Genomic DNA, 115343 nt, shown 5'->3' with positions numbered 1-115343 from the left:
AGCGCTCCAGCAGGAACAGCGCCGGGCGGTGCCCCTTCTGGAAGTACCGGTGTTCCGAGAGCATCCGCCATCCTGCTGGGGCGTCGTCGATCAGCGCCCGGGTGCGGCGCACCTCCTGGGTGAGCAGGGCCAGGCGCGCCCCGGGCACACACAGCTGCGCCATCCGCTCCAGCAGATCCCGGTACAGCGCCTCGGTCTCCCCGTGCTCCCCGTGGAGCATGCCCCACGGCGGGTTCATCACCACGCGGCTGACACCGTTCTCCAGTGTCACCTCCCGGGCGTCGCCGACGATCCAGTCGATGCGTCCGCGGCGGCGGGCCGCCCGCTGATGCTGCTGGGCCGCGTCGATCGCCGTGGCCGACAGATCCACGCCGACGGTGCGGCGCGGTGCGACATCGTGCAGCTGTTCGATGAGGAAGGTGCCCGAGCCGCAGGTGGGGTCGAGCAGTACGTCATCCGCCCCCACCTGCAGGCGGTCGAGCACGCTCGCGGCGATGGTGGCGTTCACGGCCCCGGGGTAGTCGATCGTGCGCCAGGCCCGCGCCGACAGCGGCCGCGGGGTGAGCCGCAGCAGCATCTCCCAGCGGCCGTGCTCCCCCGGCCTCGGACGCACCCGCACTCTCAGGTCGCCGTCCTCGACGACCGGCAGCCCGGTGAGGTCGCCGATCGCCTCGGCGAGGCGGCGCATGTCCGGGCTGTCGGCCCCGGCCGCTTCGATCCGCACCCCGCTGAACCGGACGCGGGGCCGCAGGGTGAGGATCCGCTGCAGCTGCGTGTCCAGCTGCTGCTGCACCGGGGTGGCCAGCAGCTCCCGGGGGCGACGGGCCGGATGGGCGCTCACCAGGGAGGCGGTGACGACCCGGCGGAGGGTCCGGCAGCCGGCGAGGTCATCGGTGTGCAGGCGCAGTTCCGTCGGGGACAGCACCTGGACGGCTCCCAGGGCGGAGGCCTCCCGGGCGGCGTCCTCCCTGCAGCCCTCGAGCACCTCCAGCAGCACTTCGGACGACGCCCCGCCCCGTGCCTCGTCCCGTTTCGTCTCCGAGCTGTCGTGCTCCGCCATGCGACCTCCTTCACGCCTGCGCCCCCGTGAGAGTAGCGGCGCAGTCCCGGTCACCGCGCGCTCGATAGGATGACCGGGTGTTCACTGTGAGCGTGTGTTCCCTCAAGGGCGGTGTCGGCAAGACGTCCGTCACCCTCGGTCTGGCGTCCGCCGCCCTGCACCAGGGGGTGAACATGCTCGTCATCGATCTTGACCCGCAGGGGGATTCGACCCTGGGGCTGCTCGGTGAACCGGGGGCCTCCCCCGATGTCGCCGACGTGATCGCCTCCCCGCGCACTGAGACCGTGGATCGTGCGATTCGCCCCACCCCGTGGTCCGCCTCGGCGTCCTCCCACCTCGACGTCCTGCCCGGTTCGCACCGCTCCAGCATGGTCGACTCCCCCGCTCCCGCGGCGAAGGAGCTGCGGCGGCTGCGGGAGGCCCTGGGGCGCCGCACCTACGAGTACGACCTCGTGCTGATCGACTGCCCGCCCTCGCTCAACGGGCTCACGCAGATGGCCCTGGCCGCCTCCCACCGCTCCCTGGTGGTCTCCGAGCCGGGATTCTTCGCGGTCACCGCCGCGGATCGCGCGCTGAAGCTCACCCGCGAGATGCGCGAGGACGGCCTGGCTCCCGATCTGGAGCCGCTGGGGATCGTCGTCAACCGCTACCGCCCCCGGTCGGTGGAGCATCAGTACCGTCTGGCGGAGCTGCGCGACCTGTTCGGTGACCTGGTGCTCTCCCCCGTCATCGAGGAGCGCGTGGGCCTGCAGCAGGCCCAGGGTGGTGCGGTGCCGTTGCACGAGTACGAGGGCGCGAGCGGCCCGCGCCTGACGGCGGACTTCGACGCCCTGCTGCAGACGGTCCTCGCGGCTCGCCCGCAGGGCTGATCGACCGCATCTGCCCGGCGCGCCTTCCGCACTGAGATCGGCCCCGGTCCACCGCAGTGGTGGACCGGGGCCGATCGCGTGGCCGCCGAGGACGCGGCGCGAGAGCCGCTGGCGCGTGGGGTCTCCGCCCGGAGTCTCCGGCTCGGGGTTCAGCCGGCCTGGCGGGCGCGGCGCCGGGCCGCGAGCTCGTCGTGCATCGACAGGGCGGCTTCGTCGGCGGGGTCGACGCTCGGGAGAACGGCGAGATCGTTCTCGACCTCTCGCCACACGCGGCCGACGGCGATGCCGAACACGCCCTGCCCGCCCTGGACCAGGTCGAAGACATCCTGGGCGGAGGTGCACTCGTACACGGAGGCGCCGTCGCTCATCAGGGTGATCTGGGCGAGGTCCTCGACACCGCGCTCGCGCAGCGCGGCCACGGCCACCCGGATCTGCTGCAGGGACACACCGGTGTCGAGCAGACGCTTGACGACCTTCAGGACCAGGATGTCGCGGAAGCCGTACAGACGCTGCGACCCGGAACCGGAGGCACCGCGGACGCTCGGCTCGACCAGCCCGGTACGGGCCCAGTAGTCGAGCTGCCGGTACGTGATGCCCGCGGCCTTGCATGCGGCGGGGCCGCGGTAGCCGAGCTCGCCGGGGGTGTCGACGACGTCGTCGAACAGGACTCCCTGCGCGGACTCCGCGGGCACGGTCGACTGCGCAGCGCGATCCGCCGGTCGATCAGTGGTCACATCAGCCTCCAGTGGGGGCGCCCTCCGAGGGGAAGGAGCGAGGGCACGTGCGCTCAGCCTACCCCGAGGTTGCGGGTGTACCGGTCGAAGCGGTGCGACACGCCGGGCTCGCTCCCGACACCCGTCCCGTCACAGTCGCCGCAGCGCGGTGCGCAGCAGGGCGTCGTGGAGGGTGTTCATCTCCTCGCCGAGGGAGCGTGCGAGGTCCTCCGCTCCCCCACGGGCGGCGGAATCGGCCGGCCGGCTGTGGGGCATCGCGACGGAGCGGATCATGTGCGCCTGGCGCTGCACGCTGGTGCGCAGCAGGCCCAGATGCCGTGGATGCAGCCCGTGTTCCGCGAGAGCCTGCGCGGACCGCACCACGTCGAGGTCCGTGCTGCCGTATTCGGTGGCGGAGGCATCGAGCATCCCGAACTGTTCGAGCTCCTGCAGGAACTCCTCCTCGACCCGCGCCTCCCGCCGCAGCTGACGGCGGTCCATCCGCACGGGGTGCAGCTGGGCGGAGGGTCCTGGCCGGGAGGCGATGGAGGTGACCTCACCGCCGTCGAGGCCGTGCTCGAGCAGATGCTCCTTGATGACCTTCAACGGCCAGAAGCGGTCCCGCTGTGCGCGCAGGATGAACACCAGTCGGTCGACGTCGTCCCGGGAGTACTTGCGGTACCCGCTGGGGGTGCGCTGCGGGGAGATCAGCTCCTCGGCCTCGAGGTAGTGCAGCTTGGAGTGGGACAGGTCTGGGAACTCGTCGCGCAGCTGCTCGAGCACCTGGCCGATGCTCAGACGCGCATCACCCGTGGGGCTCGGCCTGCGCGATGCGGAGGCCGCCACCGATCAGCCCCGCGTGAAGGGGTGGTAGGTCAGGCGGTACTTCCCGATCTGGACCTCCTGGCCGGCCTCGAGATGCGCCTCATCGACGCGCTCCCGACCCACGTAGGTGCCGTTCAGGGAGCCGAGATCGCGGACCAGGAAGCCGTCCCCGTCGCGCACGAAGGCGGCGTGCTTGCGGGAGACGGTGACGTCGTCGAGGAAGATCTCGCTCTGCGGGTGACGCCCGGCGACGGTGCGGTCGGCGTCCAGCAGGAAACGCGCACCCACGTTCGGGCCCTTGCGGACGATCAGCAGCGCGCTGCCCTGCGGCAGGGCGGCGATGGCCGCGGTGTCCTGCGGCCCCAGGCTCGCGGCCTGGTCCTCGAAGTCCTCCGGGATCGACAGGGCCTGAAGAGTCGAGGTCTCGTCGAGCCGATGCTTGTCCCCGCTGTCCGTCACGGTTCCACCCCCTGCGTACGTCCTGTGCCGGTGCCGGTCGATCGGTGGACCGACGGCCCCCCGGCGGGTCCATCCTCGCACGGGTGACGGCGCACGGACCGGCCCGCGAACCCATCCGACGAGAACTTGACGATCATTTGACCTCGTTCGCGTAGGTAGGCTCTGGGGGGTCGACGACGGCGTCGACGGTCACCTCATCGGCGCGACGCACCGTGAGCGTCGCGCCGTCGGCGGTGGTGTCGTCGGCGGCCCCGCCGGGGATCTTCAGGGCCGGTTCCATGACGGCGGGGTCGCCGATCGCACGGATCTCCACGCTGGAGTCGAGGGGCTGCCCGTCGACGAGCAGGGTGCCGTCGGGTCCGGTGGTCACCGCCGTGGAGGCCACCACCCGCACGTCATCGATCTGGATGACCTCCGCTCCGGCGTTGCGCAGTTCCTGGATGATGCCCAGCAGTGTCGGGGCCCGCAGGGTGCCGGGCGGGGCGCTCACCTGGATCACCACTCCTCGGCCGACCGCCGGGGCGGTGCCGGCGAGGATCCGCAGGGTGGTCAGCTGGTCCTCCGCGGCCTGGCGCGCAGCCTCCGAATCGGCGCGCCCCTGGCGCAGGTCCTGCAGGGAGCGGTCGAGGTCCCGCCCCTCCTGCTGCAGCTGCTCGGTCTGGCGGTCGGATTCGTCGAGCATCCGCAGCAGTTCCTGCTGCGACAGCCCGCCGTACTCGTCCTGGTCGGTGCGCTGCACCTGCATCACCAGCGACAGCCCCAGCAGCGCGCACAGCGTGCCCACCACGTACTGGCTGAGCCGGTGTCGGGGGCGCAGGATGTTGCGCAACCGCCTCCAGGCGGTGCGGCGCGACGGCACTCGGTCGACGTGGGCGGCATCGTCGACCGGGGAGTCCGCGGGTTCAGGGGGCGTGCTCGTCATGCGCGGAACAGGCGGCGCCGGATGGCCGCGGCGTTGGCGAAGATGCGGATCCCCAGCACCACGACGACGGCAGTGGAGAGCTGGCTGCCCACCCCCAGCTGGTCGCCGAGGAACACGATGAAGGACGCGAGCAGCACGTTGAACAGGAACGACGTGATGAACACGTGGGCGTCGAAGACCGCATCCAGGGCGGCGCGCAGACCGCCGGCGAGGGTGTCGAGGGCGGCGACCACGGCGATCGGCAGGTACGGCTGCAGGGCGACGGGCACATCGGGCTGCAGCACCAACCCCAGGATCACTCCCAGGGCGAGTCCGATGACGGCGATCATCCGGGCAGCTCCTCATGTTCCGTGCGTCCGAGGGGAGACGCCCCCGCCGGGAGCCGAGGGCGTGACCCGGGCACGGTACCACCGAGCCGTGGTCCTCCCGGGGACCCGTCCCTGTACGCCTCAGCCACCGGCAGGACGGGCCTCCTGCAGCGGACCGGAAGGGTGAGCCGGCAGGTGGGCCGAGGTCTCCTCCCCCCAGCTCGCCCGCAGCGCGTACCGGGTGGTGATCTCCTGCAGATAGGTCCCCGCCTCCCCCGATTCCACGGAGCCGCGAAGCGCGGTGGGATCACCGACCGCCACGATCCGATAGGGCGGGGAGAGGGCGCGGAAATCGACCAGCACCGCTCCGCCGGCGGTGCGGATCGCGGACGTGGGGGTGATCCGTTGGTCGTTGACGGTGATGGCCTCCGCCCCGGCAGCCCACAGTCCGTTGACGAGGATCTGCAGGTCGGTGTCGCTCACCCGGTTCACGACGCCCTGCTGGTCCCCGGAGACCGTGGGCAGCGGCAGGGAGTCGTCGACGGTGAGCACCACGGCAGGGCCGCTGACGGGGACGCTTCCTGAGAGGATCTGCAGCCGCGTCTGCTCCGCGGCGAGATCGGGCTCTCCCTGTTCCCAGACCTCCTGCTGCAGGGCGGTGAGCTCCGCCTGTCGACGCTCGTTGTCCCGCACGAGCGTCTCGGCCCGTTCCCGGTAGGTGATGACCTCCGCGACCAGGGCGGCACGGGGGCTGCTGTCCGCGGAGTTCAGGTCGCGCAGCTGCAGCACTGACGTCGAGACCACGACACCCAGGGCCACGGCCAGGAGCGCGGTGACGATCCGGCGGCCCGGGGTCTCGGGCGGGGTGATGTGCTCGGCCTCGGCGTCGTGACCGTCGACGTCGTTCACACCGAGGGGGTCGGAGGACAGGGCCCTCAGCAGTGACGACGGCGAGTACCGCGTCTCCCCGTGCGGGGTGAGGCGTCGCGACGGGTCCGTTCCCCGCACTCTCAGACCTCGGGGACGGCGGGGGCGTCCTGCGCCCAGGCACTGCGGTCGAGCCCGGCGGGGGTGTCGGCCTCGGGAGCGCGGGCCAGGACCACGAAGCGGGCTTCACGGCCCCCGTCGGTGGTCTCCTCGTGGTGGGTCTCCGCGCGGACGATCCGCAACCCGGCCTGGACCAGGCCACGTTCGCAGTTCTGGAGATGGTCGACCGGGTCCGCGTCGGCGGCATCCTCAGTGATCGTCCGGTGGATCAGCACGTGGCCTCCGGGGGTGAGGATCCGCGCCACCTGCTCCGGATCGACGTCACGGCCCCGGGAGACGACCAGGTCGAAACGGTCCTCGGCGAAGGGCAGGGAGGCCCCGGGGCGGGACGGATCGTGGGCGACGGGGCGGATGCCCCGGGACTCCAGGTCCGCCGCGGCACCGTCCTCGGCCGAGGGGGACACCGCAGCGACGGCCTCCGCCGGAATGTCCTCCCCCAAAGCCCGGAGCAGCGCAGCGGGTTCCGCGCTCAGGTCCAGCACCGCGTGGGCCGTGCGGGCGAGGTTGCGCACCATCACCTCGAGGCTGCGGGCGTCCCCGGCGGCATCCGTTCCGGGGGCGGCGGTGTCGTGAGGGGTGGTCGACGAGGTGTCCGACACGGGGCTCCTCCTTCTCCTCGCGGCGCGGACCTGGCCGGCGCCGTGGACGTGTGGTGCCGCCACGCTACCGGCCGCTCCCACGACCTCGGGGGCGACGCGCGACGGTGGGGCGCGGCGGCGGGGTGCGGCCCCGCGTGCTCGGTGGACGTGCCGCAGGTAACGGCGTCGTCGATTCGCGCGGCCGACTCCGGAGTCGCTACTATGGACGACGGTCCGCTCCACGGCGGGCCGGACGGGCTGTGGCGCAGCTTGGTAGCGCACTTGACTGGGGGTCAAGGGGTCGCAGGTTCAAATCCTGTCAGCCCGACCAGGTGAGGCTTACTGCAAACACCGACCCTGTGGGCCGGGTTTGGAGGAGCTTCCAGGGTCAACGAAGTGAGGGAGTCGCCCATGTGGGCGGCTCCTTTCTTCTTCGTTTGGTAGTGCGTGGCCCAGGAGGCCTGAGTGTGGCGTGTCGCACCGGTTCGCGTCTCGACGTCAGTGGTCGCTTCTATGCTCGTCCGTGTGAGGGTCGGCGTCTACATCGACGGGTACAACCTGTACTACGGTGCGCGCGGGCTCTGCGGGCGGTCGACGCCGGGATGGCGCTGGCTGGATCTGCGAGGCATGGTCGAGAGTGTGATCGCCACCCGTTCGCACTGGGGAGAGGTGACGATCGAGAACGTCACCTACTGCACGGCCCGGATCAGCGGTGCGAGCAACCCCGAGGGGCAGCGGGAGCAGGACGTGTACCTGCGGGCTCTGGCGCACACGGGCTCGGCGACGAGGATCAGCTTCGGAACGTACGTCGCGCGCGTGTCGACGGCGCCGCTGGCCGTCAAAGGACGCAACAGCAAACCTCTTCTCGTCGAACCGGACTGGCCGATCATGATCCAGGACCACAGCGGCCAGGACGTCCCGGGCGCGACGTTCATGGCCTCCGTCGCCCGGCGCGAGGAGAAGGGCAGCGACGTGAACATCGCCTCCCATCTGCTGATCGACGTGCTCACCCGTAGGGTGGATGCGGCCGTCGTCATCAGCAATGACAGCGACCTCGCCTACCCGATCGGCGTCGCGCGCGAGCACGTTCCCGTCGGCCTGATCAACCCGACGAAAGGGGTCCGCGCGGGCAAGCTCGCAGGGACGCCGACCGAAGGCGCAGGCAACCAGTGGTGGTACCGTCTTGAGCCCGATGACCTCTACGCGCATCAGCTCCCGAACGTGATCTCGTCCCGGATCACGAAGCCCGCACCATGGTGACGAGTGCTAGCATGGGGTCATACCACCCGGCGCCTCTGGCGCCGGGTCTTTTCTTTGCGCATCACCGACGGTCCGGGGGGCGCTCGGTAGCATGGGAGCCGTGCGCCGTCCGGAGACCACCGCTGAGATCGATGCCCTGCGGACACGGATCGCGAGACTGGAGCGGGAACTTGCAGAAGCCCGCGAACAGCTGAGGGAGCTTCAGCGAGAGGAGCCGGTCGGCGCGCGCCCTCGCTCCGATCTGCTTCCTACCGTCACGGCGGCCTCGTCGAGCGCCGAGAAGCTCGCCTTGTTCCGAGCGCGCTTCACCGGCAGGAACGACGTCTACGCAACACGCTGGACCAGCGCGCGCACGGGGAAGTCCGGCTGGAGTCCTGCCGTGCGCGGCGGCTTCTACACAGGCTCCGAGACCGCTGCTGACTACCTGCCACTCGATGAGCGCACGATCGAACGGCATCTGCGGGGCGCGGCTGCTCCTGGGGAGCGCGAGTTCCATATCGGTCTCTACCCGATGCTCGAAGGCGACCAGTGCCGGCTTCTCGTCTGCGATTTCGACGACGCAGAGTGGCGGCACGACGCCGCGGCCTTCGTCGCAGAGTGCGAGCAGGTTGGGATCCACGCGCTCACCGAGGTCTCCCGTTCCGGCGAAGGCGCGCATGTCTGGATCTTCTTCGAGGATGTGCTCCCCGCCATGACGGCTCGCGCAGCGGGGATGCGGCTCCTGCGCGCTGCGATGACCCGCAGGCCGGCGATGGACTTCCGCAGCTACGACCGCTTCTTTCCCTCGCAGGACACGCTGCCCGAACGATCCTCAGGGCGGGCGCGCCTGGGCAACCTCATCGCGTTGCCCTTGCAAGGCGACTGCCGCCGACGCGGGACGACCGTGTTCGTCGACCCCGACACATGGCGTCCGCACGAGGACCAATTCGCGGCACTCGCGTCGACGACGCCCGTCTCCGCAGAACGAATCAGGGAACTTGGAGCGACGAGCCACGCAGAGGCGCGCGTGGGGCCCGCCGAGTCGTTGGGCGCCAGGCCACGGCGAGCGAGCATTCGAGCGGCCGCGCGCGGAACCGCGCATAGGTCGCTGAAGCTTCGCCGCGATGCTCTGTTGCACGTCCCGACGGCACACCTTCCGGGCATCGTGATCACCGAGCTCAAGCACATGGCATCGGTGCCCAACCCCGAGTTCTATCGCAGGCAAGCACAGCGGTTCAGCACCTTCGGGACGCCACGCCTGGTCACCAGCTTCGAGCACGACGAGCACGAGCTGCGGCTACCACGGGGGCTTACCGACGAAACCGTGGCGCTCCTCGCGGATGCGGGATTCCAGGCAGCGATCGAGGCAACAGCGACGGCGCAGACACGTCTGGTGCTGACATTCACGGGGCAGCTGCGAGAGAAGCAACAGGAAGCCGTCGACGCGCTCCTCGCACATGACACCGGAGTGCTCGTTGCACCGCCCGGGGCGGGCAAGACGGTCATGGCCTGCGCGCTCATCGCCGAGCGCGCCAGGCCGACGGCGATCCTCGTGAACCGGGCCGAACTGCTCACACAGTGGCGTGAGCGTCTTCAGCAGTTCCTCGGCCTCACCGACAAGCAGATCGGACAGCTGGGAGCCGGGCGTCGGAAGCGGCGAGGTGTCGTGGACCTGATCATGATGCAGTCCGTCTCGCACCGGAACGCCGACCCTGCGGTGCTGGAAGAGTACGGGCAGATCATCGTCGACGAGTGCCATGCCGTCGCCGCTCCCGCGACCGAGGCCGCCCTGCGCAATGTCAGCGCACGCTACTGGGTCGGGCTGACAGCGACCCCCTACCGTGCCGATCAGTTGAACGGCCTGATCACGATGCAGTGCGGGCCGGTGCGGCACGTGCTCGACTCTCAGGAGCGAGCGGAGCGCAAGCTGATCGTCCACGAGACGACCTTCCGCACGGACGAGCCCGGGACAGACGGGCCGTCTATCCAAGCGATCTACTCGGAGCTCGCCGCCGATCCCGAACGCAACGCGATGATCGCCCGGCACGTCAATGAAGCGGTCGCCCAGGGGCGGACGTGCCTCGTCCTGACGAACAGGCTCGAGCATCTCGACGCGCTCGCAGATGCATTGAAGGGATGCGCGGCGCCAGTGGTCGGGCTCCATGGGCGCCTCCCCACCGCGGAACGCCGAAGCATTAGAGCGTCTCTCAACGAGATGGAAGCACGGCAGCAGCCATACGTGCTCCTCGCCATCGACAAGGTCGCCGGCGAAGGGCTCGATCTCCCGGCGCTCAACACGCTGTTCCTGGGAGTTCCGGTCTCCTTCAAGGGGCGAGTGATCCAGCAGATCGGACGCATCACCCGCGGGCATGATGCCAGTCACCTCCCCGCCACCGTTCATGACTACCGCGACATGTACGTACCGCTTCTGGAGCGCATGTACTCGCGACGACGGCGCATCATGGCGAAGGAGGGCTTCGTGACGGCGGGGCCCTCCGAAGAGGAGTAGGTGCCGTTCATCGACGAGGACGCAGTACCCGTCTGATCGTGGATTCGCTCACTCCGTACATCTCCATCAGCTCGCGTCGGGTCGCCCCGCTGGCGAACAGACGCCGAGCCTCGGCCTTCTGCTCCTCGCTCAGGGCTGCGCGCTTCGACTTGGCGGTGAGGTCGAACCCGGCGCGCCGGAGCGTGTCGCGGACGGTGTTGCGGCGCACGTTGTACCGCTTGGCAAGCTCATACGTGGATGCTCCGGCCTCATAGTCATCGATGATGAGCCTCACGACCGATCGATGCAGTGCGTTTTGCTGGGGGAGTGGTCGGTCATCCGCTTCCCGCGTCGAGCCTCGCGCAGTGGCCAGGAGTTCGGCCAGTTCCGCGGTTCTCCGCCCTTGTTGGCAGTAGTTTCGCAGCAGCCCGACACAGATGACGACGCCGCCTCACCTGCTCACGAGCAGGGAGGCGGCTTCGTCGCGTTCCCGGGGGAATCTCCCCGCGCGGCACCTCTGTCGAGTCGGACGGGAGTGGCGTTATTCGGGGCGAATTCCGCCACTATCGTCCGACTCGACACGCCCGAGATGCCGTGCGCGGCGCGCACGCATCTCGCCCGTCCAGAGGTCGTAATGCTCCTGACCACTCAGTGCTGCAGCTCGAACTCCTTCTCCAGCAGCGCCGCGCGGCCGGCCTCAAGGCGCGCCACCGGCACGCGGAACGGCGAGCAGGAGACGTAGTCGAGACCCACGTGGTGGAAGAAGGCGATCGAGGCGGGGTCGCCGCCGTGCTCCCCGCACACACCGAGCGACAGTTCCGCTCGGGTGGAGCGGCCCCGCTCGGCGCCGATGCGCACCAGCTCGCCGACACCGAACTGGTCGATCGACTCGAAGGGGCTGGTCAGCAGGATGCCGCGGTCCCGGTAGGTGAAGAAGAACCCGGCCTCGACGTCGTCCCGCGAGAAGCCCCACGTGGTCTGCGTGAGGTCGTTGGTGCCGAAGGAGAAGAAGTCGGCCTCCTCGGCGATCTCGTCGGCCCGCAGGGCGGCGCGCGGCAGTTCGATCATGGTGCCGATGTGGGTGTCGAGGTCCTGGCCGGTGCGCTGGGCGACCTCCTCCTGGACGGCACGGATCTCCGGGGTGATCTCCCGCAGCTCCCGCACGGAGGACACCAGCGGGATCATGATCTCGACCTGCGGGTCGAGGCCCTGCTCCCGCAGCTGGGCGGCGGCCTCGAGGATCGCCCGGGTCTGCATCCCGTACAGGCCGGGGATGGTCAGCGCGAGCCGCACGCCGCGCAGCCCCAGCATGGGGTTCTGCTCGTGCAGTGCACGTACCGCCTGCAGCATCTTCTGCTCATGGGCGTCGCGCTCGACTCCCTCGGCCTCCTGCCGGGCGAGCTTCACCGACAGCTCGGTGAGGTCGGGCAGGAACTCGTGCAGCGGCGGGTCCAGCAGACGCACGGTCACATGGCGTCCGTCCATCGCCCGCAGGATCCCGAGGAAGTCCTCCCGCTGCAGCGGGAGCAGGGCGGAGAGGGCCCGCTGGCGCTCGTCCGCGTCGGCGGCGAGGACCAGGTCCTCGACCAGGTGGCGCCGCTCCCCCAGGAACATGTGCTCGGTGCGGACCAGGCCGATGCCCTCCGCGCCCAGTGCCCGGGCGCGGGCGGCATCCTCCGGGGTGTCGGCGTTCGCGCGCACCCGCAGGTGCCGGCGCCGGTCGGCCACCTCCAACATCCGGTGCACCGCCTGCACCAACGGGTCGTCCGCGTCCGTGTCCCCGTCTCCGTCCCCGAGTAGGGAGCGCACGACGGCGCTGGGTTCGACCGGCACCGAGCCGCGGAACACCTCACCGGTGGACCCGTCGATGGAGAGCACATCCCCGGCGCGGGCCACGACCTCGCCGCCGCGGCGGATCTCCCCGGCGGCCTCGTCGACCTCGAACTCCTCCACGCCGCACACCGCGGTGCGGCCGAGGCCGCGGGCGACCACGGCGGCGTGGGAGGTGCGCCCGCCGCGGGAGGTGAGGATCCCGACGGCGGCGAGCATGCCGTCGAGGTCATCGGGGTTGGTCTCGCGCCGCACCAGGATCGCGTCCTCCCCGCGTCGCTGCAGCTCCAGGACATCGGCGCTGGTGAAGGCGATGCGGCCGACGGCGGCGCCCGGGGAGGCATCCATGCCGCGGGCCAGGAGCTCCCGATCCCCGCCGGTGGCGAAACGGGGGAACATCAGGCGCGACAGCTGTGCCCCGGTCACACGGGTGAGGGCCTCGTCCTCGTCGATGACGGCCTCGTCCACCAGGGTCGCGGCGATGCGGAAGGCGGCCTCGGCGGTGCGCTTGCCCACGCGGGTCTGCAGCATCCACAGCCGGCCCGATTCCACCGTGAACTCGATGTCGCACAGGTCCCGGTAGTGCCGCTCGAGGCGGGCCATGATCGCCATCAGCTCGTCGTACACCTCGGGCATCAGCTGCTGCAGCTCCGGCAGGGAGCGGGTGTTGCGGATGCCGGCGACGACGTCCTCCCCCTGGGCGTTGACGAGGAAATCGCCGTAGACACCGGGGGCGCCGGTGGCGGGATCGCGGGTGAACGCCACCCCGGAGGCGGAACGGTCATCAAGGTTGCCGAAGACCATGGAGCAGATGTTCACAGCGGTGCCGAGGTCGTGCGGGATGCGCTCGGTGTTGCGGTAGACCACGGCGCGCGGCCCGTTCCAGGAGTCGAACACCGCGCGGATGGAGGCGCGCAGCTGCTCGCGCGGGTCCTGCGGGAACTCGTGTCCGGTCTGCTCGCGAATGATCTCCTGGAAGCGGGCGACGACAGCCCGCAGATCCGCTTCGTCGAGCTCGGTGTCGCTGCGCACGCCCTTCGCGGCGCGCGCCTCGTCCAGCACGTGCTCGAAGAGCGCGGCGTCGATGTCGAGCACAGTGCGGCCGAACATCTGCAGCAGACGCCGATAGGAGTCCACAGCGAACCGCGGGGAGCCGGAGACGGCGGCGAGCCCCTCGACGGTGCGGTCGTTGAGGCCGACGTTCAGCACCGTCTCCATCATCCCGGGCATGGACATCTTCGCGCCGGAGCGGACGGCCACCAGCAGCGGGTTCTCCGGATCGCCGAAACGTCGGCCCAGGCCCGTCTCCACCGTCGCCATCGCGGCGTCGACCTGCGCCTCAAGCTCCTCCGGCGGCGCACCGTGGGTCATGTACCAGCGGCAGGCGTCGGTGGTGATGGTGAAACCGGGCGGGACGGGCAGCCCGAGCCGGGTCATCTCGGCGAGGTTTGCGCCCTTGCCGCCCAGCAGGTCCTTCTGGTCTTTGCCGCCCTCGGAGAACATCTGCACGTAGGTGGTCATCTCGGATCCTTCCTCCGGCCGCGCACCGGGGAGGGTGGGCCGGTGCGCCTCATCGCGCTCCGACGGACGCCGCGCTGCGTCCGTCCCCCACCGTAGGAGCAGCGGGGGTCAGGTCGGCGGCCGAAGGTCCCGGCCCGGCGGCACCCCGCGGTCGCGTGCCGTGCGCCCGCCGGTTCACGCCCCCGCGTCGCATCCCGCCCCCGCGTCGCTTCCCGCCCCCGCGTGGGTTCCGACCTGCCCGTGCGGAGCGGGCGGCTCAGGCGGAGGTGTCGGCGGGAAGCAGCCGCGTGACCGGCACCTGTTGAGAGGCGGCGGCGTCGGCGTAGCGCATGCCGGGCGGCACCTGAGCCAGGTCGAACCACCAGGCGGCGCGGGGCACCAGGCGCACGTCATGCCAGGGGACGTCGAAGTCGCGACTCTGCCACAGGGTGAGGCCGAGCTCTGCGGTGCGTCCGGCGGCGACCATCGCCAGGCGCCGCAGCTCCGCGGCGGAGTGCACCCCGGGCCGACAGGAATCGGGGATCAGGACGTCCGCGGCGAGCGGCAGCGGCCACAGGGTCTCGCCCCAGGCGAGGGCGCGGCCACGCGGGGTCTCCAGCACCACGGCCGGGAGCCGCAGGTCCGCGGGGCGGACCGCGTGTTCCCCGGTCACCTCGAGCGCAGCGAGGGAGGCACCATCGGCCCAGGCACCAGGGATCACCACCCGCCCGCGCACCCGCACGTCGACGAGCATCCCGCCGGGCATGAGGCCGAACAGGTCGACGGGGGCGGGCGGCAGGTCGACGGGCAGCCGCCGCAGATCGACCAGCACCCGGACCTCGGCGTGGTCGTCGGCATGGTGTGTCAGCGGCAGGCGCAGCACGGCGCCCACCGGGGGCCGGATGCTGCCCCGCGTGTGCCTGGTCGCGGTCATCGCACGAACTGCGCCGCGCAGTGGTCCTCCTGCACGATGCGCAACTGGTCGCGGAACCGCGGGCCCATCGGCGGCAGGTCATCGAGCCGGGCCCAGCGCGCGGCGGTGTTCTCCCCGTCCGCGGGATACGGCTCCCCGGCCTCGTGTCGCAGCACGAACGCCAGGTCGAGGTAGCGGGCGCGATCACCGTTGTCGTAGATGATCTCCGGCAGCACGCGCACGTCGGCGAGCCGCTCCACCCGGGCGCGGATCCCTGCCTCCTCCAGCACCTCGCGGGCGGCGGCGCGGGCCGGCTCCTCCCCCGGGTCGATGATCCCGGTCACCGGCGTCCACGCCCCGGTGTCGGCGCGCCGCACCACCAGAAGGTGGGTGCCGTCGGCGTCGAACACGTAGGCGCTCACCCCGGTGAGCCACAGCGGGCTGTGCCCCACGTGGCGGCGGAGCTCCTGGATGAACTCGGGGATGGCCATGGTTCAGCGGCTCCGCTTCCGCTTCTCCCGCACCCGCACACCGATGCCGATCGGGGTGCCGGTGAACTCGAAGTCCTCCCGCAGGCGGCGCTCGATGAACCGGCGGTAGCCGTGCTCGAGGAACCCGGAGGCGAAGATGACGATCCGTGGTGGCCGGGTGCGGGCCTGCGTGGCGAAGAGGATGCGCGGCTGCTTGCCGCCGCGCAGCGGATGCGGGTGTGCGGCGACAAGGGTGCCGAGGAACGCGTTGAGACGCCCGGTGGGGATGCGGGTGTCCCACGATTCCAGGGCCCGCTCCAGGGCTGGCACCAGTTTGTCGGTGTGGCGTCCGGTGCGGGCCGAGAGGTTCACCCGCGGCGCCCACGCCACGTGCGCGAGGTCCTTCTCGATCTCCCACTCCAGCTGGGCGCGGCGCTCCTCGTCCAGCAGATCCCACTTGTTGAAGGCCAGCACCAGGGCCCGTCCGGATTCCAGCACCATGTCGATGATCTTGAGGTCCTGGGTGGAGATCGGTTCGTTCGCCTCCAGCAGCACCACCGCGACCTCCGCGCGGTCCAGGGCGCTGCGGGTGCGCAGGCTGGCGTAGAAGTCAGCGCCCTGGCTCTGCAGCACGCGGCGGCGGATCCCGGCGGTGTCGACGAAGGTCCACACCTGTCCACCGAGTTCGATCTTCTCGTCGACCGGGTCGCGGGTGGTGCCGGCGAGGTCGTCGACCACCACCCGGTTCTCCCCCGCGAGGCGGTTCAACAGGGAGGACTTGCCGACGTTCGGGCGGCCGACGAGCGCCACCCGCCGCGGACCGTGGTCGACGGCGGCGCCGCGGCCCTCCTCCGGCAGGACCGCGAGGACGGCATCGAGCAGATCCCCGGACCCTCGGCCGTGGATGGCGGAGACCGGGTACGGCTGGCCGAGACCGAGGTTCCACAGGGCGGCGGCCTCGAGCTCGCCACGGTCGTCGTCGACCTTGTTGGCCGCCAGGACGATCGGGCGCTTGGCACGGCGCAATACCTTCAGCAGCTGCTCATCGGTCGCGGTGACGCCGACGGTCGCATCGACCACGAACAGGACCGCATCGGCGAGCTCCACCGCGATCTCGGCCTGTTCGGCGACGCGGTAGGCGATGCCCTGGACCCTGTCCTCCCAGCCACCGGTGTCGACCAGCCAGAAGTCCCGGCCCGCCCATTCGGCCTGGTAGAACACGCGGTCGCGGGTCACCCCGGGGACGTCCTCCACCACGGCCTCGCGGCGGCCGAGGATGCGGTTGACGAGCGTCGACTTCCCGACGTTCGGGCGGCCGACGACGGCCAGCACCGGCAGGTTCCGAGCCGGGGCGGCGAACTGCTCCTCCTCGATCTCGCCGGAGAGGAGCGCCAGGTCCTCCTCGTCGAGCTCGTAGTCGTCGAGGCCGGCGCGCCAGGCGGTGGCGACGTCCACCCCGTCGTCGGGGTCTGCCCCACCGGCCGCGTCGTCGTCCTGCGCCGGGGCCGCGTCGACGTCCTGGTCGTCGTCTTCCGCGTCGCCGCGCACCGTGTCGACCAGCCGCAGCACCTCCAGCACCACCTCATCGATGTCGAGGTCGGTGGTGTCGATGACGGTCACGCCCTCGGCAGCAGTACGGAACTCGGAGACGGCGGAGTCGTCCTCGTCGCGTCGCAGCACCTGGTCGCGCATCCGCGCGCGGGTCTCTTCGGTGTCCTCCAGGCCGAGTTCCCGGGAGCGGCGGGCCATGCGGGCCTCGTCGCTGGCAGTGAGCAGCACCCGCACGTCGGCGTCGGGGGCGACGACGGTGGTGATGTCGCGGCCCTCGGCGACGCAGGCGCCGCGCTCGGCGGCAGTGGCGTGGAGGATGCGCCGCTGACGCTGCTGCAAGATCGGCCGCACCAGGGTGTTGGTGGCGACAGCGCTGACGCGGGCGCTTATCCGCTCGGTGCGGATCTCGGCGGTGATGTCCTGCCCGCGCACCACCACCCGCGCCCCGGCGGGATCGGTGCCCAGCTGAAGATCGAGATCCTCGGCGATGCAGGCGACGGCCTCCCGGTCGGTGAGGTCGATGCCGTCTTCGAGGCAGGCCCAGGCGATCGCCCGGTACATCGCCCCGGTGTCGAGGAAGCCGCCGTCCAGGGCGGCCGCGACGCGGCGGGAGACGGTGGACTTGCCGGAGCCGGCGGGGCCGTCGATGGCGATGGTCACGGGCTGCATCGCACCAGGATACGAGGGCTCAGCCGTCGACGACGGTCCAGCCGCGCGCCCCGAGCTCGGTGGTGAGCAGGCCCTCACGCCCGGCCTGCACCGACAGATGGGCCAGGCCCGCACTCTTGCCCATGCTGTGTTCGAGGCGCAGATCCTCGAGGTTCACCCCGACCTGACCGATCTCGGTGAGCAACCGCGCGAGTTCCCCGGGCCTGTCGGGCACCAGCACCACCAGCTGGGCGAACCGGTCACGGGCACCACCGTGTTTGCCGGGGATGCGGGCGACGCCGGCGTTCCCGGAGGCGATGAGGTCGGCTAGGCGGCGTCGTGCGCCGCGCTCCGGCCCTTCGCCCCGTTCCAGGGCGTCCAGGGCGTCGAGGATCTCCGCGAGGTGGTCCCGCAGTCCCGCGAGCACGGGGGTGAGCGCGGCGGCGTTCGCGCCGAGGATCTCCACCCACAGACGGGGGTCGCTGGCGGCGATCCTCGTGGTGTCCCGAAGACCCTGCCCGGACAGGCTCAGGGCGTCGTCCCCGGCCTGCTGGAGCGTGGCGCCGAGCAGGCTCGCCACCACCTGCGGGGCGTGGGAGACACGGGCGACGGCGTCGTCGTGGGCGTCGGCAGCCAGGCTCAGCGGCACCGCGCCGAGCTCCAGCCCGAGCGCCCGCACGATGCTCACCGCGGCGGGGCTGCTGCCGGGGTGCGGCACCACCACGAAGGGGCGGCCACGGAACAGGTCGGCCTGGGCGGCGATGACACCGCTGACCTCCCGCCCGGCCATGGGGTGCACGCCGACGTACCGGGCGGCGTCGGCCTCGGTGATCTCCCCGCTCTCCCGGGCGGCGAGCACCCCGGCGAGGACCCGGCCCTTGACGCTCGCGACGTCGGTGACGACGGCCTGCGGCTGGCGCTGCAGCTCGCGCACCACGAGCGCGGGGGTGACATCCGGTGGGGCAGCGATGATCACCAGCGCCGGATCTGCGGCATCGGCGGCCGGGACGGAGCCGACGCCGAGCTCCACCGCAAGAGCCTCGGCCCCGGGGGACGCATCGACCACCTGCACCTCGACGCCGGCGCCGCGCAACGCCAGACCGAGGGATCCACCGATCAGCCCGGTGCCGATGATCCGCACCGGGGACGGCACCAGGGCACTGGGGCCGCTCACAGGCCGACCTCCGCCATCAGGGTGCCGAGTTCCCTCTCGGTGAGCTTCCGGGTGGCGCCGGGGCGGAGGTCACCGAGCAGCACCGGGCCGATGCGGGTGCGCACCAGCGCCGTCAGCTCGTATCCCTGGCTGGCGAACATGCGGCGGACGATCCGGTTGCGCCCCTCGTGAAGCGTCACCTCCACCAAGGCCTCCCGACCGTCGTGGGCGATGAGACGAGCGGCGTCGGCCCGGGCGGGACCGTCCTCCAACTCGACTCCCTCGCGCAGGGTCCGCAGCAGACCCCGGGGCGCGCTGCCGGGCGCGTCGAAGCGACACACGTAGGTCTTCTCGATGTGGAAGCTGGGGTGGGTGAGACGGTGCGCGAGCTCCCCGTCGTTCGTCAGCAGCAGCAGGCCCTCGGTCTCGTAGTCGAGCCGCCCCACGTGGTAGAGCCGCTGGTCGTACCGGGCTGTGAACTCGGTGAGGTCGCGGCGTCCCTCCGGGTCATGCAGCGCGGAGACCACCCGGCGGGGCTTGTTCAGCACGACGGTGAGTTTCTCCTCGTCCAGCTGCAGCCGTCGCCCGTCGACGTGCACCACCTGCCGGGCGGGGTCGATCCGCACCCCCTGTTCGGTGACGGTCTCCCCGTCGACGCTGACGCGCCCCTGCGCGATGAGGGCCTCGCAGGCGCGGCGGGAGCCGAGCCCCGCCCGGGCAAGGACCTTCTGCAGGCGCTCCCCCTGGGCTGACTGCTCCCCCGCCACCGGGCCAGGAGTCGCCGGGCCACTGGCCGCGGGACCCTTGGCCGCCCGCTCCTCGGCGGGCGATACCCGGTCGGTGTGCATGCTGCGCTCGGCGACGGCGCTGCGGTTCGTCGGTGTCCGGCGCCGCCCGTCGCTGTCCCGCAGCCGTACCTGCCGGGGCGGGGTGAAGGCGCTGCGGCGTCGGCGCCCGGCCCCACCGGAGCCGCGGGTCATCAGGCCGCGGCGCCGCGTGCGATCAGCTCGCGGGCCAACTGACGGTACGACTCCGCACCCTTGGTGGAGGAGGCGAAGCTGGTGATCGGCTCGGCCGCCACGGAGGCGTCGGGGAACTTCACGGTGCGGTTGATGGTGGTGTGCAGCACCAGGTCCGGGAAGGCCTCGATGACGCGCTGGCTGACCTCGCGGGCGTGCAGCGTGCGCGGGTCGAACATGGTGATGAGGATGCCGTCGATGTCCAGGCGCGGGTTGATGCGGTCCTGCACCTTCTCGATGGTCTCTTTCAGCAGCGCCACACCGCGCAGCGGGAAGTACTCCGCCACCAGCGGGATGATCACGCCGTGGCTGGCGGCGAGGGCGTTCACAGTAAGCAGACCCAGGGACGGCTGGCAGTCGATGAGGATGACGTCGTACTCGTCGGTGATCGGGCGCAGCACCCGCGCCAGGGCCATCTCCCGCGCCACCTCGTTGACCAGCTGCACCTCGGCGGCGGAGAGGTCGATGTTCGCGGGCAGCACATCGAGGTTGTCGGTGTCGGTCTCCTGGATGACGTCACGCACGTCGTGGCTGCGGTCCATCAGCAGGTTGTAGACGGTGACATCGAGCTCGTTGGAGGGGACGCCGAGACCGGCGGAGAGGGCGCCCTGCGGGTCGAAGTCCACCAGCAGCACGCGGCGGCCGAGCTCCGCGAGGGCCGCACCGAGGTTGATCACGCTGGTGGTCTTCCCCACCCCGCCCTTCTGGTTCACCATCGAGATGATCCGGGCCGGGCCGTGTCCGTCGAGCGCCGGCGGCTCGGGGAACTCGGGCATCGGACGCCCCGTGGGTCCGAGGTCGAGGTCGAGCGTCTGGGCCTTGTCGTTCACGTCATGGTCCTGTCGTGAGAAGAGGGCGGTTCGGGGTGGGAAGGGCACCCGCGCGGGGCACCGGAGCAGTCTATGCCCCGTCTCGGGCCCGGGGATGGGCGCCGGCGTGGGCCTCCCGCAGGGAGTCGACGGTCACCTGCGTGTACAGCTGGGTGGTGGTCACGGAGGCGTGCCCCAGCAGCTCCTGCACGCTGCGCACGTCGGCGCCGCCGAGCAGCAGATGGGTCGCGAAGGAGTGCCGCAGCGTGTGCGGGCTCACCTCCTCAGTGATCCCGGCGGTCTCGGCGGCGGTGCGCACCACCTGCCAGGCGGCCTGCCGCGTGAGCCGAGTGCCGCGGATGCCCAACAGCAGGGCGGGGGTGCCCCGCCCCCGCGCGGCCAGGGCGGGGCGGGCACGGGTGAGGTACGCCTCCACGGCCTCGGCGGCGTAGGTGCCCACCGGCACCGCCCGCTGCTTGTCGCCCTTGCCGTGCAGCACGGCGGTGCGGCTGGAGAGGTCGAGGTCATCGAGGTCGAGGCCGATGGCCTCGGAGATGCGTGCCCCCAGCCCGTACAGCAGCTCCAGCAGGGCACGGTCGCGCAGCGCCCTCTCGGTGGCGAGCCGGCCGGTTCCGGGCCGACCGGCCGCCGCGAGGAGCGCCTCCACCTGCGCGATGCTCAGGGGGTGGGGCAGGCGGTCGGGCCGCGCCGGCGGCGGGACCGCTCGGGCGGGGTCCCCGGTGCGGCTGTCCTGTTCCTGGTCGAGAAAGGCGTGGAGACCGCGGATGGCCGCGAGGGCCCGCGCGGCGGAGGAGGCGGCCAGGGGCCTGCCTCCGTCGGCGCCGGAGCGGAGGGTCCGCAGCCAGCTGCTGATGCGGTCGGGGGTGACGGCCTCGAGGTCGACGCCCTCCCGCCCCAGGTCGCGCAGATAGCGTTCGAGGTCGCGACGGTAGGCGCGCAGGGTGTTCGCCGACAGTCCCCGTTCGACGCGCAGGTGCGCCAGGTACTGCTCCAGCCAGCGCGCGTCGGCGGGCCGCAGCGCGGGGGTGTCCGCCGGATCGGGAGTGGGGTTCCCCGGCGGTGCGGGCTCAGAGGCGGATGAAGGGGTCGAGCGCAAGGGCCACGAACAGCAGGGTCAGGTAGGTGATGGAGGCGTGGAACACCGTCATGGGTGCCAGCGCTTTGCCGCTGAGACCACGGTGGGTGCGCACCGCGTACCGGATCACCAGGTACAGGAACCATGCCCCCGCCGCGACGGCGGTGGCGCCGTACACCCAACCGGTGTGCCCCAGCGGGATGATCGCGAGGCTGGAGGCGACCATCAGCACGGTGTGCAGGATCATCTGGTGCGCCACGGAGGTGCGGGAGGAGACGACCGGCAGCATCGGCACCCCGGCGGTCTCGTAGTCGCGGGTGAACTTCTCCGCCAGCGGCCAGTAGTGCGGCGGCGTCCAGAAGAACACCACGAGGAAGAGGAAGAAGGCGGTCCAGGAGACGGTGCCGGTCACCGAGGACCAGCCGATGAGCACGGGCATGCACCCGGCGATCCCGCCCCACACGATGTTCTGGCTGGTGCGGCGCTTGAGGATCATCGTGTAGAAGACGACGTACAGCAGGATCGCACCGACGGCGAGGGCCGCGGAGATGACGTTCACCAGCAGCCCCAGCCACACCGCGGAGATGATCGACAGCGCGATCCCGAAGATCAGAGCGGCCCGCGGGGACACCTCCCCGGTGACGATCGGCCGGTTGCGGGTGCGCTTCATCTGCGCGTCGATGTCACGGTCGAGGTACATGTTCAGGGCGTTGGCTCCGCCGGCGGCGAGATACCCGCCGATGACGGTCGCCAGCAGCAGCCCCAACCCGGGGAATCCCTGGGCCGCGAGGAACATGACCGGCACGGTGGTGATGAGCAGCAGCTCGATGATCCGCGGCTTGGTGAGCGCGACGTAGTTACGCATCACCCGTCCGACGCTGCGGCGCGGTGCCGGGCGCCCACCATCGGTGGGGGCCGCGACGGGGGCATCGACCGGGGTCGTGCCCTGATGTGTCGCGTCCACCGTGCTCGCGGTGCTGCCCGTCGTGCTCACGCACACCGTCCTTCCGCGCCGGGAGAGGCGCCTCGCAGGCGCGGCGGCAGTGCGGGGGTGCAGTGCTCCGCGCGGTTCGACCTCGGAGTCTACCGGCCGACCCCTGTCGCGGAAGGGTGCCGCGACGAAGGTGCCCGATCCCTCAGCCGCCGTCCCTTCCCACGGTTCCACCGACTGTCGGGAGACGCGCAGGCGATATCAGACCCCACGTCTAGAGTGGACGGTATCGGCTGCTCCCCCGTGGATCGGCCCCTCTGACCCGGGTGGATGCCCCATCCGCCCGCCCTGGACCGGAAGGACACCCTGTGACCGACTCCTTTATCGCCCCCGAGGGCTGGACCGACCTCGACCACCGCGCGATCGACACCGTCCGGGTGCTCGCCGTCGACGCGGTCGAGAAGGTCGGCAACGGCCATCCCGGCACGGCGGTCTCCCTCGCCCCGCTCGCGTACCTGCTGTACCAGGACGTCATGCGCCACGACCCGTCGGACACCGACTGGCTGGGCCGTGACCGCTTCGTCCTCTCCGCCGGGCACTCGAGCCTGACCCAGTACATCCAGCTGTACCTCGGCGGTTTCGGCCTGGAGCTGTCCGACATCGAGGCGCTGCGCACCTGGGAGTCGAAGACCCCCGGCCACCCCGAGTACCACCACACCAAGGGCGTGGAGATCACCACCGGCCCGCTCGGGCAGGGGCTCGCCTCCGCCGTCGGCATGGCGATGGCGCAGCGCCGCGTGCGCGGCCTGCTCGACCCGGACGCCGCCCCCGGCACCAGCCCCTTCGACCACACCGTGTGGGTGATCGCCTCCGACGGCGATATGCAGGAGGGCGTCGCCCATGAGGCCTCCTCCCTCGCGGGCACCCAGCGCCTGGGCAACCTCGTGGTGGTGTGGGACGACAACGAGATCCAGCTCGAGGGTGGGACCGAGGCCGCGTACTCCGAGGACACCGTCGGCCGCTACGAGGCTCTCGGCTGGCACACGCAGACCGTCGACTGGCGCGGCGGCGAGTCGTACGTCGAGGACGTCCGCGCCCTCAAGGAGGCCCTCGAGGCCGCCAAGGCGGAGACCGGCAAGCCGTCGTTCATCCGTCTGCGGACGATCATCGGCTGGCCGATCCCGGAGCTGATGGGCACCCACAAGGTGCACGGCAATGCGATCGGCGACGAGGCTGTGAAGGGCCTGAAGAAGGTCCTCGGCCTGGACCCCGAGGCGTTGTTCGATGTGCCCGACGAGGTCGTGGCCCACACCCGCAACTTGATCGAGCGCGGCCGCGCCGCCCACGAGGAATGGCAGAAGGGCTTCGACGCCTGGGAGGCGGCGAACCCGGAGCGTGCCGCGCTGCTGCGCCGCATGCGCGCCCATGAGCTGCCGGAGGGCCTCGACGACGCCCTGCCGAGCTTCGACGCCGACCCGAAGGGCGTCGCCACCCGCGCCGCCTCCGGCGCGGTGCTGAACGCCCTCGCCCCGGTGATGCCGGAACTGTGGGGTGGCTCGGCCGACCTCGCGGGCTCGAACAACACCTCCATGAAGGGGGAGCCGTCGTTCCTGCCGGAGGACCGTCAGACCGACGAGGCTCAGGGCAACCCCTATGGCCGCACCCTCCACTTCGGTGTGCGCGAGCACGCCATGGGCGCGATCCTCTCCGGGATCACCCTCAACGGGCTCACCCGCGCGTACGGCGGCACCTTCTTCCAGTTCGCCGACTACATGCGCGGCGCGGTGCGCCTCGCGTCCCTCATGCGCGTCCCCAACATCTACGTGTGGACGCATGACTCCATCGGCCTGGGCGAGGACGGCCCCACCCACCAGCCGGTGGAGCACCTCGCGGCCTACCGCGCCATCCCCGACCTCACGATCGTCCGCCCCGCGGATGCGAACGAAACCGTGGCGGCGTGGCGCGCGGCCCTCGAGCACCGGGATGGTCCGATCGGTCTGGTCCTGACCCGCCAGGCCGTGCCGACCTTCGACCGCGAGGAGTTCGCGGCGCCGGACGTCGCCCGTGGCGCCTACATCATGAAGGAGGCCTCCTCCGGCACTCCCCAGGTGATCCTGATGGCCACCGGGTCCGAGGTGCAGTACGCCGTGGAGGCGCAGAAGCGCCTGGAGTCGGAGGGCATCGCCACCCGCCTGGTGTCCATGCCGTCGATGGAGTGGTTCGAGCAGCAGAGCGAGGAGTACCGCGAGCAGGTACTGCCGTCCACCGTCACCGCCCGCGTGAGCGTGGAGGCCGGCATCGCCCAGCCGTGGTTCCGTTACCTCGGGTTCCAGGGCCGGGCCGTGTCGCTGGAGACCTACGGCGCCTCCGCCGACGCCGCCACCCTGTTCGAGAAGTTCGGTTTCACCCCCGAGGCCGTCGTCGAGGCCGCGAAGGCCTCGCTCGCCGCCGGGAAGTGATCCCCCGGAGGGGCGGGCGAGTGCCCGCGCACCTGCCCGCCCCTCCCACCCGTCTCGTCCCGACCTGATCCGTCATCCCATCCGCCACCCGCAGGGGAAGGACCTTCCATGACCGGCAACGACCGCACCCGCCGCCTCTCCGAGGCCGGTGTCTCCATCTGGCTCGACGATCTCTCCCGACTGCGTCTGACCTCCGGGGGGCTGCAGAAGCTCATCGACGAGCTCGACGTCGTGGGCGTGACCACCAACCCGTCGATCTTCCAGGCGGCGATCTCCGGCGCCCACGACTACGACGAGGACGTCGCCCGCCTCGCCGCCGAGGGGAAGACCGAGGAGGAGGTCGTGGAGGTGCTCACCACCGACGACGTCCGCTCCGCGGCCGACCTCTTCGCGCCGATCCATGACCGCACCGGTGGGTACGACGGTTTCGTCTCCATCGAGGTGGATCCGCGGCGCGCCCGCGACACCGAGGGCACTGCGGAGCAGGCCACCCGCCTGCACGATCTGGTGGACCGCGACAACGTCATGATCAAGATCCCCGCGACCGTGGAGGGTCTGCCCGCCATCACGCGCGCCATCGCCGCCGGGACCAGCGTGAACGTCACCCTGATCTTCTCGGTGGAGCGCTACCGCGCTGTCATCGACGCCTACCTCACCGGCCTCGAGCAGGCCGCCGAGGCCGGCCGGGACCTCTCCCGCATCCACTCCGTCGCCTCGTTCTTCGTCTCCCGGGTGGACACCGAGATCGACAAGCGCCTCGAGGCCCTCGGCGGCGACGCCCTGGAGCTGCGTGGCCAGGCCGGTGTGGCCAACGCCCGCGCAGCCTTCGGCGCCTACCTGGAGGCGTTCTCCTCGGAGCGCTTCGCCCTGCTGCAGCAGAAGGGCGCGAACGTGCAACGGCCGCTGTGGGCCTCCACCGGAGTGAAGAACCCCGACTACCCGGACACCCTGTACGTCGACCAGCTGGTGGCCGACCCGAGCGTCAACACCATGCCGGAGAAGACCCTCGAGGCCGTCGCCGACCACGGCGATCCGCAGCCCGCGATCACCGCCGAGGATGCCGCTCGTGCCGAGGAGACGCTGCAGCGCGTCGCCGATGCCGGGGTGGACCTCGACGAGGTGTGGGAGGTGCTCGAGGCCGAGGGGCTGGAGAAGTTCGAGACCGCCTGGACCGAGCTGCTGGCCACCGTGAAGGAGCAGATGGCGAAGGGGCAGGCGTGAGTGTCAGCCCGGAGCGCGACACCCAGCTGACAGAGCGCGGCAACCCACTGCGCGACGCCCGCGATCGGCGCCTGCCGCTGATCGCGGGGCCCAGCTCGATGGTGATGTTCGGCGTCACCGGTGACCTGGCGAAGAAGAAACTGCTGCCGGCGATCTATGACCTCGCGAACCGGGGTCTGCTGCCGCCGAGCTTCGGGCTGGTCGGTTTCGGTCGACGCGACTGGAGCCACGACGACTTCGCCCAGTACGTGCGTGAGAGCGTCGAGGCGCACGCCCGCACCCCCTTCGTGGAGACCACCTTCGAGCAGCTGCGCGGGGGCCTGCGGTTCGTCACCGGCGAGTTCGATGATCCGGCGGCGTTCGAGGAGCTCACCGAGGTGGTGGGTGAGCTCGACCGCACCCGCGGCACCGGCGGCAACCACGCCTTCTACCTGTCGATCCCACCGAGCGCCTTCCCGCAGGTGTGTGAGCAGCTGGCGAACTCGGGGCTGAACACCCCGCAGGACGGGTCGTGGCGCCGCGTCGTGATCGAGAAGCCCTTCGGGCACGACCTCGCCTCGGCCCGCGAACTCAACGATGTGGTGGAGAAGGTCTTCCGTCCGGAGGACGTCTTCCGCATCGACCACTACCTGGGCAAGGAGACGGTGCAGAACCTCCTGGCGTTCCGTTTCGCGAACGCCATGTTCGAGCCGATCTGGAACGCCCACTACGTGGACCACGTGCAGATCACGATGGCCGAGGACATCGGCATCGGCTCCCGCGCCGGGTACTACGACGGCATCGGCACCGCCCGCGACGTCATCCAGAACCATCTGCTGCAGCTGCTCGCGCTCACGGCGATGGAAGAACCGATCTCCTTCGACGCCGCCGAGCTGCGGGCGGAGAAGGAGAAGGTCCTCGCGGCGGTCGAACTGCCGACGGACCTCGCCGCCCACACCGCCCGCGGCCAGTACGTCGGCGGGTGGCAGGGCGGCGAGCAGGTCAAGGGCTACCTGGAGGAGGAGGGCATCCCCGCCGGCTCCACCACGGAGACCTTCGCCGCGATGCGGCTGGACATCGCCACCCGCCGCTGGGCCGGAGTGCCGTTCTACCTGCGGGCCGGCAAGCGGCTGGGGCGCCGCGTCACGGAGATCGCGGTGGTGTTCCGCCGGGCACCGTTCCTGCCGTTCCGCTCCACCGACACCGCGGACCTCGGGCAGAACGCCATCGTGATCCGGGTGCAGCCCGACGAGGGCGTGACCATGCGCTTCGGTTCCAAGGTGCCGGGCACGCAGATGGAGGTGCGTGACGTCACCATGGACTTCGCCTACGGGGCGTCGTTCACCGAGGAGTCGCCCGAGGCGTACGAGCGGCTGATCCTCGACATGCTGCTGGGTGACCCGCCGCTGTTCCCGCGCCAGCGGGAGGTCGAGCTGTCCTGGCAGATCCTCGACCCGATCACCGCGTTCTGGGCGGAGCACATGCCGCCGGAGCCGTACCGCGCGGGCACCTGGGGCCCCGATTCCGCACACAAGATGCTCGCCCGTGACGGGCGCACCTGGAGGCGACCGTGATCACCACCCTCACCGACACCACCGCCAGCGCCGTCGACAAGAAGATGGCGCAGATGCGGGAGACCTTCGGCGCCAACGCCATCGGCCGGGTGCTCACGTTGATCATCGTCGCCACCGGTGAGGAGATCGACGTGCCGGTGGAGGCCGCCAGCCACGCCAGCCACGAGCATCCCTGCCGCGTGATCGTGGTCGACGCCGATGAGGAGAACCCGGAGTCCGGTCTGGACGCGGAGATCCGCCTGGGGCGTGACGCCGGCGCCGGGGAGATCATCATCCTGCGGGCCAAGGGCCGCACCATGGACAGCCTCGACACCCTGGTGATGCCGCTGCTGCTGCCCGATGCCCCGATCGTGACCTGGTGGCCCGACCATGCGCCCTCCTCCCCCGTGCACGACGTGCTGGGACGCATGGCGCAGCGGCGCATCACCGATGTCGCCGCCTGCGCCGACCCCCTGGCGAGCCTGAAGCGACTGCGCCGTGGCTACGCCAGCGGTGACTCCGACATGGCGTGGTCGCGCCTGACCCGCTGGCGCGGTCTGCTCGCCACCGCGGTGGAGACGCCGCCGGTGAGCGCCCCCACCGGTGCGACCGTCACCGGTCCGAAGGATTCCGCCGCTGTGGTACTGCTCGCCTCCTGGCTGGAGGAGAAGCTCGGGATCGAGGTCGCCCTCGAGGACGCCCCCGCGGGGGTGGCCGGTGCGGACGGGCCGCAGAGCGTGGAGATCGTCCGGGAGGACGGCACCATCCGTCTGCACCGCATCAGCGAGGACGCCCTCGAGGTCACCCTCCCCGGGGAGGAGCAGGCGGCCCAACAGGTGCCGGTGCCGGTGCGCACCCTCGATGAGCTGCTGGCGGAGGAACTGCGACGCCTCGACCCGGATGAGGTGTACGGCGAGGTGCTCGCCCACGCCTTCACCGGGATCGACGACCCGGCGGCCTTCGCCTCCGGCAAACCGGAACCGACCACCGTGGTCCTGGACTCCGCCGACGCCCTGGTGGAGCGGGCGGCCTCCGACACCGCCGCCACCGTGGCGGGGGCCATCGCCACCCGCGACACCGCGCACCTCGTCGTCACCGGCGGCGGGCTCGGCACGCGCCTGGTGCAGGCGCTGCCGGAGGCACTGCGTCGCGCCGAGGTCGACACCTCCCGGCTGCACGTGTGGTGGGGGGATGAGCGGTTCGTCCACGACGGCTCCGAGGAGCGCAACGACACCCCCGTGCTCGATGCCCTGCTACGGGATGCCGCGATCCCCGGCGGCAACGTGCATCGGATGCCCTCCAGCGACAGCGGCATGTCCCTCGACGAGGCCGCCGCCTGGTACGGCTCCGTGCTCGATCGCAGCGGTGGTGACGCCCCGTTCCACACCCGCGGGGAGGCGTTCTTCGACGTCCTGCTGCTGGGAGTGGGCCCCGACGCTCACGTGGCGTCGCTGTTCCCGGAACACCCAGACCAGAAGGACATCTCCGCGACCGCAGTGCCGGTGCGCCGCTCCCCCAAACCGCCAGCGGAGAGGATCAGTCTCTCGTGGCCGGCCCTGAACTCCGCCCGCCGAGTACTGCTGCTGGTCTCCGGGGAGGAGAAGGCCGGGGCCGTCGCTCGATCGCTCGGCGACCCGGAACCGTGGACCACCCCCGCCTCGGCGGTCAGGGGCTTGGACTCGACGACCTGGTACCTCGACCGCGGAGCCGCCTCGCAGCTGCCCTCGGACTGAGCCGTCCCCGCGCAGACGACGGGCCCCGGCCGATCCTCAGGATCAGTCGGGGCCCGGCAGTCTCTACGGGAGCGTGTCAGAGCATGTCAGATGCCGAAGCGGGCCAGCACACCCAGCGCCACAGCGCACAGCGCCCAGATCACGGCCATCGTCACGGTGAGCCGGTTGAGGTTCCGCTCGGCCACGCCGGAGGAACTGGCACTGGAGGAGATGCCCCCGCCGAACATGTCGGACAGGCCACCGCCCCGGCCCTTGTGCAGCAGGACGAGCAGCACGCACAGCAGCCCGGTGACGACGAGCAGCACCTGCAGGGCGATCTTCACGATTCCGAGGTCCACAGGGGTCCTTCCACGGTCGGGGGCGACACCTCAGCGTAGCGCGGGCGCGGCCGGGGACGGGAGGATCCGCCCCGGCCGCGCCCGATCAGCGCGTCACAGGTCACGCGTTCAGCGCGCACCCTCGACGATCTTCGCGAACTCGTCGGCCTTCAGCGAGGCGCCGCCCACCAGGGCACCGTCCACATCGGGCTTCGCCATGATCTCGGCGACGTTCGAGGACTTCACCGAGCCGCCGTACAGCACCCGCACGGAGTCGGCGACCTCCGCGGAGAACTCCGACCCGAGGGTCTCGCGGATCGCCCCGCAGACCTCCTGGGCGTCCTCCGGGGTGGCGACCTCACCGGTGCCGATGGCCCACACGGGCTCGTAGGCGACGACGACCTTCGCGGCCTCCTCCGGGGACAGACCCTGCAGGCCGCCCTTCAGCTGCGCGAGGGTGTACTCGACCTGGTTGCCGGCCTTGCGCTCCTCCAGCGGTTCGCCGACACACAGGATCGGGGTGAGACCGGCGGCGAGGGCCGCCTTCACCTTGGCGTTGGTGATGGTCTCGTCCTCACCGTGGTACTGGCGGCGCTCGGAGTGACCGACGGCCACGAAGGTGCAGCCGAGGGCGGTGAGCATCGCCCCGGAGATCTCCCCGGTGTACGCACCGGACTCGTGCTGCGAGATGTCCTGGGCGCCGTAGGCGATCGGCAGCTTGCCGGCGTCCACGACCACCTGCACGGTGCGCAGGTCCACGAACGGCGGCAGCACAGCGACCTCGACGCTCGAGGAGTCGTGGCCCTTCAGCAGGTCCCCGAGCTCCTCCACCAGGGCCTGAGCCTGGGTCCAGTCGAGATTCATCTTCCAGTTGCCCACCATCAGCGGGGTGCGGGTGGTCACTTGGTGTCCTCCTCGAGGATCGCGATGCCCGGCAGCTCCTTGCCCTCGATCAGTTCGAGGCTCGCACCGCCGCCGGTGGAGATGTGCGAGTAGCGGGACTCGTCGAGCCCCAGGGTGCGGATCGCGGCGGCGGAATCGCCACCGCCGATCACGGTGAAGGCCTCGGACTCGGCCAGCGCCTCCGCCACGGCCTTGGTGCCCGCAGCGAAGCGCTCGAACTCGAACACGCCCATGGGGCCGTTCCAGAAGACGGTGTGGGCGTCGGCCAGCTTCTCGCGGAACAGCTCGACGGTCTTCGGACCGATGTCGAGACCCTCCTGGTCGGCGGGGATCTTGTCGGCCTCGACCACGGTGCTCTCGGCGTCGGCGGAAAACTCCTTGGCCACGACCGAGTCGACCGGCAGCACGATCTCGACACCGTTGGCCTCGGCGCGCTCCAGGTACTCACGCACCGTCGGCACGCGCTCCTCGTCGAGCAGCGACGTGCCGATCTCCCCGCCCTGCGCCTTGTGGAAGGTGAAGGCCATGCCGCCGCCGATGAGGAGGCGGTCGGCCTTGTCCAGCAGGTTCTCGATGACCCCGAGCTTGTCGGCGATCTTCGCGCCACCGAGGATCACCACGAACGGGCGCTCCGGTTCATCGGTGACCTTCCGCAGGGACTCGACCTCGTTGACCACCAGGGAGCCGGCCGCGGACGGCAGCAGCTGCGCCAGGTCGTACACCGAGGCCTGCTTGCGATGGACGACCCCGAAGCCGTCCGACACGAAAGCATCACCGAAGGCGGCCAGCTTCTGCGCGAACTCGCGCCGCTCCGCCTCATCCTTGCTGGTCTCCCCCGGGTTGAACCGGAGGTTCTCCAGCAGGGCGACCTCGCCGTCACCGAGGCTCTCGACGGTGCTGCGCGCGGACTCACCGACGGTGTCGGTGGCGAAGGCGACCTCGCGGCCCAGCAGCTCCCCGAGACGCGCGACGACCGGGCGCAGGGAGTACTTCTCCTCCGGGGCGCCCTTCGGACGACCCAGGTGGGAGATGACGATGACCCGCGCCCCCTGCTCCAGCAGGGTCGAGATGGTGGGGACGGCGGCGCGGATGCGACCGTCGTCGGTGATGGTGGTGCCGTCCAGCGGCACGTTGAGGTCGCTGCGGACGATCACGCGCTGGCCGCGCAGATCACCGAGGGACTCGAGGGTCTTCAGCATGGCGTTGCTCCTGTCAGAGTGAGAGGGGGCCGGTGCGGGACGAGCCCGCCCGGCGCCGTGACGGCGCGGGACGGGCTCGTCCAGCATGGGAGTGCTCCGCGGGTGCGGCGGCTCAGAGCTTCTCGCCGACCAGCTTCGTGAGGTCGACGAGGCGGTTCGAGTAACCCCACTCGTTGTCGTACCACGACACGACCTTGACCTGGTTGCCGATCACCTTGGTGCAGCCGGCGTCGAAGATCGAGGAGTGCGGGTCGGTCTCGATGTCCTTCGAGACGATCGGGTCCTCGGTGTAGTCGAGGATGCCCTTGAGCGGACCCTCGGCAGCCTTCTTCACCGCGGCGTTGACCTCCTCCACGGTGACCTCGCGGGAGGCCTCGAAGGTGAGGTCGGTGACGGAGCCGGTCGGGGTCGGCACGCGCAGGGCGTAGCCGTCGAACTTGCCGGCCAGCTCCGGCAGCACCAGGGCGACGGCCTTCGCGGCACCGGTCTTGGTGGGGATGATGCTCAGCGCGGCGGCGCGGGCGCGACGCAGGTCGGAGTGCGGCGCGTCCAGCAGGCGCTGGTCGGAGGTGTAGGCGTGCACGGTGGTCATCAGGCCCTTGACGATGCCGAACTCGTCGTTCAGCACCTTGGCCAGCGGCGCCAGGCAGTTGGTGGTGCAGGACGCGTTCGAGATGATGTTGTGGTTCGCCGGGTCGTAGTCCTTCTCGTTCACGCCGATGACGAAGGTGGCGTCCTCACCCTTCGCGGGCGCGGAGATGATGACCTTCTTGGCGCCGGCGTCGAGGTGGGCCTTGGCCTTCGCGGCATCGGTGAACAGACCGGTGGACTCGATGACGATGTCCGCGCCGAGCTCGCCCCACTTGAGGTTCGCCGGGTCCCGCTCCTCCGACACGGTGAAGGTGTCGCCGTCGACGGTGATGGTGTCCTCGGTGTAGGAGACCTCACCCGGGAAACGGCCGAGCACGGAGTCGTACTTGAACAGGTGGGCGAGGGTCTTGTTGTCGGTCAGGTCGTTGACGCCGACGATCTCGATGTCTGCGCCCTGCGCGATGGCAGCGCGCAGGAAGTTGCGCCCGATACGACCGAATCCGTTGATACCGACCTTGATGGTCACGGTGTCCTCCTAGCGATGCGGCGCCGATGAGCGCCACGTGGGGTGGCGCGCACTCCGTCGTACGCTCGGACGGCCCTCGGTGACCGGGGCCACGGACAGTCTACCAACGGGCCCACCGCTTCCTGGAAGGACTTCCGTCCCCCGTGGCCGGCGCAGTCGTCGTCAGTCCTCCTCGGCCTCCGTGAGACCGGCGTCGGTGGGTGGGATGCCGAGCTCCTCCGCCCGGCGGTCGGCCATGGCGAGCAGGCGCCGGATGCGCCCGGCGACGGCGTCCTTGGTCAGCGGCGGGTCAGCGCGCCGGCCGAGCTCCTCGAGGCTGGCCTGCCGGTGCTCCAGACGCAGCTCACCGGCCACCCGCAGATGATCGGGCACGTCATCACCGAGGATCTCCAGGGCCCGCTGGACGCGCTGGCCGGCGGCGACGGCGGCACGGGCGGAGCGCCTCAGGTTGGCGTCATCGAAGTTCGCCAGACGATGAGCGCTGGCGCGCACCTCCCGGCGGGTGCGGCGCTCCTCCCACACCAGCACCGCCTGGTGGGCGCCCATGTGGGTGAGCAGAGCGGAGATCGCATCACCGTCGCGCAGCACCACCCGGTCCGCGCCGCGGGCCTCCCTGGCCTTCGACGGCACCCCGAGCCGGCGGGCCGCACCGACCATCGCCAGCGCCACCTCCGGTCCGGGGCAGGTGAGCTCCAGGGCCGCGCTGCGACCCGGCTCGGTGAGGGAGCCGCGGGCCAGGAACGCTCCGCGCCAGGCGGCGGCGGCATCCGCGACGGCCCCGCCGACCACGGCCGGGGGCAGCCCGCGGACGGGGCGGCCGCGGGCGTCGAGCAGACCGGTCTGCCGGGCCAGTGCCCCGCCGTCATCGGTGACGCGCAGCAGGTAGCGGGTGCTGCGGCGGATCCCGGACGGTGCGAGCACGGCGATCTCGCTCGGCTGCCCGTACACGTCGAGCAGGGTGGTGCGCAGTCGGCGGGCGACGACGGCGGTGTCGAGGTCCGCCTCCACCACGATGCGGCCGCCGACGAGGTGCAGACCTCCCGCGAAACGCAGCAGGGCGGCGGCCTCGGCCTTGCGGGCGGAGGGGCGCGGCACCTCCACCCGGGCGAGTTCGTCCTTGACCTCGGCGGTCAGTGACATCGGGGCGCTTCCCTCCGGTTGATGGGCGTGGATCCGACCAAGGGGTCCGATCGATGACGGTGGTCGAGGCGTGGGGCGGTAGTCGTCTCAGCGGGTCCCGGGGCGGTCGGGGGCATCCGGGTCGTCGAGCGGGGCGTCGACATCCCCATACACGCCGTCGAACACGTCACGATACGCGGCCGCGAGCCGCACCGGATCGTGCTCGGGGATCCCGGGACCGACGCTCACCTGCCGCAGCAGAGTGCGCATCCCGGCGCGGCGGGCGTGCTCGGCGAGCTCGGCAGCGTCCTCCAGAGCGGTCGGATCAGCGACGAGTGCGTCGAACCTCACGCCCGGGGCGGTCTCGAGCAGCACATCGAGCAGCTCCCGACTGGCCATGCCGGCGGTCTCGGTGCGGCTGCCCCCTGCGGAGAGGTTCATGGTGACGCAGCGGTGCGCCCGGGTGGTGCGCAGCGCCTCCGCGATCTCCGGGATCAACAGGTGCGGCAGCACGGAGGTGTACCAGGAACCGGGCCCGACGACCACCCAGTCGGCCTCATGGATGGCCTCGATGACCTCCTGGGACACCACCGGTTCCGCCGGCAGAAGGTGGACGTCCTCGACCCGGCCGTCGGCGACCGCCACCTCGGCCTGCCCCCGCACCAGGCGGCTGCTGCCATCGGGTGCCGTCACCCGGGCCTCGATGTCCAACGGCTCCAGGGCCATGGGCAGCACGCGGCCCCGCACCCCCAGCAGCTCCCCCACCTGGTCCAGCCCGGCGATGGGATCGTCGAGGATCTGCCACAGCGCCACGATCAACAGGTTCCCCAGGGCATGACCGTCGAGATCCCCGTGGGTGCGGAAACGGTGCTGTACGACATCGCGCCAGAGGGACCCCCAGTCGGAGTCCTCGCAGAGCGCGGCGAGGGCCATGCGCAGATCCCCGGGCGGCAGGACCGGCAGTTCAGTGCGGATGCGCCCGCTGGATCCGCCGTTGTCCGCCACCGTCACCACCGCGGTGACGTGCTCCACCAGGCGGCGCAGGGCCCGAAGGTTCGCAGCCAGACCGTGCCCGCCGCCGAGGGCCACCACGCGGGTGCCCCGCGCGCCACGGCGGGCGTCGAGCCGGGAGGGGACGATCGGGCGTCGGCGTGCCGGGGTGGTCATTCGCGCCCCAGGTCCCGGTGGCGCACACGCACCGCGTACCCGTCGCGTCGCAGTTCCTCCGCGATGCGCTCCGAGATCGCCACCGAGCGGTGCTTGCCGCCGGTGCAGCCGAAGGCGATCGTCGTGAAGTGTTTGTTCTCCTGCTGGTATCCGCGCAGCACCGGGGCGATGACATCGGGATACCGCTCGACGAACTCCCGGGCGTTGTCGTTGGACAGCACGAAGGCGGCGACCGGCTCGTCGGTGCCCCGCTGGTCGCGCAGCTCCGGCACCCAGTACGGGTTCGGGATGAAGCGGACGTCGCTGACGTGATCGGCCTCGATCGGGATGCCGTATTTGAAGCCGAAGGACATGACGTTCACGGTGAGGGAGCGTTCCTCACTGGTGCCGAAGGTCTCCCGCATCCGCATGGTCAGCTGGTGGACGTTTAGCAGGGTGGTGTCGAGCACGACATCGGCGAGGCGCCGGTACGGGGCCAGCAGTTCCCGCTCACGGCGGATGCCCTCCAGGACACCCTCATCGCCCTGCAACGGGTGGGGGCGACGCACCGAATCGAAGCGCCGCACCAGAGTGTCCTCATCGGCGGTGAGGAACAGCAGCCGGAAACGCGCCCCGGAGGCCCGCAGCCGTTCGACCACCTCCGACAGTTCGGAGAAGAAGGGGCCCGAGCGGGGATCGACGACGACGGCGAAGCGGGGGTCACGACCCACGGCGGTGGCCTGCAGCTCGTACAGCTCGGGGATCAGCTGCGGGGCGATGTTCAGCACCACGTACCAGCCGAGATCCTCCAGCGCGTGCGCGGCGGTCTCGCGGCCGGCCCCGGCGAGGCCGGTGATGATGACGATCTCCCCGGCCTCAGGGGCCATCGCGCCGTCCTCGACGGGCCGCTCCGGACCGGTGGCGTCCTCGGGGGTCTCGGGGCTGATCGACGCTGTCACGACTGACGCTTCCTCCTGGCCTCGGCCGGGTCGAGGATCTCACCGGTGGCCATGTCGACCGCCGGCCCGGGTGTCTCGGAGTCTAGTGCGGCGAGGATCCGCGCGGCGAGGGCGGGGCCGATCCCGGGTACCTCCTGCAGTCCCTCGACCCCGGCCTCCCGGATCGCGTCGACCGTGACGTAACGGTCCAGCAGGGCGCGGCGGCGCGCCGGGCCGAGTCCCTCCACCCCGTCGAGCACACTCTCCTGCATCGCCCGGCCGCGTTTGGAGCGGTGGTAGGAGATGGCGAAACGATGGGCCTCATCGCGCAGCCGCTGCACCAGGAACAGGGCCTCACTGGTGCGGGGCAGGATCACCGGGTGCTCCTCCCCCGGCAGCCACAGCTCCTCCAGGCGCTTGGCGATCCCGGCCAGGGCGACATCGGTGACCCCGAGCTCGTCGAAGGCGCGCTGCGCGGCCGCGACCTGGGCGGGGCCGCCGTCGACCAGCATGAGCGACGGGGGGTACGCGAAACGCTTCTCGTCGCGGTCCGGGTCGGGCTCGCTGCTGAGGTGACGCTGGAGGCGGCGGCGGATCACATCGTGCATCGAGGCGGTGTCGTCGCGGGCGGCCGCACCGGTGACGGAGTACCGCCGGTATTCGCTCTTGCGCGGCAGCCCGTCCTCGAACACCACCATGGAGCCGACGACGTTCGTGCCCTGCGAATGGGAGATGTCGAAGCATTCGATCCGCAGGGGCGGTTCGGCGAGGTCCAGGGCCTCCCCGAGGTCCTCGAGCGCCTTGGTGCGGGCGGTGAGGTCACCGGTGCGGCGCAGACGTTGCAGACGCAGAGCGTCCTCGGCGTTGCGGGTGACGGTCTCCAGCAGATCCTTCTTCTCCCCCCGGCGCGGTACCCGCAGCTCCACCGACGGCCCCAGCAGGCGGCGCACATCCTCGACGTCCGGGGGGAGCACCGGTACCAGCACCTCGTGGGGGGCACCACCTTCGGCATACAGGGTGGTCAGGGCACGTTCGATGATGTCGGCCGGGGAGGATTCGTCGAGGATCTCCGCCACCCAGCCGCGCTGGCCGCGGATCCTGCCTCCGCGCACATGGAACACCTGGACGGCGGCCTCGAGGTCGTCATGGGCCAGGCCGATCAGATCGGCGTCGGTGTCGTCGGCCAGCACCACCGAGTTCTTCTCCATCACCTTCTGCAGGGCCTGGAGGTCATCACGCACCCGCGCGGCGGTCTCATAGTCGAGGGCCGCGGCGGCCTCCTTCATCCGCTGTTCGAGGCGGCGCACATAGGTGCGGGTGTTGCCGGACATGAAGTCGCAGAAATCCTCGGCGAGCGCCCGATGCTCCTCGGCACTGACGCGTCCGACGCAGGGGGCGGAGCACTTGTCGATGAACCCGAGCAGGCAGGGGCGGCCGCTGCGCTCGGCCCGGCGGAACACCCCGGCGGAGCAGGTGCGGATGGGGAACACCCGCAGCAGCAGGTCGAGGGTCTCGCGGATCGCCCACGCATGGGTGTAGGGGCCGAAGGCACGGTCGGTGCGGGCGCGGGGGCGGCGGGTCACGTGTGCCCGGGGGTACCTCTCCCCCATGGTCACCGCCAGGAACGGGTACGACTTGTCGTCGCGGAACTTGACGTTGAACCGGGGGTCGAACTCCTTGATCCAGGTGTATTCGAGGGTGAGGGCCTCGACCTCGCTGGAGACCACCGTCCACTCCACGGACGCGGCGGTGGTGACCATCCGGCGGGTGCGCGGATGCAGCACCGACAGGTCCTGGAAGTAGTTCGTCAGCCGCTGCCGGAGGTTCTTCGCCTTGCCCACGTAGATGACGCGGCGGTCGGCGTCACGGAAGCGGTACACCCCCGGGGAGGTGGGGATGTCGGAGGTGCGGGGGCGGTAGGTCGCGGGATCGGCCACGGCCGCCTCAACCCCGCGCCAGGACCGGCCCCAGGAAGCGACCGGTGTGGGAGGCCTCGACCCGGGCGATCTGCTCGGGGGTGCCGCTGGCGACGACCCGGCCGCCACCTGAGCCCCCCTCGGGACCGAGGTCGATGACGTGGTCGGCGCACTTGATGACATCGAGGTTGTGCTCGATGACGATCACGGTGCTTCCCTTGTCGACGAGATCTTGCAGCACCTCGAGAAGCTTGCGCACATCCTCGAAGTGCAGGCCGGTGGTGGGCTCGTCCAGCACGTACACGGTGCGGGCGCTGGAGCGCTTGTGCAGTTCGGAGGCGAGTTTCACGCGCTGCGCCTCACCCCCGGAGAGGGTGGTGGCGCTCTGCCCGAGCCGTACGTACCCGAGACCGACGTCGACCAGGGTCTGCAGCTGGCGGCGGATGGCCGGGATGGCCTCGAAGAACTCCAGCGCCTCGGAGATCGGCATGTCGAGCACCTCGGCGACGTTCTTCCCCTTGAAGTGCACCTCGAGGGTCTCCCGGTTGTACCGCGATCCGTGGCAGACCTCGCACTGCACATAGACATCGGGCAGGAAGTTCATCTCGATCTTCAACGTGCCGTCACCCGAGCAGGCCTCACAGCGACCGCCCTTGACGTTGAAGGAGAACCGCCCGGGGCCGTAGCCGCGGACCTTCGCCTCGGTGGTCTGGGCGAACAGGGTGCGGATGCGGTCCCACACGCCCGTATAGGTCGCCGGATTCGACCGGGGGGTGCGGCCGATGGGCGACTGGTCGACATGCACCACCTTGTCGAGATGCTCCAGACCGGTGACGCGCTTGTGCCGCCCCGGCACCACGCGGGCGCGGTTCAGCTCCTTGGCGAGGACCTTGTAGAGGATCTCGTTGACCAGCGTGGACTTGCCGGAGCCGGAGACCCCGGTGACCGCGGTGAGGGTGCCGAGCGGGACCGTCACGTCCATGCCCTGCAGGTTGTTCTCGCGGGGGCCGACGATTCTCAGCTGCCGTTCCGGGTCGACGGGGCGGCGCACCGGCGGCACCGGCACCGCCAGCTCCCCCGACAGGTAGCGCCCGGTGAGGGACTCCGGGTTAGCCATGAGGGACTCGACGGTGCCGGAGTGCACCACCCGGCCGCCGTGCTCCCCGGCGAGGGGGCCGATGTCGACCACCCAGTCGGCGGCGTGGAGAGTGTCCTCGTCGTGCTCGACGACGATCAGCGTGTTCCCCAGGTCTCGCAGCCGGGTGAGGGTCCCGATGAGGCGTTCGTTGTCCCGCTGGTGCAGACCGATCGACGGCTCGTCGAGCACGTACAGCACACCCACCAGTCCCGCACCGATCTGCGTGGCCAGGCGGATGCGCTGCGCCTCTCCGCCGGAGAGGGTCCCGGCGGCGCGCGAGAGCGTCAGGTAGTCCAGGCCGACGTCCAGCAGGAAGCCGAGGCGGGCGCGGATCTCCCGCAGCACCTCGGAGGCGATCTGTGCCTGCCGCTCGGTGAGGGTGAGGTCGGAGAGGAAACGCGCCGACTCGGAGATCGGCATGTCGCAGACCTCCGCGATGGAGAGACCGCCGACGGTGACGGCGAGGACCTCCGGACGCAGGCGGGCGCCGCGGCACGCGGGGCACGGCACCTCCCGCATGAACTGCTCGTACTTCTCCTTCGCCGAGTCCGATTCGGTGTCGTCGTGGCGCCGCGTGAGGAACGTCATCACGCCCTCGAAACCGGTGGAGTAACGGCGCTCCCGGCCGAAGCGGTTTCGGTACTTCACATGGACCTGATAGTCCTTCCCGTGGAGCAGGGCGTCCTTGGCGCGCTGGGGAAGGGCCCGCCACGGGGTGTCCATGGAGAAGGAGAGCTCGGAGGCGAGACCCGCCATCATCTGCTGATGGTGGTCGGCGCCGCCCATGGTCCACGGGGCGATGGCGCCCTCAGCGAGGGTGAGGTCCTCGTCGGGGACCACGAGGTCCGGGTCGACCTCCAGGCGCATGCCGATGCCGGTGCACTCGGGGCACGCCCCATAGGGGGCGTTGAAGGAGAAGGACCGCGGTTCGATGTCGTCGAGCGCGAGGGGGTGGCCGTTGGGGCAGGCGCGCTTCTCGGAGAAGCGGCGCTCCCGCTGCGGATCCTCGGCGTCGCGGTCGACGAACTCCACCACCAGCAGGCCCTCGGCCAGTCGCAGAGCGGTCTCCACCGAATCGGTGAGGCGCCGGCGCATCTCGGGCTTCGCGGAGAGGCGGTCCACGACCACCTCGATGGTGTGCTTGTACTTCTTGTCGAGCTCGATCTCCTCGTCGAGCCGCTGCACCCGCCCGTCGATCCGGGCGCGCGCATACCCCTGCGAGCGCAGGGAGGAGAGCAGATCGGCGTGTTCGCCCTTGCGGCCGCGCACCACCGGCGCGAGGACCTGGAAGCGGGTCCCGGTCTCCTCCTCGAGCAGCATGTCGACGATCTGCTGCGGGGAAGAGCTGGCGACCTCCGCGCCGCACACCGGACAGTGCTGCACGCCGGTGCGGGAGAACAGCAGCCTCAGATAGTCGTACACCTCGGTGATGGTGCCGACGGTGGAGCGGGGGTTGCGGTTCGTCGACATCTGGTCGATCGAGACGGCCGGGGACAGACCCTCGATGAAGTCGACGGCGGGCTTGTCCATCTGCCCCAGGAACTGCCGGGCGTACGCCGAGAGGGACTCGACGTAGCGGCGCTGCCCCTCGGCGAAGATCGTGTCGAAGGCCAGCGAGGACTTGCCGGAACCGGACAGACCCGAGAAGACGACCAGCTTGTCGCGGGGGATCTCGAGATCGATGTTGCGCAGGTTGTGCTCGCGGGCACCGCGCACGACGAGGGAATCGGTCACCGCGACATCCTACGGGCGGGGTGCGACAGACTGAGGGCATGAGTGAGACGCCTCGCGACACCTACACCGGCGCCGTCACGGTCGGCGGACCGACCGACCTGCGGGCCACCTCGAGCCTGCTGATCCGCAAGGCCGCGGTGGGGCCGATGGACAACAACGCCTACCTACTCACCTGCCGGGTCTCGGGGGCGCAGCTGCTCATCGACGCCGCCGATGACGCTGCGCGACTGCAGCGACTGGTGCGGGAGGGCTCCCCCACCTCCCGCCTCGACACGATCGTGACCACCCACAGCCATCACGACCATGTGCAGGCCCTTGCGGCGATGGTGCGGGCCACCGGGGCGCGCACCGCGGCGGGGGCCGAGGACGCCCCGGCGATGCCGGTACAGGTCGACCGGGAGCTGACCCACGGCGATGTGATCCGGGTGGGGGTGCATGACCTGGAGGTGATCCACCTGCGTGGCCACACGCCCGGGTCGATCGCGCTGCTGTGGCGCGGCGGCACGGATGGCGACCACCTCTTCACCGGGGACTCGCTGTTCCCCGGGGGCGTCGGGGCGACCCACGGGGATCGCCGTCGTTTCGACCTGCTGCTCGGGGATGTGCAGACGCGGATCTTCGACCGCCTCCCGGACGCCACCTGGGTGTATCCGGGGCACGGCGACGACACCACCCTCGGTGTGGAACGGCCCCACCTGCAGGAGTGGCGCGAGCGCGGCTGGTGAAGCGTCGGCCGGCTCGCTGCGCTCAACGGCTCACTGTTCAGGGTGGCGCGGGCGGCACTGAGGAGGCCGCCGCGGCCGCACGCCGGATCCCGCCGGCCCGGGCCCGTCAGCGCACGCCCTGGACCGTCCGCAACTCCTTCTTGAGCTCGGCGACCTCGTCGCGCAGCCGCGCCGCCACCTCGAACTGCAGCGACTCGGCGGCCCGGTGCATCTGGGCGGTGAGCTCGTCGATCATGCTGCTGAGTGCACCGACCGGATCATCGCCCAGGTCGACGGTGCGGGCCGAGGAGGCGTCGATCTCCCCCGCCCGGGCGCGGTCCCGCCGCACCCGTTCCTTGCCGGCGCGGTAGTCGCTCGACAGCAGGGTGTCGGTGTCGATGTCCTCCCGGGCCAGCATGTCAGTGACATCCGCGATGCGTTTGCGCAGCGGCTGCGGGTCGATGCCGTGCTCGGTGTTGTACGCGATCTGCTTCTCCCGGCGACGGTTGGTCTCGTCGATCGCCTCGCGCATGGAGTCGGTGACGGTGTCGGCATACATGTGCACCTGCCCGGAGACATTGCGGGCGGCACGCCCGATGGTCTGGATCAGGGACGTTCGCGAGCGCAGGAACCCCTCCTTGTCGGCATCGAGGATCGCCACCAGCGACACCTCCGGCAGGTCCAGGCCCTCGCGCAGCAGGTTGATGCCGACCAGCACGTCGAACTCGCCCAGCCGCAGGGAGCGCAGCAGTTCCACGCGCCGCAGGGTGTCGACGTCGGAGTGGAGGTACTGCACCCGCACCCCGTGCTCCAGCAGGTAGTCGGTGAGGTCCTCCGCCATGCGCTTGGTGAGGGTGGTGACGAGCACGCGTTCGTCGGCCTCCACCCGCTTCTCGATCTCCGCACGGAGGTCGTCGATCTGCCCCTTCACGGGCTTCACGATGATCTCCGGGTCCACCAGTCCCGTGGGGCGGATGATCTGCTCCACGACGCCGTCGCTGCGCTGCAGCTCGTACTCGGCGGGCGTGGCCGAGAGGTACACCGTCTGCCCTGTGCGCTCCTTGAACTCCTCGAAGGTCAGGGGGCGGTTGTCGAGCGCGCTGGGCAGACGGAACCCGAAGTCGACCAGGGTGCGTTTGCGGGAGCGGTCGCCCTCGTACATCGCGCCGATCTGCGGCACGGTCACGTGGGACTCGTCGATCACCAGGAGGAAATCCTCCGGGAAATAGTCCAGCAGGGTGTTCGGCGGAGTGCCGGGGCCGCGGCCGTCCAGATGGCGTGAGTAGTTCTCCACGCCGTTGGTGGTGCCCATCTGGCGCAGCATCTCCAGGTCGTGCGTGGTGCGCATCCGCAGACGTTGCGCCTCCAGCAGCTTGTTCTGCCCCTCGAGTTCCTCCAGCCGCTGGGCGAGCTCCACCTCGATGGAGTCGATGGCGCGGGCCAGGCGCTCCGGCCCGGCCACGTAATGGGAAGCGGGGAAGACGTGGATCTCGTCCTCCTCGCGGATGATCTCGCCGGTCAGCGGATGGAGAGTATGGATGGCGTCGATCTCGTCCCCGAAGAACTCGATGCGGATCGCGAGCTCCTCGTACATCGGGATGATCTCGACCGTGTCACCGCGCACCCGGAAGGTGCCGCGCACGAAGCTGGTGTCGTTGCGGTCGTACTGCATGTCGACGAAGCGGCGCAGCAGCACGTCGCGGTCGATCTCCTCCCCACGGCGCAGCCGCACCATCCGGTCGACGTACTCCTGCGGGGTGCCCAGACCGTAGATGCAGGAGACGGAACTGACCACCACGACGTCGCGTCGTGTGAGCAGCGAGTTGGTGGCGGAGTGCCGTAGACGCTCGACCTCGGCGTTGATCGACGAGTCCTTCTCGATGTAGGTGTCGGACTGCGGGACGTAGGCCTCGGGCTGGTAGTAGTCGTAGTACGAGACGAAGTACTCGACGGCGTTGTTCGGCAGCAGCTCCCGGAACTCGCTGGCCAGCTGTGCGGCGAGGGTCTTGTTGTGCGCCATCACCAGGGTGGGCCTCTGCAGTCGCTCGATCAGCCAGGCGGTGGTGGCGCTCTTGCCGGTGCCGGTGGCGCCCAGCAGCACCACGTCCTGCTCCCCCGCCTCGATGCGCCGGGCGAGCTCGTCGATCGCCTGCGGCTGGTCACCGGCGGGGGCGTACTCCGAGACGACCTGGAAGGGATGGACGGCTCGGGTGAGATCGGTGACGGGACGCATGGGGTCAGAGCCTACGGCGGCCGACTGACAGCCGGGCCAGGACCTCCCGGGCCCGAGCCTCCAGGGTCGCGCGGTCACCGTCATTGCGCAACAGCACGTCCGCCCGACGCTCGCGTTCCGCATCGTCGACCTGCGCGGCCATCACGGACTCGGCGTACTCACGGTCCTTGCCGCGGTCCTCCATGATGCGGCGGATGCGTTCCTCCCGCGGGGCGGTGACCACCACGATCACGTCGTACCGATCGTCCTGGTGCTTCTCCAGCAGCAGCGGGGAATCGTGGGCCCACCACTCCACGCCCGACTCCCGCAGCCGCTGTTCCTCCTGCCGCACCGCCTCGTCGACCCGGCGCAGAACGATCCGTTCGAGATCGGCACGGGCATCGGCATCGGCGAAGACGATCCGGGCCAGGGCACCGCGGTCGATGGAGCCGTCGGCCCGGAGGATCGCCTCACCGAAACGGGCGACCGTCTCGTCGACAGCCTCCCCCGGTTCGTCCAGCACCCGCCGGGAGTGGGCGTCGAGGTCGATCACGGTCAGCCCCTCGGCGCGCCACAGAGCCGCCACCGTCGACTTCCCGGACGCGATCCCACCGGTCAGGCCGATCCGCCACACCTGCTGTGTCATGCCCCGCACCCTACCCAGCAAGGCCCCTGCGACGGTGTCCCGGGTGGTCGCCTCCCCTACCCTTGAGCGGTGACCCCCGCAGACCTCCTCACCTCGAACGATCTGGTCCGTGCGCTCGACCTGCTCGGCGTGGTCGTCATGGGCATCACCGGTGGCGGCATCGCGGCCCGGCTGAACTTCGATCCGGTCGGATTCGCCGTCGTCGGCATCGTCTCCGGGCTCGGAGGGGGGATCCTGCGCGACGTGATCCTCGACCGCGGCATCCCCGCCGCCTTCGACGGCCCCTGGTACTTCGTCTGTTCCCTGCTGGGGGCGGGCTTCGCCTTCCTCATCACCTCGGAGGGGCGGGCCCTGAACCATCTGATGGTGGTGCTCGATGCGATCGCTCTGGGATTGTGGGCGGCGACCGGCACCGCGAAGTCCCTCGCGACGGGGCTCGACATGCTGCCCGCCCTGTTACTCGGGGTGCTCTCGGCGGTGGGCGGCGGGGCGATCCGCGACGTCATGGTCGGGCGGATCCCGGTGATCTTCGGCGGCGGCCCGCTGTACGCGACCAGCGCCCTGGTGGCGAGCGTCGCCACCTGGGCGGTCGCGGCGCTGCGTCTGGACCCGGCATGGGTGATCGCCGCCGCCGCGCTCGGGACGGCACTCGCCCTGGTCTCGGCATGGCGGCGGTGGACCCTTCCCGGCCGTGCCGACTCCTTGGTGACGCTCTCCCCCGCCCAGGTGGCGACGCTCATCAAGCGGGCGCGGTGGGCGGAGCGACGGAAGCTCGCCCGGCAGGCGAGGGAGATGGTGGCCGAGGAGGCGGCGGCCGATCAGGTCGACGCGGCCTCCCCGTCGGCCGACCGCTGAGGTCGCACCCCGAGAGCGTCGAGGGCCCGCGCGACGACCTCGACCGGCAGCTGGCCGGGGGCGGACACCTCGTCGAGCACCGCGAACGTCGCCGCCGAGCCGAGGGTGCAGCCGGTGAGGCGGCTGCCCGCCCCGAGCTCGCCCATGCTCATGGTGATCACCGGGACGCCGCGGGGCTGCAGACGCTCCGCGGCGGTGACGGTGGCCTGCAGCAGGTCCACCACATCCTGGGGCCGCCGCGGCATGACGGCGATCTTCGCGATGTCCGCACCCGCCTGCGCCATCTGCTCCAACCGGTCGACCAGCCGGCCGGCGGGCGGGGTGCGGGTGAAGTCGTGGTGGGAGCCGACGACGGTGACGCCGGCGGCGTGCGCTCGGGCGATCACCCTCGCCACGTCATCGCTCCCCACCGCGCCCATCTCCACATCCAGCAGATCGAGGCCCCCGGCCTCGAGCAGCCGCTGCTGCAGGGCCGCGAGGTCCGGCGCGGGCAGGTCCGCGAGCCCACCCTGCCCGGTGCTGCGCAGCGTCACCAGCAGCGGCGCCTGCCCGGCGGCACACCGGGCATGCGGTAGCAGGGCGACGGGATCGACCCCGGCGGCGACGGCCGCGTCGGCGCGCCACTCCAGAACATCCGCATCACTGGCCGCGAACCGGAGACCGGCACGCCGCATCGCCTCGGCGTCGGCCGCGAGAGTGGGCACGATGATCCGGACGTGACCGGGCACGATGCCCCGCGTGCGGCCAGACGCCTCCACAGCGCGTCGCTCAGGCATCGGCGGTGATCGCCGCGTAGGCCGCGAGCAGCAGCGCCGGGTCCGGGCCCTCCAAGCGGGAGGGGCGACCGACCCGGTCGAGCACCACGAAGCGCAGCATCCCGGAGCGGGACTTCTTGTCGCGTCGCATGGCGTCCTCCAGGCGGGGCCACTGCTGCCCACGGTAGGTCACCGGCAGGCCGAGGGAGGTGAGGATCCGGCGGTGCCGATCGACCTCGGCCTCGGACAGGCGCCCCGCCAGATGCGACAGTTCGGCGGCGAACACCATGCCGATGCTCACCGCGGCGCCGTGGCGCCACAGATAGCGCTCATTGCGTTCGATGGCGTGGGCGAGGGTGTGACCGTAGTTGAGGATCTCCCTCTGGTCGGATTCGCGGGGATCGGCACCGACCACCTGGGCCTTCACCCGGACGGCCCGCTCGACGACCTCGGCGAAGGCGTCGCTGCCGGTGTCCAGGACGGCCCGGGGATCGATCTCGACGATCTCGAGGATCCGCTGATCGGCGATGAACCCGCACTTCACGGCCTCGGCCAGTCCGGCCGCGACATCATGCCCTCCCAGCCCCGCCAGCACGTCGAGGTCGGAGAGCACAGCCCGCGGCTGGTGGAAGGCCCCCACCAGGTTCTTGCCCTCGCTGGTGTTGATGCCGGTCTTCCCGCCGACGGCGGCGTCGACGATGGCGGCGACGGTGGTCGGCACCTGCACCACCGCGATGCCCCGCAGCCAGGTGGCGGCGACGAACCCGGCGAGGTCGGTGGCCGCGCCGCCTCCGAGGCCCACCACCACGTCACTGCGAGAGATCTCGGCCTGGCCCAGCACGGTCCACAGGAAGCCCGCCACCTGCGCGGTCTTCGCCTCCTCCCCGTCGGGGATCTCCGCGAGGAACGCCTCGCGGCCGCTCGCGGCGATCAGTTCGCGCAGGTCCTCCGCCAGCTCGCGGACACTCGGTTGGTGGACGATGAGGGCGCGGCGCGCTCGCTCCGGAAGATGGGTCGGGAGGTCGGCGCGGACCCCCGGCCGAGCAGGACCGGGTAGTCGCCGTCCGGGGTGGTGACGGGGATGGTGGTGGTCACGCGATCTCCTTCCGGGGGACGGGTCAGGACGGGACGGATCGGGACGGGACGGATCGGGACGGGACCGCGCGGGAGCCGTCTGGGGACCCCCACCGGGTGCCGCCACCCCGTGGCCGAGACCCAGGGCGTCGCGCACCCGGCGGGCGGTCGCCCCGGGCGGGTTCTCCCCGGAGGGCACCACCACCCGGGCGAGGTCCCGGTAGATCGGTTCCCGTGCGGCGGCCAGTGCCTCCCAGGTCGCGAGGGGGTCATCGTCCCCGGACAGCAGCGGGCGGCCGGCCCCGCCGTGCAGGCGCCGGGCGACGTCCTGCGCGGTGACCGTCAGCAGCACGACGGGGCCGCCGCGCAGCAGGTCCTGGGCCTCCTCGCGCACCGGGGCACCACCGCCGAGGGCCAGCACCCCTCGATGCTCCCGCAGGGCGCTGCGCAGCGTGTCGAGTTCGAGGTCCCTGAAGGCGGACTCCCCGTGATCGGCGAACAGCTGCGGGATGCTGCAGCCTGCGGCGTCCTCCACCAGGTGGTCGAGGTCGGCGAAGGGGACGTGCAGCAGCCCGGCGAGCTCCCGCCCCACGGTGGACTTCCCGGCGCCCATCGGGCCGATGAGGATCGCGCAGGGGGCGAGGTCCTCCGACGAGCTCACGCGCCCGCCCCGCGGCGCTGCTGCAGCGCTCGGGTGGCCTGCAGGTGCGCCCGGATCTCGGGCACGCTGTCGCCGCCGGTCTTCTCCAGCAGGGCATCGGCGAGGATCAGCGCCACCATGGCCTCCGAGATCACCGCGGCGGGGGCGACAGCACACACATCGGAGCGCTGATGGTTGGCGCGAGCCTCCCCACCGGTGGCGAGGTCCACGGTCCGCAGTGCCCGCGGCACGGTGGAGATCGGCTTGAGCGCCCCGCGCACACGGATCACCTCGCCGTTGCTGATGCCGCCCTCGGTGCCGCCGGCCCGGTTCGCGGCACGGTGGGTGCCGGCAGCGCCGACGCCGCCGGGGAGGATCTCGTCCTGGGCATCGCTGCCGCGAGAGGCGGCCACCGCGAACCCGTCCCCGATCTCCACGCCCTTCATCGCCTGGATCGACATGATCGCCTGAGCGAGGCGCCCGTCCAGACGGCGGTCCCACTGGGTGTGACTTCCCAGACCCACCGGCACCCCATAGGCGAGGACCTCGACGACACCGCCGAGGGTGTCGCCCGCGGCCTTCGCGGCGTCGACCTCCGCGACCATCGCGGCGGAGGTCTCCGGGTGGAAGCAGCGCAGCGGATCCGCGTCGAGGGCTGTGACGTCACCGGGGCCGGGCAGAGGGGCGTCCTCCGGGACACGGACAGATCCGACGGCGAGGGCGTGGGAGACCAGACGGATGCCGGCGGCCTGCTCCAGCAGCCGTGCGGCGACGGCGCCGGCGGCCACCCGGGCGGCGGTCTCGCGGGCGCTGGCGCGTTCCAGCACGGGCCGGGCCTCATCGAAGCCGTACTTGATCATCCCCGCCAGATCCGCGTGGCCGGGCCGGGGACGGGTCAGCGGGCGGTTGCGGGCGATTTCCCGTTCATCGCCGGTGCCGGCGTCGACCAGCAGATCCGCCGGGTCGACGGGGTCGGCGGCCATGACCTTCTCCCACTTCGGCCACTCGGCGTTTCCGATCTCCACCGCGAGAGGCGACCCGAGGGTGCGGCCATGCCGCAGACCGCTGAGCACTCGCACCACGTCCTGCTCGAATCGCTGCCGGGCGCCGCGTCCGTGGCCCAGCCGACGCCGGGCGAGGGCGGCGACGAGGTCCTCGCTCGTCAGCTCGAGGCCGGCGGGCAGTCCGTCGATGAGGGCGATGAGGGAGGGGCCGTGGGATTCCCCGGCCGTGGTCCAGCGCAGCATGGGGTCGATTCTCCCATGGAGGTCCCGGAGCGGGCCCGTATGCCCGACGGGCGGGCACCCCGTGGGGTGCCCGCCCGTCGTGCGGTGATCTCGCATCCGGCCGTGACGGGCCGGGCGAGGGATCAGTTGCCGGTCAGCTTGGCGCGCAGAGCGGCGAGGGCCTCCTCGGAGGCCAGGGTGCCCTCATCCGAGCTGGACGACCGGTAGGAGGTCGCGGTGGGGGCGACGGTGTCGTCGCCACCGGCCACTGCGGACTCCTCGTCGGCCTTGAGGGCCTCGGCGACCTGCGCCTTGTGGGCGGTCCAGCGCTCGTAGGCGGCCGCGTACTGGGACTCCCACTCCTCGCGCTGCTTCTCGTAGCCCTCGAGCCACTCGTTGGTCTCCGGATCGAAGCCCTCGGGGTACTTGTACTCGCCGTTCTCGTCGTACTCCGCGGCCATGCCGTACAGCGCCGGATCGAAGGTCGAGTCGTCGCCCTCCGGATCCACACCCTCGTTGGCCTGCTTGAGCGACAGCGAGATGCGGCGACGCTCCAGGTCGATGTCGATGACCTTGACGAAGACGTCCTGGTCGACGGTGACGACCTGCTCGGGCAGGTCCACGTGGCGCTGGGCCAGCTCGGAGATGTGCACCAGGCCCTCGATGCCGTCCTCGACACGCACGAACGCACCGAAGGGGACGAGCTTGGTGACCTTGCCCGGCACGACCTCGCCGATGGCGTGAGTGCGGGCGAACAGCTGCCACGGGTCCTCCTGGGTCGCCTTCAGCGACAGGGAGACGCGCTCGCGGTCCATGTCGACGTCCAGGACCTCGACCTTGACCGGGGTACCGACCTCGACGACCTCGCTCGGGTGGTCGATGTGCTTCCAGGACAGCTCGGAGACGTGCACCAGACCGTCGACACCGCCGAGGTCCACGAACGCACCGAAGTTGACGATGGAGGACACGACACCCTCGCGGACCTGGCCCTTCTGCAGGGTCTGCAGGAAGTCGGAGCGCACGGCCGACTGGGTCTGCTCGAGGTAGGCGCGGCGGGACAGCACCACGTTGTTGCGGTTCTTGTCCAGCTCGATGATCTTGGCCTCGATCTCCTGGCCGACATACGGCTGCAGGTCGCGGACACGACGCATCTCGACGAGGGAGGCGGGGAGGAAGCCGCGCAGGCCGATGTCGACGATCAGGCCGCCCTTGACGACCTCGATGACGGTACCGGTGACGACGCCGTCGTCCTCCTTGATCTGCTCGATCGTGCCCCAGGCGCGCTCGTACTGGGCGCGCTTCTTGGACAGGATCAGGCGACCCTCCTTGTCCTCCTTCTGGAGGACCAGGGCCTCGACCTCGTCGCCGACCTCGACGATCTCCGACGGATCGACGTCGTGCTTGATGGACAGCTCACGGGAGGGGATGACGCCCTCGGTCTTGTAGCCGATGTCGAGGAGCACCTCGTCGCGATCGACCTTCACCACCGTGCCCTCGACGATGTCACCATCGTTGAAGTACTTGATGGTGGAGTCGATGGCGGCCATGAGGTCATCGGCGCTGCCGATGTCATTGACGGCGATCTGCGGGGTGGAAGTGTCGGTCATGAAGGTCGGAACTCCGTCGGAACAGGGAATCGAGTCGGTACAGGGAACTGCTGTCCGCGCACTCCCGACGCACAGGCGTGAGCGATCGCGCACAGACTTCACCAGAGTACCAGCTCGGACAGTGGTCGGCACGCCCTCCGGACGTGCGACGGGGCACGTGCGGTGCGCCGCGGTGCCCGCCGGCTCAGTGGGCGGCCTCCAGCCAGTCGCGGCCGACACCGACCCCGACCTCCAGGGGCACCGACAGCTCATAGGCGGCGCTCATGCCCTCCACGATCACCGTCCGAGCGGCGTCGGTCTCCCCCTCGGCGACCTCGACCACGAGCTCGTCGTGCACCTGGAGCAGGATCCGCGAGGCGAGGCCCTCCCGGCGCAGACCCTCCTCCACCCGCAGCATGGCAAGCTTGATGATGTCGGCGGCGCTGCCCTGGATGGGCGAGTTCAGCGCCACCCGCTCGGCGTTCTCGCGGCGCTGCCGGTTGTCGGCGGTGAGATCCGGCAGGTAGCGGCGGCGCCCCAGGATCGTCTCGGTGTACCCGGTGGCGCGGGCCCTCTCGACGCTCTCGCGCAGGTAGTCCCGCACCCCGCCGAAGCGCTCGAAGTACCCGTCCCGCAGGGCCGTCGCCTCCGACTGGCTGATCTGCAGCTGCCGCGACAGACCGAAGGCCGACAACCCGTAGGCGAGGCCGTAGCTGACGGCCTTGGTCTTCGAGCGCATGGCCGGGTCGACGTCCTCGGGGGCCACGTCGAACACCCGGGAGGCGACGAACCGGTGCAGGTCCTCCCCGGAGCGGAAGGCCTCGATGAGGCCCTGGTCCTCCGACAGGTGCGCCATGATGCGCATCTCGATCTGCGAGTAGTCGGCGGTCAGCAGCGCCTCGTACCCGGGTCCGCAGTGGAAGGCCGAGCGGATCCTCCGCCCCTCCTCGGTGCGCGCCGGGATGTTCTGCAGGTTCGGGGTGTTGCTGGAGAGGCGCCCGGTGGCGGCGACGTTCTGGTGGAAGGTGGTGTGGATCCGGCCGTCGTCGGCGATCGCCCGCCGCAGGGTGTCGATGATCTGCCGCATCTTCGTCACGTCACGGTGCGTGAGCAGGTCCGCGAGGAAGGGATGCTCGGTGCGGGCGTAGAGGTCGGCGAGGGCCTCCGCATCCGTGGTGTACCCGGTCTTGGTGCGCCGCGTCTTCGGCATCCCCAGGCGCTCGAACAGCACCTCCTGCAGCTGCTTCGGGGAACCCAGGTTGATGCGCTCCCCGCCGAGGTGGCCGTACGCCGACTCCGCCACCGCCGTCTGCTGCTGGGCGTGCTGGGCGTCGAGCTCGGCGAGCACCGCGTCGTCGACGGCGATGCCGGCCTCCTCCATCGGGGCGATGACGATCGCCAGGGGCAGTTCCAGGTCATCGTGCAGGGAGGTCGCGCTGTGCTCGTCCATCTGCCGGCGCAGGATCGGAGCGAGCCTGTCGACAGCGTCGACCTGCCGGGCCAGCCGCACCGCGGCTTCCTGCTCGGCGTCCTCCCCGTCGGTGCCGCCGAGGTCGAGCTCCTGCTGGGCGCCGGCCGTCGTGACCTGCAGATCCTCCTGCAGGTGGCGCAGGGCGAGGCCCGCCAGGTCCGTCGGGCGCTGATCGGGTCGGCAGAGGAACTCCGCCAGCGACAGGTCCAGACGCCACCCGGCGGGGTCGAACCCGCGACCACGCAGCTGATGGGTGGCGAGTTTCGTGTCGTGCGCGGTGAGCGGCACCTCGGGATCGGCGAGCCACTGCGCCAGGGCGCGTTCGGCGGCATCGTCCAGCGCCGTCAGATCGATGACGGCGAGGGTGTCGCCCGCGGCGAGGGCGAGGCGCTGCGCATCCCCCTGGCCCCCGTCCCAGGTGCCGTCCACCACGAGCGCCGCGCCGTCGGCGAGCGGCCCCTGGAGCAGCGCGGCGACCTGCTCGCCGATCGGCCGCTGCAGCGCGGACAGGTCACGGCCGGAGGGGGCGGCCGGCTGCTCGGCACCCAGGCCCTCGTGGCCCAGCAGCACCTCCGGCACATCCCGGCGGATCGTCGGGCCGAAGGAGAGATCATCGAAGACCGCCATGAGGGTGGGCCCGTCTCCGCGGCCGAGGGCGTAGTCGGCCGGGTCCTCCGGCAGGTCGAGACCCGTGACCGCCGCGTTCATGCGGCGGTTGCGGCGCACGTCCTCGACATGGTCGCGCAGGTTCTGCCCGGCCTTGCCGGTGATCTCGTCGGCGTGCGCGAGCACGCCCTCGAGGTCGCCGTACTTCCCCAGCCACTTCGCAGCGGTCTTCGGGCCGACGCCGGGCACACCCGGGAGGTTGTCGGCGCTCTCCCCCACCATCGCCGCGAGGTCCGGGTAGCGGACGGGCGGCACCTGGTACTTCTCCTCGACCGCCTCGGGGGTCATGCGCCGCAGCTCGGTGACACCCTTCACCGGCTGCAGCAGGGTCACCCGCTCGGAGACCAGTTGGAGGGCGTCACGGTCGCTGGAGACGATCAGGGCCTCTCCCCCGGCCGCCTCCGTGCGGGTGGCGAGGGTGGCGATGATGTCATCGGCCTCGTAGCCCTCCACGGTCAGCCAGCGCACCCCGAGGGCGTCGAGGACCTGCTGGATCAGGCCGACCTGCCCGTGGAACTCCTTCGGGGTCTCCTCCCGGCCGGCCTTGTACTGGTCGTAGATGCGGTCACGGAAAGTGCCACCGGGCAGGTCGAAGGCGACCGCCACATGCGTGGGCTCCTCCGCGACGACCACGTTGAAGATCATGCGGGCGAACCCGTAGACGGCGTTGGTGGACTGGCCGCGGCCATCGGTGAAACTGTCGGCGGGCAACGCGAAGAAGGCCCGGAAGGCCATGGCGTGTCCGTCGATCAGCAGCAGTCGTGTCCCCGGGCCGAAACCCTCGGTCGTGGGCGTGGGGGCATCCTGCGCGGGCTCGGGCGTCATGGGGTGCAGTCTCACCCTGCCGGGCGGTGGTGCGCAACGCGGGGGCACCGCGCCTGCCCCGGGCGGCTCGGCTGTGGCACCCTGACGCCATGACGTCCTCCCCCGATGCCGACGTGGATCAGATCACCCTCGACCAGGGGCGCCGCATGCTCGCCGGCACCCTGTGCGAACGAATGGGCATGAACCTGGAGAGCCTGTCGGGGTCCGGCGGGGTGATGACCATGCCCGTGGAGGGCAACACCCAACCGGCGGGTCTGCTGCACGGCGGGGCGACGATCGCCCTGGCCGAGTCGATCGCCTCCTTCGCAGCGGTGGTGCGGGCCCGCGAGGTGCACGGGGAGGGCGCGGCCGCGGTGGGCACGCATGTCTCCGCGACCCACCACCGTTCGGGACGCAGCGGGAGGGTGACCGCCCAGTGCACGGCTCGGCACCTGGGACGACAGGTCGCCAGCTACCTGGTGGAGGTCCGGGACGCCGAAGGGACGCTGCTCTCGACGGTGCTGGTCGACACCATGCTGCTGCCGCCCCGATGAGCGGACACCCGGGCGGTGTGGAGACGACCCGGGCCCTGCGGTGACGATCAGTCGCCGAACGTCGTGGGGGACAGCTTCTCGATGCGCCCGTCGGCGCTCCACGTCACGGTGCGCAGGGACCCTTTGACCAGTTCCAGGGTCTCGTCGAACCGCAGTTCCCCGCTGCGCGGACGGTAGGCGATCTCGTCCCCGTCGGCGGCGGCGGGTCGGCACTCCTCGAAGGTCGTGCACTCCTCCGTGCCCTCGAGGAGACCTGCCAGCTGCTGGGCGATGTCGGTACCGGTGGCACGGCCGGCGATCAGCGCCGCGAGGGCGACCATCACCACCGCGTCATACGCCTGATGGGCGAAGGAGAAGTCGGTCAGGGAATGATCGCGGGCCAGCAGCTTGTACTGCAGATCCCGGTTCAGTTCCCCGCCGGCCTGCACCCCTGTGAGGTTCTCGGTGCCCTCCTCGCCCAGGGTGTCGGGGTCGTGGTCGTGGCTGAGGTACGGGCCGACGGCGATGGGCAGGCGCAGGGTCGGGCGACCGTCGGGGCCGAGCACGGCGCGGCGCAGCGCCGGGATCAGGGGCACCTCCTCCGGTCCGCCGCCGAGCACCACCAGGGCCGGGCGCGTCGCCACGATGGCGCGCGCGATCTCGTCGGCGTCGCCGAGGTCATCGGCAGCGTGGAGGGTGCGGTGTACGAGGCGGCCGCCCTGCGGACCGGCGACGCTCGTCAGGGCGGATTCCAGACTGGCTCCGCGCATGCCCCGGGGGGCGACCAGGGCGATCGTGCCGGGCTCTCCCTGGTCCTCCCCCCGGCCGCCGGACCCGATCGCCTGGGCGGTCCACTGCTGGGCGAGGACGGTGTCGGAGGCGACCAGGCGGGCGAGCAGTCCGCGGGAATCCACCGAGCCGGCACGCAGGTCGACGGCGGAGGAGTTCACCGATACCACCAGAATCCCCGCATCGACGAAGGCGGGCAGCGCCCGCTCCAGCATCTCGTCGGGCACGTGGACGATCGCGACCGCCGTCGACGCGGCCGCCAGCTCCTGCGCATAGGCGCTGAGGTCCTCCGAGAGGTCCTGCACGACATGCCGCTGGAGGATGTCGAGCTTCTGGTCGAACACCCGGCCGTACAGGTCGACGTCGATGCGCGCCTCGTTGATCGCGAGATCGACGACGGAGTCGTGCGCCGCCTCCAGACCCACGGCGGTGCCGATCTGCGCGATGCGCAGCGCCGGCGGTGGCGCCGTCGATGACGGGGCGGTGTCCTCCTGCCCGGGGCGCGGCAGTCCGGACAGGTCGCAGCCGGACAGTCCGGCAGCCCCCAACGCCCCTATCCCGAGGGCGCGCAGCAGGTGGCGCCGCGACCCGCGGACGTGCATCGGACTCGACCGCATCGAGGTGGCACTCGACGATCCGAGATGGGTCCGGGGGTCGCTCACGGAACGGGGAGTCCTCGGGTGGTGGCGGTCAGTCGCGACCGGTGGTGAGCTGGTCGATGACCGCGTCGGCGACCTCACGCATCGTGAGGCGACGATCCATGGAGGTCTTCTGGATCCAGCGGAACGCCTCCGGCTCGGACAGTCCCATGCTGCTCTGCAGCAGGCCCTTGGCACGGTCCACGCGCTTGCGGGTCTCGAAGCGCTCCTCGAGATCCTGGATCTCGGTGGACAGCGCCTGGATCTGCGCGTACCGCGACACCGCCAGCTCGATCGCCGGCAGCAGATCGGCCGGGGTGAAGGGCTTGACCACGTACGCCATGGCACCGGCGTCACGGGCACGCTCGACCAGCTCGGCCTGCGAGAACGCGGTGAGCATCACCACCGGAGCGAGGTTCTCCTCGCCGATCCGCTCGGCGGCGGTGACACCGTCGACCTGCGGCATCTTCACGTCCATCACCACCACGTCGGGGCGCAGCTCGCGGGTCTTGTCGATGGCGCTCTGGCCGTCGCCCACGGCCGCGACGACCTCGTACCCGGCCTCGGTGAGGGTCTCCACGATGTCCAGCCGGATGAGGCTCTCGTCCTCCGCGACGACGGCGCGTCGGCCGGCCGGACGGCTGCTGGTGTTCTCGACGTTCATGGTTCCTCGGAGGTGGGTGGGGGATGGGGTGGAAAGCGCACGGGTTCGTCCACGGGCACAGCACCTCGTATCCTAGTGCGGTCGCCTGGGCGTGTTCCGTCCTCGCGACTGGGCCGGGTTGGCGGAATCGGTAGACGCGGCGCACTCAAAATGCGTTGTCCGTGAGGGCGTGCGGGTTCGAGTCCCGCACCCGGCACCACAGCACTGCGGCGCCGTCCCCGTTCGCTCGGGGGCGGCGCCGCAGTGCACTGCCGGGCCCGTGGGGACCCCGATCCGCTCGGGGCCGTCCCGCGAGAGCCGGATCGGGGCCGACCCGGTCAGTGATCGTGCCGGTAGGCGATGGCGTCGGCCTCGATCCGGGCGGACTCGGTGCCGTCGAGGTCACCGATGCGGTGCACCCGCAGCGTGTTCGTGGAGCCATGCACCCCGGGCGGGGACCCGGCCGCGATGACGACGAGGTCGCCGGGCTGCAGACCCTTCTCCTCGCGCAGCAGCTCGTCGACGAACCGCACCATCGCGTCGGTGTCGGGCTGCATCGGCACCAGCTGAGCCTCCACGCCCCACGACAGCGACAGCTGGTTGCGCACCGTCTCGTACGGCGTCAGGGCCAGCAGGGGGATCGTCGGCCGCAGACGCGCCAGACGGCGGGCGGTGTCACCGGACTCGGTGAAGGTGACCAGGTACTGGGCGGAGAGCTGGTCGCCGATCTCCGCGGCAGCCCGGGTGATGGCGCCGCCGCGGGTGTGCGGGATGGTGCCCAGCGGCATGATCCGGTCGGCGCCGTTCTTCTCCGTGTTGGTGACGATCCGGGCCATGGTGCGGACCGCCTCGAAGGGGTACTGCCCCACGCTGGTCTCGCCCGAGAGCATCAGCGCGTCGGCGCCGTCGAGGATCGCGTTGGCGCAGTCGGAGGCCTCTGCGCGCGTGGGCCGCGGGTTGGTGATCATCGACTCGAGCACCTGGGTGGCGACGATGACCGGCTTGGCGTTGCGACGGGCCAGCTCGATGGCACGCTTCTGCACCAGCGGCACCTGCTCCAGCGGCAGCTCCACGCCGAGGTCACCGCGGGCGACCATGATGCCGTCGAAGGCGCTGACGATCTGACGCAGCGCACGCACCGCCTGCGGCTTCTCGATCTTCGCGACGACGGGGACGCGGCGCCCCTCCTCGTGCATGATGCGCAGCACGTCATCGACGTCGTGGGCGTCACGCACGAACGACAGCGCCACCAGGTCGCAGCCCAGACGCAGACCCCAGCGGAGGTCATCGACGTCCTTGTCGCTCATGGCGGGCACGGAGACGGCGACACCGGGCAGGTTGATGCCCTTGTTGTCGGAGACCGGGCCGGGCACCTCCACCACGGTGGTGACGTCGGTGTCGGTGACGTCGGTGACGCGCACGGTCACCTTGCCGTCATCGATCAGCAGGACGTCCCCGGGGCGGCAGTCACCGGGCAGACCCTTGAAGGTGGTGGAGACGCGGTCACGGGTGCCCTCGACATCGTCGGTGGTGATGACGAAGGTGTCCCCGACGTTCAGCTCGTGCGGGCCGTCGGTGAACTTCCCCAGGCGGATCTTCGGGCCCTGCAGGTCGACCAGCACGGCGACATTGCGCTGCAGGTCGGCAGCGGCCCGACGGATGTTCTCGTACACCTGCTCGTGGTCGGCGTGGGTGCCGTGGCTGAGGTTCATCCGCGCCACGTTCATCCCCGCATCGATCAGCGTGCGGATCTGCTCGTAGGAGTTCGTCGCCGGACCGAGCGTGCAGACGATCTTCGCTTTGCGCATGGCTTCCGATCTGTTGTGGGCGAAGGCCCGCGGACCCGCGGCCGCCGGGCCGAAGGGGCGCCGGGGGAACAGGTCGCGGCGCCGGGATCCTCATCACAGTGTAATGGGCGCATCCCCCGGCCGGACGGGAGCGGGCAGATCCGTGGCGCCCATCAGGTGGGCGTCGACGGCAGCGGCGCAGGAACGGCCCTCGGCGATCGCCCACACGATGAGCGACTGACCGCGGGCGCAGTCACCGGCGGTGAACACCCCGGGAACGGAGGTCTGCCAGGTGTCGCTGTGCGCGATACGGCCCCGCTGGTCCAGCTCCGCCCCGAGACCAGCCACGACATCGTCCCGCCGCGGCCCGGTGAATCCCATGGCCAGCAGCACCAGCTGGGCGGGAAGCACCTGTTCGGTGCCCGGCGTCGGGACCCGGCGCCCGCCCTCAAAGCGGGTGCGCGCCACGCGGATGCCCTGCACGCTGCCGTCCTCCCCCATCTCGAAGCCGGTGGTGGAGGCGAGGTAGCTGCGTTCGCCACCCTCCTCGTGGGAGCCGCTGACCTCGAACAGCACGGGATGCGTGGGCCAGGGGTGATCCTCGTCGCGTTCCTCCGGCGGCTGCACACCGATCGCGAGGGTCGTGACGGAGCGGGCGCCCTGCCGCAGGGCCGTGCCCAGACAGTCGGCACCGGTGTCCCCGCCGCCGATGATGATCACATCCTTGCCCGCGGCGGTGATCTGGTCGGGGACGAAGTCGCCCTCGACGGCGCGATTGGCCTGGGTGAGGTAGTCCATCGCGACGTGGATGCCCGTGGCCTCCCGCCCGGGCACCGGCAGGTCGCGGGCCACCCCCGCGCCGGTGGCGAGGATCACCGCGTCGAAGCGGCGGCGCAGCTCCTCGACCAACAGATCCCCCTCGCCGTCACCGCCGACGGTGACGCCGGTGCGGAACCGGGTGCCCTCGGCCCGCATCTGCTCCAGGCGCCGGTCCAGGTGCCGCTTCTCGAGCTTGAACTCGGGGATGCCGTAGCGCAGCAGCCCGCCGAGACGGTCGTCGCGCTCCAGCACCACCACGGTGTGCCCGGCCCGAGTGAGCTGCTGGGCGGCCGCGAGCCCGGCGGGTCCGGAGCCGACGACGGCGACGGTGCGTCCCGTCTGGCGGGTCGGCTCCACCGGCTGCACCCAGCCCTCCTCGAAGGCCCGGTCGATGATCGAGACCTCGATGCTCTTGATCGTCACCGGCGGCTGGTTGATGCCCAGCACGCACGAGGATTCGCACGGCGCGGGGCAGGCGCGCCCGGTGAACTCGGGGAAGTTGTTGGTGGCGTGGAGTCGTTCGACGGCGTCGCGCCAGTCCTCCCGGTACACCAGCTCGTTCCACTCGGGGATCAGGTTCCCCAGCGGGCACCCCTGGTGGCAGAACGGGATGCCGCAGTCCATGCAGCGACCGGCCTGGCGGGAGACGACTCCCAGCTCGCCCTTCTCCCGGGCCTCGTACACCTCACGCCAGTCCATCAGGCGCACCGGGACGGGCCGCGCGACGGGCAGCTCACGCGAGCGGGTTGTGAGGAAGCCGCGGGGATCAGCCATGGGAAGCCTCCAGGATCTCGTTCCACACCTCCGGGGCGTCCGGGTCGACGCCCCGCTCGACGGCGTCCTCCCGGATGCGCATCACCCGCAGGAAGGCCCGCGGGGCGATCTCCGTCATCCGCGCGAACAGCGCGTCCTCATCGGCCAGCAGCGCCCGGGCCCTCTCGGAGCCGGTACGGCGCACGTGCTCGGAGAGCACCGCGCGCACGAACCCGCGGTGCTCCGGGGTGACCGGGCCGATCTCGAAGGTCGCCGCGTCGGCCGGGTTCAGCCGCTCCCGGTCGAGGTCCAGCACGAACAGGGTGCCGCCGCTCATCCCGGCACCGAGGTTGCGCCCGGTCGGCCCCAGCACCACGACGGCGCCGCCGGTCATGTACTCCGCGCCGTGGTCGCCGATGCCCTCGACCACCAGTGTGGCGCCGGAGTTGCGCACCCCGAAGCGTTCCCCCGCGCTGCCTGCGAGGTACAGCTCCCCGCTGGTGGCGCCGTAGGCGCAGGTGTTCCCCGCGATCACGGCGGGGGCGGGCGCCGCATCCTGCGATGATCCCCCGGCGGTGCTCGCGGGGGCGTCCGGAGCGCCGGCACCGGGGCGGGTGGGTCCGACGGCGACGATCCCGCCGGAGAGTCCCTTGGCGGTGTAGTCGTTGACGTCGCCGCGCAGCTCGAGCGTCACACCGCGCGGCAGGAAGGCCCCGAAGGACTGCCCTCCGGTGCCCTCGAGCTCCACCCGGATGGTGTCATCGGGCAGTCCCTCCCCGCGGTGACGGACGGTGACTTGGTGGCCGAGCAGGGTGCCGACGGTCCGCTGGGTGTTGCGCACCCGGTCGCGGATCACCACCGGCCGCCCCTCCTCGAGGGCGGGCCGTGCCTGTTCGATCCACGGGACGTCCGCCGCGTGCTCCAGACCGTGCTCCTGCGCGCGCCGGCGGCGCACGTGGTCACCCTCCATGATCTGGGGGCGGGCCAGCACCGGGCGGAGGTCGAGACCCTCCTGCTTGTAGTGGCGGCGCGCCTCGTCGACATCGAGCAGGTCGATCCGACCGATGGCCTCATCCAGGGAGCGCAGGCCCAGCTGCGCCAGATGTTCGCGCACCTGCTCGGCGATGAACTCGAAGAAGGTGACGACGACGTCGGGGCTGCCGGTGAACCGGGACCGCAGCTCCGGGTTCTGGGTGGCGACGCCGACCGGGCAGGTGTCCAGGTGGCACACGCGCATCATGATGCAGCCGGACACCACCAGCGGGGCGGTCGCGAAACCGTATTCCTCGGCGCCCAGGAGGGCGGCGATGATGACGTCACGGCCGGTCTTCATCTGCCCGTCGACCTGCACCGTGATGCGGTCGCGCAGACCGTTCAGCAGAAGCGTCTGCTGGGCCTCGGCCAGGCCCAGCTCCCACGGGGTGCCGGCGTGCTTGAGGGAGTTCAGCGGGCTGGCACCGGTGCCGCCGTCATGTCCGGAGATCAGCACCACATCGGCATGGGCCTTCGACACACCTGTCGCGACGGTGCCGACCCCGAAGCGGGACACCAGCTTCACGTGGACGCGGGCCTGCGGGTTGGCGGACTTCGCATCGTGGATCAGCTGGGCCAGATCCTCGATGGAGTAGATGTCGTGGTGCGGCGGCGGGGAGATCAGACCGATCCCGGGGGTGGAGTGCCGGGTGCGGGCGATCCACGGGTACACCTTCTGCGGCGGCAGCTGCCCGCCCTCCCCCGGTTTCGCCCCCTGCGCCATCTTGATCTGGATGTCACGGGCGAAGGTGAGGTATTCGCTGGTCACGCCGAAGCGGCCGGAGGCGATCTGCTTGATGGCGCTGGAGCGCTCCGGGTCATGCAGACGCTCCGGGTCCTCACCGCCCTCTCCGGAGTTCGACATCCCGCCCAGGCGGTTCATGGCGATCGCGAGGGTCTCGTGGGCCTCCTGCGAGATGGAGCCGTAGCTCATGGCGCCGGTCATGAAACGCCTGACGATGGCGGAGACCGGCTCCACCTCCTCCAGCGGCACCGGTTCGACGTCCTCGGTGCGCAGTCGGAACAGGCCGCGCAGGGTCATGAGCCGCTCCGACTGGTCATCGACCATGTCGGTGTACCGGCGGAACTCCTCGTACTGGCGGGTGCGGGTGGAGTGCTGCAGACGGAACACCGTCTCCGGCGTGAACAGGTGGGGTTCACCCTCGCGGCGCCACTGGTACTCCCCGCCGACCTCCAGGCGCCGGTGGGCGAGGGCCTGCCCCTCCGGCGGGTAGGCGCGGTGGTGCCGGGCGGCGACCTCCGCGGCGATGACGTCGAGGCCGATGCCTCCCAGCCGACTGGTGGTGCCGGGGAAGTACCGGTCGACGAGCTCCTGGCCGAGACCGACGGCCTCGAAGATCTGGCTGTCGCGGTAGGAGGACACCGTGGAGATGCCTGTTGCGCCCCGGGTCTGATGCAGGCTTCGTTGTCTGTCACCGTGCCCGGGTGAGCTCGGCGGGCTGATCGTAGCGCGTGGTCCGGTACGCCTCCCCGACCTCGGCTGGGGAGCGTTGGGCGAGCTCGCCGTGGACGCGGCGGTGGTTGTACCAGTCGATGTACTCGGCGACGGCGATCTCCACGTCGTTGATCGACTGCCAGCCGCGTCCGCGTTTGAGTGGGTTGTGGATCAATTCGCCCTTGAATAGCGAGTTGAACGCCTCGGCCATCGCATTGTCGTACGAATCGCCTCGCGATCCCACGGAGGCGACCGCCTCGGCTTCAGCAAGCCGCTCGGTGTAGCGCACCGCACGGTATTGCACTCCGCGATCGGAATGATGGACTAGGCCGGAGATATCTTGGCCGGCTCGCTTCCTCGCCCAGATTCCCATTTCCAGGGCATCGAGCGCCAGGTTGGTGTGCAGCGAGGTAGATACTTGCCAGCCGACGATCCTGCGAGAGAAGACATCGAGCACGAATGCGGCATACACCCATCCCGAGAAGGTACGGAAATAGGTGATATCGGCGACCCAGAGGCAGTTGGGTGCCTTGGCGCGAAACGTCCGCCCCACCAAGTCACCCACATCGGGCCCCTGGTTGTCGCTGATCGTGGTCCTGGGGCGCTTGCCGCGCCGTAGGCCCTGCAGGCCCATCTGGCGCATCAAACGCTCCACCGTGCACCGGGCGACCGCGGTGCCCTCGCGGCGCAGCTGGGCGTGGACCTTGCGTGCCCCGTAGACCCCGTAGTTCTCCAGATACACGCGACTGATTTCCTCCTGACTTGGACCTCTCTGGGGTATCGACGCGGGTTTTGGGTGTATCGGTGCTGGTGAGCGCTTCGCGCGTGCCTGGAGTGACACACTAACCTCGATGTTTCATCGGGCTGGTGAGCGGGGTGGGTCGGCGTCGTTGCCGGTGTTGAGCTGCTGATTCTGGCATTCGGGTATGACAGATCGTCGCAGTGTCCGTTGCGGGCGGTCGGGTTCCACTCCCGAGAAGAGGAGCTGCTGGTCGTAGGGGCGGGTGGTCTCGCCGGGTTAGGTCTGTGCGACGGCGGTGCGGAGCCGGTTGACGCCGGTCAGGACCCTCACGGCTTCGGGTGCATGTTCGGCGAGGTGGAGGAGGTTGTGCCGGGCGCGGCGCACGAGGGTCGCGGGGATCTCGAACAACCGCGCGCGGAGCCGTTTGGGCTCCCACTTCCGCGCATCATGGCCGGTCAGAGCTATGGTCTGCATCCAGGCGACGAGCTCGCTGGCGATCTGGATGATCTGGCACCAGAGCTGATTCTGCGCGAAGCGCTGCAACGGGAACTTCTCAAGGCCCATGTCCTTGGCGTTACGGATCCGGTCTTCGCAGCGTGCACGGCGACGGTGACGCAGCTCCAGGACGGGGAGCTGGCCGCGCGGGGAGTTGGTGGCGAACGCGGTGATGCGCATCCCTTCGTGATCGGTGATCCGCAGCTGCGCCCCAGGATGAGGACGTTCCTTCCGCACGATCACCCGCATCCCGGCAGGCCACCCGGACAGGTCCAGCAGTCCGGTCAGCTCCGCCACCCACGCCCCGTCGCGGATCCCGTCGGTATCGGTGTCGTAGGCGGGGGTCCACGCCTCCGCCTCGTCGAGGCGTTTCAGCAGGTCAGGGGTGTTCGCGGGGAGGGTGAACCCCACTGAGTAGGCCAGACGCTGCCGCTGGAGCCAGGCCAGGAAGTCCTTGGTGCCGCCGGCTCCGTCGGTGCGGATCAGGATCTTCTTCGACCCCCGCCCGCCCCGGGCCAGCAGGCCCGCAGGCAGCTGCGCGAGAGCCTGCCGGGTGACGGTGATGTGATCAGCGGCGGTGTTCGAGCCGGCGTTGCCGGGGCGCAGCTGGATCGCCAGTGGTTCCCCGGTCCCTTCGCTGCCGTGGTCCAGGAACGCACACAGCGGGTGATAGCCGAACCCGCGTTTGAACGTCGGTGCGGCCTGCTCCTTCTCACTGTGGACGTTGATCAGGGTGGCATCGAGGTCGATGACCAGCGGGTTCTTCGCACTGACCCCCGCAGCCGGGGAATGGTCTCCGGCGAGGGCCCAGGCTCTTTCACGCGCGGCGCGGCGGGCTTTCGAGATCGCCTCGATCACGGTGGGCGCGTCCTGGGCGAGGGTGGTGAGCGTGCGGGAGATCGTGGGGGCCGAGGCGACATCACCGAACAGGCCCGGCTCGCAACGCAGCAGATCAGTATCCGAAGCATGCTCGCCGCCGATTGCGAGAGTGAGTGCGAGGTCCAGCAGGACCTTCGCCGCGTGGTGCTCGGCCAGCGGTTTCGTCCACGGAGCCAGTGCTTCCCGCAGCGAAGAGGCGAGGCCGGTGGCGTGGATCGTGTCGGTCAGCAGCACCGCGCCCGCATGCGAGAGGGCCGGGACCTCAGCGACGTCCACCCGCGGACGGGGGTAGAAGAACAAGGTAGGGTGGGACACCTGAAAGGTGCTCCTTCCAGCGGATGGGTACGGGTCTCAACACCTCGTATCATCCCAGGCCAGGAGCACCTTTCGCCATTCATTCCGCCGGTCGAGACCACACCCCCGTGAAATCTCGAGGTTAACCGGGGGTTGTAGAGTGCGGCGGTGGCCTACATCCGCACGGTGAAGACCGCCTCTGGGGCGCGGGCGGTGCAGATCGTTCACTCTACGCGGCGCGGGTCGAAGGACATCGAGCACATCGGCTCAGCGCACTCCGATGCCGAGATCGAAGCCCTCAAGGCCGCGGCGCGGCAGCGGCTGGCAGCGGGGCAAGACGAGCTCGATCTCGGGCTCGGCAGGCCCGGCTCGGGTGGGCCGTTGCCGATTACCACCACCCGGATGGAGCACCTGATCGGTGCGATCGAGCGTGTCTACGTCGATCTGGGCCTTCAGGCCGCGGCGCAGGGAGATGAGGTCTTCTTTCACCTGGTGCTGGCCCGCCTGGTGGAGCCGACGAGCAAGCTGGACTCGCTGCGGGTGATCGAGGAGACCGGCCTGGCCCCGGTGTCCTACCCGACCGTTAACCGGCGCCTGCCGCGCTACGCCAAGCCGGCCTTCCGTCAGGCGTTGGCGGCCGCCCTGGCCGCGACGGCAGAGCTGGGGCCAGCGGCGTTGGTGCTCTACGACGTCTCGACGTTGTATTTCGAGGCCGACGAGGGTGACGGTTTCCGGGAGCCGGGGTACTCCAAGGAGCGGCGGATCGATCCGCAGATCACCATCGGGTTGCTGACCGATGCCGCCGGGTTTCCGTTGATGGTCAACGCCTTTGAGGGCAACAAGGCCGAGACGAAGACGATGCTGCCGGTGATCGAGGCGTTCAAGGCCACCTACAACCTCACCGTGGTGGCCGATGCCGGGATGCTCAGCCACGACAACCGGGACGCGATCGAGGCCGCCGGGTTGTCCTACATCCTCGGCGCGCGGATCGCCGAGGTCCCGTACGTGATCGAGAAGTGGCTGGCCGAGCACCCCGGGCAGGGGCCGGAGGACGGGCAGATCTTCACCGCCAAGACCTTCACCGGCCCGGCCGGCAACCGCCGTGAGGGGCGAATCTACTACCAGTACCGGGCCGCCCGGGCGCGGCGGACGTTGCGGGGGATCGATCAGCAGGTCGCCAAGGCCGAACAGGCCGCCGCCGGCAAGGCCCCGGTCAAGCGCAACCGGTTCCTGACCGTCACCGGCGAGGAACGGGCCGTCAACCGTGAGTTAGAGGCCAAGGCCCGGGCCCTGGCCGGGATCAAGGGCTACCTGACCAACCTGTTGCCCGAGCAGGCGTCGGCGGAGTTCGTCATCGGCGCCTACCACCGCCTCTGGCAGATCGAGAAGTCCTTCCGGATGTCCAAGCACGACCTCGCCGCCCGGCCGATCTACCACCGCCTGCAGGACTCCATCGAGGCCCACCTGAGCATCGTCTTCGCCGCCCTCGCCGTCGCCCGCCGCCTCGAGCACCTCACCGGCTGGTCACTGAAGAAGTTCGTCACCACCGCCCGGCGCTACAAGACCGTCACGATCCGCGCCGGCGACCACAACATCACCGCCGCCGACCCTATCCCCGACGAGCTCCGCGACGCGCTCGACCGCATCCACCGGCCACCGTCACGCAGTGCTCACTAAATTGATAAAACTCGGGTCATCGAGCATCCGCAGCGCGCGCTCGCGCATCTCGGGAGAGTACTTCTGGTTCATCGTGTTCCATCCTTGCTTCAAGAACGGAACGAAACCCAGGATGCTTCTATGTGTTGTCAAGTCCGCTCTGCTCGCTGAGGCGGCGGTAGAGCTGGCGGGCTATGTATCGCTTGAGTGAGCGGCGGATTTCCTTGGTGGTGCGTCCTTCGGCTCGTCGGCGTTCGACGTAGGCGCGGGTCGGCGGGTGGTGCGACATTCGGGTCAGCGCGATCGACGATAAGGCTCTGTTCAGACGCCTGTCGCCTCCTCGGTTGAGGCGATGACGGGTGGTGTTTCCGCTCGAGGCGGGCACGGGACTGACGCCGGCGAGCACGGCGAACGCTGCTTCGGAGCGGACCCGGCCGGGGTGTGACCAGGCGGCGATGATCACGGCCGCGTTGATCGCGCCGATCCCGGGCTCGTCGAGCAGGATTGCGGCGTCGCTGGCGGCGACCAGCGCGGTGATCTCGTCACGGTTAGCAGCGAGGTCCTGATCGCAGACGGCAACCCGTCGGGCCAGCCGGATCGCTTCCCGGCGGGCTGTCGCGGTCGCGAGGTCCTCCTGTCGCGTGCGCCAGGACTCCATCGCCGCGAGCTGCTTCTTGGTGAGCGAGGCGCGGGCGTCGATGCCGAGGTCGACCGTTCGAAGCAGCGCGGTCAAGGCGTTGATCGACCTGGTGCGTTCGAGGTTGATGAGGTCGCGGGCGCCGATCAGCACCCGCAGCGCCGCGCGGACTCCCGCGTCCTGACGCGGATCACGGAGGTTGTCGGCATCGACGCCGAGCACGGAGCGGGCGATCAGTTCCGCGTCGATCTCGTCGCTCTTGCCTCGTCCGCGACGTTCACGTGCCGCTGTCGGGAACGACTCCACGACCCGGTAGCCGGCGTCCTGGCATGCTCTCGCGAGCCGGGCGCCATACGAGCCGACGCCCTCGATCGTTACGAGCACATCGGCCAGCCCGCTGGTGCGCCGAGCGATCCACGCGACCGCGCGTGATAATCCCGCCGGCGTCGTCGGGAAGGTCCGAGTGTCCACTCTGGCGCCAGTGCGCGCGTCGAGCACGGCGAGAGTGTGTGTTCTGGAATGGGTGTCCGCGCCGATGACATACGCGAACGTGTTTGCGACGATGGTCATGGTGACCGTGATCCTCTCCACTGGGTTGACGTCACTGCTGGCGTCGACCCGGGAATGGTCACTTCGAGGCAGGCCTGTAATGGGCCACGACCGCCGTGAACGGTCGGGCAAGCTTCTGATCAAGCCATCGGAGTGGGCAGGGTCGGCGCCGGCACCCACCCGGCCGGACAGATCCTGGGAAAGGCACCCCGCCGAAGCGGGAGGCCAGGCGATTCAAGAGTCACGACCAGACGGAGCACCAGCACCCACCCTGCCAGCCGACCCCAGGCCAGCCACTTCAGAGACTTACAGCCGATTCACGGTGACTTCCTGGGCAAAGGACAAGCAGTAATAGTGCGATTCGCTGTCTGTTCGGACCCCCGGGTATCGGTTCGCATGCCAAGTGCCACCGACGTCGTCACTTGCTTCGACAATCGCGGCGTCGATCCCTGCACGGCGCAGCAGGTGGAGATTGGCCAGGCCGCTGAAGCCGGCGCCTACGATGAGGACTTCACGATGCTCTGGGGCGTACTGCTTGGAGTTCATGTCAACCTTCCTGATGGTCGCTGATCGGTACGTCGCGCACATGCCGCAACGACGACGGCCAGGTTGCTGAGCAACCTGGCCGTCGTCTTACGCCTTCCCCCAGAACTGGTCCTCGGCGGGGCCGTCTGAGGAGAAGAGCCGGACCTCGACGATCCGGCCGTCCCGGACAGTGAGAAGATCCACCCCGGGCTGGTCCAGCTCTCGCCCATCTCGGTGACCCGTGAAGCGCACCGGGGCGGCCACCACGTCCTCGTTCGCCATGAGGGGGCCGGTCGGGGCCACCGCGAATGTCCCGCCGGTGGCCTCCATCATGCCGCCGATCAGGGCACGGATGGCATCCGGGCCGCGGTGCACGCCCGAGAAGCGGTTGTCGCCAGGCTGGTGCCACGCGACGTCCGGGTCGAGCACGGCCATGGCCTGCTCGACGTTGCCCTGGGCCAGATGGGTGAAGTAGGTTTCGACGGTCTCAACGGGGGGTGTGGCAGTCATGGTCAGTTCTCCTTCGTTCGATCCGCAGCAGGATCACCGCCCTCTGAGGGTGGCCGATGCTGTTGTGGTGACTTCAACGTAACCACGGAAGGAGTTCACCTGATGGTCACCGAACGTTCATGGAATCCCCTGCTCGCGACCTGCCCGTCGCGCACCTCTCTCGCGCGGATCGCCAACAAGTGGACCGCATTGATCGTCATCGCGCTCCAGCATCGGCGTCTGCGCTTCGGCGAGCTCCAGGCGGCCGTCGACGGCATCAGCAAGAAGGTTCTGGTGGACACTCTCCGCGACCTGGAGCGCGACGGGATCGTCGAGCGGATCGATCACGGCACAGTGCCCCGCCACGTCGACTACGGCCTCACGCCACTCGGCTCGACCTTGGAGCATCCACTTGGGGCGCTGGTCGATTGGGCGGCCGAGCACTTCGATGACGTCCTTGAAGCTCGTCAGGCCTATGACGAGAAAGCACTGGGCACCCCGCACGGCTGAGCCCCGGGCCAGGGCCACCATCCCACACGGCCGCCGGCGGCCCCCTCACCACCTCCGACGCGGCTTAGGCCGTGTTGCTAAATGCTGGTTCGGGGCCTTCGGGTGATCCTTGAGGCGTGTCTCGAGATGTCATCACGGACGAGGTCTGGGAGCTGATCCGGGACGTGTTCCCGCCGGTGAGGACACGGGGCCGTCCTCCGGTGGATCGGCGCACGGTGGTCGAGGCGACCGCGTGGCGGTTCCGCACGGGATCGGCGTGGCGAGACCTGCCCGATCGGTTCGGGAGCTGGAACACGATCTACAAGAACTTCCGGCGGTGGGCGAGCGACGGCGTCTGGGAGGACCTGCTCACCCATGTGCAGAAGCGGGCGTCGCTTCAGGGTGAGATCGACTGGGTCGTGTCGGTGGATTCCTCGATCGCGCGTGTCCATCAGCATGGCGCGACCTTGCCCCGGGTCACAGGGGGATCCATCGAACGACAAGAAGTCGGGGCCGGAGCCTCCTGACCACGCGATCGGCCGGTCACGGGGTGGTTTGACGACGAAGATCCATCTCGTCTGCGACGGGAAGGCCCGGGCGCTGGCGTTCGTCCTCACTGGCGGGCAGGTCGCAGACACGAGCATGTTCACCTGCGTACTCGACGAGATCCACATCCCCGGCCGAGGGCCTGTGGGCACGAGGCCGGATCGGGTGCTCGCGGACAAGGGCTACCCGTCGAAGAAGAACCGGGCCTGCTATCGCTCGCACGCGTTCACCGACGCGCTCGGTGCCGGGGTGAAGCATCGCCGCACCCGCCCCTACCGACCCCAGACGAACGGGAAAGTCGAGCGCTTCAACCGCACCCTCGCCACCGAGTGGGCCTACGCGCAGACCTACCAGTCAGACGCTGACCGCGCAGCCACCTACGACAACTGACTCCATCACTACAACCACCACAGACCCCACACCGGGCTCGGAGGCTCCACCCCCGCCGAACGCGTTCACAACCTCACGGGGAAGAACAGCTAGGATTCCGCCCCAGCCGGCTGGGGGTCTGTGACCGAGCGCTGCAGCTTCCGCCGAACAGGCGGGAGGGCACCTATTGGCACAAAATGCCCGAGGGGGATGGCTCAGCGCCAGCATGCGCGCTGACTGTCCCTTGACCTCGGACCTGACTTGGACCTCTCTGGGGTATCGACGCGGGTTTTGGGTGTATCGGTGCTGGTGAGCGCTTCGCGCCTGCCTGGAGTGACACACTAAGCGGGTGGTGTTCCTGCGGAAGGTAGGACGGCGTCGGGGGCGACGGCTGTGCAGATTGCTGAGCGGCGGAACCGTCGGGATGTGGTCCTGGAGCATCTCGGGTCGGCTCATACCGAAGCCGAGCTCGCCGGCCTGATGGAGGCGGGTCGGGAGAAGATCAACGCTGGTCAGGGCGTCCTCGACCTGGGGACAGCAACGTCGACGAGCCCCGCGACGATCACGTCGAAGCAGTCCCGGCTGCTGCTGGAGACGCTGCAGTCCGCGTGGGCGGCGCTGGGGTTCACGGCGATCGGTGATGAGGCATTCTTCCAGCTCGTCGCCGCACGCCTGATCGAGCCGACCTCGATGAGCGACTCCGCCAGAGTGCTGGCGGAGGTCGGGATCGACCCGGTGCATCGCTCGACGATGAAGCGCTGCCTGGCCCGGATCGCCACGAACGACTACCGCGGCCAGATCGCGACGAGGTGCTTCGAGCATGCCGCGACCAGCGGCGACATCTCGCTGGTGCTCTACGACGTTACGACGCTCTATTTCGAGGCGGAGAACGAGGATGCGCTGAGGAAGGCCGGCTACTCGAAGGAACGCCGCGTGGATCCGCAGATCGTGGTCGGCCTGCTCGTGGACCGGGGCGGGTTCCCGCTGGAGATCGGCTGCTTCGAGGGGAACCATGCTGAGACCCGCACGATCGTCCCGATCATCCGCCAGTTCCAGGCCCGGAACGACCTCGCTGACATGGTCGTGGTCGCGGACGCCGGGATGCTCTCGGCGGCCAACCTGCGCGAGCTCGACGAAGCGGACCTGAAGTTCATCGTCGGCTCACGACAGGCGAAAGCCCCGGGTGACCTGGCCAATCACTTCCATTGGAACGGGGACGCGTTCACGGACGGGCAGCTGATCGACACCATCACGCCCCGCCACGGGAACACGAAACCCTCCACGACGAAGCGCCGCAAGGAGCCGGTCTGGGACGCACAGGAGCATCCCGGGCACTGGCGTGCCATCTGGAGCTACCGCACCAAGCGTGCCACCCGCGACAATCACACCCTCACCGCGCAGGAGAACCGGGCCCGAGCCGTGATCGACGGGGACGCGTCGGTGAAGTCGACCAGATTCGTGAAGACCACCGCGAGCGGCCGATCCCTCGATACGGCCTCGCTCGAGCGGGCACGAAGTCTGGTCGGGCTGAAGGGCTACGTCACGAACATTCCTGCCGCCACGATGCCGGCGGCGGAGGTGGTCTCCAGCTATCACGACCTCTGGCATGTCGAGCAGTCATTCCGGATGAGCAAGACTGACCTGCAGGCCAGGCCCGTGTTCCACCGCACCCGTGACGCGATCGAAGCCCACCTCGCCATCGTGTTCACGGCCCTGGCGATCGCCAGACACCTCCAAGCAGCGACCGGGTTCAGCATCCGCCGGATCATCCGGACACTCCGTCCCCTCCAGGACGTCACTATCACCATCGCCGGGCAAAAGATCACCGCGAGCCCCGAACTCACCGACGACGCCCGACACGTCCTTCAGCGAGTGACACACTAAAGAGGTCCAAGTCAGGCCAGATACACGCGACTGATTTCCTCCTTCAACTCCTCATCGCGAACAGCGCGCGCCGACGGCACACGATTTTTGGCGGCGTAATAGGTCCTCGGAGCGATCTGAACACCGGCCTGGTTCAATACCCGGCAGATCGGCTCGACTCCGAGCTACTTGCCCTCAACGACACGGTCGCGGAAGTGATCGATGTAGTCGATGACCACCGCCACCGGCACCTCACGCTTCGAGGCTTGGTCGTGAGTGGCTACTTGATCTTGCGGTCGAGCTCCGCTGCGGCGAAAAAAGCAGCTGAGGTGCGGAGTATTTCATTGGCGCGGCGCAACTCACGGTTCTCCCGCTCCAGTTGCGCCAGGCGCTCATTCACATCGGTAGGTACTCCCGGACGCTTGCCGGCATCGACCTCTGCGGTGCGCACCCAGGTGCGCAGCGCCTCGGGATGGACATCGAGCTGGGCCGCGATCCGCCGTATCGCCCCATGCTTCGTGGCCGGGTCAGCGATCGCCTCCAGCGCCATCCGGGTGGCCCGCTCCCGCAACTCCTCGATGTACTTCCTCGGTGCTGCCATAGCCCCTCATCCTTCCTGGAATCAGAGCCTGCACCGAACCCGGGGCGCAACAGTCGAGCACGATCTCCTGCTCAATGACCTCACGTGGCAAGGCGGCGAACGGCCGCGTATGGGCCGCGCCCGCATTGTTGACCACCGCGTCGACTCGATGGGTTGTGCAATAGCCCGTGAGCGTCGCGATCCCGTCGCTCGTGGTGAGATCCGCCGCCAGGACCTCGACTCGTGCACCATGGTCAGCCGTGAGCTTTTGCGCGAAGCGTTCCAGCGCCTCACAGTTGCGGGCGGACAGGACGATCGACCATCCCCGGCTCGCGAAGTACTCGGCGAATGCGGCACCGAGACCCCCGGTGGCACCCGTGACCAGCACGACGGGGATAGTGTCTGGCCGCTGGGTGCTCATGGTGCGTCCTTCCGGGCGCGCCGGGTGCGCAGCACGAGGACAGCGGTGATCGCGGTGACGGCCAGGATCGCGCTGCCGACGATGAAGGTGTCGGTCATGGCCGTGGTGAAGGCATCGTTGACCATCGCGATGAACCCTCGCGCGGCCTCGCCGGGCAGTTCCCCGGCAACCATGTGGGCGCCCCCGAGTGTCTCCTTCGCGGCATCGACCGCTTCCTCGGGAAGGCCGACTGCGGAGGATTCGACCCTGTCGCGGTAGATGGAGGTGCCGAAGCTGCCGAGGATCGCGATGCCCATAGCGCCACCGAGCTCGTATGCGGTCTCGCTGATTCCTGCGGCGGCAGCGGCACGATTGGGCGGCGCGGTCGCGATGATGACATCGTTGGTGAGCGTGTCGGTCAGGCCGACTCCGCCACCGATCAGGGCTCCACCGGTAAACGCCAGGGCCATCATCTCGTCGACCCCGAGGCCTGCCAGCACCGCGTAACCGGCTGCGGCGATGAATAGGCCGATGCCGATGAGCCAGCCGATTGGGATCTTGCGAGCGAGAATCGGGGCGAGGATCGCGCCGAGGATCGCGCCGAATGCGATGGGCAGAGCCCAGAGACCCGCTTGCAGAGGAGTCTTTTCGAGGACGAGTTGGATGTACTGGGGGAAGAAGTACAGCACGGTGACCAACGCGAACACGCCGGCAATGTTGGCCAGTACCGCCACGGAGAAGGGCAGTGAGCGAAAGAGCGTGACGTCGACCAGGGGGTTGGCCAGACGTCGCTGCCGGAACGTGAACCAGGTGCCGCCTAAGATGCCGATAGCCAGGAACGCGATGGCGGACCAGCCCCATTCGTACTCGGCGGCGTGCTTGAGTCCGTAGACGAACGCGAGCACGGAGACGATCAGCAGTGCAGCCGATGCGAGATCGAACCGGCCAGGCCGTGAGTCCTTGGACTCCGGAATCAGAAATGGACCGGCAATGAGGAGCACGATCATCAGCGGCACGTTGATGAGGAACACTGCCCCCCATTCGAAGTGCTCCAGGATGGCTCCACCCACGACCGGGCCGAGCCCGGCACCTCCGGCGAACGCTGCTGCCCACACCGAGATCGCCCGCCTGCGCTGATCAGGATCAGCGAAGATGTTGCGGATCAACGACAGGGTCGAGGGCATGAGCGTCGCACCGCCGATACCGAGTAACGCGCGAGCAGCAATGAGCATCTCAGGGCTGGTGGAGAACGCTGCGATCGCCGAAGCGGCACCGAACAGCAGTGATCCGATCAGGAGAAGCCGTCGCCTGCCGATGCGGTCCCCGAGCGAGCCCATCAGGATGAGCAGCCCGGCAAGGAAGATGCCGTAGATGTCGACGATCCACAGCAGCTGACTTGCTGACGGGGCCAAATCTTCGCTGAGTTCTGGGACGGCCACGGCGAGGACCGTGAGGTCGATGCTCATCAGGAGCACGGGCATCGTCAGCAGCCCGAGCGCCACCCAGGACCGGGGTGTCGCACGGGGCGGAGCAGTGTTCGGACCGGTGGACACAGGGTCTCCTCTCATCGGGAACGGTGCCTCCGATCATAGGTTGGACAACTGCCCAAGGCAAGCGCCCAAGGCATGTGTGATAGTTTTGCCCCATGCCTGAGGAGAAACAGCCGAGGCCGCAGATCAGCGCAGATGTGCGCAGGCGCCTGCTCATGGACGCGGCGATGACGGTCATGAAACGCGAGGGGATTGCCGCCGCATCGACGCGCGCGATCTGCCAGGAAGCGGGGATGGCCCATGGCGTGTTCCACTACTGCTTCCGCTCCAAGCACGAGCTTTTCACAGCTCTCATTGAGGCCGACTTCAACGCCCCCCTGGAGGCGGCATGGGGCAAGCTCGGCCCAACCACCGATCCCAAGGACGGGTTCCGCGACCTGTTCGCCGAGTACTGGACCAGCCTGGAGAAGGACGCCGGGCATCAGCTCGTGCTCTCAGAGCTGACGAACTACGCCTTGCGCGACGAGGATCTACGAGATCTGCCGCAGTGGGAGCACGGTGCCTACCGCGATAAGATCGCCCACCATCTCCAGCGGTTCCAGACGCAGCTCGGCGTCGAGTTCACCATCCCCGCCGACGATCTTGCCGAGTTGATCCTTGCCGCGCTTTCGGGGGTGACGACCGCGTGGCTTGCTCATGGAGACGGGGCGATCGCCCGGCGAAGCCTGGACCAGTTCGCGGCCGTGTTCGCCTCGTACGCCTCGTCCTCGCAGTAGGCGCACATGGAAGCGGCCCCGGCGAAGGGTGCATCGCCAGGGCCACGTTCTGGGCGCATCAGAACCCGACCGAATCGCGTAGGCCCCGCAACGTCGCCGCGAAGCCAGCGATGTGCTCCTCGGTGTGGTCGATGTTAGGCATCAACCGGAGACCGGCGCGGCCGCGCTTGACCGCTGGGTATCGGAAGACGGGTACGAGGTATCCGGCTCATCCGAATCCAGGGTGTAGTCGGGGTCTGAACCCGCCGGTCTCGAGCAGGGATCTGGCGATGTAGTTGGTCAGGTTGCGGAACCCCAGCGCCGAGCCGCGCAGGTGCTCGAGCCTGCCGTGGATCGCCTCGGTGGGCCCGTTGGAGGTGCTGGGCCGGTCGAAGTAGGCCAGGACGTCGGTGGCGCGCTTCTTCAGCGTCCTGCCGAGCTTGGTGATCTCGACCAGGGCTTTGGGGACGCCGGTGCTGATCGAGTCGATGAGCCGGGCCATCAGCTCGCGGCCGTGGCGCCGGTTCTCGTGGCGGTAGACGGCGATCATGCGCTGGTAGACGCTCCAGGTGACCTCGACCTCGACGTGGGCGTCGTCGGCGAACAGGGTGTCCAGTCGGTCCTTCTGCTTGTCGTTGAGCAGGTCGGCGCCGGTGGACAGGGTCCGGCGGGCGGCATAGAGCGGGTCGCCCTTGCGGCCGCGGTGCACACAGATGGCCTGCTGAACTCGCCGTCGGCACTCATCGAGCGCCTCGCCAGCGAGGCGCGTGACGTGGAAGGGATCTAGCACGGTCACCACGTCGGGCAGTTCCTCGACGGCGGCGGTCTTGAACCCGGTGAAGCCGTCCATCGCGACCACCTCCACGCCGTCGCGCCACTCCTGCGGGCGGTCGGCCAGCCAGGTCTTGAACGCCTGCTTGGAGCGTCCTTCGACCATGTCCAGCCGCCGTGCCGGGCCGGTGCCATCTCGCACTGGGGTGAGGTCGATGATCACGGTGACGTACCTGTCGCCGCGACGGGTGTGCCTCCACACGTGCTCATCGACCCCGACGGCCTTCACCCCCTCTAAGCGGTGCTCCTCGTCGATCAGCACCCGCTTGCCCTCGGCCAGAACGGCGTCGTTGGCGGTGTCCCAGGCCACCCCGAGCCCCTCGGCGACCCGAGCCACGGTCAGGTGCTGGACCACGATCCCTTCCAGCGCCCACCGCAGAGCGCGCCGAGACAACGTGGTCCGGGGCTCGGCCGCGGCGGTGGTGTCCTGGCGCCACACATACCCGCAGCCGCTGCAGCGGTAACGGCGCACGACGACCTCCAGCGTCGTGGGCCGCCAGCCCAGTGGTTCGTGGGCAAGCCGTCGGACCACGGTGTCACGTGGTCTCCCTTCGCAGCCGCAGCGCCGGCACCACTGGTCGGGCTCGACCACCTGGCAGGCCAATACGGCACGATCCAGCTCGAGTCGCTGCCCGGTGACAACGAGGCCGAGTTCGTCGAGGCGGCAGAAGGCAGTCAGGTCGGGGCTGGCGAACGCATCAGCGCGCCCGCCGACGGTAGCGTCGTGCACGTCGAGGTCTTTCGGGCTGAGTGTGTAGGAGCTCTCATCCTCGGGAGACCTCGACCTCTATCCGGCCACCGACGCGCCGGCCCGCCGCACGACGTGCGCTACACCCTCATCTGGGAAGAGCCCCATTACGCCGCCAAAAATCGTGTGCCGTCGCCGCGCGCTGTTCGCGATGAGGAGTTGAAGGAGGAAATCAGTCGCGTGTATCTGGAGAACTACGGGGTCTACGGGGCACGCAAGGTCCACGCCCAGCTGCGCCGCGAGGGCACCGCGGTCGCCCGGTGCACGGTGGAGCGTTTGATGCGCCAGATGGGCCTGCAGGGCCTACGGCGCGGCAAGCGCCCCAGGACCACGATCAGCGACAACCAGGGGCCCGGTGTGGGTGACTTGGTGGGGCGGACGTTTCGCGCCAAGGCACCCAACTGCCTCTGGGTCGCAGATATCACCTATATCCGTACCTTCTCGGGATGGGTGTATGCCGCATTCGTGCTCGATGCCTTCTCTCGCAGGATCGTCGGCTGGCAAGTATCTACCTCGCTGCACACCAACCTGGCGCTCGATGCCCTGGAAATGGGAATCTGGGCGAGGAAGCGAGCCGGCCAAGATATCTCCGGCCTAGTCCATCATTCCGATCGCGGAGTGCAATACCGTGCGGTGCGCTACACCGAGCGGCTTGCTGAAGCCGAGGCGGTCGCCTCCGTGGGATCGCGAGGCGATTCGTACGACAATGCGATGGCCGAGGCGTTCAACTCGCTATTCAAGGGCGAATTGATCCACAACCCACTCAAACGCGGACGCGGCTGGCAGTCGATCAACGACGTGGAGATCGCCGTCGCCGAGTACATCGACTGGTACAACCACCGTCGCGTCCACGGCGAGCTCGCCCAACGCTCCCCAGCCGAGGTCGAGGAGGCGTACCGGACCACGCGCTACGATCAGCCCGCCGAGCTCACCCGGGCACGGTGACAGACAACGAAGCCTGCATCAGACCCGGGGCGCAACACAGGCCCTCCTCGACGGCGATCGTCTCGATCCTCCGCAGGGTGCTCTCCCGCTCCTCGTCGTCCTGCGGGAGGAAAGCCAGGCCGGCGGCGTACTCGCCGGGGGCGGGCAGCTCGGCGTCGATCACGGCCCGCAGGAAACGATCCGGGAGCTGCAGCAGGATGCCGGCGCCGTCACCGGTGTTCTCCTCGGCTCCGACGGCACCGCGATGGTCCAGGTTCTCCAGCGCCGTGATCGCGAGGGAGACGATGTCGTGCCCGGGGGTGCCGCGGGTGGTGGCGACCATCGCCACGCCGCAGGCGTCGTGCTCATCGGCGGAGCGGTAGAGCCCCTGATCCGCGGGGAGCGCCGAGAAGCGGGAGGACAGCGGACGCATGGGCACCTCTTCCTGGGAGCGAACACGGGCCCGGTGCTCGCCGCACCTCCGCGGGGCGCCGTGCAGGGTCTCCCGCGGCGCTCCGGTGACACCGTCGCGTGAGTCTAGGAGCCCTGCTGCGCCACTGAGATCTCAGGTCCGTGATCCGAGACACCGTCGAGGGGGCGGGGAGACCCGTCCGCCGCCCAGGCCTCGGCCCCGCGCCGGTGCGCCCGCCGGGTGAGCCAGGCGAGCATCGCGACGGCCACGACCACCATCACCAGGGCGACGACGGTGTGGATCCGGAGGGGGCCGATCATCATCACCGGTTCGCTGCGCATGGCGTCGATCCAGGCCCGGCCGGTGGAGTAGATCGCCACGTACAGCCAGAAGATGCGGCCGCCGGCGAGCTGCCAGCGGCGTGCCGCCCACAGCAGCACCAGCACGCCGACGAGGTTCCACAGCTGTTCGTACAGGAACGTCGGATGGTAGGTGCCGGGCACGCACCCGGCGATCTGCTCCCCGTTGGTGACGCAGGGGATGCGCCACGCCCACCAGGCGTCCAGCGGCGGGCCGTAGAGCTCCTGGTTGAACCAGTTGCCGAAGCGCCCGATGGCCTGCGCCACCATAAGGGTCGGCGCGATGGTGTCGGCGAGGGCCGCGAAGGAGACCCGCTTGCGGCGGGCCATCCACCACACGGCCAGGGCACCGGCGGCGACAGCGCCATAGATCGCGAGACCGCCCTGCCAGATGTACAGCACGGCGATCGGGTTGCCACCGGGTCCGAAGAACGGCGCCGGGGAGGTCAGCACATGCCAGACACGAGCACCGATGATGCCCGCGATGACTGCCACGAAGGCGATATCGAAGAGATCATCACCGTTGCCGCCGCGCTCCTCCCACCGGCGGGTGGCCCACCAGATGGCGACGGCGATGCCGGTGAGGATGCACAGGGCGTAGAAGTGGATCGTCAGTGGCCCCAAGGAGATCGCCGAGATCGGCGAGCTGGGGATCTCGGCGCGCAGCATCAACGACCCCGCGCCCGGTCGATGCCGCTGCGCAGATCGCGGGCGGTGCGCGCGAGATCGGCGGTGTCGCCGTTCCCGTCGGCGAGGGCCCGCACGAAGGCGGAACCCACGATGACACCGTCGGCGTAGGCCCCGACCTCGGCGGCCTGGTCGGCGGTGGAGACGCCGAGCCCGACCGCGACGTGGGGGGCGCCGGCGGCGCGGGTGCGCTCGACCAGGCCCTCCGCGGCGGAGCTCACGCTGCTGCGGGTGCCGGTGACTCCCATGGTGCTGGCGGCATAGACGAAACCGCGGCTGTGCCGCACCACGTGTTCGAGTCGCTCGCGCGGGGACGACGGCGCCACCAGGAACACGCGGTCGAGGTCGTGGGCGTCGGAGGCGGCGATCCACTCCCCCGCCTCCTCGGGGATGAGGTCGGGGGTGATGAGGCCGGCGCCGCCGGAGTCCGCCAGGCGCCGCGCGAAGTCCTCCACCCCCTGCGCCTCGACCAGGTTCCAGTAGGTCATGACCAGCAGGGCGGCGCCGGTGTCGGCGAGGGCTTCGAGGATGTCGAACACCTGGCGGGTGCGGAAGCCCTGGGCGAGGGACTGCTCGGTGGCGGCCTGGATCACCGGGCCGTCCATCACCGGGTCCGAGTACGGCAGACCGATCTCGAGGATGTCCACGCCCTCGTCGACCAGAACCTTCGCGGCGTCGATGCACCGGCGGACGTCGGGGAACCCGGCCGGGAGGTACCCGATGAGCGCGGGACGGCCCTCGTCGCGGGTGCGGTCGAGGATCTGTGCGGCGCGCGGTCCGGTGGCGCTCATCGCTGTTCCTCCTGGGGGTTCGCGGACAGCTGGTCCGGCACGGTGCCGGGTCCGTCGAGGGTGGTGCGGGCCAGGGTCTTGAGGGCGGCGAGGTCGCCGCGGGCGGACGCCGGATCGACGTCGCCGCCGCCGAGGCCGAACCAGGTCGAGGCGGAGTCGACGTCCTTGTCACCGCGACCGGAGAGGCTCACCACGATCACGGCCTGCGGGCCGAGCTCCCGGCCGAGGGCGAGGGCCCCGGCGAGGGCGTGCGCCGATTCGATGGCGGGCATGATGCCCTCGGTCATGGACAGCAGGGCGAAGGCGTCCATCGCCTCGGCGTCGGAGATCCCCCGGTACTCGGCGCGGCCGATGTCCGCCAGCCATGAATGCTCGGGCCCGACACCCGGGTAGTCGAGGCCGGCGGAGATGGAGTGGGACTCGATCGTCTGCCCGTCCTCGTCCTGCAGCAGGAAGCTGCGCGCGCCGTGCAGCACCCCGGGGCGGCCCTTCGAGATGGTGGCGGCGTGACGGTCGGTGTCCATGCCGTCGCCGGCGGCCTCGCAGCCGATCAGCCGCACCTCGGGGTCGTCGAGGAAGGCGTGGAAGATGCCCATGGCGTTGGAGCCGCCGCCGACGCAGGCGACGACCGCATCGGGCAGGCGTCCGACGCGCTCCAGAGTCTGCTCGCGGGCCTCCTCACCGATGATCTTCTGGAAGTTCCGCACCAGGGTCGGGAACGGGTGCGGCCCGGCGACGGTGCCGAAGACGTAGTTGGTCGTCTCGACGTTCGTCACCCAGTCCCGGAAGGCCTCGTTGATGGCGTCCTTGAGGGTCCGGGAGCCGTGTTCGACGGGCACCACCTCGGCCCCGAGAAGCCTCATGCGGGCGACGTTCAGGGCCTGGCGGCGGGTGTCCTCGGCGCCCATGTAGATGGTGCAGTCCAGTCCGAACAGGGCGGCGGCGGTGGCGGTGGCGACGCCGTGCTGCCCGGCGCCGGTCTCCGCGATCACCCGCTTCTTGCCCATCCGCACCGTTAGCAGTGCCTGCCCCAGCACGTTGTTGACCTTGTGGCTGCCGGTGTGGTTCAGGTCCTCCCGCTTGAGCAGGATCCGGGCACCGTCGGCGAGACGGGAGAAGCGGGGGGCCTCGGTGAGCAGGCTGGGGCGTCCGGTGAACTCACGGCCCAGGCGATCGAGGTCGGCGAGGAACTCGGGATCGACCAGGGCCTTGTCGGCGGCTTCGGTGAGCTCCTGCAGGGCGGGCACCAGAGCCTCCGGCAGGAAGGCCCCGCCGAAACGCCCGAAGTACGGGCCGGAGTGCTCGCGCAGCGGCAGCTCGGCGGTGTCGTGACGCGGGGTCTCGGTGCTCATGCGTGTTCCTCCCGGGTGGGGATGGTCGGGCGGCCGCGTCGGGCGACGGCGCGGAAGGCGCGGACGGAGGCGGAGGGGTCACCCTGACGGACCAGGGCCTCCCCCACCAGGACGGCATCGGCGCCGGCCACGGCGTAGGACTCGACGTCCTCCACCCCGACGACGGCGGATTCGCCGACCGCGAGGACGTGAGAGGGCATGTGGCGCAGGACGTCGGCGGCGCGGGCGAGGTCCACCTCGAGAGTGCGCAGATCGCGGGCGTTGACGCCGATCAGCGGGCTGCCCCCGGGGGCGGCGGCATCGAGGGCGAGGGCGGTCTCCAGCTCGGCGAGGTCATGGGTCTCGACCAGCGCGGTCATGCCGAGCTCGGTGATCTGTGCGTGGAGCTCCTGCAGCTGCGCCGGGGAGAGGGCCGCGACGATCAGCAGCACGAGGTCGGCACCGTGGGCGCGGGCCTCGAGCACCTGGTACGGGTCGACGACGAAGTCCTTGCGCAGCACCGGGGCGTCGACCCGCGCACGGACGGCGTCGAGGTCCGCGAGCGATCCTCCGAAGCGACGCTGCTCGGTGAGGACGGAGACGGCGCTCGCCCCGGCCTGCGCATAGACGGCGGCGAGAGCGGCGGGGTCGGGGATCGCCGCGAGATCACCCTTGGAGGGGCTGCGGCGTTTGACCTCGGCGATCAGACCGAGGGTGCGGCCGTCCCCCCGCAGCGACGCGAGGGCGTCCCGCGCGGGGGCCCGCTCGGCGAGACGCTCCTCGAGGGCCGGCGGCGGTGTGGCGGCGCGGCGGACGGCGAGGTCCTCCCGGACCCCTGCGATGATCTCGTCGAGAACGGTCCCCGAGGCCATCTCAGCGGCGACGCGCGACCTGGCCGTGGCCGGCAGCGCGCAGGCCGACGCTCGCGACGATCGTGGCCAGGACGATGGCCGCGCCGACGGCGACGATCAGCCAGTTCAGCATGCCAAGACCGATCGCAGCGACGGCGGAACCGAGCACGACGCCCGCGAACATCACCCAGGCGGCGAGGGTCTTGCCCTCGTTGTGCGGCGGGGCGGGCGGGACGACGTAGGTCTTGGACATGGGCTGCCTTCCATCGGGGAGCGACACGGGGCCGGTGGGGTGCCAGGCCCCGCCCATTCTGCCACGTCGGACCACGGCGGACCGGTCCCGTCCCGGGTCGCGCGCTGCTGCCCGGGGCTGGGCTCAGGCGGTGGGGTCCTCACCGCGGCTGAGGGCGTCCCAGTCCCCCGCGGGGTCGTCCGAGGCCTCGCTGCCGGAGGGGCCTCCGACCGGAGCGACCCCGGTCGCTGTGGTGGCGGTGGCGGCCGGGCCACCGGCGTGGTCGAGCTCGTCATCCGGTGGGGGCACGGCCCCGGCGGCGTCGGCCCGCTGGTACCGCGACCGGGTGCGCCGTGTGTTCCATCCGCGCCCGGCCACCAGGGTGAGGACACCGAGGGCGGCCAGCAGTCCGCCGAGCACCAGAGCGACGATCGGCCAGAAGGTGGCGCTCGCCTCGATCTGCGCACCGCGCACCCCGGTCGCGTCCGCGACCCCGGCGACGGCTGCCTGGGCCGGATCGGCGAGCACCAGGGCCGAGGCCGCGACGATCCCGGCGCCGGCGAGGGCGGTCACCGGGCCGGTCACCCACCGCACCCGGGGCGAGGACAGCGTGGTGGCGAGGGCCGCAGCGGCCCCGACCACTCCGAGCGCGACGACCGCGGGGGCGGCGGCGGAGCCGATCACCTCCACCTCGGTCCGGGCACCGGCGAGCGTCGAGCCGAGGGCCCGCACCCAGGTGGCGCGGGACAGGCCCAGCAGCAGCACCGACACGGCGAGCTCGGTCAGGACGAGGGCACGACGTGACAGCACGGGTCAAATCTCCCGCAGGGTGCTCGCGGCGGCGACGGCCCGCAGGGCGGCGGCGGCCTTGGTCTGGGACTCGCGGTGCTCCATCACCGGCACCGAGTCGGCGACCACCCCACCCCCGGCCTGGACGTGCGCGGTGCCGTTCTTCAGCACGGCGGTGCGGATGGCGATGGCCATGTCCATGTCGCCGACGAAGTCGATGTACCCGACGGTGCCGCCGTAGACGCCGCGGCGCACCGGCTCCAGTCGGTCGATGATCCGCATGGCGCTGGGCTTCGGGGCCCCGGAGAGCGTGCCCGCCGGGAAGGTCGCCCGCAGGGTCTCGTACGCCCCCTGCCCCTCACGCAGGGTGCCGGTGACGGTGGAGACGATGTGCTGGATGTGGGAGTACCGCTCGATGTGCATCATGTCCCGCACCACGACACTGCCGGGGTCACAGACCTTCTGCAGGTCGTTGCGGGCGAGGTCCACCAGCATCAGATGCTCGGAGCGCTCCTTCGGATCGGCCAGCAGCTCCTCGGCGATGCGGGCGTCCTCCTCGGGAGTGGCGCCGCGGGGCCGGGAGCCGGCGATCGGATGGGTGGTGGCGGTGCGCCGGCGCACCGTCACCAGGGATTCGGGGCTGGCACCGACGATGTCCAGCGGCTCCCCCTGCCCGTCGACGGTCCGCAGCAGGTACATGTACGGGCTGGGGTTCATGCGTCGCAGCACCCGGTACACCGCCAGCGGGTCGGCGGAGGTCGGCAGGGAGAAGCGCTGCGAGGGCACCACTTGGAAGATCTCCCCGTCGACGATGTCGCGGACGGCGTCCTCCACGGCCCTCTGATAGTCCTCCGGGGCGGTGCGGGCGACCGGCTCGGGGGCTCCGGGGCTGTCGTGCACGACCGGGGCGGAGCGCACCGGCCGGCGCAGCGCCTCCCGCAGGTCTTCCAGGCGGCGCAGGGCGTCGTCGTAGGCGGCGTCCACTCCCTCGTCGGTGCCGTTGAGGTTCAGCGCGTTGGCGACCAGCAGCACACTGCCGTCGACGGCGTCGTGCACCAGGACATCCTGCGCCAGCAGGACGGAGATCTCCGGCACCCCGATCTCATCGGGCGGGGCATCGGGCAGCGTCTCCCATTCGCGCACGGCGTCGTAGGAGATCATCCCGACCAGTCCCCCGGTGAACGGCGGCAGACCGGGGATGCGGGCGCTGCGGAAGGCCCCCGCGACGGCGCGCAGAGTCTCCAGGGGGCTGCCGTCCGTGGGGACGCCGGCCGGGACATCGCCGAACCAGCGAGTGCGCCCCTCGGTCTCGGTGAGGACCGCCCGGGCGGGGGCCCCGATGATCGACCAGCGGGAGTCCTGGCCCTCCCCCGCCGATTCCAGCAGGAAGGTGCCGCGGGCGTCGCCGTCGCCGACGACCCTCCGGTACAGGCTGATGGGGGTGTCCTCATCGGCGAGCACGCGCATGGTGACGGGAACGATGCGCTGGCGGGCGGCGAGGGCGCGGAAGCCCTCGCGGTCGGGTCGTACTCGGCCGAGGTCCTCCCCCTCCCGTCCCGCGACGAGTTCGGGGTAGGCATCCGAGGCGGCAGGGACCGCGGCGGCAGACCCGTCCGTGCTGGCGGAGCGGTCGGGGGTGGGGGCCGGGTCGATCACGGGAGGGTCTCCTCACGGTCGGCGGGATCGAGGACGTGCACGGCCAGGTCCCCGCCGTCGAAGCAGGTACGGGTGCCGCGGTGGCAGGCCGGGCCGACCTGGTCGACGGTCACGAGCAGGGTGTCGGCGTCGCAGTCGAGGGCCACCGAGCGCACCCACTGGACGTGGCCGCTGGTGTCACCCTTGCGCCACAGCTCCCGGCGGGAGCGCGACCAGAATGTCACGCGACCCTCCGTGAGCGTGCGGTGCAGGGCCTCGTCGCTCATCCACCCGACCATCAGCACGTCCCGGCTGGTGGCGTCCTGGATCACGGCGGGGATCAGGCCCTGCGGGTCGCGGCGGATCCGGGCTGCGAGCTCCGGGTCGAGACCGGCCGGGCCCTCGGGGGCGGGCCCCCCGCTCACAGGGCTCGCTCCAGCTCCTCGGCACGGTCGGTCCGTTCCCAGGTGAACTCCGGCAGCTCCCGCCCGAAGTGGCCGTGGACGGAGGTCAGAGAGTAGATCGGCCGCAGCAGGTCGAGCGCCTCGATGATCGCCGCGGGCCGCAGATCGAACACCTTACGGATGGCGGCGGCGAGCTCCCGATCGGGCCGCACACCGGTGCCGAAGGTCTCCACGTACAGGCCGACAGGCTCCGCCCGGCCGATGGCGTACGCCACCTGCACCTCGCAGCGCTGGGCCAGACCCGCCGCGACGACGTTCTTCGCCACCCACCGCATGGCGTAGGCGGCGGAGCGGTCCACCTTCGAGGGGTCCTTGCCGGAGAAGGCGCCGCCACCGTGGCGGGCCATGCCTCCGTAGGTGTCGACGATGATCTTGCGGCCGGTGAGCCCGGCGTCACCCTTGGGGCCACCGATGACGAAACGCCCGGTGGGGTTCACGTGCAGACGGGTGCCGCTGATGTCGAGGCCCTGGGCGGCGAGATCCTCGAGGACGGGCGCGATGACCACCCGCTGGATCGCGGGCGAAAGCTGCGCCATGAGGTCGACCTCGTCGGCGTGCTGGGTGGAGACCACGACGGCCTCGACGGACCGTGCCACGCCGTCGTCGTCGTACCCGATGGTGACCTGGGTCTTGCCATCGGGGCGCAGGTACGGCAGCACCTCGTCGCGCCGGGCGCGGGAGAGGTTCTGTGAGAGGCGGTGAGCGGCGTGGATCGGCAGCGGCATCAGCTCGGGGGTGTCGGAGCAGGCGTAGCCGAACATCAGGCCCTGATCGCCGGCCCCGAGCTCGGCGAAACGCTCGGTGGAGCCGTCGCGCCGCTCGGAGGATTCGTCGACCCCGAGGGCGATGTCGGAGGACTGGGCACCGATCGACACCTCGATGCCGCAGGAGTCGGCGTCGAAGCCCTTGGCGGAGGAGTCGTAGCCGATCTCCCGGATCACATCCCTCACGACCCGCGCGACGTCGCTGTAACCCTCGGTGCGGACCTCCCCGGCCACGTGGACGAGGCCGGTGGTCACGAGGGTCTCCACCGCGACGCGGGAGCCGATGTCCTGGCGCAGGAGGTCGTCGAGGATGGCGTCGGAGATCTGGTCGCAGATCTTGTCCGGGTGGCCCTCGGTCACGGATTCCGAGGTGAAGGATCGCAGGTCCTGGGACATCATACCCTTCAGGGTACGTCCCCACCCCGACGATCCAGGGCCTCCGCCGCACACTCGACCACCGCGTCGAGCACCGCGTGGGCGACGGCGGTCTTCGAGCCCTCCGCGCGGGAGAGCTCCTCCCCCGTTGCGTCGAGCATGTGCACGGCGTTGCGGTCGCTGCCGAACACATCCCCGCTGACGTCGTTGACGACCAGCAGATCGGCGCCCTTGCGGCGGGCCTTCTGACGGGCGTGCTCGAGAGCCGTGGCGGCATCGTCGCCGGTCTCCGCGGCGAAACCGACGATCACCCTCGGGGACGGGGCGCCGTCGTGCCGCGCCTGCACGCTCTCGGCCAGGATGTCCGGGGTGCGGCGCAGCGGCAGTTCCGGCACTCCGCCGGAGTCGTCCTTCTTGATCTTCGCGGCGCCCCGGGTGGTCGGCGTGAAATCCGCCACGGCGGCGGCCATGATGAGCACGTCGTGCTGTCCGCGTTCCTCGGCGACTGCCGCCGCGAGGTCCTCGGCGGAGCGCACATCCCGGCGGCGGGCCCCGGAGGGTGTCTCCCGGTCCACGGTGGCGGCGAGCAGGGTCACCTGGGCCCCGCGGGCGAGGGCGGCCTCGGCGAGGGCCCACCCCTGTTTCCCGGAGGAGGCATTGGTGAGGTAGCGCACCGGGTCGAGGTCCTCTCGGGTCCCGCCGGCGCTGATGAGGACGCGCTGCCCGGCGAGGTCCTGCCGCACCCGTCCCTCGGCGTCCCGGGGGGCCTCGGCGACGGCCCGCACCCGGTCGAGGATCGACTCGGGCTCGGGCAGCCGACCGGGCCCGGAGTCCGCACCGGTGAGACGACCGACGGCGGGGTCCATCACGTGCACGCCGCGGCGCCGCAGCACCTCCACGTTCTCGCGGGTGGCGGGGTGCTCCCACATCTCGGTGTGCATGGCGGGGGCCATGATCACCGGGGCGCGGGTGACCAGCAGACCGGCGGCGAGGAGATCATCGGCGCGCCCCATCCGCACCCGGGCCAGCAGATCCGCGGTGGCGGGGGCGACCACCACCAGGTCGGCCTCCTGTCCGAGGCGCACATGGGCGACCTGGTCGACGTCCTCGAACACGGAGGTGCGCACGGGATGGTGGCTGAGGGCCTCCCAGGTGGCGGCGCCCACGAACTGCAGGGAGGCGGGGGTGGGCACCACATGCACCTGTGCCCCGGACGCGACGAGGCCGCGCACCAGGTGCGCGGCCTTGTAGGCGGCGATGCCGCCACAGACGCCGACGAGGACGCGGGCGCCGTCCAGGCCCCGCACCCGCTCAGCGTGCGAGCGGGCGGATCCGGCGGCAGCGCAAGGCAGGTCGTCGGAGGCCATGGCGGTCGCGGCGTGGAGGTGGCTCAGTAGGTGCCGAAGCCGACGTCCGGGGGCAGCGGGGCGTCGTCCCCGAGCTCCAGCGGAGCGGGGGCGGAGGCCGCCTTCTGAGCGAGCTCCTCCTCGGTGACCTCACGGGACACCAGCAGCTCCTCGTCGATCTCCCGCAGCGCGATGGAGAGGGACTTCTCCTGCGAGTCGACATCCACCAGCGGCCCGACGTTCTCGGGCAGGCCCTCGGAGAGCTGCGCGTAGTAGGCGTTGATCTGGCGGGCGCGCTTGGCCGCGTACAGCACCAGCGCGTACTTGGAGTCGACGTGCTCGAGCAGGTCGTCGATCGGCGGGTTCGTGATGCCCTCGGGCTGGGCGACGGTTCCGGACACGGAGGACCCTTTCACTGCTGGACGGGGTGCGACTGTTCAGGATACGCCCCGGGGCGGCCGGGCGGCCAGGGGCCACGGGATCGGGCGACGTGAGCTGCGGCACCGCGGCCGGGAGCGGAGTGCGGCAGAGGGCCTGGCGCCCCGGGCAGCACCGGGAGTCTCGGGTCAGGACCGCTGCCCGGCCGAGGGTATGCCCATGAGGCGCGCGAGCTCGGCGGCGGCGCGCTCCACCTCATCGTTCACCACGGTGACGTCGAACTCGGGTTCCGCGGCGAGTTCCACCTTCGCGGTCTCCAGTCGACGGGCACGCTCCTCGGCGTCCTCGGTCCCCCGGCCGACGAGGCGTTCGACGAGGGTGTCCCAATCAGGGGGCGCGAGGAACACCAACTGAGCCTCCGGCAACGCCTGCCGGATCTGCCGCGCCCCGGCGAGGTCGACCTCGAGCAGCACCGGGAGGCCCTCGGCGACAGCCCGCTGGACCGGTCCTCTGAGGGTGCCGTAGCGGTGGACCCCGTGGACGACCGCCCACTCGAGCATGTCTCCCGAGGCGACGAAGTCATCGAACTGCTCGGGGCTCACGAAGTGGTAGTGGACTCCGTCGACCTCCCCCGGGCGCGGAGGCCGGGTGGTCGCGGAGACGGACACCCAGATCTCCGGGTGGTTCCGTCGCACGGCAGCGCTGACCGTGCCCTTTCCCACCGCGGTGGGCCCGGCCAGAACCGTGACGCGGGCGGCCCGATCCCCCGGGCCGCCCGCGACGGGATGACTCACTCCGAGAAGTGCGCGACGAGCTTCTCGGCCTGGTGGGAGCCGAGGCCGCGGAGCTTGCGGGACGGGGAGATGCCGATCTCCTCCATGATCTGCTGCGCCTTCACCTTGCCCACGCCGGGAAGGGACTCCAGCAGCGCGGACACGCGCAGACGCCCGATGACCTCGTTGGTCTCGGCCTCCTTGAGCACCTTGGCGATCTCCTCGCCGCGACGGCCGGTGCTGTCTTTGAGCCGGGCCTTGATGGCCGCGCGCTCGCGGCGTGCCTCGGCCGCCTTCTTCAGCGCCTCAGCGCGCTGCTCCGGGGAAAGAGGGGGGAGGGCCACGGTGATACCTCGTGTTCTCTCGGGTGCATCGGGTGCGGTGCGGATCCCCTCGGATCCGACCTGGTGTGGTTGGGCATGAGCCTAACCCTGATCGTGCAGTGCAGAGCACATTCTCGGCAAGTCCTCGGGCAGGTCGCAGCGAACTCCCGGGGGATGCCCGATCCCACGGCGACCCGCCCGGGCCGGATCAGGCCGCCCCGGTGTACTCCGCACGCAGATCCCGGGCGGCACGGCGCAGGCCGTCGACGGACGGTCCGTGCCGCAGCAGACTGCGGGAGACGGAGACCAGCACCCGGTCACGGGCCGGCCCGAAGACGCTCGTGAGCTCGGCGGGACCGGCGCCCTGTGCCCCGAAGCCGGGAGCGAGGATCGGCCAGTGCGATCCGGCCAGATCCAGGCCGAGGTCCCGGGCGGCGGAGCCGACGGTCGCACCGATCACCAGGCCGACGGATCCGAGCTCGGCCCGTGTGCCGGCCCCTCCCCCGTTCTCACCGGGCAGGGGCAGCTCGCGGTGCTGCTGCTCGGCCCACCGGGCCATGACGGCGGCGACGGGCTCCCCCTGATCGGTGCGGGCATGCTGGATCGTCGGCCCGTCGGGGTTGGAGGTCAGCGCCAGGACGAACAGGCCCTTGCCGTGCTGCTGGACAGCATCGAGCGCCGGGTCCAGAGAGCCCGGCCCGAGGTACGGGCTGACGGTGAGCGCGTCGGCCTCCAGCGGGGCTCCCGGGACCAGGGTCGCCTCGACGTACGCGGCCATGGTGGAGCCGATGTCCCCGCGTTTCGCGTCGAGGATCGTCAGCACCCCGCGGTCACGGGCCGCCGCCAGCAGCTCCTCGAGGGCGGCGACACCGGCGCTGCCGTGGCGTTCGAAGAAGGCCGCCTGCGGCTTGATCGCCGCGACCTGCCCGGTGACCGCCTCCAGCACCGCGGCCGAGAAGTGCCGCACGCCGTCGGCGGTGTCCGGCAGCCCCCAGGTCTGCAACAGCGGCGCATGGGGGTCGATCCCGGCGACGATCGGGCCGTGCTCACCCATCGCTCGTGCCAGGCGGGCGCCGAAGGGAACAGCGGCGGTCATGCCGTCACCGCCCGGCGGCGCTCCACATGCTGCTGCAGGCTGGTCACCGCGAACGGGCCGCTGGGCAGTGCCTCGATGGCCTGCACCGCCGCGCTGAACTCCTGCAGGGTGGTGATGATCGGGACATCCACACTGGTCGCCGCAGCCCGGATGGCATACCCGTCGGCGCGGGCGTTCGACCCGGACGGCGTGTTGATCACCAGGGCGATCTCCCCACGCTCGATGAGTTCGATGACGCTGTCGCCGTCGCGGGCCTCACTGGCCTTGCGCAGCACCGTGCAGGCGATCCCGGAGCGGCGCAGCACCGACGCAGTACCCTCCGTCGCGAGGATCTCGAAACCGAGCGCCGCCAGGCGCGCCACCGGCATGACGATCCCGCGCTTGTCGCGATCGGCCACGGAGACGAACAGGCGGCCCGCTGTGGGCAGCCCCTGTCCGGCGATCGCCAGCTGCGACTTCGCGAACGCCAGCGGGAAGGTGGCATCCAGACCCATGACCTCACCGGTGGAGCGCATCTCCGGCCCCAGCAGGGAGTCCACGGCGCGCCCCAGGGTGGTGCGGAACCGCTTGAACGGCAGCACCGCCTCCTTGACGGCGATCGGGGCGTCGAGCGGCTGATCCACGCCGTCGCCCCGCGCGGGCAGCATCCCGCTCTCGCGCAGCTGCGCGATGCTCTCCCCCGCCATCACGCGGGAGGCTGCCTGCGCGAGCTGCACCCCGGTGGCCTTGGAGACGAACGGCACCGTGCGTGAGGCGCGCGGGTTGGCCTCGAGCACGTAAAGCACACCCTGGGAGAGGGCGTACTGGATGTTCAACAGGCCACGCACGCCCACGCCCTCGGCGATGGCGTGGGTGGAGCGGCGGATGCGCTCCTGCATCGCGGCCGAGAGCGACACCGGCGGCAGGGTGCAGGCGGAGTCGCCGGAGTGGATCCCGGCCTCCTCGATGTGCTCCATGATGCCGCCGACGAAGAGTTCCTCCCCGTCGTGGAGGGCGTCGACGTCGATCTCGATGGCGGTGTCGAGGAAGCGGTCGATGAGTATCGGCGCCTCGGCACGGCCCCCGGCGGGGAGGTTCCGGCCGACATAGTCGCGCAGCCCCTCGTCGTCGTAGACGATCTCCATGCCCCGACCGCCCAGCACGTAGCTGGGTCGCACCAGCACCGGGTAGCCGACGTGACGGGCCACCTCGAGGGCGTCCTGCAACGCCCAGGCGGTGCCGTACGGCGGGGCGGGGAGGTCGGCCTCCGCGAGCACCCGGCCGAAGCGGCCGCGGTCCTCCGCCAGATCGATGGCTTCGGGGCTGGTGCCGATGATCGGCAGACCGGCCTGCTCCAGCTGACGGGCGATCCGCAGCGGGGTCTGGCCGCCGAACTGGACGATCACCCCGGCGACGGGACCGGCGGCGCGCTCGGCCTCGTACACCTCGATCACGTCCTCCACCGTCAACGGCTCGAAGTACAGCCGATCGGCGACGTCGTAGTCGGTGGAGACCGTCTCCGGGTTGCAGTTGATCATCACGGTCTCGTGGTCAGCGGCCAGGGCGAAGGCCGCGTGGACACAGGAGTAGTCGAACTCGATGCCCTGCCCGATGCGGTTGGGGCCCGATCCGAGGATCAACACGGCGGGACGATCCCGCGGCTCGACCTCGGTCTCCTGGTCATAGCTGGAGTAGTGGTACGGGGTGCGGGAGGCGAACTCGGCAGCACAGGTGTCGACGGTCTTGAACACCGGCACCACGCCGAGGGCGCGCCGCACGCCGTGCACCACCGCGGCGGAGCTGCCGCGCAGCTGGCCGATCTGCGCATCCGACAGGCCGTGCCGCTTGGCGCGGCGCAGCACGGTGGCATCGAGGACCTCGGCGTCCGCGACCTCCTGGGCGATCTCCTCCACCAGCAGCAGCTGGTCCAGGAACCACGGGTCGATACCGGTGGCCTCATGCAGCCGCTCCAGGGTCTCCGTCCGGTCGACGGCCCCGGCGGCGACGGCCCGCAGGGCGCGGGAGATCGTCACCAGGCGGCCGTCGCGCGGGGTGCGGGCCTCGTCGATGAGATCGGAGACCTCGGAGGCGGTGGGCACCGGCAGCGCGTAGTCGACGGTCGCGTGGGGGACGTCCAGGGAGCGCTGGGCCTTGCCGAGCGCCTCGGTGAAGGACCGCCCCAGCGCCATGGCCTCCCCCACCGACTTCATGGTGGTGGTGAGGGTCGGATCGGCCGCCGGGAACTTCTCGAAGGCGAACCGCGGGACCTTCACCACCACGTAGTCGAGCGTCGGCTCGAAGCTCGCCGGGGTGGTGCCGGTGATGTCGTTGCGGATCTCGTCGAGGGTGTAACCGATGGCCAGACGCGCGGCGATCTTCGCGATGGGGAATCCGGTGGCCTTCGAGGCCAGCGCCGAGGAGCGGGAGACGCGCGGGTTCATCTCGATGACGACCACGCGCCCGGTCTCCGGGTGGACGGCGAACTGCACGTTGCAACCACCGGTGTCGACACCGACCTCGCGGATGATGCCGATGCCGAGGTCACGCAGGCGCTGCATCTCGACGTCGGTGAGGGTGAGGGCGGGGGCGACGGTCACCGAATCCCCGGTGTGGACGCCCACCGGGTCGACGTTCTCGATCGAGCAGACGACCACGCAGTTGTCGGCGCGGTCGCGCATCAGCTCCAGCTCGAACTCTTTCCACCCGAGGATCGACTCCTCGAGCAGGACCTCGGTGGTGGGCGAGTAGTGCAGGCCGTCCCCCGCGATGCGCCGCAGGTCCGCCTCGTCGTAGGCCATGCCGGAGCCGAGTCCGCCCATGGTGAAGCTGGGACGCACCACCATCGGGTAGCCGAGCTCCTCGGCCGCCTCGAGGCATTCATCCATGCTGTGGCAGATGCGGGAGCGGGCGGATTCGCCACCGACGCGCTCGACGACCTCCTTGAAGCGCTGCCGGTCCTCGGCCTTCTGGATGGCGTCGATGCTGGCGCCGATCATCTCCACACCGAACTCGTCGAGGATGCCGCGCTCCTCCAGGGCCAGGGCGGCGTTGAGCGCGGTCTGACCACCGAGGGTCGGCAGCACCGCATCCGGACGCTCCGCGGCGATGATCGAGCGGATGACGTCCGGGTCGATCGGCTCGACGTAGGTGGCATCGGCGATGTCGGGGTCGGTCATGATCGTCGCCGGGTTCGAGTTCACGAGGATCACCCGCAGGCCCTCCTCGCGCAGCACACGGCAGGCCTGAGTCCCGGAGTAGTCGAACTCGGCGGCCTGCCCGATGACGATCGGGCCGGAGCCGATGACGAGGACGGACCGGATGTCGTCACGGCGGGGCATCAGGACTCCTTCCGCTCGCGCACAAGGTCGACGAGCCGGTCGAACAGGTAGGAGGCGTCGTGGGGGCCGGCGGCCGCCTCCGGGTGGTACTGGACGGAGAAGGCGGGGATGTCGAGGCAGCGGATCCCCTCCACCACGTCGTCGTTGAGGCCGACGTGGGACACGACCACGCGGCCGTAGCGCCCCCCGTCGTGCGGGGCGGTGTGCTCCCCCTCGAGGGGGATGTCGACCGCGAAACCGTGGTTGTGGGCGGTGATCTCCACGCGGCCGGTGGCGCGGTCGAGCACCGGCTGGTTGATGCCGCGGTGCCCGTACTTCAGTTTGTAGGTGCCGAAGCCGAGGGCGCGGCCGAGCAGCTGGTTGCCGAAGCAGATCCCGAAGTACGGCAGGCCCGCATCCAGCACCTGACGCAGCAGCGCCACCTGCGCGTCGGCGGAGGCGGGGTCGCCGGGGCCGTTGGAGAAGAACACCGCGTCGGGCTGCAGCGCGGCGAGCTCCTCGAAGGGGGTGTCGGCGGGCAGCAGATGGACGCGCAGGCCGCGCTCCAGCATGGCGCGGGGGGTGGCGCCCTTGATGCCGAGGTCGACGGCGGCGACGGTGCCGATCACCTCGCCGTCGGGTTCGAGCGTGACGGGCTGGGCGAGGGTGACCTCGTCGACGAAGCTGGCGCCCTCCATGCCGGGGGCGCTGCGGACCTGCTCCAGCAGCTGCGCCTCGTCGTGCTCGGCCAGGGCACTGCCGGAGAAGATGCCGCCGCGCAGGGCGCCGCGCTCCCGCAGCAGGCGGGTGAGCATGCGGGTGTCGATGCCGCTGATGCCCACCACCTCGCTGCTCTCCAACAGCTCGTCGAGGGTCTGCTCGGAGCGCCAGTTGGAGGCGATGCGGCTGGCTTCCCGCACGGCGTACCCGCGCACCCACACGCGGCGGGACTCCATGTCCTCGGCGTTGGCGCCGGTGTTGCCGATGTGCGGTGCGGTCTGCACCACGATCTGCCCGGCGTACGAGGGGTCGGTGAGGGTCTCCTGGTATCCGGTCATGCCGGTGGCGAAGACGACCTCCCCCAGGCGGGCGCCGCGTGCTCCGTAGGCGTCACCGCGCAGCACGGTGCCGTCCTCGAGCACGAGCACGGCGGGGTCAGGGGCGGGGCGGGGCGTCATGCGGTCTCCTTCGGGGGGAGCGGGCGGGTGGTCGCGCCGGGGGCGGGCGCGGTGGGGACGGTGGGGTCGTGGCGATCGGAGGTGTCCACCAGCAGTGCCCGGTGGGCGGGGTCGTCCAGGCGCAGGCCGGTGTCGAGGGCGGTGTCGTCGGGGCCGTGGGTCCAGCGGATCACCAGCAGTCCGTCCCCGCCGACGACCTTCCCGGCCATGCCGGGGGCGGTGCCGACCTGCTGCACCCGATCGCCGGGGATGGTGAAGGACGGGGCGCCGGTGCGCTGCAGCCGCCAGCTGCCGTCCACGCCGCGAGTGACCACGACGGGCGAGCGGCTGCCGAGGCCGTGCGCCACGACCCTTTCGAACGGCTGACCGGCGAGGACGGTGGAGACGTACACCCCGGGGAAGGGCCCCACCGCGACCCCGCCGGCGACCTCGGTGAGGTCCTCGTCGGGTGCGGGAGGCGGCAGGAAGGCCTGCGAGCGGCCGCGGGCATGCCAGCCGAGGGCCATCAGACCCACGAGCGCGGCGAACAGGAGGATGAGGAGCAGAACGGCGTCGGTGCGGCCCATGCGGCGCTCAGCGCTCCACCAGGGCGCCGTCGCGGACGGTGGGGCGGCCCCGCAGCAGGGTCAGGCGGTTGCGCCCCGGCAGCTCGCGGCCCCGCATGGACGCGTTGCGGCTGCGGGAGGCGTGCTCGGCCGGGTTGACGACGGTGCGCGGGGCGGGATCCCACAGCAGCAGGTTCGCGACCTCCCCGGCGGCGAGGGGACGCCCCTGGTCGGGGTCGCGGGCGATCCGGGCGGGGGCCTCGGACAGCACCCGGGCGACGTCCCGCCAGGTGAGGGACCCGGTGTCGACCATGGTCTGCTGCACCACCGCGAGGGCGGTCTCCAGACCGGTCATGCCCATGGCGGCCACGTCCCATTCACGATCCTTGGCGTCGCGGGGATGCGGGGCGTGGTCGGTGGCGACGATGTCGATGGTGCCGTCGGCCAGGCCCGCGCGGACGGCGTCGACGTCGGCCTGGGTGCGCAACGGCGGGTTCACCTTGTAGGTGGCGTCGAAACCGCGCACGAGCTCGTCGGTCAGCAGCAGATGGTGCGGGGTGACCTCGGCGGTGACGTCGACCCCGCGCTGCTTGGCCCAACGCACGATCTCCACGCTGCCGGCGGTCGACAGGTGGCACACGTGGAGGCGGGAGCCGACGTGTTCGGCCAGCAGCACATCGCGCGCGACGATCGACTCCTCCGCCACGGCGGGCCATCCGGCCAGGCCCAGCTCGGCGGAGACCACGCCCTCGTGCATCTGGGCGCCCTCGGTGAGGCGCGGGTCCTGCGCGTGCTGGGCGACGACCCCGTCGAACACCTTGACGTACTCCAGCGCACGGCGCATGAGCACCGGGTCGTGAACGCACTTGCCGTCGTCACTGAACACGCGCACGGCGGCGGCGGAGTTCGCCATGGCGTCGAGCTCCGCCAGCCGCTCCCCCGCGAGTCCCACGGTGACGGCACCGATGGGGAACACCTCGCACCAGGCGGCGTCCTGGCCGCGACGGCGCACCATCTCCACGATCCCGGCGGTGTCGGCCACCGGGGAGGTGTTCGCCATGGCGTGCACGGCGGTGAAGCCTCCGCGGGCGGCGGCGCGGGTGCCGGTCTCGATGGTCTCGGCGTCCTCCCCTCCGGGCTCCCGCAGGTGGGTGTGGAGGTCGACGAGGCCGGGGAGCAGCACGGCGCCGTCGCCCTCGATCACCTCGGCGTCGGCGGGGGCCTCCAGGTCGGTCCCGAGGGCGGCGATCCTCTCGTCCCGGATGAGGACGTCGACGGTGTCCTCCCCGTAGGGGCGGACCGAACGCAGCAGCAGGGCGGTCATGCGGGCACCTCCCGGGTGTCGGCGGCGAGCAGGTGGTACAGGACGGACATGCGCACGGCCACCCCGGCGGTGACCTGCTCGACGATCACGGAGCGGGGGCCGTCGGCGACGGCGCTGGCGATCTCGAAACCGCGGTTCATGGGGCCGGGGTGCAGCACGATCGCGTGGTCGGGCAGACGCGCGGCGCGCGCCTCGGTGAGGCCGTAGCGGCGGGAGTACTCCCGCTCGGTGGGGAAGAACCCGCCGCCGATCATGCGCTCGCGCTGCACGCGCAGCATCATCACCGCATCGGGGCCGGTGGCGAGGGCCTCATCCAGGTCCAGAAGGATCCGCGCGGGCCACGAGCCGGCAGCGCCGACAGGCACCAGCGAGGGCGGCGCGACCAGGGTCACCTCGGCGCCGAGGAGAGTCAGCAGCAGGGTGTTGGACCGGGCGACGCGGGAGTGCAGCACATCGCCGACCACCACCACCCGCAGTCCGTCGAGGCCGCGGCCGAGGCCCTCCTCCTGGCCGACCAGGTGACGGCGCAGGGTGAGGGCGTCGAGCAGCGCCTGGGTGGGGTGCTCGTGGCGGCCGTCGCCGGCGTTGATGACGGGCTGGTGGATCCACCCGGCGTGGGCCAGGAGGTGGGCGGCGCCCGAGGACGACGAGCGCACCACGACGGCGTCGGCGCCCATCGCCTCCAGGGTGAGGGCGGTGTCCTTGAGGGATTCCCCCTTGGAGAGGCTGGAGCCCTTGGCACTGAAGTTCAACACATCCGCGGAGAGACGCTTCGCGGCGGTCTCGAAGCTCAGCCGGGTGCGGGTGGAGTCCTCGAGGAAGAGATTCACCACGGTGGTGCCCTGCAGGGTGGGCAGCTTGCGGATGGCCCGCGCCTGGGTGACGGCCATCTGCTCGGCGGTGTCGAGCAGAGCGACGGCCTGAGCGCGGTCGAGGTCGCGGATCGAGATGAGGTGCCTCATCGGCGGGCCTCCCGGTGGTCGTCGGCGGGGCGCTCGATGTCGACACCGTCGCTGCCGTCGGTCTCCGTCAGGCGGACGCGGACGCGCTCGGCGTGCGCGGTCGGCAGGTTCTTGCCGACATGGTCGGCGCGGATCGGAAGTTCCCGGTGACCGCGGTCCACCAGCACCGCCAGTCGGACCGCGGCGGGTCGGCCGACGGCGGAGAGCGCATCGAGGGCGGCGCGGACGGTGCGGCCGGTGGAGAGCACGTCGTCGACGAGAACCACGGTGCGGCCGTCGATGCCGGCGGCCGGGATGCGGGTGGGCTCCGGAGTGCGCGGTGCGCGGCGGCGCAGGTCGTCGCGGTACATGGTGACGTCCAGGGCGCCGCAGATCTCGGCCGCGTCACGCCCGGCGCCCTCGACGTCGACGATCACGTCGGCGATGCGGCGGGCCAGCGGTACCCCACGATGGGGGATGCCGAGCAGGACGAGGTCGGCGCTGCCGTGGGCGGACTCGATGATCTCGTGGGCGATGCGCCGCAGCGCCCGGCCCACATCGTCCGGGCCGAGCACGGTCGTCGTGGTGGACATGGTCACTCCCTTCCGCGCCTCACGGGACGCTCGTTAAAGGGTGGGGACGCCGCCAGTGTAGGCCCCGGGCGGCGCGGCGGGGTGTCTCAGCCCAGCATCCCCCGCAGGTCCGCGAGCCGCTGCAGCAGTCCGTTGACGAATCGCGGCGAATCGTCGGTGGACAGCGCCTGGGCGATCCGCACGTACTCGCCGATCACGGCGCCGGTCTCCTCCGCGGAGGCGAGGACCATCACCTCGACGGCACCGAGCCTCAGGATCGCGCGGTCCACGGCGGGCATCCGCTCCAGCGACCAGCCGCGGCTGTGCGTGGAGATCTGCTCGTCGGCCTCGGCGGCGTGCTCGGCGTACCGCTGCACCAGCTCCTGCGACCGGGGCGGCAGAGGCGTCTGGGCGGCGGTGCGGACCCGCCGCTGCTCCAGCACCTCCAGCACCGGGAGCTGCCGGGCGTCGGCCTCGAACAGGACGTCGAGGGCACGCACGCGGTCCTTGGTGCGGCTGGAGAAGCGACGGGTGTCGGCGTCCTCCGTGCGGACGAGCTCCAGATCGCCGTCCCCGTAGCCCTGCGGCAGCAGGTCGTCGGGGCGGCGGGCCGGACGCGGTTCTCGGGACGCCACCTCAGGCGCGCCCGAGGTACTCGCCGTTGCGGGTGTCGACCTTGACCTTGGTGCCCTGCTCGAGGAACAGCGGCACCTGGATCTCGCGGCCGGTCTCAAGGGTGGCGGGCTTGGTGCCGCCGGAGGAACGGTCACCCTGCAGGCCCGGCTCGGTGAAGGTGATCTCGAGGACGACGCTGGCGGGCAGCTCGACGTACAGCGGGGTGCCGTCGTGGAAGGCGACGATCACGTCCTGGCCCTCGAGCATGAAGTCCTTGGCGTCGCCGACGACGTCGCCGGAGACGTTGGTCTGCTCCCAGGTGGTGGTGTCCATGAACACGAACATGTCGCCGTCCATGTAGGAGTACTGCATGTCACGCTTGTCGACGTTCGCGGTCTCGACCTTGATGCCGGCGTTGAAGGTCTTGTCGACGGTCTTGCCGGACAGGACGTTCTTCAGCTTGGTGCGGACGAACGCCGGGCCCTTGCCGGGCTTGACGTGCTGGAACTCGACCACACTCCACAGCTGGCCCTCGAGGTTCAGCACCATTCCGTTCTTCAGGTCGTTCGTCGTCGCCATGGGTCTCCTCGGAGGATCTGGTCCCGCGGCGTCGGCGGCCGACGGGATGCTGGTCGCATGCTCTGCGCGAGGCGGCGGAGCGGGCCCGCACAGGAGCGCGCCCGGGCAGGGCCGAGGGCGCGCCAATCCAGTCTAGCGCCCGCGCCCGGGGCACCCGGTGCTCACGGGCGTCGGGAGGAGGCGGACGTGAGGTCGATCATGGCGAGCAGTCGTTCCAGCAGCGGGTGGACGGCGCTCTCCTCGCGCCACCCGGAGGTCTGCAGGGAGCGCGAGACGGTCTGCTGGGTGATGCCGAGGTGCGCGGCGAGCTGCTGCTGGGTCCACTCCGGATGGTCCCGCACAGCGCGGGCGACCCGCCACTGGCCGCGGTTGCGGGTGGCGATCATCCATCCGACCAGCCGCAGAACCGCCTGGGCGTCAGCGGCGGTGCCGGCCTGCCGGGGGTCGGCGGCCCGGATCGCGACCGGCACCTGGGAGGTGGTGGCGGCTTCATGCAGGGCGTCCCGGGCGGCCTTCGCGGCCGGGCCCTCGACCGCTCGCAGGTCCTGGGGCAGCGGCAGCGGGACCTCACCGATGCCGAGACCGACCCGCCACTGCCCCTCCTCGCGAGCGGCCCGCAGGGCGTCGAGGGCGACGCCGGCCCGGTCGGCCACCGCGATCACCTCCCGGCCGGTGGTGCGTTCCGGGCCGCCGCGCAGGCCCAGCGGCGCGAGGGTCCGCAACAGCTCGGGCACGGGGTCCTCCCCGGCGCGGGCGGTGCGGCGGGGCGGCGTGAACAGCAGCACGAACATGCCGGCACCCTAACCGACACCTCTGCGAGATCAGGGGATTTCGCGCGTAGACCGGATGACAGATTGATTCATCTGTTCTGCGGGGGTGGGCTGCCCCTCCACCGCATGCGCGGGACTGCGGCCGCGCACCGCGTGCGCGGGCACCCGGCTGCGCCGCGGCGTCTCAGGCGAGTTCGATGAGCTCCTCGTACTCCGCGTTCCACAGGTCCTCGACGGCGTCGGGCATCACCAGCACCCGTTCCGGGGCGAGGGCCCTCACGGCGCCCGGGTCGTGCGAGACGAGAACGACCGCACCCTCGAAGGCGTGCAGCGCCCCGAGGATCTCCTCCCGGCTGGCGGGATCGAGGTTGTTGGTGGGCTCGTCGAGCAGCAGCACGTTGGCACTGGACACGACGAGCGTGGCGAGCGCCAGCCGCGTCTTCTCGCCACCGGAGAGCACCCCGGCGGGCTTGTGGACGTCGTCGCCACTGAACAGGAAGGAGCCGAGGATCTTGCGGGCCTCGAGTTCGGGCAGGTCCAGGGACGCACTCATCATGTTCTCGAGCACCGAGCGATCGGGGTCGAGGGTGTCGTGCTCCTGGGCGTAATAGCCGATCCGCAGACCGTGCCCGGGCACCACCTCACCGGTGTCGGGCTGGTCCACCCCGGCGAGGATCCGCAGCAGGGTGGTCTTGCCGGCACCGTTCAGACCCAGGATCACCACGCGACTGCCGCGGTCGATCGCGAGGTCCACGTCGGTGAAGATCTCGAGGCTGCCGTAGGACTTGCTGAGGCCGCGCCCCATCAGTGGGGTCTTCCCACAGGGAGCGGGGGTGGGGAATCGCAGGCTCGCCACCCGGTCCTGCTGCCGCTCCCCCTCGGTGTGGGCCATGAGACGTTCGGCCCGACGCAGCATGTTCTGCGCGGCCACGGCCTTGGTGGCCTTGGCGCGCATCTTCTCCGCCTGGGCGGTGAGGGCGGATGCCTTCTTCTCGGCGTTGGCGCGTTCCCGCTTGCGGCGCTTCTCGTCGTCCTCGCGCTGGCGCAGGTACTGGCGCCAGCCCATGTTGTAGATGTCGATGACCTGCCGGTTGGCGTCGAGGTAGAACACCTTGGTGACCACCTGCTCGACGAGCTGCACGTCGTGGCTGATGATCACCAGGCCCCCGCGGTAGCTCATGAGGTACTCCCGCAGCCACTGCACCGAGTCGTGGTCGAGGTGGTTCGTCGGCTCATCCAGGATCATCGTCGTGGCCTGGGAGAACAGGATGCGGGCGAGTTCGACGCGGCGGCGCTGGCCACCGGAGAGCGTCTCCAGCTGCTGCTCCAGCAGGCGCTCGGGCAGGCCGAGGTTCGCCGCCATCCGTTTGGCCTCGGCCTCGGCGGCGTATCCGCCGCGGGTCTCCAGTTCGTCGTTGAGCCGCACGTACCGGTTCATGGCCTTCTCGCGCAGGTCACCGGAGAGGGACTCATCCCCCATTTCCTGCTCAGCGCGGCGCAGCCGGGCGAAGACCTCGTCGAGCCCGCGGGCGGAGAGGATCCTGCGCAGCACCAGTTCCTGCGGGTCTCCGGTGTGGGTGTCCTGCGGGAGGTAGCCGAGTTCGCCGCGCACCTCGACCGTCCCGGCGGCGGGCTGCAGGGTACCGGAGAGCACCTTCGTGAGGGTGGTCTTGCCGGCCCCGTTGCGCCCGACGAGGCCGACCCGGTCCCCGTCGCGCACCTGGAAGGACACGTCGCTCATGAGCAGACGCGCCCCCACCCGGACCTCGAGCCCCGAGACGCTGATCACTCGCTCCTCCTCCGCCGGTGGTGGGCGCGCGCGGGTCCGTCGGCGCCCCGGCCCGTGCGGTGTCGGGCCGACAGGCGAGTCTAGTGGGGCCGCCCTCCGGCGTGCCGGACGGACGATGACGCGGGGCGGTTCACACCGGCGTGCTGGGGAGTCGCCCGCGGCCTGCTCGCGTGCCAGGATTCTTCCCGGGAGCGGCCCCGCCGTGCCCCCGCGGCCACCGTCCGCGGCACCGAGATGGTCCGACCGACGTCATCCCAGGAGAGCGACGATGCTCATCGCAGTCCCCCGCGAGATCAAGAACCACGAGTACCGGGTGGGCCTCACCCCCGCCGGTGTGCACGAGCTGGTCCACTCGGGCCATGACGTGCTCATCGAGCAGGATGCGGGCCGTGGCGCTGGTATCAGCGACGATGACTACCGCGCCGCGGGCGCCCGGATCGCCACCACCACGGAGGAGGTCTGGAGCCGCGCCGACATGGTGGTGAAGGTGAAGGAGCCGGTGGCCGCCGAGTACGGCTACCTGCGTGAGGATCTGGTGCTGTTCACCTACCTGCACGCGGCGGCGGACCGTCCCCTCACCGACGCTCTGGTCTCCTCCGGCACCACCTCCATCGCCTACGAGACGGTGCAGATGCCGGACCGTTCCCTGCCGCTGCTGGCGCCCATGAGCGCCATCGCCGGTCGCCTGGCCTCGCAGGTCGCCGCGTACCACCTGATGGCGCCGCTGGGCGGCTCTGGGGTGCTGATGGGTGGCGTGCCCGGCACCGGTGAAGCCCGGGTGCTGGTCATCGGCGGCGGTGTGGTCGGCGAGCAGGCGGCGCTGATGGCGCGCGGCCTGCACGCGAACGTCACCGTGATGGACGTGAACCTCTCCCGCCTGGCGCAGATCGCCACCGTCCACGACGGCAACATCCTCACCCGCTACTCGACCCGCCTGGACCTGGCCGAGCAGGTCGCGCAGGCCGATGTGGTGATCGGTTCCGTGCTGATCCCCGGCAAGAAGGCCCCGAAGCTCGTCACCGACGACATGGTGCGCACCATGAAGAAGGGCTCCGTGCTGGTGGACGTCGCGATCGACCAGGGCGGCTGCTTCGAGCACTCCCGCCCCACCACCCACGCCGATCCGACCTTCGGGGTGCACGACACCGTCTACTACTGCGTGGCGAACATGCCGGGTTCGGTGCCGGTGACCTCCACCGCGGCTCTGACCAACGCGACCATGCCGTACGTGCTGCGTCTGGCTCGCGAGGGCTGGGCCGACGCCCTGCGCCACGACGCCTCCCTGGCGAAGGGTCTGACCACCCACGCCGGGCGGATCACCAACGAGGGCGTGGCCGAGGCTCATGAGATGGAGTTCGTGGGCGTCGACGAGGTGCTCGCCGGGGTGTGACCCCGGTGGAGCCTGTGTCGGCTCCACACCCGCGGGAGCGCCCCGGGAGGATCGATCCTCCCGGGGCGCTCCCGCGTCTCGTCGTCCTGTCCTCGCCCCGGTCCTCGTCGGGGCGATCTCACCGACCCGTCCCCGCTCGGGGAGGGTCAGGCCATTCTCAGCATCCCCAGCTGCTGGTCGCCGACCTCGAGGATGTCACCCTCCGTGAGGCCCAGAGCCCGGTGGACAGCCCGGGAGCGCTGGTTGCGGCAGTCGATGAAGGCGACCATCCGCCGGTCGGCCGCGCGGGCCTCCGCCGTCACCGCCTCGACGAGGTGGCGGTAGAGGCCCTGGCCCTGGTGGGCACGGCTCACGGCGGCAGGGCCGAACATCCAGTCCTCGGGGGTCGCGCCCTGCTCCAGGGCCCAGCGGGCCGTCGCCCCGGGCGGTCCGGGATGCTCGCTCCAGGTGCCCAGGCTCGACAGCACGACGGCGGAGCGGATCGCGCCCTCGTCACCGCGGATCACCCGCAGACCGGGGCCCCGAGGACCCGGCGCAGGGACGGGGCGTCCCGCAGACTGCCCTGGACGAACCCCTGCTCGGCCCGCTCCTGCTCGGTGAGGTCGTCACCGCGCGCCTCGGTGAGCAGGGCCGCGATCCCCTCGAGATCCGACTCCTCGGCCCGCACCATCGCGCCGGGTGCGGGCCCCGGCGCGACGGCGGTGTCGTCGTCCCCGCTCACAGGTTGAAACCGATGGCGCGCAGCTGCTCGCGCCCGTCGTCGGTGATGCGCTCCATGCCCCACGGCGGCATCCACACCCAGTTGATGCGGTGGGTCTCGGTGATCGGGTCGAGCACCGCGAAGGTCTGCTCCTCGAGCAGATCCGTCAGCGGGCAGGCGGCGGAGGTGAGGGTCATGTCGACCACCACATCGCCCTCCTCCACGGTCACCCCGTAGACGAGACCGAGGTCCACCACGTTGATGCCCAGCTCGGGGTCGATGACGTCCTTGAGCGCCTCGAGCACCTCGTCCTTGGTCACGTGCGCCCGGGGGGCGCTCTGCTGCTCGGTCATGGGACCTCCTGGAAGTGCGGATGGGGCCCGGCGACGCGCCGGGGCGGGAGGGGCGGGCCCGGTGCCGCTGCACCGGGCCCGCAGGGCTCACTGCGCGGCGAGGAAGCGGTCGTAGCCCTCGTTCTCGAGGCGCTCGGCGAGCTCCGGGCCGCCCTGCTCGGCCACGCTACCGTTGACGAACACGTGCACGTAGTCCGGGCGGATGTAGTTGAGGATGCGCGTGTAGTGGGTGATCAGCATGATGCCCACATCGGTGGTCTCCTTGGCCCGGTTGACCCCCTCGGCGACGATCCGCAGGGCATCGACGTCGAGACCGGAGTCGGTCTCGTCGAGGAGCGCGATGGAGGGCTTGAGCAGCTCCATCTGCAGGATCTCGTGTCGCTTCTTCTCACCGCCGGAGAACCCCTCGTTGACGTTGCGCTCGGCGAAGGCGTGGTCCATGCGCAGGTTGTCCATGGCACCCTTGACGTCCTTCATCCAGGTGCGCAGGGCCGGGGCCTCGCCATCGATCGCCGTCTTCGCGGTGCGCAGGAAGTTCGACACCGTCACGCCCGGCACCTCCACCGGGTACTGCATGGCCAGGAACAGGCCCGCGCGGGCGCGCTCGTCGACGGACATCTCGAGCAGATCCTCACCGTCGAGCAGCACGCTGCCGCCGGTGATCTCGTACTTCGGGTGGCCGGCGAGGGAGTAGGCCAGGGTGGACTTGCCGGAGCCGTTGGGGCCCATGATCGCGTGGGTCTCACCGGAGCGGATGGTGAGGTCGACGCCCTTGAGGATCTCCTTGGTCCCCTCGGGGGTCTCGACGGTGGCGTGGAGGTCCTTGATTTCCAGGACGGACATGACGTTCTCCTTGTGGTCTGTGGGGTCTCAGGGGTGGGCGGCCGGGGCCGTGAAGGGTCGGCGTGGGGGTCGGGGGCGGTTCAGGGATCGAGGGTCCGGGTCGGATCCACCTGGACCGACCCGTCGGGCTCGACCCGTACCGGGTACACCGGCACCGGCAGCACCGCGGGAAGCTGCCGCGGCCGACCGGTGCGCAGATCGAACTGGCTGCCGTGCTTCCAGCACTCGAGGGTGCATCCCTCGACGTCACCGTCGGAGAGGGCGACGTCTCCGTGGGAGCACCGATCGAGCAGAGCATGCACATCGCCGTCCTCGTCTCGCGCGAGCGCGATCTCCACCCCGCCGGCCTCCACCGCGAGCACGGTGCCCGCGGGGAGTTCGGCGAGGGTGGCGACGGTGACGTAGCTGCTCATCAGCGGGTCAGTTCATGCTCCGGGCGAGCTCGTTCTCGATCGAGGTGTACAGGTGGTCACGGATCTCCTCCACGTCGATCTGCTGGATCAGTTCGGCGAAGAAGCCCCGCACCACCAGTCGGCGCGCCTCGATCTCGGGGATGCCGCGGGCCTGAAGGTAGAACAGCTGCTCATCGTCGAAGCGACCGGTGGCGGCGGCATGGCCGGCGCCCTCGATCTCCCCGGTCTCGATCTCCAGGTTCGGCACCGAATCAGCCCGGGCACCCTCGGTGAGCACCAGGTTGCGGTTGAGCTCGTAGGTGTCGGTGCCCTCGGCCTCCTTGCGGATGAGGACGTCCCCCACCCACACGCTGCGGGCGTTCTTCCCCTGCAGGGCCCCCTTGTAGGTGGAGTTGGAGCGGCAGTTCGGGGCCGCGTGGTCCACGAACAGACGGTGCTCGAGGTACTGGTCCTCGTCGGAGAAGTACAGGCCGAGCTTCTCGACCTCGCCGCCGGGCGCGGTGAACTCGCTGATGGCGTTGACGCGCACCGCGTGGCCGCCGAGGGAGACCACGATGTGCTTGAGCGTGGCGTCGCGGCCGATGCGGGCGTGGTGGGTGGCCAGGTGCACGGCGTCGTCGTCCCAGTCCTGGAGGGAGATGACGGTCATGCGGGAGTTGTCCCCGACGACGAGCTCGACGTTCTGCGCGTACCGGGCGGTGCCGGTGTGGTTCAGCACGAAGGTCGCCGACGACGACTCCTGCGTCTCGAGCACCAGGTGGTCGTGGGCCAGGCGCTCGGCGCCGTTCCCGCGGACCTCCACCCGGAAGGGCTCGTTCAGCTCGGCGTTGCGGGGGGCGACCAGGTGCCGGGCCTGCTCGGTGCGGGCCGAGGCGATCGCGGACGGGAGGTCCTCCGGCACCAGGGCGGTGCCACGCGGGGCCTGGCCGGCGGCGAGGGTCGCCACCGCTTCGACTCCGCTCGGCAGCTGCACCTGCACGGCCACTGCCCGGTCGCCATCCCGGTCATCCCCGGCGACGTCCTCGAACAGCGGGGCGAAGCGGCGCAGCGGGGTGAAGCGCCACTCCTCCTGCTTCGAGGTGGGGGCCTCGTGGGCGGACACCTCGAAGGAGCGGTGGCGCTGCGCCCGGGTGGCGCTGGTGGCGGCGCCCCCGCCCTGGCCGGCGATGACGATGCCCTCGTCCTCGAGCTCCGGGGTCGTGGGCTCGGCGTCCGCGAGGGCCTCCTGCGCCAGCACCGGGGCGGCGCCAGCGGCCCCGCCGACGGCCTCGTTGGCCCCGGGGTCCCCTGCGCTCTCGGCACCGGTCACATCGATGGTGGTCATCAGCCGACTGCTCCTTCCATCTGCAGCTCGATCAGGCGGTTCAGTTCCAGGGCGTACTCCATGGGAAGCTCGCGCGCGATCGGCTCGATGAAGCCGCGCACGATCATCGCCATCGCCTCGGACTCCTCCATGCCGCGGCTCATGAGGTAGAACAGCTGCTCCTCGGAGACCTTGGAGACGGTGGCCTCGTGGCCCATCTGGACGTCATCGACGCGCACGTCCACGTACGGATAGGTGTCGGTGCGGGAGATCGTGTCCACCAGCAGCGCGTCGCACAGCACGGTCGAGGCGGCATGCTCGGCGCCCGGCATCACCTGCACCAGACCGCGGTAGCTGGAGCGGCCACCGCCGCGGGAGACAGACTTCGAGACGATGGAGCTCGAGGTGTGCGGCGCCATGTGCACCATCTTGGAGCCGGTGTCCTGGTGCTGCCCCTCGCCGGCGAAGGCGATCGACAGGGTCTCACCGCGGGCGTGCTCCCCCATCAGCCACACGGCCGGGTACTTCATGGTGACCTTCGAGCCGATGTTGCCGTCGACCCACTCCATGGTGCCGCCCTGCTCCACCGTGGTGCGCTTGGTGACCAGGTTGTACACGTTGTTCGACCAGTTCTGGATGGTCGTGTAGCGCACGCGCGCGTCCTTCTTCACCACGATCTCCACCACGGCGGAGTGCAGCGAGTCGGACTTGTAGATCGGGGCGGTGCAGCCCTCGACGTAGTGCACGTAGGAGCCCTCGTCGGCGATGATCAGCGTCCGCTCGAACTGGCCCATGTTCTCGGTGTTGATGCGGAAGTAGGCCTGCAGCGGGATCTCCACGTGCACGCCCTTGGGGACGTACACGAAGGAACCGCCGGACCACACCGCCGTGTTCAGCGCGGAGAACTTGTTGTCCCCGGCGGGGATCACGGAGCCGAAGTACTCCTCGAAGATCTCCGGGTACTCGCGCAGACCGGTGTCGGTGTCCACGAAGATCACGCCCTGGGCCTCGAGGTCCTCGCGGATCTGGTGATACACCACCTCCGACTCGTACTGCGCGGCCACACCGGCGACGAGACGCTGCTTCTCGGCCTCCGGGATGCCCAGGCGGTCGTAGGTGGCCTTGATGTCCTCCGGGAGCTCATCCCAGGTGGTGGCCTGCTTCTCCGTGGAGCGGACGAAGTACTTGATGGTGTCGAAGTCGATGCCGGACAGGTCCGGGCCCCAGGTGGGGATCGGCTTCTTCTCGAAGAGCTTCAGCGCCTTCAGGCGACGCTCCAGCATCCACTCGGGCTCGTTCTTCAGGCGGGAGATCTCCCGCACCACGTCCTCGTTCAGACCGCGGCGCGCCGTGGCGCCCGCGGTGTCGCTGTCATGCCAGCCGTAGGCGTAGTTGCCGATGGACGAGATGATCTCGTCCTGGCTGAGCTGCTCGGGTGCGCTCGTCATGGTGTCCTTCCCTCGGTGAGTGGAATGTGAGTCGTGCAGGCGTGTGCACCACCGGCCAGCGTCGCCAGACGCTGGACGGGGGCGCCGGTCATGGCGGCGAGGGCGCGGGTCTCGACCTCGCACAGCACGGGGTGCCGCTCGGCGACCTCCCGCACCGGGCAGTGGCCCTGGACCAGCTGGGCGGTCTCCAGGGTGCGGCCGCGCAGTCCCGGTCGCGGCGAGGGCAGGGCCACCCGCACCGGACGCACGGTCGCTGCATAGCCGCGGTCGGTGAGCAGGGCGGCGATCTCCTGCACCACGCAGGCGCGATCGCGGGCTGCGCGGGGGGTGTCGCGCAGGCGGGCCTCGAGTTCCTGGCGCCACTCCTGGACGCGGGCGGTGGCGACCCGGGCGACGGCCTCGGGCCCTCCGAGCTGCTCGAGCTGCTGCAGGGCGATCTCCATCAGATGGTCGACCTCCCCGTCCGCTCCCAGATGCGCCAGGGGGGAGAGCACGAAGGCCTTGCTGGGTCGGCCACGTCCCCGTGCACCCGTCGGCCGCTCATGCTCGATGATCTCCCCATCCGCCTCCAACGCCGCGAGGTGGCGCCGCACGGCGGCGCCTGTGAGCCCGAAGCGTTCGGCCAGTTCCCCGGCGGTGATGGGGCCGTGCGCGGAGATCGCCTCCAGCAACCGCTGGCGGGTGTCGCCCTGGGATCGGGCCTCTCGCGGGGTGCGCGGATCGGTGACGGTCGACGGCCGATCGGTGGCGTCCACACACTCTCCTCTCCGGCGGCTGAGCTGTCGCGGCGGGTCGTACGGGCCGGAGCGATGCGGCACCGCGGTGTCTCCACCTCGGGGGTGTGTCCACCGGGGAACCGCGGTCGTCGACCATCGAACCCCCATCGATTTTACAAGCTCGCGCTTGCGAAAACAGGAGGTTTGCCGGATCGGCGGCCCGACCGTGACCGGTACCACGGGCGTCGTCGGCTCTCGGGCCTCCTCAGTAGGCTCGAACGCATCCGGCGCCGTCCCCTCGCAAGCGCCTCTGGACCGATATGCCGAGGAGGCAGCCATGACCGCATCGTCGCCCACCCCCGCCGACAGCAGCCCGACCACGCCTGAGGGGCAGCAGGACACGCAGTACGACCAGAAGGGCAGCTACGTCCACAAGGGCGAGGACTACCAGCGCGACATGAACTACATCGCCGACCGGATCACCCGGGACGGCCGCGACGGGTGGCCGGTGGAGGCCGGCCGCTACCGTCTGATCGCCGCCCGGGCGTGCCCCTGGGCGAACCGCACTCTGATCTCCCGCCGTCTGCACGGCCTGGAGGACGTCCTCTCGGTGGGCATGCCCGGCCCCACCCATGACAAGCGCTCCTGGACCTTCGACCTCGACCCCGACGGCAAGGATCCGGTGCTCGGCTACGAGCGTCTGCAGCAGGCCTACTTCGCCCGCTACCCCGACTACCCGCGGGGCATCACCGTGCCGGCAATCGTCGACGTGCCCTCCAAGGCCGTGGTGACCAACGACTTCCAGACCATCACCCTGGACTTCGCCACCGAGTGGACCGAGTTCCACCGCCCCGGTGCCCCCGACCTGTACCCGGAGGAGCTGCGCGGCCAGATCGACGAGCTGAACCGCTGGATGCTGCACGAGGTCAACAACGGCGTGTACAAGACGGGCTTCGCCGGCACCCAGGCCGGGTACGAGAAGGCGTACGACGCCCTGTGGTCGGCCCTGGATGTGCTCGAGGAGCGCCTGTCCACCCAGCGGTACCTGTTCGGGTCGCGCCTGACGGAGTCCGATGTGCGCCTGTTCCCGACCCTGGTGCGGTTCGACGCCGTGTACTACTCGCACTTCAAGTGCAACCGACAGCCGCTGTTCACCATGCCGAACCTCTGGAACTACACGAAGGATCTGTTCCAGACCCCCGGCTTCGGTGACACCGTCGACTTCGAGCAGATCAAGCAGCATTACTACGTGGTGCAGACCGACATCAACCCCACCCAGGTGGTGCCGAGGGGCCCCGACCTGGAGCGCTTCATGGAACCCCATGATCGCGACCGGTTCGACACCGACACCTGGGGCCCCGGTGGCACCGCCCCCGAGCCGCCGAAGGCGGAGGAGGTCGTGGACCCCGACCACACGCCGCTGCACCTCACAGGGCGCTGAGGCTCCCCCGCCCCTACGATGGGGGCGCCATGGACACCCGCGCCCCCGCCCTCGTCGTCACTGACCTGCGCCGCAGCTTCGGCGGGGTCGCCGCCGTCGACGGTGCCACCTTCAGTGCCCGCCACGGGCAGGTCACCGCGATCCTCGGCCCCAACGGGGCCGGGAAGTCGACCACCATCCACTGCGCCACCGGTCTGCTGCGGCCGGACTCGGGCACCGTGCGGGTGCTCGGGTCCGACCCGTGGCGGGCCTACCCGGATCTGCGCGCACGCGTGGGGGTGATGATCCAGGACGGCGGTCTCGCCAGTGGGGCCCGGGCCCTGCAGCTGTTGCGCTATGGCGCGTCGTTGCACGAGAAGCCCCTGGACGTCGACGAGGTGGCCGAGCATCTGGGCATCGACGAGTTCGGTTCCACCCTGGTGCGGCGGCTCTCCGGGGGCCAGCGCCAGCGCCTGGCCCTGGCATTAGCGATCATCGGTCGGCCGGAACTGGTGTTCCTGGACGAACCGACCGCCGGCATGGACCCGTCCATCCGCCGCACCGTGCGGCATCTGATCCGGTCCCTCGCCCGCACGGGCACCGCGGTCGTGCTGACCACCCACCTGATGGCCGATGTGGAGGACCTCGCCGACCACGTGGTGGTGATGGCCCGCGGCCGCGTGGTCACCACCGGATCGGTGGCGGAGATCCTCTCGTCGCATCACTCCCGCGACGGACGCGTGCACCTGGCGGCCCGGGCTGACGGCATCGAAGCCGAACGCGCCGAAGCCCTGGCGGCGGAGCTGCGCATCGTCGGTCGCCGACACGGTGTGGACCTCGAGGTCACCACAGGTGCGGCGGACCTCGAGTCGGTGCTCATCGACCTCACCCGCGACGAGGAGACCCCCTGATGCCCTCGCATACCGCCCAGGCGGCGCCCGCGTCCCAGCGGGTGCTGTCCCACGCCGCCTTCGAGGCCCGCGTGCTGCTGTCCAACGGCGAGCAGCTGATGGTCGCGATCCTCATGCCCGCCCTGGTGCTGCTGGGCCTGCGCCTGCTGCCGGTGGGGCGGCTGGACGGGGTCCCGACGATCGCGACCGCGGTGGCCGGTGCCCTCGCGACGGCGCTGATCTCCACCGCCTTCACCTCCCAGGCCATTCAGACCGGTTTCGATCGCCGCGCCGGGGTCCTGCGATGGGTCGCCACCACTCCCCTGGGCCGCGACGGTTACCTCGCAGGGAAGATCCTCGCCACGCTGGGCCTTCAGGTGCTGCAGCTCGTCCTGCTGGGTGGGATCGGCCTGGCGATGGGCTGGCGGCCCGGGATCGGCGGCCTGCTCGCCGCCGTGCCGGTGTGGCTGCTCGGGACCATCGCCTTCGGTGCCCTGGGGCTGCTCATCGCGGGCACCCTGCGCGCGGAGGCCGTGCTGGCCGTGGCCAATGTGGTGTTCGTCCTGGTCGTGGCAGTCGGCGGCGCGGTGGTGCCGGTCGACCATTACCCCGGCGTGCTGCGGTCCCTGGTGGACCTGCTGCCTTCCGGCGCCCTCGGTGAGCTGCTGCGAGCTACCCTGGCGCAGGCCGGTCCGTTCCCCTGGGGTGCGTTCGGCGTGCTGACCGTCTGGGCCATCGGGGCCAGCCTCGCGGTGATGCGCTGGTTCCGGTGGCAGGACGTGTGAGGCCCGCCCACAGCACCCACACCCCCGCGCCCCCATAACGCCCCGTCTATGGAGGTTGTCGTGGGGAATCCGCGCCGGATTCCCCACGACAACCTCCACTCTCGCGCGGGTCAGGAGCGCGCGTGGCGGGACCGCCTGGACGGGGTCACGCGCCTGCCGACGTCTAGACTCGAGTCACCATGACCTCCGCCTCCCCTGCCGCGCCCGCCGGCTCGTCCGCGAGCGCCCCTGAGTCCACTGCCGCCCCGGCGGTCGCCGCCTCGTCCGCTGTGTCCGGCCCGCCCACGTCCCCGCCAGCCGCACCCGGTTCCCCGGTACTCGCCGACCTCTCCCCCGGCGTCCGACGCCTGGTGCAGATCGCGTTCTGGGGCAACCTGCTGTGCCAGATGGGCATCATCGTCACCGGCGGTGTGGTGCGTCTGACGGGATCGGGGCTGGGGTGCTCTACCTGGCCGAACTGCGAACCGGGGCAGTTCACCCCGCAGTACACCCCCGCGATGGGCATCCACCCCTTCATCGAGTTCGGCAACCGCACGCTCACCGGTGTGCTGACCGTCTTCGCCCTCGCCGTACTGCTGGTGACGCTGCGCTGGCTGCGCGGTAAGGGCCGCGGCTTCGTGGCCCTCTCCGTGTGGCCGCTGGTGCTGACCCTCGTCCAGGCGGTGCTCGGGGGGATCACCGTGTGGATGGACCTGCATCCCGGGGTGGTCGGGCCGCACTTCCTGGGATCCGTGGCGCTGATCGCGATCTCCGTGGTGCTGCTGGTGCGGCTGTACGACGGTGATGAGCGGCGGCGACGGGCCGTGCCGCGGGCCCTGGTGCCACTGCTGTGGGCGCTCGCCGCGGTGGCGGCCGTCGTGCTGCTGCTGGGGACCGTCGTGACCGGCTCCGGCCCGCACTCCGGGGATGCGGAGAACCCGGTCCGGTTGCCACTGGACCCCCGGATGATGTCGTGGCTGCACGCCGACGCGGTGATGCTGTTCTGCGGTCTGTTGATCGGGGTGCTGGTGGCGGTGCACCTGGTGGTGGCGCCGGTGGCGGCCCGCCGCGCAGCCCGCATCCTGCTGCTGGTGACCGTGCTGCAGGCGATCCTCGGCTACACCCAGTACTTCACCGATCTGCCGGAGCTGCTGGTCGGTCTCCACCTGGCAGGCGCAGCACTGTTCACCGCGACGGTCACCTGGGTGGTGGCCACCGGGTGGACCTGGAACCGGGCGACGGACCTGGATCCGGCCGTGCGTGACGCCGCCGACCCGGCGGCCCTGCCCGCCGGCGCACCCGACGAGACGGACGCGCGGTGAGCACCGGAACCGGGGAACGTCCACCCCACGTCGACGCCGCACGGCCCGCCGGCGAGTTCGTCGCCGCCGTCCTGTCCCATCTGCGGCGAGTCGTGGGCCCGGGCTGGAACCTGCTGGACGTCGACGCCGAGGTACGTCGGCTCATCGACGAGGCCGGTGCCACCAGCTGCTACATCGACTACCACCCGCGGTTCGGCGCCTACCCGTTCGGGCGTGTCATCTGCACCAGCGTCAACGAGGCCGTGCTGCACGGCCGCCCCTACGACCGGGTCCTGCGCGACGGCGACCTCGTCTCGTTCGACCTCGCGGTGCAGCTGGACGGCTGGGTGGCGGATTCCTCCCTCACCGTCGCCCTCGGCACGGCGGCCGAGGAGGATCTGCAGCTGATCCGTGACACCGAGGCCGTGATGTGGGCGGGCATCGACCAGGCGCGCGCCGGCCGCACCGTCGGCGACATCGGCCATGCGGTGGAGAACGAGGCGCGCCGACGCGGGTACGTCATGAACCGCCAGTTCGGCGGACATGGTGTGGGACGCACCATGCATGAGGCGCCCTTCGTGCCGAATGCCGGGACCCCGGGTGCGGGTGCCGTCCTGGAGGCGGGGATGCTGCTCACGGTGGAGCCGTTCCTCATGCCCACCACGGATGCCCTGCATATCGATGAGAGGGACGGCTGGACCGTGGTCTCCGACGACGGCTCCCGCGGCGCCCACGCCGAACACACACTGTTCATCACCGACGGTGATCCGATCGTCCTCACCGCCCGGGCCGACGACCCCTCCCCGCGCAGCTCCCTGCCCTGACGTCCAGCAGCGGCGGGGGCTCACGCCACGGGCCGTGCGCCCGCTCAGCCACGATCATCCGGCGGCCCGGGTGGGGCGCCGACTCCGCCGGACTCAGCCGAGGAGGTGACTCAGGCGAGGAGCCTGCGGACGCTGCGCGCGATGCCGGCCGCGTCCAGGCCCGCCTGCTGCAGGATCGCCCCGCGCTTCGCATGCGGGATGAAGGTCTGCGGCACCCCGAGGGTGCGGATCGGCGGGGCCGGCCTGCGGCGGCTGGAGGCCGCAAGGATCTCCTGGGCGAGGGCCGCCCCGACGCCGCGGGAGGCCACCCCGTCCTCGATGGTGACGACCGCGCCGCTGCGCAACGCCAGATCCCGCAGCGCCGTGGGCACCGGGAGGATGGCCAGCGGGTCGACGACGAGCACGTTCCCGAGGTCGCTCAGGGTCTGCGCGGCCTCCACCACCTGATCGGCCAGGGCGCCGATGCTCACCAGCACCACGTCCGGGCCCTGCGCGTCGCCCTCGGCGGGCGCATCTCCGGCCAGAACGTCACCGGCGGGGATCCGCGCGAGGGCCGGCAGGTCCGGCGGGCACGCACCCTTGGGGAAGCGCACGATGCTGGGTCCGGGGGTCGCGAGTGCCGCGGGCACCGCCTCGGCCAGGCGCATGCCGTCGCGCGGCGCCCACAGGCTCAGACCCGGGATCTGCGCGGCGACCCCCAGATCCCACATGCCGTGGTGGCTGGGCCCGTCATCTCCGGTGATCCCGGCGCGGTCGAGGGTGATCGTCACGTCCTCACCGTGCAGGGCGATGTCCAGCAGCAGCTGGTCGAAGGCTCGATTGAGGAAGGTCGCATACAGCGCCACCAGCGGTCGCGCACCACCCTGGGCGAGGCCCGCCGCGGTGGCCAGCGCCGCCTGTTCGGCGATGCCGACGTCGATCACCCGCTCCGGCATCTCCTGCTGCATCGGGGTGAGACCCACGGGGTCGATCATCGCCGCGCTGACGGCGAGCAGGCGCTCATCGGCGCGGGCGGCCTCCAGCACAGCCTGCCCCAGGCAGGAGGTCCAGGTGCGGGCGGGAGTGGGTGCGGCGGTCGGAGGGGTGGTGTCGGCCTCCGGTTCGAGGTCAAGGCTGAAGGGGCCGGTGGCGTGCCAGTGGTCGAGCACGTCGTCCTCCGCCCTCGCGAACCCCATCCCCTTGCGGGTGAGGGCGTGCACCACCGGCACACCGCGATCCGGGTCCTCAGCGACCCGGCGGGCCTCGGCGAGGACCTCCGCCAGGGCGGTGAGGTCGTGGCCATCGACGGGGCCGAGGTAGGTCAGACCCCAGTCCGTGAAGGCATCGTCACCGGGGGGCACCTCCCCGCGGGAGAGGGCCTGCAGGTGCTGGGACATCCCGCCGATGGTCGGGGCGTAGGAGCGGGTGTTGTCGTTGAGCACCACCAGCACGCGGCTCGCGGGATCCCCGGCCAGGTCGTTCAGCGCCTCCAGCGCCACCCCACCGGTGAGGGCGCCATCGCCGATCACCGCGG

100 protein-coding genes, 2 tRNA genes and 5 pseudogenes (2 of these 107 cut by a window edge) are annotated in these 115343 nt (G+C 70.7%); 25 read left to right on the top strand and 82 right to left on the bottom strand.

What is annotated here, in order from left to right; all coding sequences use genetic code 11:
• Positions 1-1060, bottom strand: the 5' portion of a protein-coding gene (locus JSY14_RS00800) for a methyltransferase domain-containing protein (protein ID WP_259556827.1). 2 nt of this gene lie to the left of the window's left edge; 1060 of the gene's 1062 nt are visible here — the first part of the coding sequence; the start codon lies at positions 1058-1060; its stop codon straddles the left edge of the window (only 1 of its three bases is visible, at position 1).
• Positions 1061-1137: 77 nt separating this feature from the next.
• Between JSY14_RS00800 and JSY14_RS00795 the strand changes: the two genes are divergently transcribed.
• Positions 1138-1929, top strand: a complete 792-nt coding sequence (locus tag JSY14_RS00795) for a ParA family protein (protein WP_259556826.1) — start codon at positions 1138-1140, stop codon at positions 1927-1929.
• Positions 1930-2078: 149 nt separating this feature from the next.
• Here the strand turns inward: JSY14_RS00795 and JSY14_RS00790 are convergent, their stop codons facing one another.
• From JSY14_RS00790 to JSY14_RS00760, 7 genes are all read right to left on the bottom strand, one after another.
• Positions 2079-2663 (bottom strand): MerR family transcriptional regulator, encoded by a 585-nt coding sequence (locus tag JSY14_RS00790; protein WP_285892236.1) that lies wholly within the window; start codon positions 2661-2663, stop codon positions 2079-2081.
• Positions 2664-2792: 129 nt separating this feature from the next.
• A complete protein-coding gene (ftsR, locus tag JSY14_RS00785) occupies positions 2793-3488 on the bottom strand; it encodes a transcriptional regulator FtsR (RefSeq protein WP_432803585.1) in 696 nt (231 codons plus the stop codon).
• A 3-nt stretch (positions 3489-3491) separates the two neighbouring features.
• Positions 3492-3926, bottom strand: a complete 435-nt coding sequence (locus JSY14_RS00780) for an FHA domain-containing protein (protein WP_259556824.1) — start codon at positions 3924-3926, stop codon at positions 3492-3494.
• Between the two features lie 133 nt (positions 3927-4059).
• The gene (locus JSY14_RS00775; protein WP_259556823.1) at positions 4060-4848 is read right to left on the bottom strand and encodes a DUF881 domain-containing protein; all 789 of its coding nucleotides are present in this window, start codon (positions 4846-4848) and stop codon (positions 4060-4062) included.
• On the bottom strand, positions 4845-5177 hold the full coding sequence (locus tag JSY14_RS00770) for a small basic family protein (protein WP_259556822.1): 333 nt from the start codon (positions 5175-5177) through the stop codon (positions 4845-4847). The genes JSY14_RS00775 and JSY14_RS00770 overlap by 4 nt, the downstream gene beginning before the upstream one ends.
• A 120-nt stretch (positions 5178-5297) precedes the next feature.
• Positions 5298-6164, bottom strand: coding sequence for a DUF881 domain-containing protein (locus JSY14_RS00765; RefSeq protein ID WP_259556821.1), 867 nt, complete (start codon positions 6162-6164; stop codon positions 5298-5300).
• 2 nt (positions 6165-6166) lie between these two features.
• Positions 6167-6802 carry a class I SAM-dependent methyltransferase gene (locus tag JSY14_RS00760; RefSeq protein WP_259556820.1) on the bottom strand — a complete coding sequence of 212 codons (636 nt, stop codon included), beginning with the start codon at positions 6800-6802 and terminating at the stop codon, positions 6167-6169.
• A 233-nt stretch (positions 6803-7035) separates the two neighbouring features.
• On the opposite strand from JSY14_RS00760, the gene JSY14_RS00755 reads away from it, so the two are divergent.
• The 3 genes from JSY14_RS00755 to JSY14_RS00745 all read left to right on the top strand — a co-directional run bounded on the left by JSY14_RS00755 (position 7036) and on the right by JSY14_RS00745 (position 10529).
• Positions 7036-7112, top strand: a tRNA-Pro gene (locus tag JSY14_RS00755).
• Positions 7113-7450: 338 nt separating this feature from the next.
• The gene (locus JSY14_RS00750; RefSeq protein WP_349773570.1) at positions 7451-8041 is read left to right on the top strand and encodes an NYN domain-containing protein; all 591 of its coding nucleotides are present in this window, start codon (positions 7451-7453) and stop codon (positions 8039-8041) included.
• Between the two features lie 100 nt (positions 8042-8141).
• Positions 8142-10529 (top strand): DEAD/DEAH box helicase, encoded by a 2388-nt coding sequence (locus JSY14_RS00745; protein ID WP_259556818.1) that lies wholly within the window; start codon positions 8142-8144, stop codon positions 10527-10529.
• A 7-nt stretch (positions 10530-10536) separates the two neighbouring features.
• Here the strand turns inward: JSY14_RS00745 and JSY14_RS00740 are convergent, their stop codons facing one another.
• From JSY14_RS00740 to JSY14_RS00695, 10 genes are all read right to left on the bottom strand, one after another.
• A complete protein-coding gene (locus tag JSY14_RS00740; protein WP_196215788.1) occupies positions 10537-10803 on the bottom strand; it encodes a helix-turn-helix domain-containing protein in 267 nt (88 codons plus the stop codon).
• A 353-nt stretch (positions 10804-11156) separates the two neighbouring features.
• Positions 11157-13859 carry a pyruvate, phosphate dikinase gene (ppdK, locus tag JSY14_RS00735; protein WP_259556817.1) on the bottom strand — a complete coding sequence of 901 codons (2703 nt, stop codon included), beginning with the start codon at positions 13857-13859 and terminating at the stop codon, positions 11157-11159.
• 256 nt (positions 13860-14115) lie between these two features.
• Positions 14116-14772 carry a hypothetical protein gene (locus tag JSY14_RS00730; RefSeq protein WP_259556816.1) on the bottom strand — a complete coding sequence of 219 codons (657 nt, stop codon included), beginning with the start codon at positions 14770-14772 and terminating at the stop codon, positions 14116-14118.
• Positions 14769-15242 carry an NUDIX hydrolase gene (locus tag JSY14_RS00725; protein WP_259556815.1) on the bottom strand — a complete coding sequence of 158 codons (474 nt, stop codon included), beginning with the start codon at positions 15240-15242 and terminating at the stop codon, positions 14769-14771. The genes JSY14_RS00730 and JSY14_RS00725 overlap by 4 nt, the downstream gene beginning before the upstream one ends.
• Before the next feature lie 3 nt (positions 15243-15245).
• Complete coding sequence (der, locus tag JSY14_RS00720) at positions 15246-17441, bottom strand: bifunctional cytidylate kinase/GTPase Der (RefSeq protein ID WP_259556814.1); 2196 nt, start codon at positions 17439-17441, stop codon at positions 15246-15248.
• Positions 17442-17460: 19 nt separating this feature from the next.
• On the bottom strand, positions 17461-18594 hold the full coding sequence (locus JSY14_RS00715) for a prephenate dehydrogenase (RefSeq protein WP_259556813.1): 1134 nt from the start codon (positions 18592-18594) through the stop codon (positions 17461-17463).
• Positions 18591-19553 carry a pseudouridine synthase gene (locus JSY14_RS00710; RefSeq protein WP_259556812.1) on the bottom strand — a complete coding sequence of 321 codons (963 nt, stop codon included), beginning with the start codon at positions 19551-19553 and terminating at the stop codon, positions 18591-18593. The genes JSY14_RS00715 and JSY14_RS00710 overlap by 4 nt, the downstream gene beginning before the upstream one ends.
• Positions 19553-20368, bottom strand: a complete 816-nt coding sequence (locus JSY14_RS00705) for a ParA family protein (RefSeq protein ID WP_259559482.1) — start codon at positions 20366-20368, stop codon at positions 19553-19555. Before JSY14_RS00705 ends, JSY14_RS00710 begins: the two co-directional genes overlap by 1 nt.
• Positions 20369-20492: 124 nt before the next feature.
• Positions 20493-21440 (bottom strand): tyrosine recombinase, encoded by a 948-nt coding sequence (locus tag JSY14_RS00700; protein WP_259559480.1) that lies wholly within the window; start codon positions 21438-21440, stop codon positions 20493-20495.
• Between the two features lie 49 nt (positions 21441-21489).
• Positions 21490-22362 carry a heme o synthase gene (locus tag JSY14_RS00695; protein ID WP_259559479.1) on the bottom strand — a complete coding sequence of 291 codons (873 nt, stop codon included), beginning with the start codon at positions 22360-22362 and terminating at the stop codon, positions 21490-21492.
• 434 nt (positions 22363-22796) lie between these two features.
• On the opposite strand from JSY14_RS00695, the gene tkt reads away from it, so the two are divergent.
• The 4 genes from tkt to pgl all read left to right on the top strand — a co-directional run bounded on the left by tkt (position 22797) and on the right by pgl (position 29373).
• Positions 22797-24887, top strand: a complete 2091-nt coding sequence (gene tkt, locus JSY14_RS00690; protein ID WP_259556811.1) for a transketolase — start codon at positions 22797-22799, stop codon at positions 24885-24887.
• 108 nt (positions 24888-24995) lie between these two features.
• Complete coding sequence (tal, locus tag JSY14_RS00685) at positions 24996-26108, top strand: transaldolase (protein ID WP_259556810.1); 1113 nt, start codon at positions 24996-24998, stop codon at positions 26106-26108.
• Positions 26105-27661, top strand: a complete 1557-nt coding sequence (gene zwf, locus JSY14_RS00680) for a glucose-6-phosphate dehydrogenase (protein WP_259556809.1) — start codon at positions 26105-26107, stop codon at positions 27659-27661. Before tal ends, zwf begins: the two co-directional genes overlap by 4 nt.
• Positions 27658-29373: a 6-phosphogluconolactonase gene (gene pgl / locus JSY14_RS00675; RefSeq protein WP_259556808.1), complete on the top strand. Its 1716-nt coding sequence runs from the start codon at positions 27658-27660 to the stop codon at positions 29371-29373. The genes zwf and pgl overlap by 4 nt, the downstream gene beginning before the upstream one ends.
• A gap of 86 nt (positions 29374-29459) precedes the next feature.
• On the opposite strand, the gene secG is transcribed toward pgl, so the two are convergent.
• From secG to uvrA, 9 genes are all read right to left on the bottom strand, one after another.
• Positions 29460-29711 carry a preprotein translocase subunit SecG gene (secG, locus tag JSY14_RS00670; RefSeq protein WP_259556807.1) on the bottom strand — a complete coding sequence of 84 codons (252 nt, stop codon included), beginning with the start codon at positions 29709-29711 and terminating at the stop codon, positions 29460-29462.
• A 108-nt stretch (positions 29712-29819) separates the two neighbouring features.
• Positions 29820-30593: a triose-phosphate isomerase gene (tpiA, locus tag JSY14_RS00665; RefSeq protein WP_259556806.1), complete on the bottom strand. Its 774-nt coding sequence runs from the start codon at positions 30591-30593 to the stop codon at positions 29820-29822.
• A complete protein-coding gene (locus JSY14_RS00660) occupies positions 30590-31792 on the bottom strand; it encodes a phosphoglycerate kinase (protein ID WP_259556805.1) in 1203 nt (400 codons plus the stop codon). The genes tpiA and JSY14_RS00660 overlap by 4 nt, the downstream gene beginning before the upstream one ends.
• Positions 31793-31904: 112 nt before the next feature.
• On the bottom strand, positions 31905-32909 hold the full coding sequence (gap, locus tag JSY14_RS00655) for a type I glyceraldehyde-3-phosphate dehydrogenase (RefSeq protein WP_259556804.1): 1005 nt from the start codon (positions 32907-32909) through the stop codon (positions 31905-31907).
• Between the two features lie 162 nt (positions 32910-33071).
• Positions 33072-34049, bottom strand: coding sequence for a DNA-binding protein WhiA (whiA, locus tag JSY14_RS00650; RefSeq protein ID WP_259556803.1), 978 nt, complete (start codon positions 34047-34049; stop codon positions 33072-33074).
• 87 nt (positions 34050-34136) lie between these two features.
• Positions 34137-35195, bottom strand: coding sequence for a gluconeogenesis factor YvcK family protein (locus tag JSY14_RS00645; RefSeq protein ID WP_259556802.1), 1059 nt, complete (start codon positions 35193-35195; stop codon positions 34137-34139).
• Positions 35192-36061, bottom strand: coding sequence for an RNase adapter RapZ (rapZ, locus tag JSY14_RS00640; RefSeq protein WP_259559478.1), 870 nt, complete (start codon positions 36059-36061; stop codon positions 35192-35194). The genes JSY14_RS00645 and rapZ overlap by 4 nt, the downstream gene beginning before the upstream one ends.
• Before the next feature lie 68 nt (positions 36062-36129).
• Positions 36130-38049: an excinuclease ABC subunit UvrC gene (uvrC, locus tag JSY14_RS00635; RefSeq protein WP_259556801.1), complete on the bottom strand. Its 1920-nt coding sequence runs from the start codon at positions 38047-38049 to the stop codon at positions 36130-36132.
• 7 nt (positions 38050-38056) lie between these two features.
• Positions 38057-40900 (bottom strand): excinuclease ABC subunit UvrA, encoded by a 2844-nt coding sequence (uvrA, locus tag JSY14_RS00630; RefSeq protein WP_259556800.1) that lies wholly within the window; start codon positions 40898-40900, stop codon positions 38057-38059.
• 38 nt (positions 40901-40938) lie between these two features.
• Between uvrA and JSY14_RS00625 the strand changes: the two genes are divergently transcribed.
• Entirely contained in the window at positions 40939-41625 is a 687-nt protein-coding gene (locus JSY14_RS00625; RefSeq protein ID WP_259556799.1) for an MBL fold metallo-hydrolase, read from the top strand.
• Between the two features lie 106 nt (positions 41626-41731).
• On the opposite strand, the gene uvrB is transcribed toward JSY14_RS00625, so the two are convergent.
• Together uvrB and coaE are read right to left on the bottom strand one after the other, a co-directional pair.
• Positions 41732-43837 (bottom strand): excinuclease ABC subunit UvrB, encoded by a 2106-nt coding sequence (gene uvrB, locus JSY14_RS00620; RefSeq protein ID WP_259556798.1) that lies wholly within the window; start codon positions 43835-43837, stop codon positions 41732-41734.
• Between the two features lie 4 nt (positions 43838-43841).
• Positions 43842-44462 carry a dephospho-CoA kinase gene (gene coaE, locus JSY14_RS00615; protein ID WP_259556797.1) on the bottom strand — a complete coding sequence of 207 codons (621 nt, stop codon included), beginning with the start codon at positions 44460-44462 and terminating at the stop codon, positions 43842-43844.
• Between the two features lie 69 nt (positions 44463-44531).
• Here coaE and JSY14_RS00610 point away from each other — a divergent pair, with 69 nt between their 5' ends.
• Entirely contained in the window at positions 44532-45317 is a 786-nt protein-coding gene (locus JSY14_RS00610) for a trimeric intracellular cation channel family protein (protein WP_259556796.1), read from the top strand.
• On the opposite strand, the gene aroD is transcribed toward JSY14_RS00610, so the two are convergent.
• The 5 genes from aroD to polA form a co-directional block, all read right to left on the bottom strand.
• Positions 45281-46093, bottom strand: coding sequence for a type I 3-dehydroquinate dehydratase (gene aroD / locus JSY14_RS00605; RefSeq protein ID WP_259556795.1), 813 nt, complete (start codon positions 46091-46093; stop codon positions 45281-45283). The two genes, JSY14_RS00610 and aroD, sit on opposite strands and share 37 nt — an antisense overlap.
• Positions 46086-47807 carry a 3-dehydroquinate synthase gene (aroB, locus tag JSY14_RS12485; RefSeq protein ID WP_432803584.1) on the bottom strand — a complete coding sequence of 574 codons (1722 nt, stop codon included), beginning with the start codon at positions 47805-47807 and terminating at the stop codon, positions 46086-46088. Before aroB ends, aroD begins: the two co-directional genes overlap by 8 nt.
• Positions 47804-49033 carry a chorismate synthase gene (aroC, locus tag JSY14_RS00590; RefSeq protein ID WP_259556794.1) on the bottom strand — a complete coding sequence of 410 codons (1230 nt, stop codon included), beginning with the start codon at positions 49031-49033 and terminating at the stop codon, positions 47804-47806. Before aroC ends, aroB begins: the two co-directional genes overlap by 4 nt.
• A gap of 122 nt (positions 49034-49155) precedes the next feature.
• The gene (gene rpsA, locus JSY14_RS00585) at positions 49156-50619 is read right to left on the bottom strand and encodes a 30S ribosomal protein S1 (protein ID WP_259556793.1); all 1464 of its coding nucleotides are present in this window, start codon (positions 50617-50619) and stop codon (positions 49156-49158) included.
• 184 nt (positions 50620-50803) lie between these two features.
• Positions 50804-53560: a DNA polymerase I gene (gene polA / locus JSY14_RS00580; RefSeq protein ID WP_259556791.1), complete on the bottom strand. Its 2757-nt coding sequence runs from the start codon at positions 53558-53560 to the stop codon at positions 50804-50806.
• 89 nt (positions 53561-53649) lie between these two features.
• Between polA and JSY14_RS00575 the strand changes: the two genes are divergently transcribed.
• Positions 53650-54093, top strand: coding sequence for a hotdog fold thioesterase (locus JSY14_RS00575; protein WP_259556790.1), 444 nt, complete (start codon positions 53650-53652; stop codon positions 54091-54093).
• 47 nt (positions 54094-54140) lie between these two features.
• Here the strand turns inward: JSY14_RS00575 and JSY14_RS00570 are convergent, their stop codons facing one another.
• Both JSY14_RS00570 and JSY14_RS00565 read right to left on the bottom strand, forming a co-directional pair.
• Entirely contained in the window at positions 54141-55523 is a 1383-nt protein-coding gene (locus JSY14_RS00570; RefSeq protein WP_259556789.1) for a type 1 periplasmic-binding domain-containing protein, read from the bottom strand.
• Between the two features lie 28 nt (positions 55524-55551).
• Complete coding sequence (locus JSY14_RS00565; protein WP_259556788.1) at positions 55552-56163, bottom strand: ANTAR domain-containing response regulator; 612 nt, start codon at positions 56161-56163, stop codon at positions 55552-55554.
• Between the two features lie 112 nt (positions 56164-56275).
• Here JSY14_RS00565 and JSY14_RS00560 point away from each other — a divergent pair.
• Positions 56276-56362, top strand: a tRNA-Leu gene (locus JSY14_RS00560).
• A 118-nt stretch (positions 56363-56480) separates the two neighbouring features.
• Here JSY14_RS00560 and pyk read toward each other — a convergent pair.
• From pyk to JSY14_RS00535, 5 genes and pseudogenes are all read right to left on the bottom strand, one after another.
• Positions 56481-57950 (bottom strand): pyruvate kinase, encoded by a 1470-nt coding sequence (gene pyk / locus JSY14_RS00555; protein ID WP_259556787.1) that lies wholly within the window; start codon positions 57948-57950, stop codon positions 56481-56483.
• A gap of 93 nt (positions 57951-58043) precedes the next feature.
• Positions 58044-59522 (bottom strand): glutamate synthase subunit beta, encoded by a 1479-nt coding sequence (locus JSY14_RS00550; protein WP_259556786.1) that lies wholly within the window; start codon positions 59520-59522, stop codon positions 58044-58046.
• A pseudogene (locus JSY14_RS00545) lies at positions 59515-61929 on the bottom strand (glutamate synthase-related protein); the annotation flags it as partial. The gene JSY14_RS00550 and the pseudogene JSY14_RS00545, both read right to left, overlap by 8 nt.
• 37 nt (positions 61930-61966) lie before the next feature.
• Positions 61967-62830 carry an IS3 family transposase gene (locus tag JSY14_RS00540; RefSeq protein WP_259556785.1) on the bottom strand — a complete coding sequence of 288 codons (864 nt, stop codon included), beginning with the start codon at positions 62828-62830 and terminating at the stop codon, positions 61967-61969.
• Positions 62831-63007: 177 nt separating this feature from the next.
• Positions 63008-64420 carry an IS1380 family transposase gene (locus tag JSY14_RS00535; protein WP_432803583.1) on the bottom strand — a complete coding sequence of 471 codons (1413 nt, stop codon included), beginning with the start codon at positions 64418-64420 and terminating at the stop codon, positions 63008-63010.
• Between the two features lie 147 nt (positions 64421-64567).
• On the opposite strand from JSY14_RS00535, the gene JSY14_RS00530 reads away from it, so the two are divergent.
• A complete protein-coding gene (locus JSY14_RS00530) occupies positions 64568-66076 on the top strand; it encodes an IS1634 family transposase (protein ID WP_432803582.1) in 1509 nt (502 codons plus the stop codon).
• Positions 66077-66194: 118 nt separating this feature from the next.
• On the opposite strand, the gene JSY14_RS00525 is transcribed toward JSY14_RS00530, so the two are convergent.
• From JSY14_RS00525 to JSY14_RS00515, 3 genes are all read right to left on the bottom strand, one after another.
• Positions 66195-67262, bottom strand: coding sequence for an IS110 family RNA-guided transposase (locus JSY14_RS00525; protein WP_259556783.1), 1068 nt, complete (start codon positions 67260-67262; stop codon positions 66195-66197).
• 285 nt (positions 67263-67547) lie between these two features.
• On the bottom strand, positions 67548-67787 hold the full coding sequence (locus tag JSY14_RS00520) for an NAD(P)-binding protein (protein WP_259556782.1): 240 nt from the start codon (positions 67785-67787) through the stop codon (positions 67548-67550).
• An 87-nt stretch (positions 67788-67874) separates the two neighbouring features.
• Complete coding sequence (locus JSY14_RS00515) at positions 67875-68276, bottom strand: nuclear transport factor 2 family protein (RefSeq protein WP_221845054.1); 402 nt, start codon at positions 68274-68276, stop codon at positions 67875-67877.
• A gap of 102 nt (positions 68277-68378) precedes the next feature.
• On the opposite strand from JSY14_RS00515, the gene JSY14_RS00510 reads away from it, so the two are divergent.
• The 4 genes and pseudogenes from JSY14_RS00510 (at position 68379) to JSY14_RS00490 (ending at position 71543) form a co-directional block, all read left to right on the top strand.
• Entirely contained in the window at positions 68379-68765 is a 387-nt protein-coding gene (locus tag JSY14_RS00510; RefSeq protein ID WP_221845053.1) for a winged helix-turn-helix transcriptional regulator, read from the top strand.
• Positions 68766-68881: 116 nt separating this feature from the next.
• Complete coding sequence (locus tag JSY14_RS00505; protein ID WP_259556780.1) at positions 68882-69271, top strand: IS5 family transposase; 390 nt, start codon at positions 68882-68884, stop codon at positions 69269-69271.
• A pseudogene (locus JSY14_RS12420) lies at positions 69201-69773 on the top strand (integrase core domain-containing protein). Before JSY14_RS00505 ends, JSY14_RS12420 begins: the two are co-directional and overlap by 71 nt.
• A 235-nt stretch (positions 69774-70008) precedes the next feature.
• A pseudogene (locus tag JSY14_RS00490) lies at positions 70009-71543 on the top strand (IS1634 family transposase).
• 262 nt (positions 71544-71805) lie between these two features.
• On the opposite strand, the pseudogene JSY14_RS00480 reads toward JSY14_RS00490, so the two are convergent.
• The 3 genes and pseudogenes from JSY14_RS00480 to JSY14_RS00470 form a co-directional block, all read right to left on the bottom strand.
• Positions 71806-72072: pseudogene (locus JSY14_RS00480) on the bottom strand (transposase); the annotation flags it as partial.
• A complete protein-coding gene (locus JSY14_RS00475) occupies positions 72050-72523 on the bottom strand; it encodes an SDR family NAD(P)-dependent oxidoreductase (RefSeq protein WP_259556778.1) in 474 nt (157 codons plus the stop codon). The gene JSY14_RS00475 and the pseudogene JSY14_RS00480, both read right to left, overlap by 23 nt.
• Positions 72520-73968 (bottom strand): MFS transporter, encoded by a 1449-nt coding sequence (locus JSY14_RS00470; RefSeq protein WP_259556777.1) that lies wholly within the window; start codon positions 73966-73968, stop codon positions 72520-72522. Before JSY14_RS00470 ends, JSY14_RS00475 begins: the two co-directional genes overlap by 4 nt.
• 179 nt (positions 73969-74147) lie before the next feature.
• On the opposite strand from JSY14_RS00470, the gene JSY14_RS00465 reads away from it, so the two are divergent.
• On the top strand, positions 74148-74768 hold the full coding sequence (locus tag JSY14_RS00465) for a TetR/AcrR family transcriptional regulator (RefSeq protein WP_259556776.1): 621 nt from the start codon (positions 74148-74150) through the stop codon (positions 74766-74768).
• Between the two features lie 208 nt (positions 74769-74976).
• Here the strand turns inward: JSY14_RS00465 and JSY14_RS00460 are convergent, their stop codons facing one another.
• A complete protein-coding gene (locus JSY14_RS00460) occupies positions 74977-76308 on the bottom strand; it encodes an ISL3 family transposase (protein ID WP_259556775.1) in 1332 nt (443 codons plus the stop codon).
• Between the two features lie 123 nt (positions 76309-76431).
• Here JSY14_RS00460 and JSY14_RS00455 point away from each other — a divergent pair.
• Positions 76432-77271, top strand: a pseudogene (locus JSY14_RS00455) (IS3 family transposase); the annotation flags it as partial.
• Here the strand turns inward: JSY14_RS00455 and JSY14_RS00450 are convergent.
• From JSY14_RS00450 to JSY14_RS00330, 25 genes are all read right to left on the bottom strand, one after another.
• Complete coding sequence (locus tag JSY14_RS00450) at positions 77255-77683, bottom strand: hypothetical protein (RefSeq protein WP_432803581.1); 429 nt, start codon at positions 77681-77683, stop codon at positions 77255-77257. The pseudogene JSY14_RS00455 and the gene JSY14_RS00450 sit on opposite strands and share 17 nt — an antisense overlap.
• 104 nt (positions 77684-77787) lie before the next feature.
• Positions 77788-78690, bottom strand: coding sequence for a prolipoprotein diacylglyceryl transferase (gene lgt / locus JSY14_RS00445; RefSeq protein WP_259556772.1), 903 nt, complete (start codon positions 78688-78690; stop codon positions 77788-77790).
• A complete protein-coding gene (gene trpA / locus JSY14_RS00440) occupies positions 78690-79499 on the bottom strand; it encodes a tryptophan synthase subunit alpha (protein ID WP_259556771.1) in 810 nt (269 codons plus the stop codon). The genes lgt and trpA overlap by 1 nt, the downstream gene beginning before the upstream one ends.
• Positions 79496-80851 carry a tryptophan synthase subunit beta gene (trpB, locus tag JSY14_RS00435; RefSeq protein WP_259556770.1) on the bottom strand — a complete coding sequence of 452 codons (1356 nt, stop codon included), beginning with the start codon at positions 80849-80851 and terminating at the stop codon, positions 79496-79498. The genes trpA and trpB overlap by 4 nt, the downstream gene beginning before the upstream one ends.
• Complete coding sequence (gene trpC / locus JSY14_RS00430; protein ID WP_259556769.1) at positions 80848-81702, bottom strand: indole-3-glycerol phosphate synthase TrpC; 855 nt, start codon at positions 81700-81702, stop codon at positions 80848-80850. Before trpC ends, trpB begins: the two co-directional genes overlap by 4 nt.
• 1 nt (position 81703) lies before the next feature.
• Positions 81704-81934: an HGxxPAAW family protein gene (locus JSY14_RS00425; RefSeq protein ID WP_259556768.1), complete on the bottom strand. Its 231-nt coding sequence runs from the start codon at positions 81932-81934 to the stop codon at positions 81704-81706.
• Positions 81935-82057: 123 nt separating this feature from the next.
• Complete coding sequence (locus JSY14_RS00420) at positions 82058-82723, bottom strand: Trp biosynthesis-associated membrane protein (RefSeq protein ID WP_259556767.1); 666 nt, start codon at positions 82721-82723, stop codon at positions 82058-82060.
• Positions 82724-82726: 3 nt separating this feature from the next.
• Positions 82727-84358, bottom strand: coding sequence for an anthranilate synthase component I (locus tag JSY14_RS00415; RefSeq protein ID WP_259556766.1), 1632 nt, complete (start codon positions 84356-84358; stop codon positions 82727-82729).
• The gene (gene hisI / locus JSY14_RS00410; RefSeq protein ID WP_259556765.1) at positions 84355-84762 is read right to left on the bottom strand and encodes a phosphoribosyl-AMP cyclohydrolase; all 408 of its coding nucleotides are present in this window, start codon (positions 84760-84762) and stop codon (positions 84355-84357) included. The genes JSY14_RS00415 and hisI overlap by 4 nt, the downstream gene beginning before the upstream one ends.
• Positions 84759-85964 carry a methionine adenosyltransferase gene (gene metK, locus JSY14_RS00405; RefSeq protein ID WP_285892235.1) on the bottom strand — a complete coding sequence of 402 codons (1206 nt, stop codon included), beginning with the start codon at positions 85962-85964 and terminating at the stop codon, positions 84759-84761. The genes hisI and metK overlap by 4 nt, the downstream gene beginning before the upstream one ends.
• Before the next feature lie 5 nt (positions 85965-85969).
• A complete protein-coding gene (gene coaBC, locus JSY14_RS00400) occupies positions 85970-87307 on the bottom strand; it encodes a bifunctional phosphopantothenoylcysteine decarboxylase/phosphopantothenate--cysteine ligase CoaBC (RefSeq protein WP_259556764.1) in 1338 nt (445 codons plus the stop codon).
• 23 nt (positions 87308-87330) lie between these two features.
• Positions 87331-87687 (bottom strand): DNA-directed RNA polymerase subunit omega, encoded by a 357-nt coding sequence (gene rpoZ / locus JSY14_RS00395; RefSeq protein ID WP_259556763.1) that lies wholly within the window; start codon positions 87685-87687, stop codon positions 87331-87333.
• 165 nt (positions 87688-87852) lie between these two features.
• Positions 87853-88458 (bottom strand): guanylate kinase, encoded by a 606-nt coding sequence (gmk, locus tag JSY14_RS00390; protein ID WP_259556762.1) that lies wholly within the window; start codon positions 88456-88458, stop codon positions 87853-87855.
• A complete protein-coding gene (mihF, locus tag JSY14_RS00385) occupies positions 88455-88781 on the bottom strand; it encodes an integration host factor, actinobacterial type (RefSeq protein ID WP_259556761.1) in 327 nt (108 codons plus the stop codon). Before mihF ends, gmk begins: the two co-directional genes overlap by 4 nt.
• A 187-nt stretch (positions 88782-88968) precedes the next feature.
• Entirely contained in the window at positions 88969-89856 is an 888-nt protein-coding gene (pyrF, locus tag JSY14_RS00380; RefSeq protein WP_259556760.1) for an orotidine-5'-phosphate decarboxylase, read from the bottom strand.
• Complete coding sequence (gene carB / locus JSY14_RS00375) at positions 89853-93173, bottom strand: carbamoyl-phosphate synthase large subunit (RefSeq protein WP_259556759.1); 3321 nt, start codon at positions 93171-93173, stop codon at positions 89853-89855. The genes pyrF and carB overlap by 4 nt, the downstream gene beginning before the upstream one ends.
• Complete coding sequence (carA, locus tag JSY14_RS00370; RefSeq protein WP_259556758.1) at positions 93173-94330, bottom strand: glutamine-hydrolyzing carbamoyl-phosphate synthase small subunit; 1158 nt, start codon at positions 94328-94330, stop codon at positions 93173-93175. Before carA ends, carB begins: the two co-directional genes overlap by 1 nt.
• A complete protein-coding gene (locus JSY14_RS00365; RefSeq protein WP_259556757.1) occupies positions 94327-94896 on the bottom strand; it encodes a PH-like domain-containing protein in 570 nt (189 codons plus the stop codon). Before JSY14_RS00365 ends, carA begins: the two co-directional genes overlap by 4 nt.
• A 7-nt stretch (positions 94897-94903) precedes the next feature.
• Positions 94904-96199, bottom strand: a complete 1296-nt coding sequence (locus JSY14_RS00360) for a dihydroorotase (protein ID WP_259556756.1) — start codon at positions 96197-96199, stop codon at positions 94904-94906.
• A complete protein-coding gene (locus tag JSY14_RS00355) occupies positions 96196-97161 on the bottom strand; it encodes an aspartate carbamoyltransferase catalytic subunit (RefSeq protein ID WP_259556755.1) in 966 nt (321 codons plus the stop codon). Before JSY14_RS00355 ends, JSY14_RS00360 begins: the two co-directional genes overlap by 4 nt.
• Positions 97158-97733 carry a bifunctional pyr operon transcriptional regulator/uracil phosphoribosyltransferase PyrR gene (gene pyrR, locus JSY14_RS00350; RefSeq protein WP_259556754.1) on the bottom strand — a complete coding sequence of 192 codons (576 nt, stop codon included), beginning with the start codon at positions 97731-97733 and terminating at the stop codon, positions 97158-97160. Before pyrR ends, JSY14_RS00355 begins: the two co-directional genes overlap by 4 nt.
• An 86-nt stretch (positions 97734-97819) precedes the next feature.
• Entirely contained in the window at positions 97820-98347 is a 528-nt protein-coding gene (nusB, locus tag JSY14_RS00345) for a transcription antitermination factor NusB (protein ID WP_259556753.1), read from the bottom strand.
• 1 nt (position 98348) lies between these two features.
• Complete coding sequence (gene efp / locus JSY14_RS00340) at positions 98349-98906, bottom strand: elongation factor P (RefSeq protein WP_259556752.1); 558 nt, start codon at positions 98904-98906, stop codon at positions 98349-98351.
• A gap of 161 nt (positions 98907-99067) precedes the next feature.
• Positions 99068-99697 (bottom strand): MarR family transcriptional regulator, encoded by a 630-nt coding sequence (locus tag JSY14_RS00335; protein ID WP_259556751.1) that lies wholly within the window; start codon positions 99695-99697, stop codon positions 99068-99070.
• A 163-nt stretch (positions 99698-99860) separates the two neighbouring features.
• A complete protein-coding gene (locus JSY14_RS00330) occupies positions 99861-101417 on the bottom strand; it encodes an ABC-F family ATP-binding cassette domain-containing protein (RefSeq protein WP_432803643.1) in 1557 nt (518 codons plus the stop codon).
• A 316-nt stretch (positions 101418-101733) separates the two neighbouring features.
• On the opposite strand from JSY14_RS00330, the gene ald reads away from it, so the two are divergent.
• Positions 101734-102855 carry an alanine dehydrogenase gene (gene ald / locus JSY14_RS00325; RefSeq protein ID WP_259556749.1) on the top strand — a complete coding sequence of 374 codons (1122 nt, stop codon included), beginning with the start codon at positions 101734-101736 and terminating at the stop codon, positions 102853-102855.
• A 146-nt stretch (positions 102856-103001) separates the two neighbouring features.
• Here ald and JSY14_RS00320 read toward each other — a convergent pair whose 3' ends face one another.
• The 8 genes from JSY14_RS00320 to JSY14_RS00285 all read right to left on the bottom strand — a co-directional run bounded on the left by JSY14_RS00320 (position 103002) and on the right by JSY14_RS00285 (position 108670).
• Positions 103002-103361, bottom strand: coding sequence for a GNAT family N-acetyltransferase (locus JSY14_RS00320; RefSeq protein ID WP_259556748.1), 360 nt, complete (start codon positions 103359-103361; stop codon positions 103002-103004).
• Positions 103358-103576: a hypothetical protein gene (locus tag JSY14_RS00315; RefSeq protein ID WP_259556747.1), complete on the bottom strand. Its 219-nt coding sequence runs from the start codon at positions 103574-103576 to the stop codon at positions 103358-103360. The genes JSY14_RS00320 and JSY14_RS00315 overlap by 4 nt, the downstream gene beginning before the upstream one ends.
• Entirely contained in the window at positions 103573-103908 is a 336-nt protein-coding gene (locus JSY14_RS00310) for a metal-sulfur cluster assembly factor (protein WP_259556746.1), read from the bottom strand. Before JSY14_RS00310 ends, JSY14_RS00315 begins: the two co-directional genes overlap by 4 nt.
• Positions 103909-103995: 87 nt before the next feature.
• Entirely contained in the window at positions 103996-104751 is a 756-nt protein-coding gene (gene sufC / locus JSY14_RS00305; RefSeq protein WP_259556745.1) for a Fe-S cluster assembly ATPase SufC, read from the bottom strand.
• A gap of 80 nt (positions 104752-104831) precedes the next feature.
• On the bottom strand, positions 104832-105164 hold the full coding sequence (locus JSY14_RS00300; RefSeq protein ID WP_432803580.1) for a non-heme iron oxygenase ferredoxin subunit: 333 nt from the start codon (positions 105162-105164) through the stop codon (positions 104832-104834).
• Between the two features lie 7 nt (positions 105165-105171).
• Positions 105172-106488: a Fe-S cluster assembly protein SufD gene (gene sufD, locus JSY14_RS00295; RefSeq protein WP_259556744.1), complete on the bottom strand. Its 1317-nt coding sequence runs from the start codon at positions 106486-106488 to the stop codon at positions 105172-105174.
• Positions 106488-107915 (bottom strand): Fe-S cluster assembly protein SufB, encoded by a 1428-nt coding sequence (sufB, locus tag JSY14_RS00290; protein WP_259556743.1) that lies wholly within the window; start codon positions 107913-107915, stop codon positions 106488-106490. The genes sufD and sufB overlap by 1 nt, the downstream gene beginning before the upstream one ends.
• Entirely contained in the window at positions 107912-108670 is a 759-nt protein-coding gene (locus JSY14_RS00285) for a helix-turn-helix transcriptional regulator (protein ID WP_259556742.1), read from the bottom strand. The genes sufB and JSY14_RS00285 overlap by 4 nt, the downstream gene beginning before the upstream one ends.
• A gap of 298 nt (positions 108671-108968) precedes the next feature.
• Here JSY14_RS00285 and JSY14_RS00280 point away from each other — a divergent pair, with 298 nt between their 5' ends.
• From JSY14_RS00280 to map, 5 genes are all read left to right on the top strand, one after another.
• The gene (locus JSY14_RS00280; RefSeq protein WP_259556741.1) at positions 108969-110072 is read left to right on the top strand and encodes a glutathione S-transferase family protein; all 1104 of its coding nucleotides are present in this window, start codon (positions 108969-108971) and stop codon (positions 110070-110072) included.
• A gap of 29 nt (positions 110073-110101) precedes the next feature.
• On the top strand, positions 110102-110962 hold the full coding sequence (locus JSY14_RS00275; protein ID WP_259556739.1) for an ABC transporter ATP-binding protein: 861 nt from the start codon (positions 110102-110104) through the stop codon (positions 110960-110962).
• A complete protein-coding gene (locus tag JSY14_RS00270) occupies positions 110962-111726 on the top strand; it encodes an ABC transporter permease (RefSeq protein WP_259556738.1) in 765 nt (254 codons plus the stop codon). Before JSY14_RS00275 ends, JSY14_RS00270 begins: the two co-directional genes overlap by 1 nt.
• 179 nt (positions 111727-111905) lie before the next feature.
• Entirely contained in the window at positions 111906-113027 is a 1122-nt protein-coding gene (locus JSY14_RS00265; protein ID WP_259556737.1) for a COX15/CtaA family protein, read from the top strand.
• Positions 113024-113830 (top strand): type I methionyl aminopeptidase, encoded by an 807-nt coding sequence (gene map, locus JSY14_RS00260; RefSeq protein WP_259556736.1) that lies wholly within the window; start codon positions 113024-113026, stop codon positions 113828-113830. Before JSY14_RS00265 ends, map begins: the two co-directional genes overlap by 4 nt.
• Positions 113831-113940: 110 nt before the next feature.
• Here map and JSY14_RS00255 read toward each other — a convergent pair whose 3' ends face one another.
• On the bottom strand, positions 113941-115343 hold the 3' portion of the coding sequence (locus JSY14_RS00255) for a 1-deoxy-D-xylulose-5-phosphate synthase (protein WP_259556735.1). The gene runs 457 nt beyond the window's last position; the window shows 1403 of its 1860 coding nt (coding positions 458-1860); the start codon falls outside the window, past its right edge; its stop codon occupies positions 113941-113943.

The sequence above is a fragment of the Brachybacterium sillae genome, assembly GCF_025028335.1.
In the GTDB taxonomy this organism is placed as follows: Bacteria; Actinomycetota; Actinomycetes; order Actinomycetales; family Dermabacteraceae; genus Brachybacterium; species Brachybacterium sillae.
This window is presented reverse-complemented; position numbering and strand designations above follow the sequence as displayed.

Bases quoted from the DNA above. Each gene is read 5' to 3' on its own strand.
- rapZ (WP_259559478.1), bottom strand. From the start codon at position 36,061: ATGGCCCCTGAGGCCGGGGAGATCGTCATCATCACCGGCCTCGCCGGG.
- JSY14_RS00275 (WP_259556739.1), top strand. From the start codon at position 110,102: ATGGACACCCGCGCCCCCGCCCTCGTCGTCACTGACCTGCGCCGCAGC.
- JSY14_RS00425 (WP_259556768.1), bottom strand. From the start codon at position 81,934: ATGTCCAAGACCTACGTCGTCCCGCCCGCCCCGCCGCACAACGAGGGC.
- polA (WP_259556791.1), bottom strand. From the start codon at position 53,560: ATGACGCCCGAGCCCGCGCAGGATGCCCCCACGCCCACGACCGAGGGT.
- JSY14_RS00660 (WP_259556805.1), bottom strand. From the start codon at position 31,792: ATGCTGAAGACCCTCGAGTCCCTCGGTGATCTGCGCGGCCAGCGCGTG.
- JSY14_RS00645 (WP_259556802.1), bottom strand. From the start codon at position 35,195: ATGACCACCCCGGCACGCCGACGCCCGATCGTCCCCTCCCGGCTCGAC.
- JSY14_RS00565 (WP_259556788.1), bottom strand. From the start codon at position 56,163: ATGAACGTCGAGAACACCAGCAGCCGTCCGGCCGGCCGACGCGCCGTC.
- sufC (WP_259556745.1), bottom strand. From the start codon at position 104,751: ATGTCCGTCCTGGAAATCAAGGACCTCCACGCCACCGTCGAGACCCCC.
- sufB (WP_259556743.1), bottom strand. From the start codon at position 107,915: ATGACGAGCGCACCCGAGCAGCTCAGCCAGGACGAGATCATCTCGTCC.
- pyk (WP_259556787.1), bottom strand. From the start codon at position 57,950: ATGCGCAAAGCGAAGATCGTCTGCACGCTCGGTCCGGCGACGAACTCC.
- JSY14_RS00270 (WP_259556738.1), top strand. From the start codon at position 110,962: ATGCCCTCGCATACCGCCCAGGCGGCGCCCGCGTCCCAGCGGGTGCTG.
- metK (WP_285892235.1), bottom strand. From the start codon at position 85,964: ATGATGTCCCAGGACCTGCGATCCTTCACCTCGGAATCCGTGACCGAG.
- JSY14_RS00695 (WP_259559479.1), bottom strand. From the start codon at position 22,362: ATGCGTAACTACGTCGCGCTCACCAAGCCGCGGATCATCGAGCTGCTG.
- aroC (WP_259556794.1), bottom strand. From the start codon at position 49,033: ATGCTGCGCTGGACCACGGCCGGGGAATCCCACGGCCCCTCCCTCATC.
- JSY14_RS00725 (WP_259556815.1), bottom strand. From the start codon at position 15,242: ATGGCCATCCCCGAGTTCATCCAGGAGCTCCGCCGCCACGTGGGGCAC.
- ald (WP_259556749.1), top strand. From the start codon at position 101,734: ATGCTCATCGCAGTCCCCCGCGAGATCAAGAACCACGAGTACCGGGTG.
- JSY14_RS00355 (WP_259556755.1), bottom strand. From the start codon at position 97,161: ATGAGGCACCTCATCTCGATCCGCGACCTCGACCGCGCTCAGGCCGTC.
- JSY14_RS00515 (WP_221845054.1), bottom strand. From the start codon at position 68,276: ATGACTGCCACACCCCCCGTTGAGACCGTCGAAACCTACTTCACCCAT.
- coaE (WP_259556797.1), bottom strand. From the start codon at position 44,462: ATGACACAGCAGGTGTGGCGGATCGGCCTGACCGGTGGGATCGCGTCC.
- JSY14_RS00450 (WP_432803581.1), bottom strand. From the start codon at position 77,683: ATGCGTCCGCTGTCCTCCCGCTTCTCGGCGCTCCCCGCGGATCAGGGG.
- carA (WP_259556758.1), bottom strand. From the start codon at position 94,330: ATGACGCCCCGCCCCGCCCCTGACCCCGCCGTGCTCGTGCTCGAGGAC.
- JSY14_RS00550 (WP_259556786.1), bottom strand. From the start codon at position 59,522: ATGGCTGATCCCCGCGGCTTCCTCACAACCCGCTCGCGTGAGCTGCCC.
- pyrR (WP_259556754.1), bottom strand. From the start codon at position 97,733: ATGTCCACCACGACGACCGTGCTCGGCCCGGACGATGTGGGCCGGGCG.
- uvrB (WP_259556798.1), bottom strand. From the start codon at position 43,837: ATGCGTCCCGTCACCGATCTCACCCGAGCCGTCCATCCCTTCCAGGTC.
- JSY14_RS00300 (WP_432803580.1), bottom strand. From the start codon at position 105,164: ATGAGCAGCTACGTCACCGTCGCCACCCTCGCCGAACTCCCCGCGGGC.
- JSY14_RS00475 (WP_259556778.1), bottom strand. From the start codon at position 72,523: ATGAGCACCCAGCGGCCAGACACTATCCCCGTCGTGCTGGTCACGGGT.
- JSY14_RS00775 (WP_259556823.1), bottom strand. From the start codon at position 4,848: ATGACGAGCACGCCCCCTGAACCCGCGGACTCCCCGGTCGACGATGCC.
- JSY14_RS00365 (WP_259556757.1), bottom strand. From the start codon at position 94,896: ATGGGCCGCACCGACGCCGTTCTGCTCCTCATCCTCCTGTTCGCCGCG.
- JSY14_RS00525 (WP_259556783.1), bottom strand. From the start codon at position 67,262: ATGACCATCGTCGCAAACACGTTCGCGTATGTCATCGGCGCGGACACC.
- carB (WP_259556759.1), bottom strand. From the start codon at position 93,173: ATGCCCCGCCGTGACGACATCCGGTCCGTCCTCGTCATCGGCTCCGGC.
- JSY14_RS00310 (WP_259556746.1), bottom strand. From the start codon at position 103,908: ATGACCGAGCAGCAGAGCGCCCCCCGGGCGCACGTGACCAAGGACGAG.
- JSY14_RS00465 (WP_259556776.1), top strand. From the start codon at position 74,148: ATGCCTGAGGAGAAACAGCCGAGGCCGCAGATCAGCGCAGATGTGCGC.
- whiA (WP_259556803.1), bottom strand. From the start codon at position 34,049: ATGTCACTGACCGCCGAGGTCAAGGACGAACTCGCCCGGGTGGAGGTG.
- JSY14_RS00335 (WP_259556751.1), bottom strand. From the start codon at position 99,697: ATGTTCGTGCTGCTGTTCACGCCGCCCCGCCGCACCGCCCGCGCCGGG.
- trpB (WP_259556770.1), bottom strand. From the start codon at position 80,851: ATGAGCACCGAGACCCCGCGTCACGACACCGCCGAGCTGCCGCTGCGC.
- der (WP_259556814.1), bottom strand. From the start codon at position 17,441: ATGCAGCCCGTGACCATCGCCATCGACGGCCCCGCCGGCTCCGGCAAG.
- pyrF (WP_259556760.1), bottom strand. From the start codon at position 89,856: ATGACCGCCGCTGTTCCCTTCGGCGCCCGCCTGGCACGAGCGATGGGT.
- JSY14_RS00470 (WP_259556777.1), bottom strand. From the start codon at position 73,968: ATGAGCATCGACCTCACGGTCCTCGCCGTGGCCGTCCCAGAACTCAGC.
- coaBC (WP_259556764.1), bottom strand. From the start codon at position 87,307: ATGGCCTCCGACGACCTGCCTTGCGCTGCCGCCGGATCCGCCCGCTCG.
- tal (WP_259556810.1), top strand. From the start codon at position 24,996: ATGACCGGCAACGACCGCACCCGCCGCCTCTCCGAGGCCGGTGTCTCC.
- JSY14_RS00520 (WP_259556782.1), bottom strand. From the start codon at position 67,787: ATGAACTCCAAGCAGTACGCCCCAGAGCATCGTGAAGTCCTCATCGTA.
- aroD (WP_259556795.1), bottom strand. From the start codon at position 46,093: ATGCCTGAGCGACGCGCTGTGGAGGCGTCTGGCCGCACGCGGGGCATC.
- JSY14_RS00705 (WP_259559482.1), bottom strand. From the start codon at position 20,368: ATGCCCGAGTTCCCCGAGCCGCCGGCGCTCGACGGACACGGCCCGGCC.
- sufD (WP_259556744.1), bottom strand. From the start codon at position 106,488: ATGACCACCATCGATGTGACCGGTGCCGAGAGCGCAGGGGACCCCGGG.
- JSY14_RS00710 (WP_259556812.1), bottom strand. From the start codon at position 19,553: ATGACCCGCGGCTCCGGTGGGGCCGGGCGCCGACGCCGCAGCGCCTTC.
- lgt (WP_259556772.1), bottom strand. From the start codon at position 78,690: ATGCTGCGCGCCGAGATCCCCAGCTCGCCGATCTCGGCGATCTCCTTG.
- JSY14_RS00510 (WP_221845053.1), top strand. From the start codon at position 68,379: ATGGTCACCGAACGTTCATGGAATCCCCTGCTCGCGACCTGCCCGTCG.
- JSY14_RS00280 (WP_259556741.1), top strand. From the start codon at position 108,969: ATGACCGCATCGTCGCCCACCCCCGCCGACAGCAGCCCGACCACGCCT.
- JSY14_RS00265 (WP_259556737.1), top strand. From the start codon at position 111,906: ATGACCTCCGCCTCCCCTGCCGCGCCCGCCGGCTCGTCCGCGAGCGCC.
- JSY14_RS00625 (WP_259556799.1), top strand. From the start codon at position 40,939: ATGAGTGAGACGCCTCGCGACACCTACACCGGCGCCGTCACGGTCGGC.
- JSY14_RS00360 (WP_259556756.1), bottom strand. From the start codon at position 96,199: ATGACCGCCCTGCTGCTGCGTTCGGTCCGCCCCTACGGGGAGGACACC.
- JSY14_RS00730 (WP_259556816.1), bottom strand. From the start codon at position 14,772: ATGACCGCGACCAGGCACACGCGGGGCAGCATCCGGCCCCCGGTGGGC.
- ppdK (WP_259556817.1), bottom strand. From the start codon at position 13,859: ATGACCACCTACGTGCAGATGTTCTCCGAGGGCGGCAAAGACCAGAAG.
- JSY14_RS00575 (WP_259556790.1), top strand. From the start codon at position 53,650: ATGACGTCCTCCCCCGATGCCGACGTGGATCAGATCACCCTCGACCAG.
- trpC (WP_259556769.1), bottom strand. From the start codon at position 81,702: ATGGCCTCGGGGACCGTTCTCGACGAGATCATCGCAGGGGTCCGGGAG.
- rpsA (WP_259556793.1), bottom strand. From the start codon at position 50,619: ATGACCGACACTTCCACCCCGCAGATCGCCGTCAATGACATCGGCAGC.
- efp (WP_259556752.1), bottom strand. From the start codon at position 98,906: ATGGCGACGACGAACGACCTGAAGAACGGAATGGTGCTGAACCTCGAG.
- trpA (WP_259556771.1), bottom strand. From the start codon at position 79,499: ATGAGCGCCACCGGACCGCGCGCCGCACAGATCCTCGACCGCACCCGC.
- JSY14_RS00770 (WP_259556822.1), bottom strand. From the start codon at position 5,177: ATGATCGCCGTCATCGGACTCGCCCTGGGAGTGATCCTGGGGTTGGTG.
- JSY14_RS00330 (WP_432803643.1), bottom strand. From the start codon at position 101,417: ATGAGCGACGTGTCCTTCCAGGTGCGCGACGGGGACCGGGTCGGCCTC.